General features: G+C 35.8%; 120 protein-coding genes, 4 pseudogenes, 2 riboswitches and 1 other annotated feature (2 of these 127 only partly in view). Of the genes and pseudogenes, 88 read left to right on the plus strand and 36 right to left on the minus strand.

Features of this window, described 5'->3' with window-relative positions:
• The 9 genes from potA to KFD70_RS12310 all read left to right on the plus strand — a co-directional run.
• On the plus strand, positions 1–337 hold the final stretch of the coding sequence (gene potA / locus KFD70_RS12270; protein ID WP_336452785.1) for a spermidine/putrescine ABC transporter ATP-binding protein PotA. 647 nt of this gene lie to the left of the window's left edge; 337 of the gene's 984 nt are visible here — the last part of the coding sequence; the start codon falls outside the window, past its left edge; the stop codon is at positions 335–337.
• The gene (locus tag KFD70_RS12275) at positions 334–1,179 is read left to right on the plus strand and encodes an ABC transporter permease (RefSeq protein WP_336452784.1); all 846 of its coding nucleotides are present in this window, start codon (positions 334–336) and stop codon (positions 1,177–1,179) included. The genes potA and KFD70_RS12275 overlap by 4 nt, the downstream gene beginning before the upstream one ends.
• Positions 1,180–1,185: 6 nt before the next feature.
• Entirely contained in the window at positions 1,186–1,986 is an 801-nt protein-coding gene (gene potC / locus KFD70_RS12280) for a spermidine/putrescine ABC transporter permease PotC (RefSeq protein ID WP_336452783.1), read from the plus strand.
• 21 nt (positions 1,987–2,007) lie between these two features.
• Positions 2,008–3,057, plus strand: a complete 1,050-nt coding sequence (locus KFD70_RS12285; protein WP_336452782.1) for a polyamine ABC transporter substrate-binding protein — start codon at positions 2,008–2,010, stop codon at positions 3,055–3,057.
• Between the two features lie 60 nt (positions 3,058–3,117).
• Positions 3,118–3,765, plus strand: coding sequence for a phosphatase PAP2 family protein (locus KFD70_RS12290; protein WP_336452781.1), 648 nt, complete (start codon positions 3,118–3,120; stop codon positions 3,763–3,765).
• A gap of 223 nt (positions 3,766–3,988) precedes the next feature.
• Entirely contained in the window at positions 3,989–6,184 is a 2,196-nt protein-coding gene (locus tag KFD70_RS12295; RefSeq protein ID WP_336452780.1) for an MMPL family transporter, read from the plus strand.
• 327 nt (positions 6,185–6,511) lie between these two features.
• Positions 6,512–6,928: a histidinol dehydrogenase gene (locus KFD70_RS12300; protein ID WP_336452779.1), complete on the plus strand. Its 417-nt coding sequence runs from the start codon at positions 6,512–6,514 to the stop codon at positions 6,926–6,928.
• 100 nt (positions 6,929–7,028) lie between these two features.
• Positions 7,029–7,952, plus strand: a complete 924-nt coding sequence (locus KFD70_RS12305) for an RluA family pseudouridine synthase (protein WP_336452778.1) — start codon at positions 7,029–7,031, stop codon at positions 7,950–7,952.
• A 90-nt stretch (positions 7,953–8,042) separates the two neighbouring features.
• Positions 8,043–8,648: a DUF1648 domain-containing protein gene (locus tag KFD70_RS12310; RefSeq protein ID WP_336452777.1), complete on the plus strand. Its 606-nt coding sequence runs from the start codon at positions 8,043–8,045 to the stop codon at positions 8,646–8,648.
• 214 nt (positions 8,649–8,862) lie between these two features.
• On the opposite strand, the gene KFD70_RS12315 is transcribed toward KFD70_RS12310, so the two are convergent.
• The 4 genes from KFD70_RS12315 to KFD70_RS12330 all read right to left on the minus strand — a co-directional run bounded on the left by KFD70_RS12315 (position 8,863) and on the right by KFD70_RS12330 (position 14,159).
• Positions 8,863–9,657 (minus strand): CAP domain-containing protein, encoded by a 795-nt coding sequence (locus tag KFD70_RS12315; protein WP_336452776.1) that lies wholly within the window; start codon positions 9,655–9,657, stop codon positions 8,863–8,865.
• Positions 9,658–10,116: 459 nt separating this feature from the next.
• Complete coding sequence (locus KFD70_RS12320; protein ID WP_336452775.1) at positions 10,117–11,445, minus strand: (Fe-S)-binding protein; 1,329 nt, start codon at positions 11,443–11,445, stop codon at positions 10,117–10,119.
• Positions 11,442–12,854, minus strand: a complete 1,413-nt coding sequence (gene glcD / locus KFD70_RS12325) for a glycolate oxidase subunit GlcD (protein WP_336452774.1) — start codon at positions 12,852–12,854, stop codon at positions 11,442–11,444. The genes KFD70_RS12320 and glcD overlap by 4 nt, the downstream gene beginning before the upstream one ends.
• 189 nt (positions 12,855–13,043) lie before the next feature.
• Positions 13,044–14,159: a CdaR family transcriptional regulator gene (locus tag KFD70_RS12330; protein ID WP_336452773.1), complete on the minus strand. Its 1,116-nt coding sequence runs from the start codon at positions 14,157–14,159 to the stop codon at positions 13,044–13,046.
• A 136-nt stretch (positions 14,160–14,295) separates the two neighbouring features.
• On the opposite strand from KFD70_RS12330, the gene KFD70_RS12335 reads away from it, so the two are divergent.
• The 9 genes and pseudogenes from KFD70_RS12335 (at position 14,296) to KFD70_RS12375 (ending at position 22,623) form a co-directional block, all read left to right on the plus strand.
• Positions 14,296–15,267, plus strand: coding sequence for a YncE family protein (locus tag KFD70_RS12335; protein ID WP_336452772.1), 972 nt, complete (start codon positions 14,296–14,298; stop codon positions 15,265–15,267).
• Entirely contained in the window at positions 15,264–15,938 is a 675-nt protein-coding gene (locus KFD70_RS12340; RefSeq protein WP_336452771.1) for a response regulator transcription factor, read from the plus strand. Before KFD70_RS12335 ends, KFD70_RS12340 begins: the two co-directional genes overlap by 4 nt.
• Position 15,939: 1 nt before the next feature.
• Complete coding sequence (locus tag KFD70_RS12345; RefSeq protein ID WP_336452770.1) at positions 15,940–17,322, plus strand: sensor histidine kinase; 1,383 nt, start codon at positions 15,940–15,942, stop codon at positions 17,320–17,322.
• Between the two features lie 467 nt (positions 17,323–17,789).
• A complete protein-coding gene (locus KFD70_RS12350; protein ID WP_336452861.1) occupies positions 17,790–18,479 on the plus strand; it encodes a FadR/GntR family transcriptional regulator in 690 nt (229 codons plus the stop codon).
• Between the two features lie 170 nt (positions 18,480–18,649).
• Positions 18,650–19,369, plus strand: a complete 720-nt coding sequence (locus KFD70_RS12355) for a (Fe-S)-binding protein (protein WP_336452769.1) — start codon at positions 18,650–18,652, stop codon at positions 19,367–19,369.
• 16 nt (positions 19,370–19,385) lie between these two features.
• A complete protein-coding gene (locus KFD70_RS12360; RefSeq protein WP_336452768.1) occupies positions 19,386–20,810 on the plus strand; it encodes a LutB/LldF family L-lactate oxidation iron-sulfur protein in 1,425 nt (474 codons plus the stop codon).
• Complete coding sequence (locus KFD70_RS12365) at positions 20,807–21,517, plus strand: LutC/YkgG family protein (RefSeq protein WP_336452767.1); 711 nt, start codon at positions 20,807–20,809, stop codon at positions 21,515–21,517. Before KFD70_RS12360 ends, KFD70_RS12365 begins: the two co-directional genes overlap by 4 nt.
• Before the next feature lie 53 nt (positions 21,518–21,570).
• A complete protein-coding gene (locus KFD70_RS12370; RefSeq protein WP_336452860.1) occupies positions 21,571–22,353 on the plus strand; it encodes a prepilin peptidase in 783 nt (260 codons plus the stop codon).
• A 15-nt stretch (positions 22,354–22,368) separates the two neighbouring features.
• Positions 22,369–22,623: pseudogene (locus KFD70_RS12375) on the plus strand (cyclic-phosphate processing receiver domain-containing protein).
• Between the two features lie 234 nt (positions 22,624–22,857).
• Here the strand turns inward: KFD70_RS12375 and KFD70_RS12380 are convergent.
• The 7 genes from KFD70_RS12380 to phaQ form a co-directional block, all read right to left on the minus strand.
• Positions 22,858–23,709, minus strand: coding sequence for a formate/nitrite transporter family protein (locus KFD70_RS12380; protein WP_336452766.1), 852 nt, complete (start codon positions 23,707–23,709; stop codon positions 22,858–22,860).
• Between the two features lie 242 nt (positions 23,710–23,951).
• Complete coding sequence (locus KFD70_RS12385) at positions 23,952–24,749, minus strand: TerC family protein (RefSeq protein WP_336452765.1); 798 nt, start codon at positions 24,747–24,749, stop codon at positions 23,952–23,954.
• Between the two features lie 79 nt (positions 24,750–24,828).
• A riboswitch (yybP-ykoY riboswitch) is annotated at positions 24,829–25,003 on the minus strand.
• 38 nt (positions 25,004–25,041) lie between these two features.
• Positions 25,042–26,361, minus strand: a complete 1,320-nt coding sequence (locus tag KFD70_RS12390) for a TrkH family potassium uptake protein (protein ID WP_336452764.1) — start codon at positions 26,359–26,361, stop codon at positions 25,042–25,044.
• Positions 26,362–26,479: 118 nt separating this feature from the next.
• On the minus strand, positions 26,480–26,665 hold the full coding sequence (locus KFD70_RS12395) for an alpha/beta-type small acid-soluble spore protein (RefSeq protein ID WP_000241213.1): 186 nt from the start codon (positions 26,663–26,665) through the stop codon (positions 26,480–26,482).
• A 172-nt stretch (positions 26,666–26,837) separates the two neighbouring features.
• Complete coding sequence (locus tag KFD70_RS12400) at positions 26,838–27,281, minus strand: MaoC family dehydratase (protein WP_174099451.1); 444 nt, start codon at positions 27,279–27,281, stop codon at positions 26,838–26,840.
• A gap of 101 nt (positions 27,282–27,382) precedes the next feature.
• Entirely contained in the window at positions 27,383–27,907 is a 525-nt protein-coding gene (gene phaP / locus KFD70_RS12405) for a polyhydroxyalkanoic acid inclusion protein PhaP (protein ID WP_336452763.1), read from the minus strand.
• Positions 27,908–27,949: 42 nt separating this feature from the next.
• Positions 27,950–28,402 carry a poly-beta-hydroxybutyrate-responsive repressor gene (gene phaQ, locus KFD70_RS12410; protein WP_336452762.1) on the minus strand — a complete coding sequence of 151 codons (453 nt, stop codon included), beginning with the start codon at positions 28,400–28,402 and terminating at the stop codon, positions 27,950–27,952.
• A 198-nt stretch (positions 28,403–28,600) separates the two neighbouring features.
• Between phaQ and phaR the strand changes: the two genes are divergently transcribed.
• The 5 genes and pseudogenes from phaR to KFD70_RS12435 all read left to right on the plus strand — a co-directional run bounded on the left by phaR (position 28,601) and on the right by KFD70_RS12435 (position 33,863).
• A complete protein-coding gene (gene phaR, locus KFD70_RS12415) occupies positions 28,601–29,083 on the plus strand; it encodes a polyhydroxyalkanoic acid synthase subunit PhaR (protein WP_336452761.1) in 483 nt (160 codons plus the stop codon).
• A gap of 157 nt (positions 29,084–29,240) precedes the next feature.
• Positions 29,241–29,984 (plus strand): acetoacetyl-CoA reductase, encoded by a 744-nt coding sequence (locus tag KFD70_RS12420; protein WP_336452760.1) that lies wholly within the window; start codon positions 29,241–29,243, stop codon positions 29,982–29,984.
• An 83-nt stretch (positions 29,985–30,067) separates the two neighbouring features.
• Positions 30,068–31,153, plus strand: coding sequence for a class III poly(R)-hydroxyalkanoic acid synthase subunit PhaC (phaC, locus tag KFD70_RS12425; RefSeq protein ID WP_336452759.1), 1,086 nt, complete (start codon positions 30,068–30,070; stop codon positions 31,151–31,153).
• 143 nt (positions 31,154–31,296) lie between these two features.
• Positions 31,297–32,490: pseudogene (locus KFD70_RS12430) on the plus strand (NAD(P)/FAD-dependent oxidoreductase).
• A 23-nt stretch (positions 32,491–32,513) separates the two neighbouring features.
• Positions 32,514–33,863, plus strand: coding sequence for a TrkH family potassium uptake protein (locus KFD70_RS12435; protein ID WP_336452758.1), 1,350 nt, complete (start codon positions 32,514–32,516; stop codon positions 33,861–33,863).
• An 86-nt stretch (positions 33,864–33,949) separates the two neighbouring features.
• On the opposite strand, the gene KFD70_RS12440 is transcribed toward KFD70_RS12435, so the two are convergent.
• Positions 33,950–34,285, minus strand: coding sequence for a DUF3905 domain-containing protein (locus KFD70_RS12440; protein WP_336452757.1), 336 nt, complete (start codon positions 34,283–34,285; stop codon positions 33,950–33,952).
• 172 nt (positions 34,286–34,457) lie between these two features.
• On the opposite strand from KFD70_RS12440, the gene KFD70_RS12445 reads away from it, so the two are divergent.
• The 10 genes from KFD70_RS12445 to cbpA all read left to right on the plus strand — a co-directional run bounded on the left by KFD70_RS12445 (position 34,458) and on the right by cbpA (position 44,960).
• On the plus strand, positions 34,458–34,610 hold the full coding sequence (locus KFD70_RS12445) for a hypothetical protein (RefSeq protein ID WP_336452756.1): 153 nt from the start codon (positions 34,458–34,460) through the stop codon (positions 34,608–34,610).
• 227 nt (positions 34,611–34,837) lie between these two features.
• Positions 34,838–35,914, plus strand: coding sequence for a putative 2-aminoethylphosphonate ABC transporter substrate-binding protein (locus KFD70_RS12450; RefSeq protein ID WP_336452755.1), 1,077 nt, complete (start codon positions 34,838–34,840; stop codon positions 35,912–35,914).
• 15 nt (positions 35,915–35,929) lie between these two features.
• Complete coding sequence (locus tag KFD70_RS12455) at positions 35,930–36,931, plus strand: putative 2-aminoethylphosphonate ABC transporter ATP-binding protein (protein ID WP_336452754.1); 1,002 nt, start codon at positions 35,930–35,932, stop codon at positions 36,929–36,931.
• Positions 36,932–38,689: a putative 2-aminoethylphosphonate ABC transporter permease subunit gene (locus KFD70_RS12460; RefSeq protein WP_336452753.1), complete on the plus strand. Its 1,758-nt coding sequence runs from the start codon at positions 36,932–36,934 to the stop codon at positions 38,687–38,689.
• Between the two features lie 17 nt (positions 38,690–38,706).
• Positions 38,707–39,501 (plus strand): phosphonoacetaldehyde hydrolase, encoded by a 795-nt coding sequence (phnX, locus tag KFD70_RS12465; protein ID WP_336452752.1) that lies wholly within the window; start codon positions 38,707–38,709, stop codon positions 39,499–39,501.
• Positions 39,502–39,515: 14 nt separating this feature from the next.
• Positions 39,516–40,613, plus strand: coding sequence for a 2-aminoethylphosphonate--pyruvate transaminase (gene phnW, locus KFD70_RS12470; RefSeq protein ID WP_336452751.1), 1,098 nt, complete (start codon positions 39,516–39,518; stop codon positions 40,611–40,613).
• Positions 40,610–41,794, plus strand: coding sequence for a saccharopine dehydrogenase family protein (locus KFD70_RS12475; protein ID WP_336452750.1), 1,185 nt, complete (start codon positions 40,610–40,612; stop codon positions 41,792–41,794). Before phnW ends, KFD70_RS12475 begins: the two co-directional genes overlap by 4 nt.
• An 87-nt stretch (positions 41,795–41,881) precedes the next feature.
• Positions 41,882–42,664 carry a DeoR/GlpR family DNA-binding transcription regulator gene (locus KFD70_RS12480; RefSeq protein ID WP_336452749.1) on the plus strand — a complete coding sequence of 261 codons (783 nt, stop codon included), beginning with the start codon at positions 41,882–41,884 and terminating at the stop codon, positions 42,662–42,664.
• A 915-nt stretch (positions 42,665–43,579) separates the two neighbouring features.
• The gene (locus tag KFD70_RS12485) at positions 43,580–44,212 is read left to right on the plus strand and encodes a class II aldolase/adducin family protein (protein ID WP_336452748.1); all 633 of its coding nucleotides are present in this window, start codon (positions 43,580–43,582) and stop codon (positions 44,210–44,212) included.
• 124 nt (positions 44,213–44,336) lie between these two features.
• Positions 44,337–44,960, plus strand: coding sequence for a cyclic di-AMP binding protein CbpA (cbpA, locus tag KFD70_RS12490; RefSeq protein ID WP_336452747.1), 624 nt, complete (start codon positions 44,337–44,339; stop codon positions 44,958–44,960).
• A gap of 38 nt (positions 44,961–44,998) precedes the next feature.
• Here the strand turns inward: cbpA and KFD70_RS12495 are convergent, their stop codons facing one another.
• Positions 44,999–45,766, minus strand: coding sequence for a divergent polysaccharide deacetylase family protein (locus KFD70_RS12495; RefSeq protein WP_336452746.1), 768 nt, complete (start codon positions 45,764–45,766; stop codon positions 44,999–45,001).
• Positions 45,767–46,334: 568 nt separating this feature from the next.
• Here KFD70_RS12495 and KFD70_RS12500 point away from each other — a divergent pair.
• Positions 46,335–46,619, plus strand: coding sequence for a Spo0E family sporulation regulatory protein-aspartic acid phosphatase (locus tag KFD70_RS12500; protein WP_336452745.1), 285 nt, complete (start codon positions 46,335–46,337; stop codon positions 46,617–46,619).
• 29 nt (positions 46,620–46,648) lie between these two features.
• Here KFD70_RS12500 and KFD70_RS12505 read toward each other — a convergent pair whose 3' ends face one another.
• On the minus strand, positions 46,649–48,175 hold the full coding sequence (locus tag KFD70_RS12505; protein WP_420792359.1) for a DUF3149 domain-containing protein: 1,527 nt from the start codon (positions 48,173–48,175) through the stop codon (positions 46,649–46,651).
• Positions 48,176–48,378: 203 nt separating this feature from the next.
• Here KFD70_RS12505 and KFD70_RS12510 point away from each other — a divergent pair, with 203 nt between their 5' ends.
• The 4 genes from KFD70_RS12510 (at position 48,379) to KFD70_RS12525 (ending at position 51,862) form a co-directional block, all read left to right on the plus strand.
• On the plus strand, positions 48,379–48,825 hold the full coding sequence (locus KFD70_RS12510; RefSeq protein WP_336452743.1) for a MarR family winged helix-turn-helix transcriptional regulator: 447 nt from the start codon (positions 48,379–48,381) through the stop codon (positions 48,823–48,825).
• 325 nt (positions 48,826–49,150) lie between these two features.
• Positions 49,151–50,845 carry a M3 family oligoendopeptidase gene (locus tag KFD70_RS12515; protein WP_336452742.1) on the plus strand — a complete coding sequence of 565 codons (1,695 nt, stop codon included), beginning with the start codon at positions 49,151–49,153 and terminating at the stop codon, positions 50,843–50,845.
• A 139-nt stretch (positions 50,846–50,984) separates the two neighbouring features.
• Positions 50,985–51,518, plus strand: coding sequence for a DinB family protein (locus KFD70_RS12520; protein WP_336452741.1), 534 nt, complete (start codon positions 50,985–50,987; stop codon positions 51,516–51,518).
• Positions 51,519–51,745: 227 nt separating this feature from the next.
• Positions 51,746–51,862, plus strand: a complete 117-nt coding sequence (locus KFD70_RS12525) for a DUF6254 family protein (protein WP_000018497.1) — start codon at positions 51,746–51,748, stop codon at positions 51,860–51,862.
• 11 nt (positions 51,863–51,873) lie between these two features.
• Here the strand turns inward: KFD70_RS12525 and KFD70_RS12530 are convergent, their stop codons facing one another.
• Positions 51,874–53,082: an ATP-binding protein gene (locus KFD70_RS12530; RefSeq protein ID WP_336452740.1), complete on the minus strand. Its 1,209-nt coding sequence runs from the start codon at positions 53,080–53,082 to the stop codon at positions 51,874–51,876.
• 233 nt (positions 53,083–53,315) lie between these two features.
• Positions 53,316–53,359: riboswitch (PreQ1 riboswitch) on the plus strand.
• Positions 53,360–53,452: 93 nt separating this feature from the next.
• Here KFD70_RS12530 and queC point away from each other — a divergent pair.
• The 4 genes from queC to queF are packed head-to-tail and all read left to right on the plus strand — an operon-like array spanning position 53,453 to position 55,857.
• The gene (queC, locus tag KFD70_RS12535; protein ID WP_018764167.1) at positions 53,453–54,115 is read left to right on the plus strand and encodes a 7-cyano-7-deazaguanine synthase QueC; all 663 of its coding nucleotides are present in this window, start codon (positions 53,453–53,455) and stop codon (positions 54,113–54,115) included.
• Positions 54,115–54,609: a 6-carboxytetrahydropterin synthase QueD gene (queD, locus tag KFD70_RS12540; protein WP_336452739.1), complete on the plus strand. Its 495-nt coding sequence runs from the start codon at positions 54,115–54,117 to the stop codon at positions 54,607–54,609. The genes queC and queD overlap by 1 nt, the downstream gene beginning before the upstream one ends.
• Positions 54,602–55,318 (plus strand): 7-carboxy-7-deazaguanine synthase QueE, encoded by a 717-nt coding sequence (gene queE, locus KFD70_RS12545; RefSeq protein WP_336452738.1) that lies wholly within the window; start codon positions 54,602–54,604, stop codon positions 55,316–55,318. The genes queD and queE overlap by 8 nt, the downstream gene beginning before the upstream one ends.
• Positions 55,319–55,359: 41 nt before the next feature.
• A complete protein-coding gene (gene queF / locus KFD70_RS12550) occupies positions 55,360–55,857 on the plus strand; it encodes a preQ(1) synthase (RefSeq protein WP_336452737.1) in 498 nt (165 codons plus the stop codon).
• Between the two features lie 48 nt (positions 55,858–55,905).
• Here the strand turns inward: queF and KFD70_RS12555 are convergent, their stop codons facing one another.
• The gene (locus KFD70_RS12555) at positions 55,906–56,091 is read right to left on the minus strand and encodes a YkvS family protein (RefSeq protein ID WP_000683952.1); all 186 of its coding nucleotides are present in this window, start codon (positions 56,089–56,091) and stop codon (positions 55,906–55,908) included.
• A 217-nt stretch (positions 56,092–56,308) separates the two neighbouring features.
• Here KFD70_RS12555 and KFD70_RS12560 point away from each other — a divergent pair, with 217 nt between their 5' ends.
• Together KFD70_RS12560 and KFD70_RS12565 are read left to right on the plus strand one after the other, a co-directional pair.
• Positions 56,309–56,482 (plus strand): hypothetical protein, encoded by a 174-nt coding sequence (locus KFD70_RS12560; RefSeq protein WP_336452863.1) that lies wholly within the window; start codon positions 56,309–56,311, stop codon positions 56,480–56,482.
• A 94-nt stretch (positions 56,483–56,576) separates the two neighbouring features.
• Positions 56,577–57,179, plus strand: coding sequence for a histidine phosphatase family protein (locus KFD70_RS12565; RefSeq protein ID WP_336452736.1), 603 nt, complete (start codon positions 56,577–56,579; stop codon positions 57,177–57,179).
• Positions 57,180–57,215: 36 nt separating this feature from the next.
• On the opposite strand, the gene KFD70_RS12570 is transcribed toward KFD70_RS12565, so the two are convergent.
• Positions 57,216–57,794 carry a GNAT family N-acetyltransferase gene (locus tag KFD70_RS12570; RefSeq protein WP_336452735.1) on the minus strand — a complete coding sequence of 193 codons (579 nt, stop codon included), beginning with the start codon at positions 57,792–57,794 and terminating at the stop codon, positions 57,216–57,218.
• Between the two features lie 216 nt (positions 57,795–58,010).
• Between KFD70_RS12570 and KFD70_RS12575 the strand changes: the two genes are divergently transcribed.
• The 20 genes and pseudogenes from KFD70_RS12575 (at position 58,011) to KFD70_RS12670 (ending at position 78,368) form a co-directional block, all read left to right on the plus strand.
• Entirely contained in the window at positions 58,011–58,205 is a 195-nt protein-coding gene (locus KFD70_RS12575; RefSeq protein ID WP_336452734.1) for an abortive phage infection protein, read from the plus strand.
• Between the two features lie 24 nt (positions 58,206–58,229).
• Positions 58,230–58,547: a hypothetical protein gene (locus tag KFD70_RS12580; RefSeq protein ID WP_336452733.1), complete on the plus strand. Its 318-nt coding sequence runs from the start codon at positions 58,230–58,232 to the stop codon at positions 58,545–58,547.
• Positions 58,548–59,081: 534 nt separating this feature from the next.
• Entirely contained in the window at positions 59,082–59,441 is a 360-nt protein-coding gene (gene nrdI, locus KFD70_RS12585) for a class Ib ribonucleoside-diphosphate reductase assembly flavoprotein NrdI (RefSeq protein WP_017152669.1), read from the plus strand.
• A pseudogene (locus KFD70_RS12590) lies at positions 59,428–60,126 on the plus strand (ribonucleotide reductase N-terminal alpha domain-containing protein); the annotation flags it as partial. The gene nrdI and the pseudogene KFD70_RS12590, both read left to right, overlap by 14 nt.
• Positions 60,127–60,440: 314 nt before the next feature.
• A pseudogene (locus KFD70_RS12595) lies at positions 60,441–61,832 on the plus strand (ribonucleoside-diphosphate reductase subunit alpha); the annotation flags it as partial.
• A gap of 170 nt (positions 61,833–62,002) precedes the next feature.
• Positions 62,003–62,971: a class 1b ribonucleoside-diphosphate reductase subunit beta gene (gene nrdF, locus KFD70_RS12600; protein WP_336452732.1), complete on the plus strand. Its 969-nt coding sequence runs from the start codon at positions 62,003–62,005 to the stop codon at positions 62,969–62,971.
• A 400-nt stretch (positions 62,972–63,371) separates the two neighbouring features.
• Positions 63,372–64,721: an APC family permease gene (locus KFD70_RS12605; protein ID WP_336452731.1), complete on the plus strand. Its 1,350-nt coding sequence runs from the start codon at positions 63,372–63,374 to the stop codon at positions 64,719–64,721.
• Between the two features lie 210 nt (positions 64,722–64,931).
• Positions 64,932–66,230, plus strand: coding sequence for a Glu/Leu/Phe/Val family dehydrogenase (locus KFD70_RS12610; RefSeq protein WP_420792358.1), 1,299 nt, complete (start codon positions 64,932–64,934; stop codon positions 66,228–66,230).
• Positions 66,231–66,248: 18 nt separating this feature from the next.
• Positions 66,249–66,539, plus strand: a complete 291-nt coding sequence (locus KFD70_RS12615) for an SAV0927 family protein (RefSeq protein WP_336452730.1) — start codon at positions 66,249–66,251, stop codon at positions 66,537–66,539.
• A gap of 27 nt (positions 66,540–66,566) precedes the next feature.
• Positions 66,567–66,815 (plus strand): biotin/lipoyl attachment domain-containing protein, encoded by a 249-nt coding sequence (locus KFD70_RS12620; RefSeq protein ID WP_336452729.1) that lies wholly within the window; start codon positions 66,567–66,569, stop codon positions 66,813–66,815.
• A gap of 139 nt (positions 66,816–66,954) precedes the next feature.
• Complete coding sequence (locus tag KFD70_RS12625) at positions 66,955–69,084, plus strand: sigma 54-interacting transcriptional regulator (RefSeq protein ID WP_336452728.1); 2,130 nt, start codon at positions 66,955–66,957, stop codon at positions 69,082–69,084.
• Between the two features lie 203 nt (positions 69,085–69,287).
• Positions 69,288–70,781: an aldehyde dehydrogenase family protein gene (locus tag KFD70_RS12630; RefSeq protein ID WP_336452727.1), complete on the plus strand. Its 1,494-nt coding sequence runs from the start codon at positions 69,288–69,290 to the stop codon at positions 70,779–70,781.
• A complete protein-coding gene (locus KFD70_RS12635; protein WP_336452726.1) occupies positions 70,782–72,164 on the plus strand; it encodes a putrescine aminotransferase in 1,383 nt (460 codons plus the stop codon).
• 102 nt (positions 72,165–72,266) lie between these two features.
• The gene (locus KFD70_RS12640; protein WP_336452725.1) at positions 72,267–73,448 is read left to right on the plus strand and encodes a CaiB/BaiF CoA transferase family protein; all 1,182 of its coding nucleotides are present in this window, start codon (positions 72,267–72,269) and stop codon (positions 73,446–73,448) included.
• 19 nt (positions 73,449–73,467) lie between these two features.
• Positions 73,468–74,688: an acyl-CoA dehydrogenase family protein gene (locus KFD70_RS12645; protein ID WP_336452724.1), complete on the plus strand. Its 1,221-nt coding sequence runs from the start codon at positions 73,468–73,470 to the stop codon at positions 74,686–74,688.
• A 123-nt stretch (positions 74,689–74,811) separates the two neighbouring features.
• Complete coding sequence (locus tag KFD70_RS12650; RefSeq protein WP_336452723.1) at positions 74,812–75,189, plus strand: GntR family transcriptional regulator; 378 nt, start codon at positions 74,812–74,814, stop codon at positions 75,187–75,189.
• Positions 75,189–75,887, plus strand: a complete 699-nt coding sequence (locus KFD70_RS12655) for an ABC transporter ATP-binding protein (RefSeq protein WP_336452722.1) — start codon at positions 75,189–75,191, stop codon at positions 75,885–75,887. Before KFD70_RS12650 ends, KFD70_RS12655 begins: the two co-directional genes overlap by 1 nt.
• The gene (locus KFD70_RS12660; RefSeq protein WP_336452721.1) at positions 75,884–76,675 is read left to right on the plus strand and encodes an ABC transporter permease; all 792 of its coding nucleotides are present in this window, start codon (positions 75,884–75,886) and stop codon (positions 76,673–76,675) included. Before KFD70_RS12655 ends, KFD70_RS12660 begins: the two co-directional genes overlap by 4 nt.
• A gap of 14 nt (positions 76,676–76,689) precedes the next feature.
• Complete coding sequence (locus tag KFD70_RS12665; RefSeq protein ID WP_336452720.1) at positions 76,690–77,592, plus strand: ABC transporter ATP-binding protein; 903 nt, start codon at positions 76,690–76,692, stop codon at positions 77,590–77,592.
• Positions 77,592–78,368: an ABC transporter permease gene (locus KFD70_RS12670; protein WP_336452719.1), complete on the plus strand. Its 777-nt coding sequence runs from the start codon at positions 77,592–77,594 to the stop codon at positions 78,366–78,368. Before KFD70_RS12665 ends, KFD70_RS12670 begins: the two co-directional genes overlap by 1 nt.
• 33 nt (positions 78,369–78,401) lie before the next feature.
• On the opposite strand, the gene KFD70_RS12675 is transcribed toward KFD70_RS12670, so the two are convergent.
• On the minus strand, positions 78,402–79,859 hold the full coding sequence (locus tag KFD70_RS12675; protein WP_336452718.1) for an alanine/glycine:cation symporter family protein: 1,458 nt from the start codon (positions 79,857–79,859) through the stop codon (positions 78,402–78,404).
• 229 nt (positions 79,860–80,088) lie between these two features.
• Between KFD70_RS12675 and KFD70_RS12680 the strand changes: the two genes are divergently transcribed.
• Entirely contained in the window at positions 80,089–81,105 is a 1,017-nt protein-coding gene (locus KFD70_RS12680) for a CPBP family glutamic-type intramembrane protease (RefSeq protein WP_336452858.1), read from the plus strand.
• A 57-nt stretch (positions 81,106–81,162) separates the two neighbouring features.
• On the opposite strand, the gene KFD70_RS12685 is transcribed toward KFD70_RS12680, so the two are convergent.
• Positions 81,163–81,345, minus strand: a complete 183-nt coding sequence (locus KFD70_RS12685) for a DUF3913 family protein (RefSeq protein WP_174099499.1) — start codon at positions 81,343–81,345, stop codon at positions 81,163–81,165.
• A 102-nt stretch (positions 81,346–81,447) separates the two neighbouring features.
• Positions 81,448–81,900 (minus strand): Lrp/AsnC family transcriptional regulator, encoded by a 453-nt coding sequence (locus KFD70_RS12690; protein WP_336452717.1) that lies wholly within the window; start codon positions 81,898–81,900, stop codon positions 81,448–81,450.
• A gap of 123 nt (positions 81,901–82,023) precedes the next feature.
• Between KFD70_RS12690 and KFD70_RS12695 the strand changes: the two genes are divergently transcribed.
• The 3 genes from KFD70_RS12695 to KFD70_RS12705 all read left to right on the plus strand — a co-directional run bounded on the left by KFD70_RS12695 (position 82,024) and on the right by KFD70_RS12705 (position 83,531).
• On the plus strand, positions 82,024–82,440 hold the full coding sequence (locus KFD70_RS12695) for a carboxymuconolactone decarboxylase family protein (RefSeq protein WP_336452716.1): 417 nt from the start codon (positions 82,024–82,026) through the stop codon (positions 82,438–82,440).
• A gap of 10 nt (positions 82,441–82,450) precedes the next feature.
• Positions 82,451–83,020 (plus strand): cysteine hydrolase family protein, encoded by a 570-nt coding sequence (locus KFD70_RS12700; RefSeq protein ID WP_336452715.1) that lies wholly within the window; start codon positions 82,451–82,453, stop codon positions 83,018–83,020.
• 112 nt (positions 83,021–83,132) lie between these two features.
• On the plus strand, positions 83,133–83,531 hold the full coding sequence (locus tag KFD70_RS12705; protein ID WP_336452714.1) for an SseB family protein: 399 nt from the start codon (positions 83,133–83,135) through the stop codon (positions 83,529–83,531).
• Positions 83,532–83,628: 97 nt separating this feature from the next.
• Here the strand turns inward: KFD70_RS12705 and KFD70_RS12710 are convergent, their stop codons facing one another.
• Positions 83,629–84,546, minus strand: coding sequence for a S66 peptidase family protein (locus tag KFD70_RS12710; RefSeq protein ID WP_336452713.1), 918 nt, complete (start codon positions 84,544–84,546; stop codon positions 83,629–83,631).
• 116 nt (positions 84,547–84,662) lie between these two features.
• Between KFD70_RS12710 and KFD70_RS12715 the strand changes: the two genes are divergently transcribed.
• Entirely contained in the window at positions 84,663–85,760 is a 1,098-nt protein-coding gene (locus KFD70_RS12715) for an NAD(P)H-dependent flavin oxidoreductase (protein ID WP_336452712.1), read from the plus strand.
• A 17-nt stretch (positions 85,761–85,777) separates the two neighbouring features.
• Here the strand turns inward: KFD70_RS12715 and dltD are convergent, their stop codons facing one another.
• The 5 genes from dltD to KFD70_RS12740 all read right to left on the minus strand — a co-directional run bounded on the left by dltD (position 85,778) and on the right by KFD70_RS12740 (position 90,094).
• Positions 85,778–86,953, minus strand: a complete 1,176-nt coding sequence (gene dltD / locus KFD70_RS12720; RefSeq protein ID WP_336452711.1) for a D-alanyl-lipoteichoic acid biosynthesis protein DltD — start codon at positions 86,951–86,953, stop codon at positions 85,778–85,780.
• The gene (gene dltC / locus KFD70_RS12725) at positions 86,950–87,189 is read right to left on the minus strand and encodes a D-alanine--poly(phosphoribitol) ligase subunit DltC (RefSeq protein WP_336452710.1); all 240 of its coding nucleotides are present in this window, start codon (positions 87,187–87,189) and stop codon (positions 86,950–86,952) included. The genes dltD and dltC overlap by 4 nt, the downstream gene beginning before the upstream one ends.
• A 68-nt stretch (positions 87,190–87,257) precedes the next feature.
• Positions 87,258–88,424: a D-alanyl-lipoteichoic acid biosynthesis protein DltB gene (gene dltB / locus KFD70_RS12730; protein ID WP_336452709.1), complete on the minus strand. Its 1,167-nt coding sequence runs from the start codon at positions 88,422–88,424 to the stop codon at positions 87,258–87,260.
• A complete protein-coding gene (gene dltA / locus KFD70_RS12735; RefSeq protein WP_336452708.1) occupies positions 88,421–89,935 on the minus strand; it encodes a D-alanine--poly(phosphoribitol) ligase subunit DltA in 1,515 nt (504 codons plus the stop codon). The genes dltB and dltA overlap by 4 nt, the downstream gene beginning before the upstream one ends.
• Positions 89,936–89,947: 12 nt before the next feature.
• Positions 89,948–90,094 (minus strand): teichoic acid D-Ala incorporation-associated protein DltX, encoded by a 147-nt coding sequence (locus tag KFD70_RS12740; protein ID WP_003206349.1) that lies wholly within the window; start codon positions 90,092–90,094, stop codon positions 89,948–89,950.
• A gap of 312 nt (positions 90,095–90,406) precedes the next feature.
• Here KFD70_RS12740 and KFD70_RS12745 point away from each other — a divergent pair, with 312 nt between their 5' ends.
• The 5 genes from KFD70_RS12745 to KFD70_RS12765 all read left to right on the plus strand — a co-directional run bounded on the left by KFD70_RS12745 (position 90,407) and on the right by KFD70_RS12765 (position 93,483).
• Positions 90,407–91,585, plus strand: a complete 1,179-nt coding sequence (locus KFD70_RS12745) for an amidohydrolase (protein ID WP_336452707.1) — start codon at positions 90,407–90,409, stop codon at positions 91,583–91,585.
• A gap of 243 nt (positions 91,586–91,828) precedes the next feature.
• Entirely contained in the window at positions 91,829–91,987 is a 159-nt protein-coding gene (locus tag KFD70_RS12750) for a hypothetical protein (protein ID WP_336452706.1), read from the plus strand.
• Positions 91,980–92,426, plus strand: a complete 447-nt coding sequence (locus KFD70_RS12755) for a flavodoxin (RefSeq protein WP_336452705.1) — start codon at positions 91,980–91,982, stop codon at positions 92,424–92,426. The genes KFD70_RS12750 and KFD70_RS12755 overlap by 8 nt, the downstream gene beginning before the upstream one ends.
• Positions 92,427–92,449: 23 nt before the next feature.
• A complete protein-coding gene (locus tag KFD70_RS12760; protein ID WP_336452704.1) occupies positions 92,450–93,223 on the plus strand; it encodes a hypothetical protein in 774 nt (257 codons plus the stop codon).
• Positions 93,224–93,321: 98 nt separating this feature from the next.
• On the plus strand, positions 93,322–93,483 hold the full coding sequence (locus tag KFD70_RS12765) for a hypothetical protein (RefSeq protein ID WP_336452703.1): 162 nt from the start codon (positions 93,322–93,324) through the stop codon (positions 93,481–93,483).
• Here KFD70_RS12765 and KFD70_RS12770 read toward each other — a convergent pair.
• From KFD70_RS12770 to KFD70_RS12785, 4 genes are all read right to left on the minus strand, one after another.
• Positions 93,480–94,388, minus strand: a complete 909-nt coding sequence (locus KFD70_RS12770; protein ID WP_336452702.1) for an aminoglycoside phosphotransferase family protein — start codon at positions 94,386–94,388, stop codon at positions 93,480–93,482. The genes KFD70_RS12765 and KFD70_RS12770 overlap by 4 nt on opposite strands.
• A gap of 208 nt (positions 94,389–94,596) precedes the next feature.
• Complete coding sequence (locus tag KFD70_RS12775) at positions 94,597–94,746, minus strand: hypothetical protein (protein WP_336452701.1); 150 nt, start codon at positions 94,744–94,746, stop codon at positions 94,597–94,599.
• 17 nt (positions 94,747–94,763) lie between these two features.
• Positions 94,764–94,943, minus strand: coding sequence for a 2-isopropylmalate synthase (locus KFD70_RS12780; RefSeq protein WP_336452700.1), 180 nt, complete (start codon positions 94,941–94,943; stop codon positions 94,764–94,766).
• A 74-nt stretch (positions 94,944–95,017) separates the two neighbouring features.
• Positions 95,018–96,376 carry an MATE family efflux transporter gene (locus tag KFD70_RS12785; RefSeq protein WP_336452699.1) on the minus strand — a complete coding sequence of 453 codons (1,359 nt, stop codon included), beginning with the start codon at positions 96,374–96,376 and terminating at the stop codon, positions 95,018–95,020.
• Positions 96,377–96,569: 193 nt separating this feature from the next.
• Here KFD70_RS12785 and uppP point away from each other — a divergent pair, with 193 nt between their 5' ends.
• Positions 96,570–97,364 carry a bacitracin resistance undecaprenyl-diphosphatase gene (uppP, locus tag KFD70_RS12790; RefSeq protein WP_336452698.1) on the plus strand — a complete coding sequence of 265 codons (795 nt, stop codon included), beginning with the start codon at positions 96,570–96,572 and terminating at the stop codon, positions 97,362–97,364.
• A 24-nt stretch (positions 97,365–97,388) separates the two neighbouring features.
• On the opposite strand, the gene KFD70_RS12795 is transcribed toward uppP, so the two are convergent.
• Entirely contained in the window at positions 97,389–97,943 is a 555-nt protein-coding gene (locus tag KFD70_RS12795; protein ID WP_336452697.1) for a thioredoxin family protein, read from the minus strand.
• A gap of 66 nt (positions 97,944–98,009) precedes the next feature.
• Entirely contained in the window at positions 98,010–98,453 is a 444-nt protein-coding gene (locus KFD70_RS12800; protein ID WP_336452696.1) for a YrvL family regulatory protein, read from the minus strand.
• A gap of 370 nt (positions 98,454–98,823) precedes the next feature.
• On the opposite strand from KFD70_RS12800, the gene KFD70_RS12805 reads away from it, so the two are divergent.
• Entirely contained in the window at positions 98,824–99,243 is a 420-nt protein-coding gene (locus tag KFD70_RS12805; protein ID WP_336452695.1) for a MarR family winged helix-turn-helix transcriptional regulator, read from the plus strand.
• Between the two features lie 207 nt (positions 99,244–99,450).
• Positions 99,451–99,606 (plus strand): imidazoleglycerol-phosphate dehydratase, encoded by a 156-nt coding sequence (locus KFD70_RS12810; protein ID WP_336452694.1) that lies wholly within the window; start codon positions 99,451–99,453, stop codon positions 99,604–99,606.
• Positions 99,607–99,623: 17 nt separating this feature from the next.
• Here the strand turns inward: KFD70_RS12810 and KFD70_RS12815 are convergent, their stop codons facing one another.
• Positions 99,624–100,859 carry a dicarboxylate/amino acid:cation symporter gene (locus tag KFD70_RS12815; protein WP_336452693.1) on the minus strand — a complete coding sequence of 412 codons (1,236 nt, stop codon included), beginning with the start codon at positions 100,857–100,859 and terminating at the stop codon, positions 99,624–99,626.
• A gap of 1,186 nt (positions 100,860–102,045) precedes the next feature.
• Here KFD70_RS12815 and KFD70_RS12820 point away from each other — a divergent pair.
• A complete protein-coding gene (locus KFD70_RS12820; RefSeq protein WP_336452692.1) occupies positions 102,046–103,389 on the plus strand; it encodes a TrkH family potassium uptake protein in 1,344 nt (447 codons plus the stop codon).
• Positions 103,390–103,422: 33 nt separating this feature from the next.
• On the opposite strand, the gene KFD70_RS12825 is transcribed toward KFD70_RS12820, so the two are convergent.
• A complete protein-coding gene (locus tag KFD70_RS12825) occupies positions 103,423–103,785 on the minus strand; it encodes an imidazole glycerol phosphate synthase (protein WP_336452691.1) in 363 nt (120 codons plus the stop codon).
• A gap of 574 nt (positions 103,786–104,359) precedes the next feature.
• On the opposite strand from KFD70_RS12825, the gene ytfJ reads away from it, so the two are divergent.
• Both ytfJ and KFD70_RS12835 read left to right on the plus strand, forming a co-directional pair.
• Positions 104,360–104,761: a GerW family sporulation protein gene (gene ytfJ / locus KFD70_RS12830; protein WP_174099524.1), complete on the plus strand. Its 402-nt coding sequence runs from the start codon at positions 104,360–104,362 to the stop codon at positions 104,759–104,761.
• A 115-nt stretch (positions 104,762–104,876) separates the two neighbouring features.
• A complete protein-coding gene (locus KFD70_RS12835; protein WP_000608217.1) occupies positions 104,877–104,966 on the plus strand; it encodes a hypothetical protein in 90 nt (29 codons plus the stop codon).
• A gap of 385 nt (positions 104,967–105,351) precedes the next feature.
• Here the strand turns inward: KFD70_RS12835 and KFD70_RS12840 are convergent, their stop codons facing one another.
• Entirely contained in the window at positions 105,352–105,591 is a 240-nt protein-coding gene (locus tag KFD70_RS12840) for a YkuS family protein (protein WP_336452690.1), read from the minus strand.
• Between the two features lie 167 nt (positions 105,592–105,758).
• A complete protein-coding gene (locus KFD70_RS12845) occupies positions 105,759–105,998 on the minus strand; it encodes a DUF3911 family protein (protein ID WP_174099526.1) in 240 nt (79 codons plus the stop codon).
• 414 nt (positions 105,999–106,412) lie between these two features.
• Between KFD70_RS12845 and ilvE the strand changes: the two genes are divergently transcribed.
• From ilvE to leuD, 8 genes are all read left to right on the plus strand, one after another.
• The gene (ilvE, locus tag KFD70_RS12850; protein ID WP_336452689.1) at positions 106,413–107,309 is read left to right on the plus strand and encodes a branched-chain-amino-acid transaminase; all 897 of its coding nucleotides are present in this window, start codon (positions 106,413–106,415) and stop codon (positions 107,307–107,309) included.
• 24 nt (positions 107,310–107,333) lie between these two features.
• Positions 107,334–107,561 (plus strand) — a binding site (T-box leader).
• Between the two features lie 71 nt (positions 107,562–107,632).
• A complete protein-coding gene (ilvB, locus tag KFD70_RS12855) occupies positions 107,633–109,333 on the plus strand; it encodes an acetolactate synthase large subunit (RefSeq protein WP_336452688.1) in 1,701 nt (566 codons plus the stop codon).
• Positions 109,330–109,842, plus strand: a complete 513-nt coding sequence (gene ilvN, locus KFD70_RS12860; RefSeq protein ID WP_000822945.1) for an acetolactate synthase small subunit — start codon at positions 109,330–109,332, stop codon at positions 109,840–109,842. The genes ilvB and ilvN overlap by 4 nt, the downstream gene beginning before the upstream one ends.
• Positions 109,843–109,869: 27 nt before the next feature.
• Positions 109,870–110,880, plus strand: a complete 1,011-nt coding sequence (ilvC, locus tag KFD70_RS12865; RefSeq protein WP_336452687.1) for a ketol-acid reductoisomerase — start codon at positions 109,870–109,872, stop codon at positions 110,878–110,880.
• A gap of 1 nt (position 110,881) precedes the next feature.
• Complete coding sequence (locus tag KFD70_RS12870; RefSeq protein ID WP_336452686.1) at positions 110,882–112,402, plus strand: 2-isopropylmalate synthase; 1,521 nt, start codon at positions 110,882–110,884, stop codon at positions 112,400–112,402.
• A gap of 78 nt (positions 112,403–112,480) precedes the next feature.
• Positions 112,481–113,545 carry a 3-isopropylmalate dehydrogenase gene (leuB, locus tag KFD70_RS12875; protein WP_336452685.1) on the plus strand — a complete coding sequence of 355 codons (1,065 nt, stop codon included), beginning with the start codon at positions 112,481–112,483 and terminating at the stop codon, positions 113,543–113,545.
• Complete coding sequence (gene leuC / locus KFD70_RS12880) at positions 113,545–114,939, plus strand: 3-isopropylmalate dehydratase large subunit (RefSeq protein ID WP_336452684.1); 1,395 nt, start codon at positions 113,545–113,547, stop codon at positions 114,937–114,939. The genes leuB and leuC overlap by 1 nt, the downstream gene beginning before the upstream one ends.
• A protein-coding gene (leuD, locus tag KFD70_RS12885; protein ID WP_336452683.1) for a 3-isopropylmalate dehydratase small subunit crosses the window boundary here: on the plus strand, positions 114,917–115,343 show its 5' portion. The gene runs 152 nt beyond the window's last position; 427 of the gene's 579 nt are visible here — the first part of the coding sequence; its start codon is at positions 114,917–114,919; its stop codon lies beyond the right edge, outside the window. The genes leuC and leuD overlap by 23 nt, the downstream gene beginning before the upstream one ends.

Genomic DNA, 115,343 nt, shown 5'->3' on the forward strand with positions numbered 1-115,343 from the left:
CGGAACGCCAAAAGAAATTTATAAAGAACCGAAAACATTGTTTGTTGCGACATTCATTGGTGAAAATAATATTATTAAAAATGGGGAAAACTACGTAGCAGTTCGCCCTGAAAATGTGAAAATACGTTCGGTTGAGCAACCAGTTTTAAAAGAATACCATCTTGGACATGTTGAAGATATTGAATTTGTTGGAAATATGGAAAAGCTTTATGTACGTGATGAAAAAACATCAGAATTATTAATGGCATACCAAACTGCAGAAGAAGCTGCGAAGTGGAGTATTGGAGATAATGTATACGTAGGCTGGGAGCAAGAGGATGAGGTGACCTTAAATTGAGAAAAGGGAAACTACTCGCACTACCTACAGTTACATGGCTCTTAATCTTCTTCTTATTTCCCCTTCTATTCGTATTAGCATTTGCGTTCTTACAGCGCGGAGCATACGGGACAGTGGAAATGCAATTTACGTTAGATAATATATCGCGTGTGTTTGATTCGTTGTATATGAATACATTATGGGAAACAGTGAAAATCGCAGTTATTACGACAGTCCTTTGTTTACTAATTGGTTACCCATTTGCATATACAATTACAATTGTTGATCGTAAATATCGTTCTATTCTTTTATTATTGGCAACGATTCCGTTTTGGATTAACTTTCTTGTGCGCTCCTATGCGTGGATTGTTATTTTACGCTCACAAGGTCTTGTAAATACACTATTGCTAAAGTTAGGCATTATTAATGAACCGTTAAATTTATTGTATAATACACCATCTGTAATATTAGGAATGGTATATTCTTTACTACCATTTATGATTTTACCAGTGTACGCAGCAATCGAGCAGCTTGATAAACGTAAGCTAGAAGCGGCGTATGACCTAGGAGCGACGCCAATGAAAGCATTTTGGCATGTCACATTGCCGATGACAATGTCAGGGGTTGCGACTGGTTCGATTTTAGTATTTGTGTCATCTATTGGGATGTTTGTTGTATCAGACGTCATGGGTGGATCGAAAGTAGCATTAATCGGAAATGTGATTCAAAACCAATTCTTAGGTGCACGTGATTGGCCATTTGGATCAGCGTTATCCATTATTGTCGTTCTGTTCTCTGTTCTGTTAATTTACTTATATTATCGTGCAACGAAAGTATATAAATACGGAAACGGAGGGGAATAGACGAAGATGAAGAAGTTTTTAGTCTCTTATTCTTGGTTAATTTTATTGTTCTTGTATTTTCCAATGATGGTTCTTATGGTATATTCTTTTAACGATTCTCGTATTAACGCGGAATGGGAAGGATTTACGTTCCATTGGTATACAGATTTATTTCAAAAGCAAGATGTTATTGATGCATTTGTAAATAGTATTACAATTGCGCTTGTGACGACAGTTGTGACGACAGTTCTTGGTGTGATTTTTGCTGTTGCATTACATCGTTATAAATATCGTTTTGAAGGGGCCATTAATGGTCTTGTATATTTACCAATTTTAATTCCAGATATTTTAATGGGATTATCTTTACTTATTTTATTTAGTCAAATTGGAATGGAACTTGGACAAGTTACCATTATTATTGCGCATATTACATTTAGTATTTCATTTGTTGTTGTGATTTTAGCAGCGCGTCTTTCTGGTATGGGACGTGATTTAGAAGAAGCTGCGAATGACTTAGGAGCAACTCCATGGCAAACATTTCGCTATGTAACACTTCCTGGAATCGCACCTGGGGTTATTTCAGCGGCATTATTAACATTTACACTATCAATCGATGATTTTGTCATTAGTTTCTTCGTATCCGGTCCAGGATCAACAACATTGCCATTATACATTTATAGTATGGTGAAACGCGGCGTAACACCTGAAATTAATGCTCTTTCTACAATATTAATTGTTGTTATTGTTGGATTAATGGTTGCATCAGAAATATTCCGTAATAAAGGTGCAGATGGTGAAGAAAACTCTGGAGGACATCTTCCGTTATAAGAATGAGGAGGTAATGAATCGATGAAATTGATGAAGAAAGTAGCTGGTGTAGCACTTAGCTTCAGCCTTGTTGCCGGTGTACTTGCTGGCTGTGGTGAAAAAAAGGAAGAGCTAAATATTTATAGCTGGGCTGATAACTTTGATGAGCAAGTAATAAAGGATTTTGAAAAGAAATATAACGTAAAAGTTAACTATGATAAATATGCAAGTAACGAAGAAATGCTTGCGAAATTACAAGCTGGCGGTGCAAAATATGATTTAATTCAACCGTCAGATTATATGGTTAAAACAATGACAGAAATGAAGTTATTAGAGCCGATCGAAAAGAAAAATATTCCGAACGTAAAGAATTTAGTATCTAATTTTAAAACGCCTCCATTTGATCCGGAAAATAAATATTCTCTTGTGTATACTTGGGGGGTAACAGGGATTGCTTACAATAAAAAGTACGTAAAAGAAGCACCAACAAGTTGGAGTGATTTATGGAACGAGAAATATAAAGGACGTGTTGCTTTATTAAATGATTCTCGTGAAGTATTAGGAATGGCTCTAAAGAAAAATGGATTCTCAAATAGTACGAAGGAAGATGCGCAGTTAAAGACAGCAGCTGCGGATTTACAGAAGTTACTTCCAAATCTACTTGCATTTGATACAGATAATATTAAACAGAAATTTATTACAGAGGACGCTTGGATTGGAACAGTGTGGTCTGGAGATGCAGCATTTATCGCAAAAGAGAATAAAGATGTGGAGTATGTTGTTCCAAAAGAAGGCGGTACAATTTGGGCTGATACATTAGCAATTCCAAAAGGCGCGAAGCATAAAGAACTGGCGGAGAAGTTCATGAACTACTTAATGGATGAAAAAGTAAGTGTAAAAAACTATGAATCCATTGGATATAGTAACCCAAATGAAAAAGCATGGGAGCTTCATAGTAAAGAGTATCGTGATAATCACATGATTTTCTTATCACAAGATGAACTAAACCGTACAGAGTGGCTTGTTGATGTAGATGATAAATTAAAAGAGTATGACCGTTACTGGACGGAGTTAAAAACAAAAGGAAAATAAGTAATAAAAATGCGGTTTCTAAGTAGAAATCGCATTTTTTCATAATAGGGGGAAAAAAGTTTGAAGCGAAAATTACATCGATATGAGCTTGCTTGTATCATTTTGCTGTTTGCTGCATTTGCTCTCATTGCTTGGAAAGTACAAGCTGGTGGTGTGACAGTAATTGATAAATATGTACAAGGACTTGTAAGAGGATTACAAACAGAAAATTCACTTTCATTTTTTTCAAATTTTACAAAGTTGGGATCTGCAATTGGAATTATAAGCACGCTTGCTCTTAGTCTTTTCGTTTTTTGGAAGAAGCGTTATTATGTAGCGATGGTTGTTTATCCTACGGCTGTGTTAATTACACACCTTATAAATAAAGGAATAAAAGAAATTGCGCAAAGAGATCGTCCAAGCTTAAATGAAGCACTTGATGCCCTCGGATATAGCTTTCCAAGTGGGCATGCCATGCTGTCTATTATTACATATGGGTTTCTTGGTTATATCATTGCTGCAAACGTAAAAAATGTGGCAGTGAAAGTTGTTATTACCATTGCTATGGCACTGCTAATTATATGGATTGGATTAAGTAGAGTTATTTTATCTGTACATTATCCGACTGATATTTTAGCTGGCTATTGTTTAAGTGGTATTTTGTTAATTATTACTATTTATTTTCATCGCTTACTTTCAGAGCGTTTTGGAACGAATCAAGAGAGATAAGAAACATCCGAAAATTCCTAGAGTACTGGAATTTTTGGATGTTTTTTTATTCGGCTATTTAAGAGGCACCACCTCAAGAGTCAGAGGAAAACGAGGAAGATAGGAAGGGTTCAAAAGCCCCACTGATTAAAGTTGCATTTTATACTATGTGCTATCATGGATTATGGTAAGATGTGCTAAAATATAGATGGATTCACTAATTATATAAAGTAGGTGAAGGTGTGTGAAGACAAGTGTACATAAAATAGATAAATGGGGGAAACTGGGTACTTTTCTTTATCGATTTCGCTATACAGTTATTGCCTTATTAGTTGTGTTAGCGATCGCACTCGGTATTTTTGCACCAAAACTTCCAGGAGTATTAGGGGGGGATGGCTTTCAAACAAAAGGAGACTATCAAACGACAAAAGCAATTTTAGATAAAGATTTTAAACAGTCTCAAGATACGCTCCTTCTCGTATTTCAAAAGAATAAAGGAACTTCAAAAGAAGAGTTTCAAAAACGAATAGAAGACATTATAACAAACATTCAAACGAAAGAAATGTATGATTCATTCCATCATCCAATAGAAAATAAAGAAATGTTACAAGACGATATTGCGTATGCGACCATTTTATTTTCCGGGAAAACAAGTAAAGAACGGAATGAAAAGACATTACAATTTGCAGAAGAAATAAAAAAGGAAAGTAACGAGACTTTGAAAGTATCACCAACAGGTTTTCCAAAGATTAATGAAGAAATAAATGAGCGGACACAAAATGATTTGAAAGTAGCAGAAATGATCGGGTTGCCAATTGCCTTTCTTGTACTCCTATTTTCATTTGGTAGCTTGCTTGCATCAATCTTGCCGATTGTAAACGGGGCGCTTAGCGTGCTTAGTACAATGGGAATTTTATATTTTATTGGTGTAGATAAAGAATTATCCATTTTTGTATTAAATGTTGCACCTATGATTGGGCTTGCTTTATCAATTGATTTCGCATTATTATTTGTAAATCGGTTTCGTGAGGAAGTGGCATATCGGACTGTAAAAGAAGCGATAGCTGTCACATATCAAACAGCAGGGCGTGCTATTGTATTTTCCGGCTTATGTGTATTTGTTGGTTTATCGGGTTTGTTTTTCTTTGAGATTGATTATATTCAATCTGTTGCAATTAGCGGGATGATTGTTGTTGTGATGAGTATTTTATTTTCACTTACACTTCTTCCAGCGTTGTTATCGTTAATAGGGAAGCGAATACTGAAAAAGAATCAAACTGCACCTCGCACTTCAAATATGTGGCGTCAGTTCGCTCAATTTGTTATGAAGCATCCTATTATGATGGTTATTGTTGTTACACTGTTTATTATTGTTTGCTTATTGCCACTTCGCACTGCGAATCTTCAATTTCCTGGTGTAGAAGCATTGCCAGAGAAAAGTGATACACGAATTGCATATGAACAGTATGAAGAGTCATTCAACAAAACTGTAAAAACACATGCTGATGTTACGCTAGTACTAGAGATGAAAAATAATGTCATAGAGAAAGAAAGTTTACAGAAGTTAGAAGATGTTATTCAAAAACTTAAAAAAGATAAGCATGTGTATAAAGTAAACAGTCTATATGATGAGTTAAACGGTATGAACTCTGAACAGTTAGTTACATTGTTACAATCCCCAGAGCGTACGCAAGTGGAACCTGTACTAGAAGCATATACAAAGGAAAATAAAACAACTCTTCAAATTTTCTTGGATACAAAGCCGAGAACAGAAACTGCAAAACAATGGATTCGTGACTTTAAAGACACGTATAAAGATGACAGTATTACGTATTATTTAGGTGGTATGACAACGTTCCAACAAGAGTTAGAGGATGAAATTAAAGATAAAGTTGTAATCGGGATGTCCGTCATATTCGGTTCCACTTTTTTAATTTTACTATTTGCATTCCGTTCTATACTCATTCCAATTAAGGCTATTGTGATGAATGTACTGAGTTTAAGTGCAACCATTGGGATTGTGATTTGGCTATTTGAAGGCGGGCACTTTGGGTTGGAAGAAAGCTCCGTTCTATTCGTGTTACCAATTTTTATATTTGGCCTTGTGTTTGGCTTAAGCATGGACTATGAAGTATTTCTTATTTCACGTATTCATGAGTTGTATGAAGAGACAGGAGATAATGACAAGGCAACGTTAGAAGGGCTTGTTTCAACAAGCCGTATTATTACATCAGCTGCTCTTATTATGATTGTTGTAACAGGAGCATTCGCTTTTACGGATATTTTACCAGTAAAGCAGATGGGACTTGGCGTGGCACTTGCTATTTTTCTTGATGCAACGATTATACGGCTCATGCTTGTACCAAGCTTAATGAAAATGTTCGGAGATTGGAATTGGTGGTTGCCGTTTCGAAAGAAAAAAGTAAAACCATCGGATTGAAAAAAGGTCACTGAAAAACGAAAGTTTTTCAGTGACCTTTTTTGATTCACAATTCTTTCTATCTATACTCATTTTGATTTACTAGCATATCAATCGCGTCTATGAACGCAAAAGCAAATCTTCTCTCATTTCCTCCCTTTGTTTTCACAAGGTATGGAGCGGAAAAAGGCGTGAACCGTTTCTACACATAATTGGATTCTCTCTCCCAAAAAGAAAAGTTTTTTCGCATTTTCTCTTATATATGAATGCTTTTTTCATGAATAGCATTGCCCTCTTTTTGCAAATAGTATGTGATAAGGACAATACATATAAAAGCAGGTGAAGACAATGTTTCGCTATTTTAAATTTAAGTTAAATGATACTGTACAGTTTGCAGAAAATGATGGGCACATGTATCGCATTGTCGGTTATAGGTTAGAAAAAGGATTTTATCCAAAAGATGAATGGACTCATATTATTTATGAATTACTGAGGGAGTTTGATGGGTATACAATGGATGCTGAAGAAGAGGAACTTGTGAAAGTTATTCAAGTGGAAGAAGAATACTATAAAATACATGAGATGTCTGGCTATCGGTATCCAGTGAAAATGAAATCAAAGCCAAAAGTTTCTAAAGAGGAAACGATAGATCATTTATTAGATGCTTACAACGACTATAAGCGATTAGCAGACTTTTTTAAAGATTTATCGTATGAACAAAAAGCAGAAGAAACATTACAAGAAATCAAGAAATTACGTGCCTAGAGGACAGTCTATTATGTGGACTGTCTTTTGCTTTAAACAATGCATAATGACTCATTTTCCGTTACAATAGTAGAATCAATAGAAATAAGGTGGATAAAGCATGGAAATGAAAAGAAAGGGAGAATGGTGCGAAATGACGGTTCCTGCTAAATGGAGCGGTATCAGCATTGATTCTTTGTTAAAAGAAGAATGGGGCGTCCCCAAAAAACTATTACATAGGCTTCGTATGGAAAAAGGCATTATCGTCAATGGAGAACGAAAAGGGTGGAGTGAACCTTTACAAGAAGGAGATAAACTGCAGGTTCATATGTTTATCCAAGAAGAGTACGGTGTCCAGCCAGAGTTCGGTGATTTAGAAGTGATATTTGAAGACGATCACGTATTAATTGTAAATAAACCTGCGCATATGGATACGCATCCTTCTAGCAAAAGTGGAACAGGAACACTCGCGAACCTCGTTGCTTTTCATTTACAAATGCAAGGTATAGAGACGAAAGTACGTCATATTCATCGATTAGATAAAGATACAACAGGTGGTGTTGTATTTGCGAAACATGGGATAGCTGGTGCGATTATGGATCGATTATTGATGGAGCGTAACATTAAAAGAACATATTTGGCATTGGTGGAAGGGAAAGTAAAAAAGAAGCAAGGAATAATTGACGCAGCAATTGGAAGAGATCGACATCATGCAACAAGACGTCGTGTGTCTCCAAATGGTGATCATGCTATAACGCATTATAAAGTAGAGAAATACTTCAAGAAGCAAGATGTAACGCTTGTAACGTTACAATTAGAGACAGGGAGAACGCATCAAATTCGCGTTCATATGAGTCATAGTGGTCATCCGCTGATTGGTGATACATTATATGGTGGACAAGCAACATATATGTCTCATCAAGCCTTACATGCTATGCGAATTGTTTTTTTACATCCAATTACAAAAGAAGAGATAACAGTAGAGGTGCCACTTCCTAATCATTTAAATAACATCATTGAATCTTTTCAAATGTCGAATAAATAAAGTTCTGCTGTGTGGTTGAGAAAGATATTCTTTGCAGGAATTTTTTTATGGAAATCGAAGCCGTAAATAGAAAAGAGAGGTGAAGAGTACTTGGTAAGACATAAATATATTATGAGTATATTTCTTGCTGGTCTTCTATTTACGTTGTTTCTATATCCATATTTACCGAATTATTTAGCGGTGCATTGGAATCAGGATGGTGAACCAAATGAATATGCAAGGAAGCAAGTTGTTGTATTGTTTATTCCTTGCCTTATTATTTTTTTTCATGGTTTGTTGTATATAATCTCACGTTACGTATATAAGTTGAATGAGAATGACCACTACATTGTAATAAGATTTAAAGAGAATGTATCGCTATTTTTATTATTTATTCATATGCTTATTCTTGCTATTGGCACTGGAATAGATATACCATTTCAAACGGGCCTTATAATCGGGATTAGTGCGTTTCTTTTTATGGTTAGTAAAGGATTTAAAAAAGGAAGAAAAAAAGAAGAGGAGCCGATTGTGTTACAGAAAATACGCTTGTTTAGTCAGCGTATTTTTCAATATATGTCGCTTATCATACTCATTTGTTTGTTTTTGAAGCTACAATGGGGATTTTATTTACTAATTGGTGTGATTAGCCTCGGATCTATTTCTTTTATGTTTTGTATTTTGTATTCATATATACTAGAAAACCATGAAACATAAAAGAGGAGCCCTCCGTAACTGGAGACTCCTTTTTATATAAATCTATGTTGACGTTCCAACATAAAAGTTGTGTGGCAATGAAGCACAAAAGGAAACCTGCACGCATTGTTTCCTTTTGGTTTCATATGCCATGAGGCAGAAAAGGATCTGACCGCTTCTATGCACGGACAGATCCTCTTTCCACCCCTAAAAAGAACGGGTTTTATTTATATACTTACTTCGTGATAAATTGTTGTGTCCAGTAGTTTCCACTTTCAACATAACCAACACCGATGTGAGTATAACCACTATTTAAAATATTCGCACGGTGACCTTCACTATTCATCCAAGCTTGTACAACCTCTTCTGGTGTACGTTGGCCTTGTGCAATGTTTTCACCTGCAGATCTATAAGAAATACCAAACTTCTTCATCATATCGAATGGAGATCCGTATGTTGGGCTGTTATGATCGAAGTAGTTATTTTTTTGCATGTCTTCAGATTTAGCGCGTGCAACTTTACTTAATTCATCATCAACTTTTAATGCTGGTAAGCCTTGTTTCGTACGCTCAGCGTTTGTTAATTCAACAACGCGTTGTTCGAATTCGCTTAAAGAACCTTTTGATTCTTCAGCAGGCTTATTTTCAGCCGGTTTTTGTGTTTCGTTGTTGTTGTTATTGTTATTTTCTGTTGGTTTTTGAGCTTCAGGTTTTGCTGTTTCTTCAGCAGGTTTATTTTCCACTGGTTTTTGTTCTACAGGTTTCGTAGTTTCTGGCGCTGGTACATTTGGTTGTTGACCAGGAATGAAGCAGTTACCTTGCTGGAATTGTGCTAGAGAGTTAATTCCCATAGATTGTAAATATTTTTGTAATTCTTCTTGATTCATATGTTGCATAAAGACTTTAGCTTGCTGAATATTTTGAACCTTTATTGTAGATGGCTCTGCTGTTGATGCCTCTGCATTAAGAGTAGATGCTCCGAATGTGAATGCAGTTGCTGCTGCTACTGATAATAAAACACGTTTTTTCATAATATGTGTCCCCCTATGTAAAAAGTTTTTTTAACTGTTATCAAAGATTTGTTTTTGCCAGCCTGTCTGACTGACAAATTCATCGTAGCATACAAATTGCCGGAAAAAAGATGGAAAAAAATACATAGACTATAAAATTACCTATTTTATCCTAGAATGAAATGAAAGATAAAATAGGAGAAAACTAGATTGTGAAAGGAATTTTCAGCATTTTCTACTTTGCTTATTAGGGGTGATTTTTGGTTAAAATTACCTACATGAGAGTTATAGAAACCTATTGTATCAAGGTTTTTTCAATTTTTTTGAGGAATATAATGGATGTATTTTTACAAAACTGTAATCTTTTTGTTGTTCTTTTTTTATAGACGGTAACATATTTTTAATCTTGTAGCGGATAAAAAAAGCGGCTATCTCTTTACATAGAAGAAGGAGATAGCCGTTTTCATATTGTTACATATATTACGAATTGTATTCAATTGCTTCTAATAATAAATCTACAATGTGAATGCCTCTCATTTTATGAGAGAGTTTTTCTCGTTCAATACCGAGTTTCATTTGTAGTAAGCAACCTGGATTTGCAGTGACAATGGTTGCCGCGTCTGCTTCATGAACACGTTCCATTTTGTAATCTAAAAATTCCATAGATAATTCAGAGTGTACAATATTATAAATACCTGCAGAACCGCAGCAACGATCTGCTTCTTTCATTTCACGATAGGTTACACCTTGAATTGCTTGTAACAGCATACGTGGCTGAGAAGATGTCCGCATGACATTACGCAAGTGACAAGAATCTTGATACGTAATAATTTGCGGAGGAAGGCGTAAATCAGTCCGTTTATGAAAATCTAATTCCACTAAAATAGCTGTAATATCTTTTATTTTCGCAACAAACTGTTTTGCACGTTCTGCCCACTTTGGATCATCTTTTAATAAGTAGTCATAATCTACGAGATATGCGCCGCAACCGCCGGCGTTTGTAATAATATAATCAATTTTTAAATCTTCAAAGGCTTGGATGTTTCGTTTTGCAAGCTCTTTTGCACCGCTTTTTTCTCCGGCATGACCATGAAGTGCTCCGCAACAACTTTGTTCTTTTGGAATTACAATATCACAGCCAGCAAGCTGAAGGAGTTTTGTTGTAGCGTTATTTGTTTCTAAAAACATAGTATCCATTAAACAACCAGTAAAGAAAGCAACACGTTTTTTCTTTGTTGTTTCAGCTGGTAAAAACGCAGGGCGATTTTTCATCTCTTTCATTTTAGGAACTTTTGGCAAGACGAGATCCATTGTTGCAATTGTATCTGGGAACAACTTCATAATGCCTGTTTTATGTGTTAACGTTTGTAAGCCAGAGCGCTGATAAAAGCCGATGAGTCCTGTTAATGTTCGCATGCGATTTTGATGAGGGAATAACCCTTCAAATACCATTTTGCGAACAGCTTTGACCGGCATAGAGAATTTTTTATTTTGATTAATAATATCTCGTGCTTCTTCTAATAAATGTCCGTAGTTTACGCCAGATGGACAAACGGGTTCACAAGCACGGCAACCAAGACAAACATTCAATGTATTTTCAACATCTTCATCCGGTTCAATTAAGCCGTCAACAACGCCCTTCATTAAAGCGATACGACCGCGCGGAGAATGAGACTCTTTATATCCAGATTGAATGTAAGTAGGACAAGTTGGCAGGCAAAATCCGCATCGCATACAGTTTAATAATTCATCTTCATTTAGACGTTCTTTAAATTCTTTTTGAATTTTTTCTTTGTTTAGAGTAGTCATCTTTCTACCACCACTCTTTTACGAGAGTCCTTAGCAAACATTTTCCCAGGGTTCATAATGTTATGTGGATCGAAAGCTTGTTTAATGCCTTTCATAGCAGCGATGCCTTCTTTTCCTAACTTCAACTCTAAATAAGGAGCTTTCATGGCACCAACGCCGTGTTCACCTGTAATGGTACCGCCAAGTTCAATTGCCTTTTCAAAGATTTCTGCAAAGGCTTGTTCAGCGCGATGCATTTCTTCTTTATTACGAGCATCTGTCATGCATGTTGGATGTAAGTTTCCATCACCAGCATGCCCGAATGTACAAATAGCAATATCATATTTTTTAGCGATGGCATTAATTGCTTCAACCATAGAAGCAATTTGAGAACGTGGTACAGTAGCATCTTCTAAAATGGTTGTAGGTTTCAGCCTTGCTAAAGCAGAGAGAGCACTGCGGCGTGCTGTACGAAGTGCATCTGCTTCTGTTTCGTCCTTGGCAACGCGAACGTCAACTGCATGCATAGAACGACAAACTTCAGCCATTTTTTCAATATCACGGTTCACAACTTCAGGAGATCCATCTTGTTCGATTAGGAGAATAGCTTTTACATCTGTGGGTAAACCGATTTGTGCAAACTCTTCTACTACTTCAATTGTTGGTTGATCTAAAAATTCAAGTGTTGCTGGAATGATTTTATTGGCAATGATTGCTGATACAGCACGAGCTGCTTCATTGATGTCTTGATATAATGCAAGCATTGTTTTCTTTGTTTCAGGCATTGGGACAAGCTTTAGAATGGCTTCTGTTACAACACCAAGTGTGCCTTCAGAGCCGATGAATAGGCGTGTTAAATCATAGCCAGCTACGTCCTTTGCTAATTTACCACCGGTGCGAATAATATCACCATTTGGCAAGACAATTTCAAGACCCATCACATAATCTCGTGTTACACCGTATTTTAAACCGCGTAAGCCGCCGGAATTTTCATTGATATTACCGCCAATTGTAGAGATTTTCATGGAGCTTGGATCTGGTGGATAAAATAACCCTTTTTCTTCTACAGCTTTAATAATATCAAGTGTAATGACACCAGCTTGCACAGTAATTGTTAAATTTTCTTCATCTATTTCTAAAATGTTATTCATATGTCGGAAGATCAGAACAACCCCTCCTTCAAGTGGGCATGTTCCCGCACAAAGGTTTGTTCCAGACCCGCGAACATAAACTGGGACTTTATGGTCATTACATACCTTTAATATATCAGCTACTTCTTGCGTATTGCGCGGTGCGACAACTGCATCAGGCATCGCTTGGAAATTTGGCGTTGCATCATAACTATACGTTAAACGTCCCATGTTGGACGTATCTACATTATCTTTACCAACAATAGATACGAATGAATCAATAATATGTTGTTCTAACATTAGAAAATCCCCCTCAAACTGTTAACTTGTTTATCCTATTCATAAAAATTTGACTCATTTCATTATTCAGTACTGTGTTATAAAAAATTTACTGATTGTAAGAAAATAAGATTATACACGTTCTAACAGTGTTTTCATTATAATCATAAAAAAGTAGGGGATTTCTTTCTATGTATAATCAACTGAAGATTAATTGATTTTACTGTCTTTTTTTGTGTGATTATCTAATAAAAGAAGTGCAAAGTATAAAATGATTAAATCTTTAAATTGTTTTGGGTCAAGCCCGGTATAATCTTCTATTTTTTTTAGTCTGTAATGTAAAGTATTAATATGAATGTGTAACATTTCTGCTGTTTGTTTATACGATTGATTATGATCGATAAATAAGCGCAGTGTTTGCATGAGTTCAGTTGCAGGAAGTAAATGATAAATCGTACGTTGAAGAAATTCGTCACGAGTTTCAGCTGTAATATCTTGTAGGCACATTTCTAAACGTAAATCTTCATTAAATATAATGCCTTTCGTTTCAAAGGCTACTGAAAGTGCACGCAATGCTTGCTCGTATGATAGATGCATCTCATTTGGCATGACAGTTTGTCCAATACCGATATAGAGTGTAATAGGAAATAAAGATTCACAATCTTGCTTCAATCTCTTTAAAAATTGAAACGTTCTTTTCTTTGTTTCCTTTGCTGTAAATAGTATAAAACGGTCATTTCCCCAGCGTACAAATAGTTCCTCTTTCGCTAATAAGTTACGAATGTGCTGCCAAATTTTGCGTTGCAGCATCGTATCATCTTGATCAAATGAAAATAAAATAAGTTGTTTTTTTGTGTGTAAATCAATGCCGAGTGTTTTCGCACGATCGAGAAAACTCGAAGACCAATCGTTGCTTTGTAACCAGTCAAAAACAAAAGCTTCATAGGAACGGTGTTCAAGTTCTAATTGTTCTAAAAAATAATTTTCATGAATTAATAACTCAGTCATTTTCCGTAATATTTCTCCGTATTGTGAAATGTTTTCAGGTTCACCTGTAATACCGATGACACCGATTACTTCATCGTGGAAAAGAAGTGGGAGATTCATTCCTGCTTTTACTCCTTGTAAATACTGTTCGTCTTCTTTTGTAACAATAACGGTTTTCTTTTCTTTCGCACAGCGAAGAGCACCTTCGTGGAATTGCCTAATTCGCGCTATATCTGTACTAGCAATAATTGTGCCTTTTATATCAATAATAATAATATTTTCGTCAATTAGCCTTCGAACTTCGCGGACAATTTTATTTGCTAAATCAGGAAAAAGCATAAATGGTACACCTCTATTTCTATTTGTTGTACCATTATATACGGAGTTTTAAAAAACAGGAAGATTTCACACTTTCCTCACAAATATTTGCTATTTTACAATTATAACGAAATCATCTAAAGATGGAGGGAATCTTTTGAAGAAATACTTTTTTCTGCTATGTTTTTTCTTTCTGTTAGCAGGATGTCAAGGTAATTCATATACACCGATTGCTAAAAATAAAAGTATCATCATAACAACAAATATTAAAGAAGGTAGCGTTAGTTTTATTGATAAAAAGTCGAAAAAGATAGTAACAACATGGGAATTCAAAGAGCCTATTACAGGGGTCGCACTGTTACCAAGTGGGGAGGACATGCTTGTATATGGTAAGCAGTTAGAATATGCATATATATATTCGTTAACAGAAGGAAACCAAGTGGAAAAATGGAAGACAGGAAAAGGGATTACGAATGTCATCGTAGCAAACGATGGAAAACAATTATTTATGGCTGATCAAAATGAACAAAAAGTACGCTTTTTTACGATCAATGGAAAAGAGACCGGAAGTGTTTCGGTAGGGAAAGGCCCGCTAACAATGGTGCAGCATGATAAACAATTACATGTATTGAACTTCTATGATACACAGCTATCCACGATTGACTTAGACCAAAAGAAAGTTGTGCATTCATTTATGGTACCACCAGCATCAACTGGGGCCATGGTTAGCGCTGATGGAAAGGAAATATGGATTGGCGGGCATGGTGATGGTACGCAAGTGAATGAGAAAGTATTGGTCTATTCTTTAGAAGATGGACAGATGGTTCGTTCTTTACATGCACCATTTATGCCAGTTAGTATTTCGGGTGATGAAAGATTTATGTATGCTTTAAGTCATGGATCAAATACATTACGAAAATTCGATACACGAACATATCAAGAAGTAGGATCTCTTGAGGTAGGGTCCAATCCATTCGTTTTTTTGAAAGACGAGAAAGAAGGTTATGTAGCTAGCTATGATAGTAATGAAGTATATGTAATTGATATTCAAAAAATGAAAGTGAAACAAACAATCGCGGTTGGTAAAGGGCCATTTCAACTGGCGGAGCGTGAGGGGAGAGAGAAATGAAGAAACATAAAGTGTTACTTGTAGATGATGAAAGTGATATGAGGCAGCTTGTTGGCATGTATTTAGATAATTTCGGATATGAATGGGGAGAAGCGGAGAACGGAAAAGATGCCCTTCATATGCTTGATATAGATCATTACGATTTTGTCATTTTAGATATTATGATGCCAGAGATGGATGGGATTTCAGTTTGTCAAGAAATCCGAAAAACCTCTGATGTACCGATTATTTTTTTAACAGCAAAAGGAGAAGAATGGAACCGTGTGAATGGCTTACGGATGGGAGCAGACGATTATATTGTAAAGCCATTTAGTCCTGGAGAACTCATCGCTCGTATGGAAGCTGTATTAAGAAGATATACAAAGCAAGAAGAGCAACAAGAAGAACTTCAATTTGGTCCAATCCGAATTAATGAAAAAAGCAGGAAAATTGAGACGAACGGTGAGACAGTCTCCCTTACGGTAAAAGAGTTTGATTTACTGTATTTTCTTTGTGTGCATAATGGACAAGTATTCAGCCGGGAGCAATTGCTTGAAAAAGTATGGGGATATGACTATGCAGGAAGTACAAGAACGGTAGATACACATGTCAAAACGATGCGTTTAAAACTTGGAGAAAGTGGAAACTACATTCAAACGGTATGGGGTGTAGGTTATAAATTTGAGGTGTAACATGTTTACGATGGTACAAAAGCTTTGGCTTACGGTAGTATGTGCAGTATGTGTAACAGTTTCTTTTCTCTATTTCGTGTCCTTATATTCATATGAAAAGTTATATGTTCAAAATATCGAAGATTCACTAGTAATGGAAGGAAAACAACTCGTATCCCAATATAACAAACATAAAGATGTGTCGGTATTTGAAGAGAAAGTCCGGGCGTTTGATAGCATCTCGATTGCGGATGTCCTTTTTGTGAGTAATCCGCGTGATTTAAGTGCTTGTTTACCTTTTGATGTACATCATCATTCTCTTATTAGTGAGAATGATAGACAAACATTATTGGATGGAAAGACGGTTACAAAAGTTGGATATGAAGAGCATTTCGATCGTAATATTATGGGAGTTGTCATTCCTGTCTTAGATGGTAAGAAGTTAGTTGGAATTGTGTACTCATATATCCCATTAAAGAGTATTAAAGATCTAATTTATGATATGGGACTTATTTTGGCTCCGTTAGCTCTAGTTATGATTTTACTTACAGTATGGATTGGTAGAAAAATTATTATCGCAATTACAAAGCCGCTCTCACAAATGGAACAAGTTGCCAATCATATGGCAACAGGAGATTTTTCTGAGCGTATTACAATTTCATCTGAAGATGAAATTGGTCGCCTAGGTAAAGCATTTAACAAAATGGCAACTTCATTGGAGACTGAAGATGCAAAACGCAAGGAGTTTTTAGCGAACGTTTCGCATGAACTTCGGACGCCACTTAGTTATATTAAAGGGTATAGTGAAGCAATTTTAGATGGCGTTGCAAAGGGAGAACAGCAATCGAAATTTACACAACTTATCCATAAAGAAGCGGGGCGCATGCAGCGGCTTGTGCACGATTTGTTAGACTTAGCGCAGCTAGAAGGAGAGCACTTTCCATTAAAGAAACAACCAATCGTATTCGCACAGCTCATTGAAGATGTACTTGAAACGTATGAATTGAAAAGTACAGAGAAACAACTGCATATTTCAACGAATCTTGATCCAGATATTATTGTTATGATTGATGAGGATCGGATGCAACAAGTGCTTCATAACTTGTTAGATAATGCGATACGTTTTACAAATCAAAATGGTAGTATTGCCATACATTTGGAGAAACAAGATAAGTATTGTGAACTGAGAATAAAAGATACGGGAATTGGAATTGATTTGGAACATCTAGGGCAACTGGGAGAAAGGTTCTACCGGGTAGATAAAGCGAGAAGTCGTCAGCATGGAGGAACCGGTTTAGGGCTTGCCATTGTAAAACAAATTGTGCATATCCATGATGGAGAGTGGCAGGTTGAAAGCAAAAAAGGAAAGGGCACAACAGTTATTATACAATTAAAGATGAAGTGAAATTTTAATCAGTGGGGTCTTACTGCCCGTTAATGTGAGAGAAATGAGGAAAAAAGCATGTTCTAGCTTGGTTAGAACATGCTTTTTCAATATACAAGTTGCGGTTACAAAGAATAAAGGCTGACCCGCACCCGTTTTCTTCTTTTGTTTACACTTGGCAAGGGATTAAAAAAAGATCTAACTGCTTCTATGCATGGCTATATGCTCTTTTCAAACTAAAAAGAAAAATTTTAGCGTTTTTTAACTGGTATTGACATAGAAAAAATAGAAATCAATTATGGGTATAATAACCATTATTTTACTGCATATAGCAAGAATTTGACGATTTTATGAACAAAACATTTGTACTTCTTACCAATTCGTTCTAAAATAGGTATGGATGCTATGTTCTTATAAATCGTTTTAATTGTTGTTTGGATGATACTGAGGTGATTTAACTGGAATACAAATCTATTAAACCGAAAAAAATTTACGAAGAGGTATCTGAAGCCATTTTAACAATGATTAAAAATGGTACGTTAAAACCTGGTGACAAACTTCTTCCTGTTCATCAATTAGCTGAGCAGTTTCAAGTTGGCAGATCTGCAGTTCGTGAAGCGCTGAGTGCTTTGCGGGCAATGGGCTTAATTGAAATGAAACAAGGGGAAGGGACATATGTGAAAAACTTCGATTCTTCAGCATTAACAAAGTCGTTAAATCATACGTTGTTAATGAAGAAAGAAGATATTTTGGATTTATTAGAAGTTCGTAAAGTGCTTGAAGTGGGGGCAGTTCGAGCAGCTGCAGCGAAGCGTACAGAAGATAATTTACAAAATATGAAACACTGGTTAGATGAAATGGCAAAAAGCATTGGGAATGAAAAAGCTGGTGAAAAAGCGGATTTTCATTTTCATATGGGGATCGCAGAGTCTTCGCATAATAACATCTTACTTGAACTTATGAATCATGTTTCAGAAATGATTGCTGAAACGATAGGAGAATCAAGACGCATTATTTTATATGGTGAACAAACAACAGCAGAACGACTTTTAGAAGAGCATCAAGCTATATATGATGCGGTATTGGAGCAAGATGTAGAATCTGCACAGCAAGCAATGCTAAATCATTTAACAAATGTAGAGCATATTGTCACAGGTAGAAGAGGTATAAATTCGTGATTTAGTCTTTCGAAATTTTATTTTTTTGATAAAATAGAAGAAAGGTTAAGTAAGCGTTTTCTTTTAGGGAGAGGATCAGGTAGGAAAATATTCCTAACTTCTTCTTTCTATCTAGTCATCTGATGACCATATGATTGTTGGCGAAGTTGTAATGAGGGGGAATTATAATTATGAAAGTTACTTTGTTTGTTACTTGCTTAGTCGATATGTTTGAAACGAATGTCGGGAAAGCAACAGTTGAATTGTTGGAGCGTTTAGGTTGTGAAATTGAATTTCCAGAAGCGCAAGTTTGTTGTGGTCAACCAGCTTATAATAGCGGACATGTAGAGGCAGCGAAAGAAGCGATGAAACATATGATTGAAACTTTTGAAGATGCAGAATACATCGTTACGCCATCTGGTTCTTGTGCGACAATGTTTCACGAGTATCCACACGTTTTTAAAGATGATCCAAAGTGGGCAGCACGTGCACAAAAAGTGGCAGATAAAACATTTGAATTAACACAATTTATTGTAGATGTATTAAAAGTTACAGATGTGGGAGCTAACTTAGAAGGTACAGCAACTGTTCATAAATCTTGTCATATGACACGCATGCTTGGAGTAAAAGAAGCACCAGGAATTTTACTATCAAATGTGAAAGGATTAACTGTAAAAGAACTGCCAAACGTACAAAATTGTTGCGGTTTTGGGGGAACGTTTTCAGTTAAGATGACACCAATTTCTGAGCAAATGGTAGATGAGAAAGTTGATAGTGTAATGGAAACAGGTGCTGATTATTTAATTGGTGCTGACTGTGGGTGTTTGTTAAACATTGGCGGACGTATTGAGCGCTTAGGTAAAGAAGTAAAAGTAATGCATATTGCTGAGGTATTGAATAGTCGCTCATGAAGGGGGAACATAAGCTATGTCTATGAAAATCAGTGAGAAAAAATTTAATGATCGCGTTGGCGATGGAATTCAAGATTCATTTATGCGCGGTGCAGTATCTTCTGCACAAACGCGTTTGTATACAAATAGATTAAAAGCAGCCGATGAATTAGGAAATTGGGAAGAGTGGCGTGAACTTGGTGAACAAATTCGTCAGCATACGTTAGAAAATCTAGATTACTATTTAATGCAACTGAGTGAAAATGTATCTAAAAGAGGCGGACATGTTTTCTTTGCGAAAACGAAAGAAGAAGCAGCACAGTACATTCAAGAAGTAGCGAAAAAGAAGCAAGCGAAAAAAGTCGTGAAATCAAAGTCGATGGTAACGGAAGAAATTAGTATGAACCATGCGCTTGAAGAAATTGGTTGTGAAGTGTTAGAGAGTGACCTAGGTGAGTACATCCTGCAAGTGGATAACGATCCACCATCTCATATCATTGCACCAGCACTTCATAAAAACAGAACGCAAATTCGTGATGTATTTAAAGAAAAACTTGGATATGAAAATTCTGATGATCCATATGAAATGACAAAGTTTGTTCGTAAACAACTTCGTGAAAAATTTATGGATGCTGAAATTGGGGTAACGGGATGTAACTTCGCAGTTGCGAATACAGGCTCTCTTTGTTTAGTAACAAACGAAGGGAATGCTGACCTTGTTATGTCGATTCCAAAAACACAAATTGCAGTAATGGGTATGGAACGTATGGTTCCAACGATGGAAGAACTAGATGTTCTTGTTGGTTTACTGTGCCGTAGTGCGGTTGGGCAAAAACTAACAAGTTATGTAACAGTAGCAGGGCCAATTCAAGAAGAGGAAGTAGATGGACCAGAGGAGTTCCATTTAGTTGTCGTAGATAATGGGCGTTCTCAAATTCTTGGCTCTGAATTCCGTCAAGTTTTACAATGTATTCGCTGTGCAGCTTGTGTAAACGTATGTCCTGTGTATCGTCATGTGGGTGGACATTCTTACGGTTCCATTTATTCAGGACCAATTGGTGCTGTATTAACACCGCTTTTAGGGGGATATGATGATTATAAAGAATTACCATATGCATCTAGTTTATGTGGGGCTTGTACAGAAGCTTGTCCGGTAAAAATTCCACTACATGATTTATTATTAAAACATCGTCAAGTTATTGTTGAAAAAGAAGGACGAGCACCACTTGCAGAAAAACTAGCAATGAAGATGTTTAGTATGGGTGCTTCTTCAGCGGCGTTATATAAAATGGGATCGAAAATGGCTCCAGCAGCAATGAGTCCATTTACGTCTGGTAATCGTGTAACGAAAGGCGTAGGGCCGTTGAAAAACTGGACGGATATTCGTGAGTTTCCAGCTCCAAGTAAGGAAAGATTCCGTGATTGGTATAAAGATCATAAGAAAGGCGGGAACGACCGATGACAGGGACAATTCAAAACCGTGATTCTTTTTTAGAGAACATTGCCAAAGAACTTGGACGTGCACGTAAAACAGAAGGTGTGCAGCGTCCAGCGTGGAAAAATAATGTAAACGTAGAAACGCTGAAAGATTATTCACAGGAAGAATTGCTGGAAGTATTCAAAAAACAGTGTACGAACATTCATACGACTGTAATTGAAACGTCAAAAGATGAACTAAGTATAGCGATGCAAAAGGTAATTCTTGAAAACGGTGGCGGACCTATTTTATTATCAGAAGATGAGCGTTTTACTTCGTACGGTTTGAATTCGTTATTTTCTAAAGAGCTTCCAAGTCAAAATGTTGAAGTAAACACTTGGGATCCAGAGAAAAAAGAAGAAAATATTCGCTTGGCTGAAAAAGCAAATATCGGTATTGCCTTTAGTGATTACACATTAGCAGAATCTGGTACAATTGTCGTGCAAAGTCATAAAGGACAAGGTCGTTCTTTACATTTCTTGCCTACAATTTATTGTGCAATCATTCCACGTGAAACAATCGTACCACGTATCACACAAGCGGTTCATGATATGAATACGCGTGTAGAGAATGGAGAAGGAGTAGCATCTTGTATTAATTTCATTACGGGACCAAGTAATTCAGCTGATATTGAAATGAATCTTGTTGTAGGTGTACACGGACCATTAAAAGCATATTATTTCGTAGTGTAAAATGGAGAAAAGCAGGCTAAGAAATGGCCTGCTTTTTTATTAGAATACAGATAATGCGAAATGGAAGTACCGCACTCTTTTTGTTATATTTTTGGGGGAAAGGAGAGGGTGGTGTGACATTTTATTTATATGCTTTTTTAATAGGAACGGTGCTTGGTTCTTTTTATACAGTTGTAGCAGTACGTATTCCAGTGGGACAATCTATTATTACTCCGCGTTCTTATTGTCATGGCTGTCATCATACGCTAAGTCCGAAAGAACTTATTCCAATTGTCTCGTTTTGTTTGCAAAGAGGTCGCTGCATTCATTGTAAAATGAAAATACCTTTTATTTACACATTGTTTGAAGTGATAACAGGGGGCATTTTTCTTTTTTTTACGTGTGTGATTGGAATGGAGGAAGAACTCATTTTTATATGGACGTTACTTTCTTTACTCATTATTATTACGATGACAGATTTGTTCTATATGTTAATTCCAGATGTCGTTTTAGTTTATTTTGCTTGTTTATTTTTAATAGAGCGTATTTTTATTTCGTTCGTTCCTTTGTGGGATAGCTTGATAGGTGGAGGAACGATATTTAGTGCATTATATCTCGTTCAAATCATATTTCCATATGGACTTGGAGGAGGCGATGTGAAATTTCTTTCACTGCTCGGATTTATAATAGGGGCGAAAGCAATTTTTATTGTGCTTTGCTTCGCTTCTAGCGTGAGCCTTTGTTTTTTCGGAATTGCTATTTTATTAAGACGGATGAATCGAAAACAAGCTTTACCATTCGGGCCGTTTATTGCACTGGGAACCGTCTGTTATTTGGTTATGGTATCTTTGGAGTAAAAGGAGAGATAGAGGATGAAAGTGTATATGGATGATCAAAGGCCTTGTCCATCCGGTTATGTTTTAGTAACAACGGTAGAAGAGGCTGTCAAAATTGTTAGAGACCATGATGTGAGTATTCTATCTCTCGACTATAATATGGGATGACGTCAGAAAAATGGTTTGAATTTTTTGGAAGTTTTTTGTACGGAAGGTCTTTACGTACAGGAAATTCATTTACATACAAATGATTCAATTGGTATGCAGTACATGTTAGAGCGGATAAAGTGAAACTTTAATCAGTAGGGAGCTTCATCCCCTACTGATTATTAGCCCTCACCAATCGGGCTTTTACGTGCAGTTGATCCTCCACCTAACTTCTTTGCTCTCATTGAATTTTGAGGTGGAGGTCTTACTGCACGTTAATGCGGGGTAAATAAGGGAAAGGAAGCGGGAGATATTTCCCGAAATATACAAGTGAAATGTACAGGAAGTTAAAAAGCTCCAAGGGATCCTTGGAACTTTTTAGTGTTTCACATGTGCTTGTAAAGGTATAATTTCTTCTTGTTGAATTGCTTCTAAGTTACCTTCTGCCAACTTAGGCTCTGGATTTTTTATAGTTAAATAATGATATACCATACCAACAAATACGGATCCACCAATAATGTTACCAAGTGTAACCGGAATTAAGTTATGGATAGCACCAGCGAAAGAAATTGTATCAGGATGCGGTGATACTAAAGATAATGCAAATAGTGATAAGTTTGCAATGCTATGTTCATAACCAGATAAGAAGAAAGTGAAGACAAGAAACATCATGATCAGTATTTTTGCAGTATCGCCTTTTACTTGAGAAGGAAGGAAACATGCCAGGCACACCAGCCAGTTACATAAAATCGCTTTGAAAAATAATTGCATTGTAGGTGTTCCCATTTTTACTTCAACGACTTTGCTCATTAAATGTTCATGATCAATTGCTTCGAAAATACCAGTTGCATAAAATAGGAATGCGAAAAATACTGCACCTGCTAAATTACCCGCATAACAAGCACCCCAATTACGAAGTGTATCGATAATTGTAGTTTCTTTTCGCAGAGTTGCAACTGTAAAATACATTGTATTTCCTGTAAATAATTCAGCTCCACCATATATAATTAAGATAAGTGCAATTCCAAAAAACATAGAAGCTGCTAAATATGTTCCGGGTGAATTTGCGATATGAAAAAAGTTACCTAGTTTAAAACATAATACAATAATAAAGCCGATATAGATGCCAGCTAGTGCAGCGCGAATGAAGTATTGCGTTGGATTTGCATCCAGCATTTTTTTCTTCTTCTGCGCAAGTTGTACAACGTAAGCTAATCCTTGTTCTAGCATAAGTAATACGCTCCTTTAGTGCATTGTCTGTAAATACTCCTTATATGAATAAAGTACACGTATTTACTCCTAGATTCAATAAGTTTGTTCAATATTTCACAAAAAGGACATACCTTGAAAATGAAAGCGTTAACAAAATGTAGTATAATATCATATGTTTGTAAAAGCAGAGGGGTAGTTTTATGTAGTAAAGTGAAACCTAATGGATTAGTTAATGTGGAGTAAATGAAAAAGCGCTGTTGTTACAGCGCTTTTTCATCCAAATTCTTTTGTGAAGTTTCGACAGTTGTATCTTTTGAGAAGAACCAACCGCCAGCTGCAATTCCGATTAATACAATCCAGAATCCTAATTTCCATGGAGTAGACTCTGGGAAACTGTGTGGAATAACACCTAAAGCAGGGTGAGCTAATGTGTAAACAGCTAATTTAACACCAACCCAACCAACGATTAAGAAAGCAGCAGTTTCTAATCCAGGTTTGCGTTTTAATAGTTGTACGAAAGCAGTTGCAGCAAATCGCATAATAATTAATCCGATCATTCCGCCTGCAAAAATAACTAGGAATTGTCCTGTATCAAGGCTACCAATTGTACCAAGGCCTGTTTTTGGTAAAGTCATTGCTAATGCAACTGCCGCTAAAATAGAATCAACAGCAAACGCAATGTCAGCAACTTCAACTTTAAATACTGTCCACCAAAAATTTTCTTTTTTCTTTTTTGATTCTTTCTCTTCATTTTCCTCATGTGAATTCTTCTTAACGTATGTTTTGAATAAGTGGTTACCAGCGATAAACATTAAGTAAATCGCACCGATTGCTTGCACTTGCCATACGTCGACTAAGAAAGAAATCATAAACAATGACCCAAAGCGGAAGACGAAAGCTCCTGCTAAACCGTAAAACAATGCTTTTTTTCGTTTTTCTTCTGGTAAATGTTTTACCATGATAGCAAGAACTAGCGCATTATCAGCTGCCAAAATTCCTTCTAATGCAACTAAAATTAATAATACCCAACCATACTCCAATAATAATGATACATCCATGTACATTCTCCTCTCATTTGTATAAATATTAAACAAGTGAAGAGGTTCCCCACTGTTTAGTTTCCCCATACTCCAGCCTATCAACGGTGGAATAAGCTAGAAAATACAAAAAAGACCTCTGCCGTTGATAGGCAAAGGTCTTGCTAGACATATGTAATGAAAATGCCAACAAAGCCGGAAGAACTAGGTTCTACGTAATGACGACTTTGTTTCCAAGAATAAATTCTTGGACGCTACTCCCCTTTGGAGATATGCTATTGTATTTTCATTATATAAGTAATGTAAATGTTTGTCAACCCGTTAAAATGTCTTCGTTCGGATATTTTATCTTTCTTTGTTTTTTACGTGCAAAAGCAAATGCTAATGTTAAAGGGCCCATTTTTCCAAAAAACATCATAAATATAATCGTTAGCTTTCCGATTATTGTAAGCTTAGGGGTAAGTCCCATACTCAGACCAACAGTCCCAAATGCTGAGAATACTTCAAAGGCACTCATTAAGAGTGGAACTTGTTCGGTGATACTTAAAATTAATATAGCGAAGAAAATAAATGAGATTGAAATGACTACAATGGCAAGTGATTTTACAATCAAACCATCTTTGATTGATTTTTTAAAGATGACAATATCATTTTGTTCTTGCAAAAATTTAAGTACTCCTAATAACATAATTAAAAAGGTTGTTAATTTAATGCCTCCGCCTGTTGAAGCACTACCAGCTCCAATGAACATAAGTAACATCATGAGTAAAAGTGATGGTTTTGTTAGTTGTGCCATGTCTACAGTATTAAATCCAGCGGTACGTGTGGAAACAGCTTGGAAATAGGCTGCTAGTCCTTCTTCAAACGGTGTAAATCCTTTCATGGAAAGTGGATTATGGAATTCAAATATAAAAATTAAAATTGTAGCAGCTATGTTTATAATAAGAGTAGACGAGAGCATAAGTTTAGAGTGTAACGTAAGGTTCTTAAAGTTTCGTTTTCTTTTTATATCCACTATGACTGTGAAACCAATTCCACCTAAAATGATGAGAGAAGAAATGACTATGTTGACGAGTATACTATGAGATTGTGACATTAAATTATCAGTCCAAATGGAAAATCCGGCGTTGTTAAATGCTGAAATAGCATGAAAAAAACTGTAATATAGTCCATTGGAAAAACCGTATTTTGGAATCCATTCAAAAGCAAGAAGAAGGGTAGCAAAACATTCAATAGTAAAAGAAAATAGAAATAATGATTTTGCAAGACGGATCACTCCGCCGATATTTGTTTGGTTTAACGCTTGTTGTAGTAAAATTCGATTTTGAAGACCGATTTTTCTTCCGAGCATAATCGCAATTAATATGGCAAAGCTCATAATCCCAAGACCGCCAACTTGTATGAGTGTTAAAATGACAAGTTGCCCAAATAAGGTGAATATTTTCCCGGTGTCAACAACGCCGAGTCCTGTAACTGTACATGCAGAAACAGTTGTAAAGAGGGCATCTAGCCAAGAAATAGAAGTTGTAGTGGAGATAGGTAGTTTTAATAGGCATGTTCCGATAATGGATAGTGCAATAAAAGATAATGTAAGTACATGAGGTGGGCTCATTCTGATATTAATCCTTTTCATAGCATACATCTTTCCTTTCGGTTTGCTCTTTGTAGTATGTGAAGAAGGATTACAATGTATGTTGTGCAAAAGAAAGGAGGCAGAATGTGTCTGCCTCTTGAATCCATTGTTTATAGGGTTATCCACGTAATTGCTGTTGTGCTAAGGAAACGAGACGTTTTGTTACTTCGCCACCGACAGATCCGTTAGAACGAGATGCTGTATTAGAACCTAAGCTTACACCGAATTCTTGAGCAATTTCATATTTAAATTGTTCCAATGCTTGCTCAGCGCCAGGAACAAGTAATTTATTTGTTTTTACCATTGATCACACATCCTAATTTATATTCCAGTTTATTTGTTTTTAATGAACAGTGAAGAGATGTATTCACTGTATAAACTGGTATCGTTAGTGTATGTGTTATATGTTTGACCATACACGGAAGTAATCGGTGAGATTAGAAGTTATTGGATATGAAAAAAGAGTAGCACATTTGCTACTCTTTTTTCAGTATTGTTGCCGTCCCTTCGACAACGAGGTCATTCAACTGATTATATACATTTGTTTGCAACGTAATAATTTTTTTATCATCACGTTTTTTGATCACTTCTGCAACTACGCGTAAAGTGTCACCAATTTTTACAGGTGCCCGAAATGATACATTTTGTGATAAATAAATTGTATTTTTCCCTGGTAATTTTGTTCCAAGAACGGTAGAAATAAATCCTGAAACAAGCATACCGTGTGCAATTCTTTCTTTAAACATTGTTGTTTTTGCAAAAGAGTCTAGAATATGAATTGGATTTACATCCCCAGTCAGTTTTGCAAAAGTGATAATGTCCTCATTCGTAATCGTTGTTGTTAAGGATGCTTGATCGCCAACTTGAATCTCATCATAATGAAGCTCTTGAACAGACTGTGCTTCTTGAAATGGATTCATTTTTTCCTCCTTCTTTTCCATATCGAAAAATGTAAGCCATCTTGATGTAATGGGAGGAAGAAAGAGTTTAGTTTGTTCTGCGGTAAGCTGCCACATTTTTCTTACTTGATGGAAGTAAATAGATTTTTTGAGTTTTCCTCGAACTTTTGTACGAGTTCCAACTGCGTAGATTTGAATTCTTCCAAAAAACTTTCTAGTTGTTTTTGAACCTCGTCCCGTTGAAGTTGTTGTTGTTCAATGAATTGTTTTGTTGTTTCTTCAAACTGGCCACTCGTTTGAGTAAGAATTGATAAAGATGTTTTTGTTGGAGACACAGTTAGTTGACGAATATGATTAGAAAGTTCATTCCATTTTTCTTGCCATTCGTTAATTTGTTCGTTTAAGGAATTTCCTGTAAATTGCTTCACGTATTCTGTATATTGACTATTCAATTGAGTAGTGAATTGTTGTAGTTCTTTTTCGAGTTCATCTACCCCTGCTGTTAATTTATGCAAAGCATCTTGTTGTTGTTTTAATGTTTCTAAAGTAAGTTGTTCTAATTGTTTCCCTGCTGAAGAGAAAAGGGAAAGAGAATGTGACCAATTTTTCCAAAATGCATCGACAAGTTCGTATGGTTTAGTTTCCATGGTTTGACCTCCAAATGTTTTTTTGCATATTGTGAACGCAGATTATTCTGCTGTACCACCAGGTGAAGATGAAGAGTTTTTCTCATCCTTTTCTGGAGAAGTAGAAAATGGAAAGAATGCGTTGGTATATAACGTGAAAAACGTCCGCAGCATATTTTGATAATGTTCAAAAGAGGTCGCGCATGTTGCTAAATATTGCTCTCCATATTCTGTTAAAGAATAAATTCGCTTTGCTGGTCCGCCTTCACTTGTATCCCAAGTAGAAGAAATAAGGTTTTCTTTTTCTAACTTGCGTAATGTTCTATACACATTACCCTGGTCAACAGAAGAAAAGCCGATATCCATTAGCATTTGAATCAGTTTGTAACCGTGAAGACTCCAGTCTTTTAGACATAGAAGTAAGAAGGGAACTAAGAAGTTTTTTGGCATGGAGTTTGGTTGTTTGGATTGGTTTTTTTCCAAACTTTCTTGTTGTTCTGGTTCATTATGTAGCATGATTGTGCATCACCTCATGAATCAGTCAGATGGAATTTTTTGCTTATAAGTGCAATTTACACCTATCTGTTTTCAATGTCAATACATTTGTTAGAATATAGAAAAAAATAAAATACAGACTTGAAGTTTTATTCAGAATATTAGAAAATAGTGAATAGGTTGAATTGTTTCAAAAACGAATAAGGGAGTGTAGGAGAAGTGATTGATCAAAAATTCGATCCACTACAAGCATGGAAAGAAGCTTATGAACAGACTGAAACATTTTGGGGAAAAGCGCTCAATGAAACAATCAAAACAGAAGAGTATTCTGCTTGGATGGGAAGCGTTCTAGATTTGAACTTGTTTTATCAGAAGATGTTAAATGATGCAACAAAGGGCTATTTAGAAAAAGTGAATATACCAACTCAAGAAGATATTGCAAGGGTAGCTACGCTTGTTATCAACTTAGAAAATAAAGTTGATAACATTGAAGAATTTTTGGAAGAAAAAGCAGAATCTCTAGGACAATCTCCTACGCTAAAGCGTGATGTAACAAAAGTGAAACAAGATATTCGTACATTAGAAAATAAGGTAGACAAGATTTTAGAATTACTTGAAAAACAAAATGAAGTGTTAGCAAAATTACAGGAACCCGTGAAAGAAGCGGCGAAAGCACCTGTGAAACCAGAAAATAAAAAATAGTTATGAAGCGCCTTGTTTACTCGTTTCAAAAAGGGAAGGGAGAATCCTTTTTGCAGGCAGTATAACGGCGAAAAAATATTATATATGGTGCTTTTTATATAAGTGCTAATTTGATTCATTCATTATCGTTCATAAATTCATTAAAGGGGGAAAAGAAATGACTCAATTAAATGGTAAAGTAGCAATCGTAACAGGTGGAGCAAAAGGAATTGGAAAAGCGATTACAATAGCATTAGCAAAAGAGGGTGCAAAGGTTGTTATTAACTATAATAGCAGTAAAGAAGCAGCTGAAAATCTAGTGAATGAATTAGGGTTAGAAGGTCATGATGTATATGCAGTACAAGCAGATGTTTCTAAGCTAGAAGATGCAAAGCGCCTTGTAGATGAAGCGGTAAATCATTTTGGTAAGGTAGATATTCTTGTGAATAATGCTGGTATTACAAGAGATCGTACATTCAAAAAGTTAAATCGTGAAGACTGGGATCGCGTAATCGATGTGAATTTAAGTAGTGTATTTAATACAACGAGTGCGGCACTTCCTTACATAACAGAATCAGAAGAAGGTAGAATCATTAGCATTTCTTCTATTATTGGACAAGCTGGTGGATTTGGCCAAACAAACTATTCGGCAGCAAAAGCTGGTATGTTAGGGTTTACGAAATCATTAGCGTTAGAACTTGCGAAAACAAATGTAACAGTGAATGCGATTTGCCCAGGATTCATTGATACAGAAATGGTAGCAGAAGTACCAGAAGACGTTCGTCAAAAAATCGTTTCTAAGATTCCAAAGAAACGTTTTGGACAAGCTGATGAAATTGCAAAAGGTGTTGTATACCTATGCCGTGATGGAGCGTATATCACTGGTCAACAGTTAAATATTAACGGCGGATTATATATGTAATGAAGGACGGAGAAAGTGCATATCCATAGCAGGAGTGCACTTCTTTCTTGAAGAAGGAAATCCATCAAAAAGGAGATAGGAAAATGACTACATTCGTAACAGAATGGGAAAAGCAATTAGAACTATACCCAGAAGAATACCGAAAAGCATATCGTCGTTTTAAAAGAGCGAGTGAGGTTTTACTGCGTGAACCAGAGCCGCAAGTTGGTTTAACTCCAAAAGAGGTCATTTGGACGAAAAATAAAACGAAGCTGTATCGCTACGTTCCAAAGCAGGAAAAAACACATTCGGTTCCAATTTTATTAATTTATGCGCTAATTAATAAGCCATATATTATGGATTTGACACCAGGAAATAGTTTGGTGGAATATTTAGTGGACCGTGGTTTTGATGTATATATGCTTGATTGGGGTACATTTGGGTTAGAAGACAGTCATTTGAAATTTGATGATTTCGTGTTCGATTATATTGCAAAAGCAGTTAAAAAGGTCATGCGAACTGCAAAATCGGACGAGATTTCTTTACTTGGTTACTGCATGGGAGGAACGCTAACCTCCATTTATGCAGCACTTCACCCACATATGCCAATTCGTAATTTAATTTTTATGACAAGTCCATTTGATTTCTCTGAAACAGGATTATATGGTCCATTATTAGATGAAAAGTATTTTAACTTAGATAAAGCGGTAGATACATTTGGGAATATTCCGCCAGAAATGATTGATTTCGGGAATAAAATGTTAAAGCCAATTACGAACTTCGTTGGTCCGTATGTTGCTTTACTTGACCGTTCAGAAAATGAGCGTTTTGTTGAAAGCTGGAGGCTCGTTCAAAAATGGGTTGGAGATGGTATTCCATTCCCAGGTGAATCGTATCGACAATGGATTCGCGATTTTTATCAAAATAATAAATTGGTTAAAGGTGAGCTCGTAATTCGAGGTCAAAAAGTAAAACTTGAAAACATTAAGGCAAATGTCTTAAATATTTCTGCAAAACGTGATCATATTGCATTGCCATGCCAAGTAGAGGCGCTCTTAGATCATATTTCTAGTACAGATAAACAGTATGTATGCTTGCCGACAGGACATATGTCAATTGTATATGGCGGAACTGCTGTAAAACAAACGTATCCTACAGTTGGAAACTGGCTTGAGGAACGCTCTAATTGAGGTAAAGTAGTGGTGGCTTGAACAAATATTTTGTTTGTTCATACGAATGAAATGGAAAATCCAGCTAGTATAGGCTAGCTGGATTTTTTTATGTAAAGTAACAAAAAATAAAAGAAAGGAAATTAAAATTTAGGAGCATAGTTATGAAATTAACATTAGGGAAGTTATACTGGAATGAAGAAGCTTGTATGCCTTGTTATCCACTATTAGAAAATGATATGATATGTGATGTGTTGATTGTAGGGAGCGGTGAAACAGGTGCTCATATTGCATATTTTTTAACGTTGTTAGGCATGAAGGTTATATTGATTGATAAGCGAAAAGTTGCAAATGGGAGTACACTTGCAAATACAGGAATACTCCAAGTTGCTCATGATAAATCATTAACTTCTATGATTCATACGTTTGGTGAAGAAAAAGGGGTGCGTACTTATCAGCTTTGTTATGAGGCACTACAGACATTAGAACGGATTGTTCCAAAGTTAGATATGGACCCTTGTTTCATTCCAAAAAGCAGTTTATATTATGCGAGTCAGAATGAAGATGTTTTATTCCTTCAAGAAGAGTATCGCACATTACAACGTTACGGATTCCCTGTTACGTATTTTACAGAATCTGATATTAAGAAACGATATTCATTTACAAAACCGGCGGCATTATATACAGGGGGAGATGCAGAAGTGAACCCGTATATGTTAGCACATGGTCTTATACATAAAGCAAATCAATTAGGAGCTTCTATTTTCGAAAACACAGAGGTTATTCATATTAAGTTAGTTCAAAAAGATGTAGTTTCCTATATAAAAACGGGTAAGAAAATTGTAGCGAAAGCAGTGATTATGGCTACGGGATATGAAATGCTATTTGGCAAAAAAGAAGCGAATGCAACAGTAGAAACTTCTTATGCTATTATTACAAATGAACAAGAGCATTTTAATGGATGGTACGAATAATCATTAATTTGGGAGACTGCTCGTCCGTATTTATATTTCCGTACGTATAAGAATCGAATGATTATAGGCGGATTGGATGAATCCATGCAACTTCAGAAACTTGGTGATACAAAGTTATTGTATAAACGAGAGGTACTTACTAAAATTATACAAGAGATGTTTCCAAATCTTTCAAATGTAAGAGCCGAATATTATTGGGCTGCTGCATTTGGGGGAAGTCATGACGGCCTTCCTATATGTAAAGAAGATAGGAAAATCTCTAATTTGTATTATGCATTACCGTATGGGGGAAATGGAACTGTATATGGAATGGTATTTGCAAAACTATTTCAGCAGTTATTTACAAATAAAGAAAATGGTGATTTTTCTTTGTTTAATCGATAGAAAAAAGGTAGCGAAGTGATGGAATGAGAAATATAAAGAAATTTTTACAAAAGTTACGTCCGGTGCAGCTTATTGTTTTATTTTATTTTATAGCAGTAATTGTTTCGGTAATTTTATTAAGTTTACCATTTTTCATTAAACCAGGTGTAAAGTGGACATTTATAGATGCGTTATTTACATCCGTTAGTGCCGTAAGTGTTACAGGACTTTCAGTGGTTTCTATTCCGGATACGTTTAATACGGCAGGCATTATTATTTTAGCGCTTGTATTACAATTAGGCGGTTTAGGAATTATGGCACTTGGTACATTTGTGTGGATGTTAACAGGGAAAAAAATTGGTCTGCAGCGAAGAAGATTAATTATGGCAGACCATAACCAGGGGAATTTGTCAGGTCTTGTTGAGCTCATGCGGTCTATTTTAATTTTAATTGTTTCAATAGAAGCGGTTGGAGCACTCCTCTTGGGCACAAGGTTTTTACTCTATTTTCCAACTTGGCAAGAAGCGTATTTTCACGGTTTTTTTGCCGCTGTTAGTGCGACGACGAATGGTGGGTTTGATTTAACAGGTCAGTCGCTTATTCCATATAAAAATGACTATATTGTACAAATTATTCATATGCTACTTATTATTTTAGGAGCAATCGGATTTCCTGTATTAATGGAGGTCAAGCAGTACTTAAGTAAGAAAAAACATCAATTGTTTCGTTTCTCACTATTTACAAAACTGACGACAACGACATTCTTTTCTCTTGTTATTGTTGGAACAATCGTTATTTTTTTATTGGAGCGAAATCAATTTTTATTAGGGAAAACGTGGCATGAAACGGTGTTTTATACACTGTTTCAATCCGTTACAACGAGAAGTGGCGGGTTAGCGACAATGGATATACGGGACTTGTCACAGCCGACGCTTTTATTTATGAGTGTTTTAATGTTTATTGGTGCTTCTCCAAGTTCAGTTGGAGGAGGGATACGTACAACGACGTTTGCTGTAAATATTCTTTCCCTATATACGTTTGCAAAAGGCGGTAGAACGGTACGTGTCTTTAAACGGCAATTACATGAAGAAGATATTTTAAAGGCATCTGTTGTTATGACGATGGGGATTGTATTATGTGCTTCGGCGCTATTTATTTTATCAATGACTGAAAACGTACCATTAATGAGTTTAATTGTTGAAGTATGTTCTGCATTTGGAACGACGGGACTATCGACAGGTATCACTTCTGATTTAACTACAATCGGAAAACTTGTATTAATTATTCTTATGTTTATTGGTCGTGTTGGCATCTTAACATTTATTTTGGCTAGTGGTGGAAGAGAACAACCACCGCGCTATAAATATCCGAAAGAGAGAATTATCATTGGATAAAGTGAAACTTTAATCAGTGGAGTTCTTACTGCCCGTTAATGCGGGATAACATGAAACCATTCTACCTATGAAGGTAGAATGGTTTTTTAATCGTTAATACCAAATTGAGGGTGCATAAATGCATCTTCAGCTCTATCTGCTTTATTTTGTAACAATTCTTGATTTTCTTCTGAAATCCATCCGATATCATTTGTTGGGTGAACCCATTGCTTTCCAGCCATGATAGCCGGATCAACTTCGTCACTCCAATTGTTAAGTGGGCTATTTTCTGAATTGTATTTACTATCTCCAATTACAACATCATATTGATTGATAAAAGGTTGTTGCATTTGTTTTCCTGTACCTTTAAAGGAAGGAAAATTCATCTGATGCGGAAGTGTCTCATCTAAAATGGGTGAATCAATTTGTTGTTTTTTCTTCAAAATAATCGTTCCTTCTTTATTATAGTAGGAAATGTAAATTCCTTGTTCATATATAATGTTCCCCTATTATGTTACTTTGCACTTGTTAACACTTCCCATCAATAATTTTCGAATGTTTCCCCAAACTAATATAGAAAGTGATATGTCATTACAGTGAGGGAAGGTATTGTAAATGGTAAAACGAAAAGTAAAGCAACATGCGGCAATGAATCATAATAAAACCCCAAAAGAAAGTCTGCCAGATGCAGAATTTGCGGTAGAGTATGAAAGTGAAAATCCAGCGAAATATGCAAATCGTAATTCAAAAAAGGGTAAGCAAAAATGAGGCGTTTTTACAAACGCCTCATTTTTTTGTGGGATTTTTAATCTTTTTTTAATTATTTGTAAATTTTCTGTTTTTTAGTGCGAGAAAAACATGTAAAAACATTGAAGTAACAACGTATTACACAAAAACAAACAACAAACAAAACATTAATGTTGGTTTAATACTGCTTTTACACTGGGCGTTTATATTGGAGTTGTACATAAGAAAAATAAAAGGAGAGAGAAACAGTGAAAAAAACATTCTTTAAAGCTGTAGCAACCGGAGTAGTATTTTCTTTATTAATGGGGTGTGGTGCTAAGAAAGAAGAAACTGTGGGTGCGGAAGCGAAAGGTGACAAATTATCCGGATCATTAACAGTTTACACAGCGATTGAAGAAGAACTTGTACCTATTTATCTTGATTCCTTTAAAAAGAAATACCCAGATGTGAAATTAAATATCGTTCGTGATTCAACTGGGGTTATTACAGCAAAATTGTTAGCGGAAGGAAAAAATACACAGGCAGATGTTGTATGGGGAACAGCAGCTTCTAGTCTTCTAGCTCTAGAAAAGAAAGAAATGTTAAAAGAATATTCTCCAAAAGGTGTAGATCGTGTACTTCCGCAATTTAAAGATGATAAAAAGCCAGAGAAATGGGTTGGAAATACGGCATTTATGACAGGGATTGCTGTTAATAAAGAAGAGCTCAAAAAGAAAAACTTACCGATGCCAACATCATATGAAGACTTAACAAAACCGGAATATAAAGGAACGGTTGTTATGCCGCATCCAGCTTCATCTGGAACAGGATTTTTAACAGTATCTGCATGGCTACAAATTATGGGTGAAGATAAAGGTTGGGATTACATGAAGAAACTTCATGACAATATTGCAACTTACACGCACTCAGGATCAAAACCAGCAAAATTAGCAGGTGCTGGCGAATATCCTGTCGGAGTATCTATGATTTATAGCGGTTTAAAAGAAAAACAAAAAGGTGCACCAATTGAAGTTGCTCTTCCAAAAGAAGGATTGGGCTGGGAAGTAGAAGCCAATGCATTAATTAAGAAAGATAATGCGAAAAATGATAAGCTTGCAAAAGCATTCTTAGATTGGGCAATTACAGATGATGTGATGAAGTTATATTTTGAGAAAAATGGATTTGCAACGATTAAAAATGATTATAAACTTCCAGAAGGTTTCCCAAAAGATGTAACAGACAAGTTATATAAAAATAATGATTTCAAATGGGCAGCTGAAAACCGCGATAAAATTTTAGAACGTTGGGAAAAAGAATTTGGTCAAAAAGCAGAACCGAAAAAGTAAGTGGGAGAGAGAAAAATGAGCGAATATTTATCAATTCAACATATTCAAAAACAGTTTGATGCGTTTACAGCGTTAAAAGATATTTCTTTTACAGTACAAAAAAATGAGTTTATTTGTTTGCTTGGGCCAAGTGGCTGTGGTAAAACGACGTTACTTCGTATTTTGGCCGGTTTAGAAGAGCCGACAGCAGGGAGTATAGCTGTTAATGGAAAAGATATTACAGCATTACCACCTGGAAAGCGAAATTTAGGGATGGTGTTTCAATCATATGCGTTATTTCCAAATTTAACAGCACTTGAAAATATTGAATATGGATTGAAAACGAAGCGGTATTCCAAAGCGGAAGTAAAAGAGAAAGCGATAGAAGCATTAGAGCTTGTTGATTTGTTGAATGTGAAAGATAAATATCCTGCTCAAATGTCTGGGGGACAACAGCAGCGAGTTGCACTTGCGCGTGCGCTCGCCCTGTCTCCTGATATTTTATTGCTTGATGAGCCACTTTCGGCACTTGATGCAAAAGTGCGTGAGAAATTACGTAGAGAGATGCGTGAGTTACAAGAAAAAGTAGGAGTTACAACAATTATGGTGACGCATGATCAAGAAGAGGCATTAACGATGGCTGATAAAATTGTTGTTATGAATCATGCGGAGATTATGCAGATTGGAACACCAGAGGAGATTTATCAAAAGCCAGCGAATCCGTTTGTTGCAGATTTTATTGGTTCTATTAATTTCTTTTCGGAAAATGACAGGAAACAAGCAATTCGTCCAGAGCATGTTGTAATTGTACAAAATGATGGGATTAAAACAGTTGTAGAAAATATGGAGTTTCGTGGCTCTGTATATCGAACGGAAGTACGTGTAGTAGACGAGAAGGCACATCTTTATAATGAGCGAATTGTTGTGGATGTATTAGCATCAGTGGCAGAGCAAAACTGTATTCGAAAAGGAAAACCACTTCAAATTTCATTTTCGGAAAATCATATGCTGTCATATGGAAAGAAGGTCATTGTATAGATGGAAATGTTAGAAAACTATAAAACAGAAGCTTCTAGAAAAACAATCAAGAGAAGTATTGGGAAAGAAGAGTGGATACAAAGGTTGTTAGTTGTCAGTATGCTTCTTGCATTTCTTGTCATGCTTGTATTGCCACTACTGCAACTGTTTACACAAGCTTTTTACGATAAAGACGGTGCTTTCGTTGGTATTGCAAACTTTAGCAAATATTTCACAACACCAACTCTTGTTCAATCGTTGCAGAATACTGTATGGGTTTCAGGACTTACGACCATTATCTCAGTTACATTAGCATTTGCGTATGCATATGCAATTGCGCGTACGAATGTTTTTGGTAAGCGCCTGTTCCAGTATATTGCCCTATTGCCATTATTTGCGCCAACGATGATGCATGGGATCGCACTTACATATTTATTTGGTAACCAAGGGTTAATAACAAAAGGGCTATTTGGCTTATTTGAAGGACTGCAAATTCCATTATACGGACCTGTTGGAATTACAATTGCTGAGGTTATTTATACCTTTCCGCAAGCATTTCTTATTTTGTTAATTGCTTTTCAAGGTTCAGATTATCGTCTATATGAGGCGTCAAATATGCTAGGGGCAGGAAAGGTAAAACAATTTTTCACCGTTACATTACCGGGTGTGAAATATGGACTAATTAGCGCAATGTTTGTCGTGTTTACACTTAGTTTTACTGATTTTGGGGCGCCAAAAATCGTAGGCGGTCAATATAATGTGCTTGCAACGGATGTTTACAAACAAGTAATCGGCCAACAAAACATGCCAATGGGTGCGACGGTCGGAATGATTTTGTTAATTCCAGCTATATTTGCATTTGTAGTAGACCGAATTACCCAAAGAAAACAAGCGAATTTTTTATCTTCAAAAGCAGTGCCATATCGAATTTCTACTAATAAAAAAAGAGATATAATTTCGTTCATATATTGCACTATCATTACACTTATGATCATTCTTTTATTTGTTGCAGTTGGTGTTGCAGCAAGTGTAAAAGTATGGCCATATAATATGACATTTACACTCGAACACTTCAACTTCTCAAGTTTAACGGGAGACGGAATTGAAGCTTTTAAAAATAGTGTCATTGTTTCAGCGGTTACAGCGGTTATTGGAGCAATTCTAACATTTGCGTTTGCATATGCGATTGAAAAAATTCAGCAGTTAGCATTCTTTAGAAAAGTGGGATATTTTTTCTCGATTGTACCGCTTGCTATTCCTGGATTAGTACTGGGACTAGGATATGTCTTTTTCTTTAGTCAACCGACCATTCAATTTTTGGGATGGGAAGTAACAAATCCGTTTCATCCTTTGTATGGTACGATTGCGGTTCTTGTGCTTGTGAATATCATTCACTTCTATTCTGTAACCTTTGTTACAGCAACAACTGCGCTAAAGAAACTAGATCGAGAGTTTGAGCTTGTTTCACAATCAATGGGAATCCCATTTTATAAAACATTCTTTCGGGTAACGGTACCAATGTGTTTACCAGCAATTTTAGAAATGGTGATGTACTATTTTGTGAATTCAATGGTAACTGTATCGGCGGTCGTTTTCTTATATGCAGCTGATTTTAAGTTGGCAGCTGTTTCAATTGTGAATATGGATGACGCCGGAAACGTTGCATCTGCAGCAGCAATGAGCGTGCTTATTGTTGTAACGAATATTGTAGTTAGAGCCCTATATGAAGGGGGAACGAAAGCGATCCGTAATCGAACATCATTATGGCAAAAAAGATAAGAAGGGTGATGGGTAGGATGAAAATTGAAGCGGTTATTTTTGATTGGGCTGGTACGACAGTTGATTATGGATGTTTTGCACCATTAGAAGTGTTTATGGAAATCTTTAATAAACGAGGTGTTGTCATCACAGCCGAAGAAGCACGTAAACCAATGGGATTACTAAAAATTGATCATGTTCGCGCATTAACAGAAATGCCTCGTATTAGAGAAGAATGGAAGCAAGTTTTTGGACAATTACCAACAGAGGCAGATATACAGGAAATGTATGAAGAGTTTGAAGAAATTCTTTTTTCTATCCTACCGCGATATGCAACGCCGATTCGCGGAGTGAAAGATGTGATTGCACATTTACGTAACCAAGGTATTAAAATTGGTTCCACAACAGGTTATACAAGCGAAATGATGGATATTGTTGCAAAAGAAGCAAAAGAGCAAGGATATGAACCAGATTTTCTTGTTACACCAGATGATGTTCCGGCTGGTCGACCATATCCATGGATGTGTTATAAAAATGCTATGCATCTAGGTGTATATCCGATGAATCATATGTTAAAGATTGGAGACACAGTTTCGGATATGAAAGAAGGAAAAAATGCGGGGATGTGGACTGTCGGTGTCATCCTTGGTAGTAGTGAGCTTGGCCTGACAGAAGAGGAAGTTGCAAAGATGGATCCAGTAGAACTCCAGGGGAAAATGGAAGTGGTCCGTAAGCGTTTTGTAGATAATGGGGCTCATTTTACGATTGAAACAATGCAAGAATTACCGAAAGTAATTGAAAATATCGAAAAAGAAGAACTTATTATTTCATAAAAGGGGTAGGAGTCATGAATAACAATCATTATTTACTATTAACGCCAGGTCCATTAACGACAACAAAAACTGTAAAAGAAGTTATGCTATACGATTGGTGCACATGGGACACTGAATATAACACAATGGTACAAGAAGTGCGAAGCCGCCTTGTAGCATTAGCGACAAAGGACGAAGAACGTTATACAACAGTTTTAATGCAAGGGAGCGGTACTTTTTCTGTTGAATCAGTTATCGGTTCGGTTATTCCGAAAGAGGGGAAACTTCTTGTTTGTACGAATGGTGCGTACGGAAAGCGCATTGTACAAATGGCAGAAATGTTACACATTGATGTTGTTGTGAGCCAAACAGAAGAATGGGAGCCCACAAATCTTGTAGAAGTAGAAGAACGATTGCAAAAAGATCCAGCAATTACACATGTTGCTGTCGTACATTGTGAAACAACGACAGGGATTATAAATCCAATTGCAGATGTATGTAATTTAGGGAAACAGTATGGAAAAGTTACAATTGTTGATGCAATGAGTAGCTTTGGGGGCATTGAAATGGATGTTTCAGATTTGCAAATTGATTTTATGATTAGTAGTGCAAATAAATGTATTCAAGGTGTTCCCGGGTTTGGATTTGTAGTTGCAAAGCGTGATGAATTAGAAAAATGTAAAGGACAAGCTCGTTCATTATCATTAGATCTTTATGATCAATGGGAAATGATGGAAGTGCAAAATGGAAAATGGCGTTTTACATCACCAACACATATTGTACGAGCTTTTTATCAAGCATTACTTGAACTAGAAGAAGAGGGCGGAGTTAAAGCTCGAAATGCTCGCTATCGTAATAACCAACAAGTATTAGTAAAGAGAATGAGAGAAGTTGGTTTGCAATCGTTAGTAGAGGAAGGATATCAATCTCCTATCATTACATCTTTTATTTATCCGGAAGAAAGTTTTGAATTTAATAGATTATATAATGAGCTCAAACAGCAAGGTTTTGTTATTTATCCAGGGAAAATTTCGAAAGTAGATACGTTCCGAATTGGCAATATTGGTGATGTGCATGAAGATGATATTCATCGGTTAGTAGATAGCATTGTAAAAGGAGCTGTTATAGGATGAAAGTATTTTGTTTAGGTGGAGCCGGTAAAATTTGTCGCGAAGCAATTTTAGACTTAGTTCAATTTTCATCTTTTAAAACGATTACGGTTGCTGATTTTAATGAAGAAGAAGGTCGGAAAGTAGTAGCATGGCTGAACGATCCACGTGTTGATTTTGTGAAGGTAGATGTTACAAATCATGCGGACACGGTAGCGAAGATGAGAGGCTATGATATTGTTATGGATGGCACAACGATTAAATTAAATGGGCTATCTACTCGTTGTATTGCTGAGGCTGGGTGCCATGGGGTGAATTTAAATGGATTTGGCGAGGAAAATGAGTCACATGATGTATTTGTTCAAAATGGAAAGACTTGTTTGCCGGGATTTGGTATGACGCCAGGTGTGACACAGATGATGGCGATGTATGCAGCGAATCAATTAGATACAGTGGAATCTGTACGTGTAAGTCATGGATCCTATCGTCCGATTGCTTTTTCAGCTTCGATTACGGAGACGACAACATACGAATATGATCCGAAATTACCGACGCGTACAGTATTTGAGGGTGGTGAATTTAAACAAGTACCTCCATTTGCACGTCCAAGGGAAATTGAATTACCTGCACCATATGGTAAAGCGGTTCAGTATATTATTCCTCACTCTGAAACAATTACGTTAGCTAAAGCGTTAAAAGATAAAGGAGTACAGCTTATTGAAACACGTGGAACTTGGCCGCAGCGAAATATGCAGCTTGTTCGTGCTTTGTACAATTACGGTATATTACGTAACGACACAATTGAAGTGAATGGTAAAGAGATTGGTATTATGGATTGTATTTCAAGCTATTTACTGCAATCAAAAGAAGGACGAGAAACAGCGGTTTATGGATATGCACTTCATGTTGAAGTAATTGGAGAAAAAGATGGTCAAAAAGTGCAGCATGTTTTATATCATACGCATCCTACTTCAGACGGATCTGTAGAAGGATGGGAAAACTTGCGAGCTTATACAAGAAATGTAGGAATTCCATTTGGAATTGCAACGGAGTTAATTGCAAAAGGTGAAGTGAAAGAAATGGGCGTTGTAACACCTGAAGAAGCTTTTCAAAATCCACAAATCATTTTTGATGAGTTAGAAAAACGAGGCATTCATATTCATGAAGAAGTTTGTATCGTTGAAGAAAACTATGATTTTGTATAAGTAAGTGAAATTCCCATATGGATCCCATCTCAATATCTTGAGATGGGATTAGGTTGCCTATATAAGCGAGATAAATGAGGTGAAGTGATGTCTGTTGTTGGAGAAGAAAGAAAGCGTAGTATTCTTGAAAAAGTAGAGTTTAAGGGGAAAGTGAAAGTTTCAGAGTTAGCAAGTGAGTTTTCAGTATCAACAGAAACCATTCGCAGATATTTAGAAGAGCTTGATCGGGAAAAGAAGTTGAAGAAAGTATATGGGGGAGCGGTTCAACTTCCGGGAGCAGGTATAGAGCCCCCTATGTTAGAAAGAGAAATGTTATATATTGAAGAAAAGAAAAGGATCGGCTATAAAGCAGCAACTTTTGTAGAAGATGGAGATGTCATTGTTATCGATGATGGAAGCACACCACTTCAAATGGTCCCTTATCTCGTACATCGGAAAAACTTAACTGTCGTGACGAGTTCATTTCCTGTTGCAACCCAATTGATTTCTTCTATAAATAAAAAAATGTTTGATGGTGAAGTATTGTTTATTGGAGGAAAGGTGTCTCCTAAGCACTGTCGTGTCTCAGGATCTATCTCACAGCAAGTCATTCGTCAGTTTCATTTTCATAAGGCATTTATTTCAATTGATGGATTGTTACCGAGTTTTGGGATTTCTAGTTTTGAATTGGAAAAAGCTAAGTTATCAGAAGCGATGATTCAGTTAGCGGAAAAAACATTTGTTTTATGCGATCATACAAAGATTGGGCTAAAAGGAAATTATCGAATTGCCGGTTTGTCTAATATTGAGCACGTTATTTGTGATAAAAAAATGCCGCATAGTTTTGAAGAATTCATTACAAAAAATAATATTCGCTGGACGATTAGTTAAATATAAACCGCTTCTTTTTAGTTGGCAGAGGGGATCTAACTAAAAAGAAGCGATCAGATCCTTTTCCAGACCCATGTCAAGTAAAAACAGAAAGAGAAAACGAGTGCGAGTTAGCTTTTCTTATTTGTGTGACCAACGTATATGTTGAAAAATTAAAATGAATTTATCCCGCATTAACGGACAGTAACATTCCCACCTTAAAATTCAGCGAAAGCAATGTCCAGCTCTAGCGGCTAGAATCTCCGGTCGTTTCGCCCCCCTCGGACGAGGCAAAAAGCGCCTCTCTGTCGGAAGCTCCAACGTCCTGCGATTCTGGGCGAGCCGCTTCCGCTTTTCTAAAGAAGTTAGGTGGAAGATGAACTGTCCGTAAAGACTCGATTGGTGAGGGCTAATAATCAGTGGGGGGATGGGGAAAACCCCCACTGATTAAAGTTTCACTTTATATAGAAATTATCAATTTGTTGTTTCCTATGTCGTGATGAGAGAAGTACAATCGGGGACTTCTATTGAAAATACGTTAAAAAGTTTTGTGTTGGTGCAAAAAGTGGACACATTTTTCGGTTTACTTCATATAATTTACCAATAGAAAAAAAGTTGCCTGGAGGAAAGAAGGGAAAGCAATGTCGGAACGCTTATATAATAAACTTATATTGTACGCGAATATATTACAAAAGGTCGGCATTATTAATGAAAGAGAAAAGAGTGAAATACTTCAAATGATGAACAAAAAGGCTCTGTAAAAGAGTCTTTTTGTCGTGTAACATTTGCCTAATTTTCAAGTGGATGCAGAAATCGTATTGACAAAAAGGGATTCTCATGTGATAATTCAATTAAATTTTTAGAATAATCAAAAAATACTTCTTTTACATAGAAATGGTGAAATCATTATAGTGATATTCTCATGGGGGTGACGAAATGTTATTTTTTTTAAAGAAATGGCAAGAGTTGAGAGATATAAAGATGGAATTAGCTCTTCGTGATTGGTTTTATGGTACAAAAATTAGTCTATCTATGCGGACATCGCAAGAACCATTAACATTTTTGGTAAATATTGAAGGGAGAGACAAAGGGTTATTTGCAGAAGAAGATTTTATTGTAGTAAATAGTATGTGTGAGCCTGTATTTGAAAATGATGAAAAACCTGCATCTGAGTCGTTTATGCATGCTGATATTTATAAAAAAGGAAACGCAGATTGTATTTTGCAAGTTCAAACTGTAGATAGTCATTTAATGTCAGAGTTATATGGAAAAGAAGGGAAAGTTACATTTGAAAAACGTACTGTAGAACGTGTTTTTGGAAATGAAGGTATTACAGAGATTACAATTCCAATTGTAGAAAATGAAAAGAAGTTTGCTGATTTATTAGAGAACCATGTTCCTAATTTTATAGAAGGTGGCGGAGCTGTACTTGTTCATAATTATGGAATGCTTGTATGGGGAAAAACGCCGGAAGAGACGAAAAAATGGTTAGAAGGGTTAGAGTATTTAATGAATTATCATGTGAAATTATTGATGATCAAAGGGACTAAGAGTTCTTCAGTTATATAAAGAGAATCATGCATTACGTGCAAACCAATAAATGAAAGCGTTTTAAAAAAGTGATTTCACTCATAAAATATGGATCTCCTTATTATATATAGATTACATGTCGTCATGTGAGGAGGAACGTATTTTGCGAGTTAAATATCATTTTCTGCCGAAACAACAGGTGACATTTTGTAAGGATAATGATTCGGGGGAACAGGCGTTAAAAATGATGAATGAGAAGGGATATAGAGCGATTCCTGTACTTGCAGAAGATGAGAAGAAATTTAAAGGAATCATTTATAAAGTAGATATTTTAGAACGGAAATGTAATGAAGGATTAGACGATATATATGTAAAAGATATTGTGGAAAATAAATCTGCATTTATTTTTGAAAAGGATTCATTTTTTCGAGCTTTTTATGTAATTAGACGTCTTCCATTTTTAGCTGTACTGAATGAGTATAATGAATTTGTTGGGATTTTAACACATTCTAACATATTTGATGTCATTGAAGATTCGTTTGGGATGCAAACAGGTGGCTATATAATAACGATTGCAACGCAAGATTGTAAGGGAACAATTAAGGAGTTAGGAACGCTGCTTAAGTCTTATCATATTGGGGGATTATTTACACTAGACAATGGTGATCGATATATGCGTCGTGTTATTGTAAATCTTACAGATGACTTAGATGAAAAAGCATTAGAAACCTTAATTGCAAAAATAGAGAAAAAAGGGTTTCGCGTTAGCCATGTAGATCATATATAAAGATAGTATAGAAATAGAGAACAGCATATAGCTGTTCTCTATTTTTGTTTGGAAACAGGTGGTGGCGAGAGGGCGAGATCGGATAAGAAAATAAAGTCTGCATGTTCACGTACTTTAGGAATGGTGGACTCAATAACACGAGAAGTAATTTCCCCAGGAGGACCGACATGACCAATTGCAACTACGACAGGTTTTTCTTTAATTCTTTGCAAGAGTATCTGTGCTTGTTTTGTAATATGAGATGATGTATAAACATCGTCAAAGAATAATTGATTTTCTACAATAGGAACTCCTAATTCTTTTCCGAGTTTCGGTACTACGCTATTAGGATTTGTTTTACTGTCTAAATAAAATAGTCCATGTTTTTTACATACTGATAGTATGATGCGCATAATTCTTTCATCAGCTGTTACTTTAGAACCCATATGATTGTTCATTCCAATTGCATGTGGGACTTCTTGGATCGCTTGTTCAATTCGATTTTCAATTTCATGATCACTTAAATCAGTCGTAATGGCTTTAGGGCCAAGCCATTCTTTCTTTCCTTTAATAGGCTCCATTGGCATATGAATAATGACTTCATGGCCTTTTTCATGCGCAGCTATAGCGTCTTGTTTTGTCGATGGAAGAAAGGGCATAACGGCTACAGTAAGTGGAATGGGAAGGGATAACATCCTTTCTGTTCCCTTCATATTATTTCCAAAGTCATCGATTACAATGGTGACCTTATTTGTATGAGCATATGTTTGAAGAGGGAAAATGCCAATAGATAATGCAATGAAAAAAATAACGATATGTTTCCGCATATAAGAAGTTCCTTTCTAATTGAGTGATTTGTTGTAAGGATAGCCCATCAAGTTTAGCCGGCTATTCGGAGGTAGTAAGACTCCTACTGATGGAAGTTTCACTTTATAAATCGTGAAATAAATTTGATATGTAACCCGCACAAACTGGTAGTAAAAGTCCAATTTGTGAAGGAAGTTTGTCTGTATGGAAAAGTTATTTTTTCAATGAAATACGATAGACTACTTTATTTGTGAAGATGGAAATGCAAATCTGTAATTATGATTTGCGTTTTTCACATAAATTAAACGAGAAAAATGTCGAAGTAATGTGAATAAAAAATTTTAAAAGTGGAGTTTATTTGTCTTTTACAAAAAATAACATAAAAAAAATGTCTATTATTGCGAATGTATTTACAAAGATAGAATAATTTGTAATAATTCTCAAAGTGAGGATAAAGATTTGTAAATTACAGGGGGAAAATGTTAAAAATTCTGAGTATTCCAATTCAAGTGAAGTATACATGTACAGTTTGAATGTATAGGGTGAAAATGAAGTAAAGAGTATGGAAGAATAATGAGGGGGATATGGATGTTTACAGCAAAACGGAGGTACAACACAATGGAAAAGCTTTCGCGTGATATTCATATGAAACGTGAAGAAATGATTCATTTAGGTTTAACAAATGGATTAAACAGTACAGAAACAATTCAAGTGAGTCAAGAGTTGGACAAGCTTATTTTACAGTATCAACGCTATAAAGAACAGCAAACACCAAGATGGTTAACATTTATGAAAGTACCTTTTTTTCAAATAGAATATGAAGGGAAATCAAGTGCTTTCTGGAAAATGTTTGTGACTGCTTTTATGAAATAAACATAATTACCCTTCGTAGAGAAGGATAATTATGCGGGATCTAATGGAAGTTTTATATGGACAGTGGTTCCTTTATTCTCTTTACTATCAATCACAATTTGTCCATCATACATTTCTATAATTCGTTTGCATATGACAAGGCCAAGACCTGTTCCGGTATCTTTATTGGTAAAGAACGGATGAAAGAGGTGTTTTTGAATATGCTTTGGAATACCTTTTCCTGTGTCAACAATGTGTAATTGCGCATGTTCTTTGTTGCTGGTTACCTGAATTGTTAATATATCACCAGATGACATAGCTTCAATTGCGTTTTTTGTAATATTTAAAACCACTTGTTTCATATGATCTTTTGAACAACGGATATGAACAGGATGGTCTGGTAACTGCAAGGTAAATATAATATTATACAAATGTGCTTCCGATTGAATAATTAATGCTACCTCTTTAATAATATCTCTTACATCATACCTTTTCTCAATAATCGCTGTTGGTTTGCCGAGAATAAGAAATTCGCTAACAATTTCATTAATACGTTCTATTTCTTGTTCAATAACAGAAAAATAAAATTGGTCTTGCTCTTGTGTGTGCTTTTCTTTTAAGAGTGTTACGAGACCTTTAATTCCGGTAAGTGGATTCCGGATTTCATGAGCTGTGCTAGCTGCAAAAGTACCAACTAATTCAATTTTTTGTATTTCATTTTGTTGTCTCTCCAATTTCGTTTGTCGTTTCAGTAAAATATATTGAACAAGTAAAAATAAAATTGTCAATAAAAATAAAGTAACGAGACATTCTACCACAACCGTTTGGTATAAAGTTGTTTTATGAATAGGTAATGGAGAAACAGAAACTTTCCAGTTTAATTTTTGTAATGGAGTAGAAATTTTGTTTGTATGTTGCCTGATCGATTCTTTATTATCATCCATTAAAAAAACTACATCATGCTGATCTGTTACTTCAAAGTGATATTGGGGTTTAATAGCATTCAGAGCAGATGATATATAATCAAATCGTAAACTGGCCAACAATAAGCCAGAAATTTGTTTGTTTTTTGTAAAAATGGGTGTGGCAATCATGATAGCTTGGTGTCCGAGAACTCGATCTATAATGACAGATGATACAGTTGTTTTTTTTGATTTAAAGGCTTCTATTATATAGTTTCGATCTGCAACATGAATTGGCGATGTTAAGCCTTGTGATGTTACAGTGATTAAGCCATTTTTATTTGTATAATATAAACCGGAAAAATGCTCACTTTTTTCATCGGTATCGTGTAATATTTGTTGAATTCCGTTTGTATTTTCTGTTTCTGTATTTACGATCATAGCAAGCATTTCTAAAGCGGAAATAGCTTCGCCGATATGATGATCTAAATAGTCTCTATATAAAAATAAAACAGTATGAGCAGCTTGTTTGTTTTCCTGTTGCATTTGGTAGGTATGATAGGAATAGAAAATTGCACCGATTCCTATCATTGGTAATATAACAAGCAATATATATATAGTTACGCTCCGTAATTTCCCGTTCAAGGTTGCTACTCCTTCTTTTTTTATTATCATTATATATAAACTGTGTTAAAATTGTCATGCTTTTATTTAATATGTAATTGTTAGTATATTTTTAATATGAGGAAAGAGTAAAACTGAGAAGTGATTGAGCAATCACTCGGAGACACAGATGAACCATTGGCAGTTATGAATAACCTTTTTATTCAGTAGGTTGTCTTGAATCTTTGTGAATTTAAGTGAAGGGTTGAAATCTTATGAAATTGAATGATGAGCGAGAAGGTATTTCTCAATCTTTAAAAGTTTTTATTGCACTATCGCGTGTGCACCGCTTTGTTATGGATACTACAAATAAATCAATACAAAGTAACGGGCTGAATCCAACTGAGTTTGCTGTGTTAGAATTGCTATATCATAAAGGTAGTCAGCCGCTTCAACAAATTGGAGAGCGTATTTTAATTGCAAGTGGAAGTATTACGTATGTTGTTGATAAGTTAGAAAAAAAAGGGCTTGTAAAACGAATTCCATGTCCAAATGATCGTCGTGTTATATATGCACAGTTAACAGGAGAAGGAGAGACCTTCATCGCTTCTATTTTTCCAAATCATGAAAAAATTATACATGATTCCTTTGAAATGTTAACAAAAGATGAGAAAAATGAATTGTTATCTTTACTTAAAAAAGTCGGAAAGTATGAAAAATGATATATACATAAATAGAAATTGAAAAAACTTTCTTTTTTGATGGGAGAGAGCGTCCGGCCATGCGTAGTAGGAAATTATGTGCTAAAAAATCAAAATGAATTTATATAACATGTGTAAAAAGCTTTCGATGTAAAATAACCAAAGGCTTTTTTGTTTATCCTGCTATTTGCGGAAGTGGCACCCTTACTCCAAAATTCATTAAAAGAAGGAATATAGGTAAAGGAATGTTACAGCTTCTGACGAATTTTGCTGAAGAATAAAAGGAAATTCAGAAAAGGAAATGGAATTATAGTAATGGTACATATAATTGAGAGGAGGCACATTCATGTCATTTCAGAACTATGAATATAAACGTCCGAATACAGAGGAGTTACAAGGAAAATTTACTGCAGCTTTAGAACAATTTGAGAATGCGAAGACGATAGAAGAGCAAAAGCAAGTCATTGGTGTAATTAATGAAATTCGCAATGATTTTGGCACGATGGGAAATATTTGTTACATTCGCCATTCTGTTGATACAACAGATGTATTTTACAAGGAAGAACAAGATTTCTTTGATGAATATTCTCCTATTGTACAAGGCTATACAACGAAATATTATAAAGCATTGATGAATTCTCCATTTCGTGAGGAGCTAGAAGCTTATTATGGGAAACAGTTATTTGCTTTAGCGGAATGTGATTTAAAAACATATTCAGATGAAATTGTAAAAGATTTGCAATTGGAAAATAAATTATCTTCCCAATATACACAACTTTTAGCGGCTGCCAAAATTGACTTTGAAGGTGAAGAAAGAACATTATCACAGCTTGGACCTTTTATGCAACATAAGGATAGAGATATGCGAAAAAGAGCAAGTGAAGCTTATTACGGATTTTTAGCAGAGCATGAAGAAGAGTTAGACCGTATTTACGATGAACTTGTAAAAGTAAGAACGAAAATTGCTACAACACTTGGTTTTCAAAACTTTGTTGAACTTGGATATGCAAGAATGTACCGCACAGATTATAATGCGGAAATGGTGGCAAATTATCGTAAACAAGTATTAGATTACATTGTTCCAGTTGCAACAGAATTACGAAATAGACAAAAGGCGCGCATCGGTGTAGAAAAATTAGCTTACTATGATGAGAGCTTTGAATATGCAACAGGTAATCCGACTCCAAAAGGAGATGCAGAGTGGATTATTAATCATGGAAAGACGATGTATAAAGAATTATCAAAAGAAACAGATGAGTTCTTTAACTTTATGCTAGATAATGAATTATTAGATCTAGTTGCGAAAAAAGGAAAAGCTGGCGGCGGTTATTGTACATACATTGAAAATTATAAGGCTCCGTTTATTTTCTCGAACTTTAATGGAACATCGGGTGATATTGATGTGTTGACGCACGAAGCAGGTCATGCATTTCAAGTATATGAAAGCCGCAAGTTTGAAATTCCAGAGTATAATTGGCCAACGTATGAAGCCTGTGAAATTCATTCCATGAGTATGGAATTTTTCACATGGCCATGGATGAAATTATTCTTTGAGGAAGATGCGGATAAATATTATTTCTCTCATTTAAGTTCAGCACTTCTATTTTTGCCGTACGGTGTATCTGTTGATGAGTATCAACACTATGTATATGAAAATCCAGAGGCATCTCCAGACGAACGGAAAGCAGCATGGCGTAATATTGAAAGAAAGTACTTGCCGCACCGAGATTATGAAGACAATGATTATTTAGAACGTGGTGCTTTCTGGCAACGTCAAGGCCATATTTACAGCTCTCCTTTCTATTATATTGATTATACATTGGCGCAAATTTGTGCACTGCAATTTTGGAAGCGAGCAAGAGACAATAGACAAGAAGCTTGGGAAGACTATGTGAATCTTTGTCAGCAAGGAGGAAGCAAATCTTTCCTAGATTTAGTAGAGGTAGCAAATTTAACATCACCGTTTGCTAATGGTTGTGTGCAAGGTGTAATCAATGAGATTCAAGCATGGTTACGTGCAGTGGATGACACAAAATTGTAAAAATCAACCTTGTTTTTTTCACATTTTACAATCGACACATTTGCAAAATAATGAGATAATATAAGAAAATTCAGATTTATTTAAAGGGTGTTTCTAAATTAGAAGCGCCTTTTTTTACCAAAAAAGAGGGGGGAGAATTATGCTTCAATCTAATATGAATGTTAGTTTGGAAACTTTGCTGCAATCGTTACAATCTACAAGAAATACATTATTATCAGAAATTGAGATGTTAAATGATACGGAAGTAAATGTAAAACCGCGCCGTGATAAATGGAGTATCATTCAAATTTTGCATCACCTACACCTAGTTGAACAATCTGTTACATCAGCTCTTGTGTATGCTTTGCAGAAAAAAGAAAGAAAAGTAGTCCCGCTCAAAGATCTCCAACTTACTCTTGATCGAACATACAAACGAGAAGCTCCTCAACAAATGCAACCAACAGAAACATTAATGAAAAAACAACAAGGAATTCAATTACTCGAACATTCACGAGCAGAATTATTGCATACGCTGCATAGTATTATAGATGAAAGTGAATTATTTGAAAATTCATTAAAACATCCTGTGTTTCATGAACTTAATTTATATCAATGGGTTCAATTCCTTGATTTACATGAACAGCGCCACCTTACACAGTTAAAAGAAGCAAAATATGCGATTTTGCAAAGATAAAGAAAAATTCTCATTTCTATGGGAACTATATGTAATAAATAGAAGAAGCGAATTAGTAGTTATCTCGCTTCTTTTATTTTATCCAGCTATTCGTGGGAAGTAAGCCCTACTTTAATATTCAGAGAAAACTAAGAGAGCTAGGTAATGGAAGTTTCACTTGGATGGATGCATATTTTTATCTCTTATTTTGGAATAATACATAGAGAGCATATGAAGGAGTTGAAAGCATGTCACATAAGAAAAAAGAGCAAGAGCGTAGTTGGAAAGCACGAAAAGAAAATCAAAAACCGCATGGGAAAGTAAAGACTTTTGCTGAACTTGTTGATGAAACAGAAAAAACGTGATGAAATCTTCATCACGTTTTTTGTATGAGTGGAAAGGTTAATAGGAAGGTTGTACCAATATCTTTTTCACTTGTAATATCGATTTTTCCATCCATTGCTTTGATGACGCTGAATACGACCATCATCCCAAGCCCAGTTCCTTTCTCTTTTGTAGAATAGAATGGAGAGCCAAGGCGCTTTATCTGTTCTGTGTCCATACCGATTCCATTGTCTTTTATATACAATTGAATATGTTTATGGTCGGGAACTAGTGTGAGGATAAGATCGCCACCTTTAGGCATGGCTTCAATACAGTTTTTTAGAATATTTAACAAACATTGATTAAATTTTTGCTTTTCGCCAGTAATAAAAAAAGAGCTACTTTGTTTTATGTAATGTATGCGAACATTTGATAAATTCGCTAATGGCGTAATAAGAGATAGTGCATGAAGTAATTCATCTTCTAGTTGTAACATTTGTTCTTTCTCAATACTTGGTTTTGCAAATGTTAAATAATCTGTGAGAACGTGATTTGCTTGTTCAATCCCATGTATAGCTATTTCTGTGTATAATTTTCGATCTTTTTCAGAGCATTTTTCAGATTGTAAAAGTTGTAAAAAACCTTTTGTTGAAGTCAAAGGATTACGAATTTCATGGGAAATGGAAGCGGCCATTTCTCCAATAAGATGAAATTTCTCAGCGTTAATAAGTTCTTCCTGTAAACGAATTTGCAATCGAAGTATGTTTAATAAATAAAGAATAAGAATTGTACCTATTATTGTGCATAGTTGATACGCAATAATATGAAGAAGATAGTCTTCAGAATTAGGCACTTTGATAAGGAAAACAGGAACCCAAACGAGTCCGTATGTAAGACTATATAAAATGGCAAGTATAAGTTTTATATGATTGGACCCTTTATTGAAAAATTTGTATGTAGAAAGTAAAACGATATATAAGAGAATCGAGCCAATAGCGGATGGAATGATTCCTACTCCTCCTAATAAGAAACGGTATACGTTTAATACAACTAAAATAGATCCACCGGCAATAGGCCCTCCTGTTAATGTGCCAACAATTAATACAATATGACGCATATCAAATTGAAACCCAGTATCTGTTTTTGCTGCAAAAAAAATGCAAAGCATTGTGGTAATACTACAAAGTAATATAAATATAGTTGAATTTAGTTTAGGTGAATGCTTGCCTTTTTGATTCCAAAATAGGTGATACACTAGCATTATAACGAGAATCAATAATATGTTTAAAAAGAGGTGAATGATAAAGAGTTTCAGTTTTATGCCCCCTTGCTATTCTCACATGTATAGTATTAATTAAGTACAATCATACTATTAAAATACAAGAAAATGAATCTGAATTTCGTTAAAAAAAAGAAAAATCAGAAGTTTCCCTGAGGGAGAAACAGTATGTTACAATATGTGTTGTCAATGAAAGAAGAAATTCCATGTATAACATGGGAGAGGTTCGCGAACTCCCTCTATAAAAAACTATGGAAACAACAATATCCTTAGGTATTGTTTTGTTTTTTTATTGTGACAGTTCAAGAACGTTCTTTCTTCTTATTCGTAGTAGAGAAGGAGAATGAGTGAGATGAAAAAAGAAAAAGCAGTTGTCGTTTTTAGTGGTGGACAAGATAGTACAACATGTTTATTTTGGGCGATGCAGCAGTTTGCAGAGGTGGAAGCAGTGACGTTTAATTATAATCAACGTCATAAGTTAGAAATCGATTGTGCAGCTGATATTGCGAAAGAGCTAGGAATTAAACATACAGTACTTGATATGAGCTTATTAAATCAACTTGCTCCAAATGCGTTAACAAGAACGGATATGGAGATTACACATGAAGAAGGTGAACTACCATCGACATTTGTAGATGGACGAAATTTACTGTTCTTATCATTTGCAGCTGTGCTAGCAAAACAAGTTGGAGCACGTCATATTGTAACGGGCGTATGTGAAACAGATTTTAGCGGTTATCCTGATTGCCGTGATGTATTTGTGAAATCGTTAAACGTTACGTTAAATTTATCTATGGATTATCCATTTGTTATTCATACACCACTTATGTGGATCGATAAAGCAGAAACATGGAAGTTATCAGATGAACTTGGTGCATTCGAGTTTGTTAGAGAAAAAACATTAACATGCTATAACGGAATAATCGGTGATGGTTGCGGTGAATGTCCAGCTTGTAAACTTCGTAAAGCAGGTTTAGATACGTATTTACAAGAACGCGAAGGAGCGAACGCATAATGGAACAGAATTTTTTTGGATTTCGCATTGTAGAAAATTTACAAAAAGTGGACAAGGATATTCAACGTGAACAACTGAAATATCATAATAAACGAGTGATGGTAAGTAAGGAATTTACATTTGATGCAGCGCATCATTTGCATTGTTACGAAGGGAAATGTAAAAATTTACATGGTCACACATACAAAGTTGTTTTTGGTATTAGTGGATATGTAAATGAGATTGGACTTGCAATTGACTTTGGCGATATAAAAGAAATTTGGAAAAATGAAATTGAAATTTATTTAGATCATCGTTATTTAAATGAAACGTTGCCAGCAATGAATACGACGGCTGAAAACATGGTCGTTTGGATTTACGAAAAGATGGCTGAAGCACTTACAAAAGAGAATCGCGTTCATGAATATAAAGGAGCACGTGTTGAATTTGTTCGTCTATTTGAAACACCAACAAGTTATGCGGAAGTAAGACGGGAGTGGATGATCGGTGAGTAAAATTCCTGTTTTGGAAATTTTCGGACCGACCATTCAAGGAGAAGGAATGGTTGTTGGGCAAAAGACGATGTTCATTCGTACAGCAGGTTGTGACTATAGTTGCGCATGGTGTGATTCGTCCTTTACATGGGATGGGTCGGCGAAAGAACAAATTCGGCAAATGACTCCAGAAGAAATTTGGAGTGAACTTGTTGAAATTGGTGGAGAAAATTTTTCACATGTAACAATTTCAGGTGGGAACCCAGTACTATTGAAAAATTTAGAAGGTTTTCTGTCTTTATTACAAGAAAAGAAAATTCGCACCGCTATTGAAACGCAAGGGAGCAAGTGGCAGGAATGGTTACTTCGTATTGATGAAATAACTATCTCACCGAAGCCACCAAGCTCACAGATGAAAACAGATTTTATCATGTTAGATTCTGTTATTGAAAGATTGGCAGGAAAAGATTTTAGTTTAAAAGTTGTCGTGTTTGATGATCACGATTTTGAATATGCGATAAAGGTGCATGAGCGTTACCCGCACGTACCATTTTTCTTACAAGTTGGAAATGATGATACAAAAACAGTGGATGATGCAATGCTTATTAGGAATTTATTACAAAAATATGAATGGCTTATTGAAAAAGCTGTTCAGTGCAAAGAGATGAATGATGCAAAAGTATTACCTCAGCTCCATGCGTTAGTGTGGGGAAACAAACGAGGCGTATAAGAATAAACTCTGAAGAATCGAATGGAAGGGATGTATACAGAATGGCAGGAAGATTAGACGAAGATTTAAAAGATGTAACGTTACTTGGAAATCAAAATACAAAATATTTATTTGAATATAGTCCGGGAATTTTAGAGACATTTGATAATAATCATCCAAACCGTGATTATTTTGTAAAATTCAACTGTCCTGAATTTACAAGTTTATGTCCAAAAACAGGACAACCAGATTTTGCAACGATTTATATTAGTTATATTCCAGAGCAAAAAATGGTCGAGAGTAAATCATTAAAGTTATATTTATTTAGTTTCCGTAATCATGGAGATTTTCATGAAGATTGTATGAATGTGATTATGAACGACTTAATTAAATTAATGGACCCACGTTATATTGAAGTGTGGGGGAAATTTACACCACGTGGTGGTATCTCAATTGATCCATATTGTAACTATGGTCGCCCTGGCACGAAATATGAGCAGATGGCTGAATATCGTATGATGAATCACGATCTATATCCTGAAACAATTGATAATCGTTAATGAAAAAAGGATCTGTATGTAGGATACAGATCCTTTTTCTCTATTATATTATGCATGTTGATTAATAACGGTATAGTTTTTGTGATTTACAACTGTAAGAGGTTCCATATCTAGTTCTCTAAAATTCTCCATAATTGTTATATCGACAATAACGGAGTTTTTATTTACTTTTTGAACACGACCTTGCATTCCACCTTTAAATTCGATAATATCTCCAGTTTCTGCGATTTTCATAAGCAACTCTCCTTGTTACAGTTTTGCCAAAAAAGAACAAGTTCGTTCTTTTTTATTTCCCTTTATTTTGAACTATATTCCCCTGTTTGTAAATGTTTCCATGAGAAAAATTCAAAAAATAGTCATTTTTTTGTAAGATATGTATTAGATATTTTTCTATTTTTGAAGAGGGAATAGATAAAAAAGTGTTTATATCAGTATATAGGGGTATAATAAAATGGGGGCGGTAAAAATGTTATTTGAGATTATTGGAAGCTGTATAGTGATTCTTTTATTCTTATTTTCATATAAACAATTAAAAATAATTCGTAGCCATGAAACAGGGACATATTTTGATGGAGTGGATGGTGTGCATGCTTCTGTCACTCATGAGAGTAGTGCGGATATGTAAGGAAGTATGACTTTCCCTTTCTCCATGGTATGATGGCAATAAGAAACAGTGCATAATAATATAGGTGATGAGCGATGAATGGAGAGTGGAGAAGATGCGAATTTCTTTTATTCGTCACGGTCGCTTAAACAATGTTACAGAATCAATGACAGCATCATCGTTTCGCGAATGGATGGAACGATACGATTTAGAAGGTATGGAAAAAAGTAAGGACATACCAATCGAAACAATTGAAGCGATTGAATCGGCGAAGCTTATTGTAACGAGTGATCAAAAACGTGCAGTACAGTCAGCAGCAGAATTAACAGGTTCTCTTTCTTTTGTTCAAAGTGCTCTATTTCGAGAGGCGCAAGTGCCATCTTGCTTTCTTGTCCCAAAATGGGTGAAGTGTAAACCAGAAGTATGGATGTTTATCGGGCGCGTATTATGGACGATTGGATATTCTAAAGATGTTGAGTCCTACCGAGAAGCAGGGGAAAGAGCAAAGCAAGCAGCTGATACGTTAATTGGTTATGCTCTTGTACATGGGCGCATTGCACTCGTAGGTGATAGTTATTTTAATACGATGATTGGAGCAGAGTTACGTGCAAGGGGTTGGTCTGGACCTCCTATCTTTCATAGAAAGCCATGGGGGTGTACAGAATACACGTTTCATGAAGCGATGAATGGAAATATACTGAATACCAATTTAACATAAAAGCACACGATTACAATGAAGAATCGTGTGCTTTTTTTAGGAAACGAAAGCTTTTTTATAGAGTGGTTTCGCTAAATGAGCATAGGGCTCTCCGACAAGCATAACCGTTTTATCCTCTTGGTAGCCAAGTTTTTTATATAAAGAGAAAGCTCGCTTATTTTCTAAATTTACAAGTAATGCAATTTTCTCATAGCCTTTTTCATAGGCGTTATTTTCTGCTACTTGAATCAATTTTGAGCCGATCCCTCGTCCGCCATAAGCGCTTGAAACGGATAATGTGTCAATATAGTATTCATCGAGTTCAGCTTCTTTTTCTAGCGTAATAGATGAATCTTGATGGATTTTTCGTAAGTGTTTTACAATGGGAGTATCTAGTTGTTTTGCGTGACTGCCATGATAGGCGACGATGATTCCAACTGCTTGTCCATCTTGTTCTTCAACGAAACAGTTCTCAAAGCTAAGTCGATTTCCTTTTTTTGAAAACCAAGTTTCAAGCCCTGTCAAGACTTCTGTTTCGGTTTTTCCACCTGTGATTTTTTCAGCAATTTCATGCAGAGCGTTATACAATAAAGGAGCTATTGCCTTCGCATCTGTTTTTTTTGCTTTCCGAATCATATTATCCCTCCTAGTTGCATTCTTATTGTAACATAAAATAAAGCCTCAATCAGTGATTCATTAATTTCTTGAATTTTATAAGAGAAACTTGAATCTCGAATTGATTTAGTATAGATAAACAGCTATGTTAGTATACGATATTTGCTGTGAATGTAAGAAATTAAACATTGTCGACTTGTGAAAGATAGGATAAAATATTGCAGAGAGGTGAAATACATGGATAAACAATTAGCAAATACAATTTTAGATCAACTGAAAAATGGAGAGATAAAAGAGTATGTTGTAACTAAGGATGTATTTTATACGTTTCGTGAGGTTCTAGTAAATCGAGAAGATTTTAAACATTTCAGTGGGAATGCACAACGTGGCGGGGAAATTATTTATACATATACAGAAACACCGCGTTCTTAATAGAAGGAAAAGGAGAGGAGAATGATGGGAGAATTTAAACAAGGTATTTTACCGCATTGGGACTACATGTGGAAAGATGAGGCAGGAAATCGACTTGTAGGAATGGTTATGTTTCCCGAGAAACGGAAACGTACGAAAGAAGTGATACAAAAATTAAAAGTAGCATATGAGCAGGAAACCCTAATTCGAGCAACTGTGAAATTTCAACATATGAATCAATATGTAGAGGGAATGGTTGTATATTTTGATGAAGAAGCGCCAGTGTTTACAATGCAAGATAAAGATGAGAATTTCCATCATTTATTTATAAAAGATATTTTACGTATTGAACATTGCGAATGAGTTTACAGTCTTTTTAAATTTCTCATCACACTAACGAATAAAGTGGTGTGCCATCATAAGCGTCCTTTTCATTATAATGATATTTGTTATTGTGTAACAAAAAAGAAAGTATATGTATTATGATGTAATAAATGTTTCATCCATAAGAGAGAATGTCTTACTTGTATGATCTAAATAATGTGTAACCGGTTTCGAACAGATTACAACTTAAAGTCTGTTCTTTTTTGTGTGATGCTGGAGAAATAAAATTCTCCAGCATTTATCGTTTTTTTACAAAAAATATTGCTAACAATTTCGTGAAAATGGTTAAATTCGTTGACAACTTTTTTGAAAAGCACTTTATTGACATGAGTTTTAGAATGTTGTTTCATAGTCTTTGTATTGAAAAAAACGACATGCTATGTCGAAAAGTAAAAGTTAAAAAAAGAAAGAATTTATACATATATCTTGTGTCTTGTTTTGAAACGTAATACAATATATAGGGAAATCATGAAACGGCATCTAGATATTAAAGAAAGAAGAGGAGGGTCGGAAATGTTGGTTGCATATGATTCTATGACAGGAAACGTGAAGCGTTTCATCCACAAATTAAATATGCCGGCCGTTCAAATTAATGAAGATCTAGTATTAGACGAAGATTTTGTTCTTATTACGTATACAACAGGTTTTGGAAATGTGCCGGAACGTGTTTTAGAATTTTTAGAGCGCAATAATGCAAATTTAAAAGGCGTATCTGCGAGTGGCAATCGCAACTGGGGAGATATGTTCGGAGCAAGTGCAGATAAAATCTCAACCAGATACGAAGTACCTATTGTATCAAAATTCGAGTTATCTGGAACAAATAAAGATGTAGAATATTTTAAAGAAAGGGTGCGGGAGATTGCGACACATTGAACTGAATAATGAAATCACGCAAATGCAAGACGGTTTCTATCAGCTTCATAAAGATAAAGAAGCATTAGAAGTCTTTATGGAAGAAGCAAGAGCGAATACCGTTCATTTTGATAGCGTGGCAGAGCGAATTGAGTATATGAATGAACACGATTACTATTACAACGTTCTGGACGAGTATAAGTTGGAGGAGGTAGAGGAAGTATACAACGTTGCATATAGTGAAAACTTCGAATTCCAATCTTATATGGCGGCATCTAAGTTTTACAAAGATTATGCGTTAAAAACGAATGATCAAAAACAATACTTAGAAAGCTACGAAGATCGTGTATCAATTGTGTCATTATATTTAGGACGCGGTGATGTTAACAAAGCAAAACAATTTGCAAGTATGATCGTAAAACAAAACTACCAACCAGCGACACCAACCTTTTTGAATGCGGGAAGAAGCAGAAGAGGAGAAATGGTGTCTTGTTTCTTGTTAGAGATGGATGATAGCTTAAATTCAATCGGATTTAATATTAATACGGCGATGCAGCTATCGAAAATTGGTGGAGGCGTGGCGCTCAACTTGAGTAAATTACGCGCACGCGGTGAGCAAATTAAAGGCATCGATAACGCAGCAAGCGGTGTTGTACCAGTTATGAAATTGCTTGAAGATTCGTTTTCGTATGCGAATCAGTTGGGTTAACTTATGGCTCAACTATAAAACCGGGTCAATTGCTGGAACGCCTGAGTATATCGAGGTAGGATACTACGAAGAAATTACGTAGCGCCCCCTAAAAATCCAAGATTGCAGGAAATCAGCAGCCGAGCTCCTAAGTCTATTAGATAGGGAGAAGGTTCAACGACCAAGTGGCTATGTAGGTGACTATATAGTTCGAACCTGGCTTCTCAAATCAAGGTTGTAGGTGAGAAGAAGATATGGTCTGAACTCTATAGCGATATAGAGAGGATAGCAGAAATGACTATCCCCCATACGTTTTAAGGGTATGGAGTAACAATATGCAAAGAAAAGGTGCCGGGGCAGTGTATTTAAATATCTTCCATTGGGATATTATTGAATTCCTTGATACCAAAAAAATAAATGCCGACGAGAAGAGCCGTATTCAGTCTCTATCAATCGGTATTATCGTTCCAACTAAGTTCTTTGAGCTTGCTGAGAAAAACGAACCATTCCATGTTTTCGCACCATATACAGTGTATAAAGAGTACGGAAAACATTTAGATGATATAGATATCGATGAAATGTACGATGAATTAATGAGCAATCCAAAGGTGAAGAAGAAGCCACTTGATATTAGTGCACGTGATATGCTCATTAAAATTGCGATGATTCAACTTGAGTCTGGTTATCCATACTTAATGTTTAAATCAAATGCGAATAAGCAGCATCCGTTAAAGGATATTGGAACTGTGAAGATGTCGAATCTCTGCACAGAAATTTTCCAACTGCAAGAAACATCCGAAATTAACGACTACGGTACAGATGATATTATCCGTCGTGATATTAACTGTAACTTAGGATCATTAAACATTGTAAACGTAATGGAGAATAAAGAAATTCGTGAAGCAGTTCATGCAGGAATGGAAGCTTTAACAGCTGTTTCTGATATGACTGTTATTCCGAACGCACCAACTGTGAAAAAAGCAAATGACGAGCTTCATTCAGTTGGACTTGGTGCAATGAACTTACATGGGTATTTAGCAAAAAATAAAATTGCTTATGAAAGTGCAGAAGCGAAAGAATTTGTTCGCACATTCTTTATGATGTTAAACTATTACTCGATTGAAAAGAGTATGGGTATTGCGAAAGAAAAAGGCGAAACATTTAAAGACTTCGATAAGTCGGATTATGCAAATGGAACATACTTTGAAAAGTATGAGACAACAGATTATAGTCCGGTAACTGAGAAAGTACAGCAGTTATTTGAAGGAATCCATATTCCAACAAAAGAAGATTGGACAAGTCTAAAAGAAGAAGTGCAGAAGCACGGTTTATATAACTCGTATAGATTAGCCATCGCTCCGACACAATCAATCAGTTACGTGCAAAATGCGACTTCAAGTGTAATGCCAATCGTAAGTCAAATTGAATCAAGAACGTATGCAAATGCGACAACATATTATCCGATGCCATATTTATCAAAAGATACATTCTGGTATTATAAATCGTCTTATGATATGAATCAGTTTAAATTAATTGATTTAATTGCAGAAATTCAAGAGCATATTGACCAAGGAATTAGTACAATTCTGTATGTAAATAGTGATATTTCTACTCGTGAATTAGCACGTTATTATATCTATGCACATAAAAAAGGCTTGAAGAGCTTGTATTATACAAGAACTCGTAAGTTAAGCGTCGAAGAGTGTGTTGCTTGTACAGTTTGATGCAAATTCTAATTGACTGATAGAGTAAGACAGCATGAGCAGGGTTTTTCTGACCCTGCTCATGCTTAGTTATAAAATTTAAGACGTCTAACATGCGGTTAAGTTTTCATTACTAAGTGAAAGCTTTACCGCATGTTAGAAGAGCTTATTGATAGAGAAGGGGCGATTCAATGCGCGCGGTAAACTGGAACAAAAAAGAAGATGATTTTAGTTTAATGTTTTGGAAGCAAAACATCGCTCAGTTTTGGACAGAAGAAGAGATCGCTGTATCTTCTGACAAAAATACTTGGGTGCAATTATCAAAAGAAGAGCAAATTGCTTATAAGCGAGTACTAGGAGGATTAACACTTCTAGATACAAAACAAGGCGGCGAAGGGATGCCTCTTGTACTTGTTCATCTTGAGAATTTACAAGCGAAAAGTGTACTGGCTTTCATGGGTGCTATGGAAGAAGTACATGCGAAGAGCTATAGTCATATCTTCACGACACTCGCAACAGAAGAAGAAATTGATGAAATCTTTGATTGGGTAGATAACCATCCATTGCTTGAGAAAAAAGCAGGTATTATTACAGGTTACTATCGCCGTTTATTAAAGCCACAAGTAACGAAAAAAGAATTATATATGGCTATGGTAGCGAGTGTGTTCTTAGAAAGTTACTTGTTCTATAGTGGATTCTTCTATCCGCTATACTTAGCAGGACAAGGAAAATTGACTGCAAGTGGTGAAATTATTAACTTAATAATTCGCGACGAAAGCATTCACGGCGTATTCGTCGGTATTTTAGCACAACAAATCTTTGCAGAACTTTCTGCAGAAGAGCAACAAGAAGTACAAAAAGAAACACAAGAACTATTAATGGAATTGTATGAAATTGAAATGGCATACACAGAAGAAATTTATACATCCATTGGTCTTGTTGAAGATGTAAACCGCTTTGTTCGTTACAATGCGAATAAGGGACTTATGAACTTAGGATTAGAACCACGCTTTGAAGAGGAAGAAATTAACCCAATCGTATTAAATGGTTTACGTACAGATACGAAAAATCATGATTTCTTCTCTGTAAAAGGAAACGGGTATGTAAAAGCAACAAATGTTGAAAAGTTATCAGATGATGATTTCGTATTTGATTTTTAATAAATAAGATTGAAAAAAGCTGTCTCTCATGTGAAGGCAGCTTTTTTGTGTGTGAATAGTTTACATAATGTTATTATTTCTTAATAAGTTTTTCTTCCTTGATCTATGAAAGTTAGTAGTATGAGAAGTTGAATAAGTTATGTCGAAATGAATAGAAAATGAAAGGAACGATTAGAAAAATAATCCCACCTATCGTTTCATTGGAGCGTGAATAAATAGGGCTATTTAATAAATTTTTTCATTCAAGAAATTTTGGCTCGAAAATTGCATGAATATTTAAAAAATAAAGGGGGAGAGTTTATAATGTGCAGTAAAACATTTGCAGTTCGTTGAAAGCGTTTTCTGGTTAGTTATCAATCTTTATATGGAAATTAGATAGAGAAAGTAGGAGGAATGATAGGTGGGAAAAGTAGTTGGTTTAAAACGGTCATTAGGGCTTTGGTCAATTGTTATGCTAGGTGTCGGGTATATGACGCCGATGGTGGGGTTTGATACATTTGGAATCGTTTCTGAAAAAACGGGCGGGCATGTTCCTGGGGCTTATCTTATTGCATTAGCGGGAATGTTATTTACAGCAGCAAGCTACGGCAAAATGGTAAAGGTTTTTCCGACTGCAGGATCTGCTTATACGTATACACAAAAGACAATTAGTGCAAGACTTGGATTTCTTGTTGGATGGTCAGCATTATTGGATTATTTGTTCCTACCAATGGTGAACGCACTATTAACGAGGATTTATATGTCAGCACTTTTTCCAAGTGTTCCAGATTGGGCGTGGGTCGTTGGTTTCGTTCTACTGATTACACTTATAAATATTATTAGTGTGAATGTTACTGCTAATTTCAACACGTTCTTAGTAACATTCCAAGTGTTAGTAATGATTGTATTTGTAGTTCTTGTTATAAAGGGATTGATAGCAGGAGAAGGAACTGGAGAAGTCTTTTCCATTCAGCCGTTTTTTGAGTCAGATATACAAATATCACCGTTAGTTGCAGGAGCGACAATTCTTTGTTTTTCATTTTTAGGTTTTGATGCGGTAACGACATTTGCAGAAGAAACACCAAACGCAAAGAAAACAATTCCTCGAGCTATTTTTCTTACCGCTTTAATTGGCGGTATTTTGTTCATCGTTACGACGTATTTTACACAATCCTTTTTTCCGGATGCATCTGTATTTAAAGATCAAGAATCAGCAGCTCCAGAAATTGCACTATACGTTGGCGGGAAATTATTTCAAACCTTCTTTTTAGTCGGAACTTTTATGGGGACAATGGCATCCGGCTTAGCTTCTCATACAAGTGTATCGCGGTTATTATATGTAATGGGAAGAGATAATGTAATTCCACAAAAAATATTTGGATACATTCATCCTCGCTGGCGAACGCCAGTATATAACATTATTTTTGTAGGCATTATTGCGCTCTCCGCTATGTTCATAGATTTAGAAACAGCGGCCTCTCTGATTAACTTCGGAGCGCTTATTGCATTTACATTTGTTAATTTATCAGTCATTTCTTACTATGTGATTAAGCAAAAACGATATAAAACAGTAAAAGACTTTTTTCATTTCTTAGTTATGCCTATTTTGGGAGCTGGTACAGTAGCTGTACTATGGTTTAACCTCAATATTCACTCACTTATTCTTGGACTTAGCTGGGCTGTTCTTGGAATTGGCTATCTTCTATATATTACGAACATGTTTCGTTCAGCTCCCCCGCAAATGCATTTTGAAGAAGTGCAGGAAATGTAAAATGACAAAAACATCGGGATATATCCGGTGTTTTTTATTTTGGAGATTGTAAATTCATGCATGTTTGCATAAATCATTCAACTGTTCATAAGGAGGGAGAAGAAAAAATGTAAGTGAGAAGGCTGAAGCGATATGATTAACTTAATTTTACTACTTGGCACGATTATTGCTTTCTAATACTAGTAAAAAATAAATAAATGAGGTGTTATCGTGGCAATGCAATCAGAAAAAGAAGTTGTAACACAATCTATTCAAGAAAAAGTTGAGGCAGAAAATCCTTTAGAGGAGTTTCAGGCCATACTAAAAGAAGCGCTACAGGCTTTGCGTTATCCAGAGGAAGTATTCGATTTTCTTAAAAAACCGATGCGTTTTTTAGAAGTAAGTATTCCTGTTCGAATGGATGATGGAAGAACAAAGGTATTTCAAGGGTATCGTGCCCAGCATAATGATGCAGCAGGACCGACAAAAGGTGGCATTCGGTTTCATCCAGATGTTACACCAGAGGAAGTAAAGGCGCTTGCTGGTTGGATGAGTTTGAAATGTGGCGTGACGGGACTTCCTTATGGAGGTGCAAAGGGCGGGATTATTTGTAATCCGCAGGAAATGAGTTTTAGAGAACTAGAGTTACTGAGCCGTGGTTATGTAAGAGCAGTCAGTCAAATCGTTGGACCTACTAAAGATATTCCGGCACCCGATATGTATACAAATGCGCAAATTATGGCTTGGATGCTGGATGAATATGATCATATTAGAGAGTTTGATTCCCCAGGTTTTATTACTGGAAAGCCATTAATGCTAGGAGGATCACAAGGACGGGAAACAGCTACGTCTAAAGGAGTATTTTACACCCTTCAATTAGTTAGTGAGTTAAAGAATATTCCGCTTCAAAATATGCGAGTAATCATTCAAGGGTTTGGAAATGTTGGAAGTTATTTGGCAAAATATTTATATGATATTGGTGTAAAAGTAGTAGGCGTATCTGATGCTTTAGGTGGCATTTATAATCCAGACGGTTTAGATGTTCCTTATTTACTTGAAAATCGAGATTCTTTTGGTGTCGTATCGAACCTTTTTAGTAAAACAATCTCAAACCAAGAGCTGTTAGAAAAGGAATGTGATGTACTCATTCCAGCAGCAATTGGAGGAGTGATTACGAAACATAATGCGAAAAAGCTTGGATGTAAGATTGTAATTGAAGCTGCAAATGGTCCGACAACAAAAGAAGCAATAACAATGCTAGAAGAAAAAGACATTTTAGTTGTACCAGATATTTTGGCGAATTCTGGAGGAGTTATTGTTTCTTATTTTGAATGGTGCCAAAATAACCAAGGGTATTATTGGACAGAGCAATATGTTGATCAATGTTTAAAAGAGAAAATTACATCTAGCTTTTTCGATGTGTTCAACACTTCAAAACGTTTTGGGGTAAATATGAAAATTGCGGCATATATAGCAGGAGTTCGTAAGATTGTAGAAGCATCACGTCTTCGAGGTTGGTTGCATTTTTAGTATAAAGGGAGGGAACATATGAAACTAGATATTTTACTAGAACAAATTGAAAAACAACCCATTGGTTATTACTGTATTGTATCGAATCATCATCGATATGATCTAGCAGTTGCTTATTCGCAGCAATTTTTTGGAAAAGCAATGGTTACCTCTATTCAAAATGGAAGAATGATTTTATTAAGTCAAGAAGATATTGAACAGGATCAATATTGGGCACCTAAGTTAGGGATTGAAGTAGAAGATATAGAAGATTTTCAAAGTTTTTTTCATATGATTCTTCAGTCACAAATGTTGGCAGAACAATATTAATAGAATAAAAGAAGGGAATGATTTATTTTGTATTATGAGATTGTTACAAGTCCATGCTATGGAACAGTTGAAAAGGTGTCTATTGATAAAGACTCTCGCATTTATGAATGGGAACCATTGTTTGCTATTAAAAATATGGATGGTAAGTTAGAAGTAATCAAAATGGGATGTAGCGGAGAGGTACAATCTTTAGAGGTAGAAGCAGGAGATAAAGTCATTCCAGGTATGGTATTAGCTTATATTCAAGAAGATATTCTAGTTAGTGGGAGTGATTGATTTTTAGGAAGGGAGATGGAACTATTCATCTTCCTTTTTTTATTAAAGTAAGTAAAAAATGTATATTGTCAGATTAATTAAAAAAATCCGATTTTAATGATACAATACAAGTTAAGCAGTTTAAAGGAGGAATAGCAGAATGTTTTCCATTGCTCATAAAAAAATTAGACCTATTGTCTCTCTAGCTATCGATCAATCTGAAAAGGAATGGAATATAGATGTTAAAAATATGAAAGAATCTTTTCTGTTTTTAAAAAGAGAAGATCGATTATTTGCATACGTTCATGTTAAGGATCTGCTATCAAACAGTAAGGAATTAACTCGCCAAGCATTGCTTTCAAATGCTGTTTCACTAGATACAATCTGTCACCTTAGCAAAAATATTTCCTTAACAGCGCTCTTTCAAATTATTGGGGCACCCATTGCCATAGTGAAAAATGAAATAGGAGAATTAACGGGATACATACGAAGAGAGGATGTTTTTGCAGAACTATTTAAACAAGAAAATAAAAGTGTAGATATACTAAAAATCATTTTAACGTCTATTCCAATGGGGATTTTTGTAGTAGACCGTGAGAAGAAAATTGTAAATTGTAATGAATCTGGTTTGAAGATGATTAAATCTACTCCTGAAAAAGTTATGAATGTAGCAGCAGAACAGATTTTTAATGGAGAACATATTAATACTGTATTTACAACGGGAAAAACGATTTTAAACCAACTACAAATAACAAATGAGATGGGGGTATTAGTTGACTACAGTCCTATTCCAAACTTTGATCAAAGAATCGAGGGAATGGTCATTATTGTACAAGATTTACCGATGGTTGAGGATATGGCTATGGAAATTGAATATATAAAGGATTTAAATAAAGATTTACATGCAATCTTATCTAGTATTTATGATGAAATATTAGTTGTTAATCATAAAGGGGAATTAATCCGTTATAGTGAAACCGTTATCAATGATTTTTGGGGAAGAGATTTGAAAGATCTTTTAGGAAAAAACCTTTTAGACTTAGAAAAGAAAGGATTATTTAGTCCATCTGTTACAAGATTAGTGCTAGAACAACAAAAAAAGGTATCCATTGTACAAGAAACAAAAAGTGGTAGAAAGATATTAGCAGTTGGAAATCCTGTATTTAATGAAAGTGGAGAGATTCATCGTATTATTATTGCCTCAAGAGATATTACAGAGGCAACAAGATTAAAGACGGAACTGCATGAGATAAAAAAAATCTCTGAACAATATAAGAAAGAGTTGGATAGCTTTAAAAATAAAGATCGTTTTCTTAAGAAGCTCATTTATTGTAGTCCAAAAATGGAACAAATTATTAATCAAGCAAAAAAAATAGCTGACTTTTCTTCCAATGTTTTGATTTCTGGAGAATCGGGCGTTGGAAAGGAAGTGATTGCACAAGCAATTCATCAACTTGGAAACAGATCTTCAAATCCATTCTTAAAATTAAATTGTGGTGCGATTCCAGAGACACTGTTAGAAAGTGAGCTGTTCGGCTATACGAAAGGCGCTTTTACTGGTGCTGATAAAAACGGAAAAGAAGGATACTTTAAGCGGGCAGATCAAGGAATTTTATTTTTGGATGAGATTGGAGAAATGCCATTACATTTACAAGTGAAATTACTTAGAGTCCTGCAAGAGCAAGAAGTAATTCCAATTGGAAGCACGATACCTACAAAAATAAATGTTCAAATTATTGCTGCCACGAATAAACGTCTAGAAAAAATGGTGGAAGCTGGCACTTTCAGGGAAGATTTATTTTATCGCTTAAATGTAATCCCCTTGCAAGTTCCTCCGCTGAGAGAACGAATGGAAGATGTTCCGGTACTCGCGTTTCATTTCTTACAGCAGTTAAATGAAAAATATAATAGAAACTACCATTTAACTCCGGATGCACTTAATTTATTAGAGTTTTATTCATGGCCTGGAAATGTAAGAGAATTACAGAATATGATTGAACGTTTAGTTGTATCAGCAGATGATGCTGTTATTGATGCTGAATTTGTTAGTAAATTTTTAACTCCTGGATATGACTTTAAAAAATCAAAGCCGGTAATTACAAGGGTTTTACCATTAAATGAAGCATTGCATTCTGTAGAAGAACAATTAATTTTACTTGCGATGAAGCAGTATAAAACAACAACGAAGGCAGCGAAGGCTCTTGGGATAAGCCAGTCTTCTGTTAGTCGTAAATATCAAAAAATCATGAATGAAAAGGAAATAGCGGTTGATACAATTTCGTATTTTTAAAGGAGAAAGGGAGGAGTCTATATGGACTCCCCCTTTTTTGTTGTAATTATGCGGAATGTCATAACCTATGCGAAAATGCATAACTTTATGTGATTTTATTTAAAGAAATAGTCAGTTTTTGTATGGTTGTTTCGTATTTGAAATGTTGGCACAATTATTGCTTATATAATATATGAACGATCGACAAAGGGGGATTCTATACAGTGCTAGATTTAAAAATGTATCTAAACGGTGAATGGAAAGATTCTAGTAATCAAGAGAAAAGACCGATTATTAACCCTGCGAATGGAAAGGTTATCGCATATGCACCTGAGGGAACGATCGAGGATGCAAAATACGCGATTGAAGTAGCGAGGGCAACTTTTGATAGCGGAATTTGGTCAGAAACATCCGCAGCTGAAAGAGCGTCTTATTTATTTAAAATTGCAGATGAGATTGATAAAAATATGGAAGAACTTACGCGTCTTGAGATGATGGATAATGGGAAAACATATCGAGAAGCTGAAGGGGATATTGGAGATGCAGCAGCTTGTTTCCGCTATTATGCAGGGCTAATTACAAAGCCAGATGGGCAAACGTATCATGTAGCTGATCCGATGCAAGCTATGGTAGTGAGAGAGCCAGTTGGTGTTTGTGGTTTAATCGTTCCTTGGAATTATCCGTTACTAATGAGTGTCTGGAAAATTGCACCTGCTTTAGCAGCTGGAAACACGATTGTGTTTAAACCTTCTGAAGTGACACCAATCACTGCAACGAAATTATTTGAAATAATTGAAAAAGTAGAGTTGCCAAAAGGCGTTGCCAATATGGTAATGGGCGCTGGACCAACAGTAGGAAATGAGATTGCAGCAAGTAATAAAGTTGATATGATTTCCTTTACGGGCGGAACAAAAACAGGAAAACACATTATGAGAACAGCAGCAGATAATATGAAAAAGATTTCGCTTGAACTTGGCGGGAAATCTCCAAATATTATTTTTGCGGATGCAGATTTTGAAACGGCTGTTGATTATGCTCTGTTTGGTATTTATGCAGGCTCTGGACAAGTATGTTCAGCGGGATCAAGAATTCTTGTAGAAGAAAGCGTTTACGATAAATTTGTTAGTTGTTTTGTAGAACGAGCGAAACAAATTAATGTTGGACCTGGTGATAACCCAGAATCAGAGATGGGACCACTTGTAAGTCAAGAGCATATGGAAAAAGTATTACGCTATATTGAGATTGGAAAAGATGAAGGAGCAGAAATTGCTTGCGGAGGAAAGCGGATACTGACGGATGGGAAAGCTGATGGTTTCTTTATTGAACCAACGGTCTTTGTCAATGTAAAACCGGATATGCGTATAGTGCAGGAAGAAATTTTTGGACCGGTTGTAGTGATCCAAAAGTTTAAAAATGAACAGGAAGCAATTGAGCTAGCAAACGGTACAGATTACGGTTTAGCTGGAGGGGTATTTACAGTTGATGGAGCAAAAGCAATGCGCGTGATTCGTAAGCTTCGTGCAGGAATTACGTGGATTAATAGTTATCATCCAACATACAACGAGGCGCCTTGGGGCGGATATAAACAAAGTGGTATTGGCCGTAGTTTAGGAACATTTGGCTTAGAAGAATTCCAAGAAATTAAGCAGATTAATATAAATCTAGAAGTGGAGCCAATTGGTTGGTTTGCAAATAAAAAGAATGTAGGGGTGAAATAGATGGGAACGAATGTGAAAAGTAAACTTAATGAGCAGGATGTAAAAGATGCAAATGTAAATGAGTATATTACGAAAGTACTACAATTAATTGAAAAAGAGAAAGTCTCTGAAGAAGAGGCGAATTGGATTCAAAAAGAAACAGTAGATGGATTTAGAGAACATGTAAATCCTGGTTTTCTCGCGTATAGAAAAACAGTAACAAAAGATGGACAATTTGCAGCTGTAGAATGGTCCGATGAAGGATCTTGTTTCATGGACATCAATGGTAAAAAATATATTGATTGTTTAGGTGGTTTCGGTATTTATAACGTTGGTCACCGCAACCCGAAAGTAGTAAAAGCTGTTACAGATCAATTAAAGCGTCAAGCTTTGCATAGCCAAGACTTATTAGACCCGCTTCGTGCGATTCTTGCAAAAATTTTAGCTGATATTACACCTGGTGACTTGAAATATGCTTTCTTTACAAATAGTGGGACGGAAAGTGTAGAGGCGGCATTAAAACTAGCAAAAATGTATAGTGAACGAACAACTTTTATTTCAACAACACGCGCTTTCCACGGAAAGAGTCTTGGTTCTTTATCTGGAACAGCAAAAGGAATGTTCCGTAAGCCATTTTTACCATTAATTCCAGGTTTCCGCCACGTTCCATTTGGTGATATTGAGATGATGAGAAAAACTTTTGAAACGTGTGCATTAGTAGGAGAGGATGTTGCAGCTGTTATTTTAGAGCCAATTCAAGGCGAAGGCGGTATTATTTTACCTCCAGAAAACTACTTGAAACAAGTAAGAGAACTCTGTGATGAATTCGGCTCACTACTTATTTTTGATGAAGTGCAGACTGGAATGGGACGCACAGGGAAAATGTTTGCTGCAGAATTATATGATGTTGTGCCGGATATTATTTGTCTTGCGAAAGCATTTGGCGGAGGCGTAATGCCAGCAGGTGCAATTGTTGCGAAGGAAAAAGTATTCAAAAGCTGGTTCGACAATCCATTCATGCATACAACAACGTTTGGTGGAAACCCACTTGCATGTGCTGCTGCAATTGCAACAATCCATGTATTACTGGAAGAAAAATTACCAGAACGAGCTGCAGAAGTTGGGGAATATTTCTTAAATGGATTGAAAAGGGCAGCCGAAGGACATGAAGACAAAGTTTTTGAAATTCGTGGCCAAGGTTTAATGATCGGGATTGAGTTCCATAAAGATGAGATTGGATATGAAGTATCGAAAGCAATGTTTGATCAAGGCATTCTTGTTGCTGGAACATTAATTAATTCGAAGACAATTCGTATCGAGCCATCGCTTACAATTAGTTACGAAGAAGTAGATACAGTAATCAATGCATTTAAATCAGTGTTATCACAAGTGAAAGCGCAATAAGTATTTTACACAATAACTTTTAAATACAAGCCAGTAAAACCACTATGTTGTCTTTTTCCTTTCTTATTGGTTTTACTGGTTTTTACTATAGGAGGATAAGGAGTGAAAGGAGCACTACAAGGGATTACAATTATTGATTTATCTCGGGTTCTTGCTGGTCCTTTTTGTACGATGATTCTCGGTGATTTAGGGGCCGAAGTGATAAAAGTTGAAAATGTAGGAAATGGCGATGATACGAGAGGGTGGGGGCCCCCTTTTGTAGGCGGAGAAAGTGCGTATTTTCTTTGTGCAAATCGTAATAAAGAGTCTATGGCATTAAATTTAAAATCAGAAATGGGAAAGGAAGTTTTGAAAAAGCTTATTTCTCATGCGGATATCGTTGTGCAAAATTTTAAGCCTGGAACACTTGAGCGAATGGGACTTGGGTATGAAGTATTAAAAGAGATGAAGGAAGATATTATTCTCGCCTCTATTAGTGGCTTTGGTCAAAATGGTCCTACTTCCCATCTTCCAGGTTACGATTATATGATTCAAGCAATGAGTGGACTTATGAGTATAACGGGAGGAAGGGATGAAGAGCCTGCAAAAGTAGGGGTTGCCATTTCAGATGTACTCACGGGTCTTTTTACATGTATCGGAATTTTAGCCGCTTTGCAGCACCGAAATAGTACAGGAGAAGGACAAGAAATTGATATTTCTTTATTTGATTCACAATTAGCGGCATTAGTAAATGTAGCAAGTAATTATTTGTGTACAGGTGAATTACCAAAGAGACTTGGGAATCAGCATCCGAATATCGTTCCGTATCAAGTGTTTAACGCGAAAGATGGAAATCTCGTTGTTGCGGTTGGAAATGATGAACAGTTTTATAAGTTTTGTCTATTACTTAACAGACAAGATTTATCCAGTTCAGAACGTTATAAAACAAATGCAGATCGCCTCCAGCATAAAGACGAGCTCATAAATATGATTGCTATTGAAATGAAGAAAAAAAAGAAAGAGGAATGGAAACAACTTTTGGATGAAGCAGGGATTCCAAATGGACCAATTCTTAATGTGAAAGAAGCGCTAGAAGCAGAGCAGGCAGTGGCGAGAGATATGACAATTCATATGGAACACCCGACAATCGAAAACCTTAAACTTGTGGGGTCACCATTAAAGCTTTCAAAGACACCGGTTCAGATGCAGAAACATCCGCCACTTCACGGGGAACATACAGAAAAGATTTTGCAAAAGCTAGGGTACTCTCAGGAAATCATTATGGAAATGACAAAAAAACAATAGATATAAGGAGGTAGTACAAATGAATTTTTCATTAACAGAAGAACAACAAAGTGTTAGAAAAGTAGTGAGAGCGTTTGTGGATAATGAAATTATTCCATACATTAAAGAATGGGATGAAAAAGGGCATTTTGAACAAAAAATCTTGAAGCGCTTAGCAGAACTGCAATTTATGGGCGTTTGTATCCCAGAACAATATGGCGGAGTAGGTATGGACTATAATACGCTCGCTATTATTTGTGAAGAGTTAGAGCGTGGTGACACGGCTTTCCGTACAGCAGTATCTGTACATACAGGGTTAAATAGTATGACACTTCTACAATGGGGCACAGAAAAGCAGAAACAAAAATACCTTGTTCCACAAGCAAAAGGTGAAAAGATTGGGGCGTTTGGCTTAACGGAACCAAATGCAGGGTCAGATGTCGTGGCTATGCAAACAACAGCGGTAAAAGAAGGCGATCATTACGTATTAAATGGATCAAAAACGTGGATTTCGTTATGTGATGTTGCAGATCATTTCTTAATATTTGCAAAAACAAATTCGGAATTAAAGCACCGCGGTATTTCTTGTTTTATCGTAGAACGAACATTCTCAGGAGTATCGACAAAAGCGATAAAAGGAAAGCTTGGTATTAGGGCTGGAAATACAGGAGAAGTATTTTTAGATGATGTGAAAGTACCGGTAGAAAACCTTCTGGGTGAAGAAGGAGAAGGTTTTAAAATTGCAATGGCTTCATTAGATAACGGACGTTTTACAGTCGCGGCAGGGGCTTGTGGACTTATTCAAGCAAGCTTAGAAGCGAGTGTAAAATATTGTGAAGAGCGTAAAACATTTGGAAAAGAAATCGGAAAACATCAGCTTGTTCAGCAAATGATTGCGAAAATGTCTGCGAATTTAGAAATATCAAGATTACTAGTTTATAAAGCAGGTTGGTTAAAAAATGAAGGAAAACGTAATACAAAAGAAACATCTTTGGCAAAATGGATCGCTTGTGACGCTGCATTTGAAGCGGCAAATGACGCAGTGCAGGTGCACGGCGCCTATGGATATTCAAATGAATTTCCTGTGGAGAGATATTTACGAAATGCAAAAGCACCTGTTATTTATGAAGGAACACGTGAGATTCATACGATTATGCAAGCGGAATATGCACTTGGTTATCGCTCCGATAAGGAACTCCGTAATATGTTACCGAAGTGGCCTTTTGAAGAGAGTGAGGCAGAGGTAATACGAAATAAATAGGGAGGAATGCAGTGTAACGAGAGTTACATTGCATTTTTATTATATTTTAACTTACAAGTATTTACACTCCTTTTGTCTTAGTGTACTATTTAACTAGTACACTAAGACAAAAGGAGGGAAGAAATGAAATTTGAGTTTTCTCCTAACATACCGATCTATATTCAGATGATGGAATACATAAAAAAAGAAATTGTAACAGGCCACTTATCACTTGGTGACAAAATTCCCTCTGTACGTGAATTAGCGAGTGAGTTACAAGTCAATCCAAATACAATTCAGCGTACATTTCAAGAATTAGAGAGAGATGGGATTGTTGTGACACGTAGAGGAATGGGAAGATATGTAACAAACGAGGGAGAGAAAATTATGGAGCTACGGAAAGATATGGCGAAAGAGTTGCTTCATTCGTTTATAAATGGAATGGATAATTTAGGGTTTTCAGAAGAAGAGATCCTCTCTATTCTTCGTTCTTCATTAGAAGAGAAAAGGGAGGAGAAATGATGAAAGATTTACTTCGTATTGAACAATTATGGAAGAGATATGGTTTGAAGGTAGTTATTCGAGATGTAAACCTAGCGATTACAGAAGGGAAAATTATTGGTCTTGTTGGAGATAATGGCAGTGGGAAGACGACATTATTAAAAATGATCGCAGGTTTACAACATCCTTCAGAAGGAAATATTACAGTTGCAGATCGAAACATTGGGGTAGAAACGAAAAAGATTGTATCGTTTATGCCAGATCGTCCTATATTCGATGAATGGATGACTGTAAAAGATGCAATATTTTTCTATCGCGATTTTTATCAAGATTTCGATATGCAAAAAGCAGCGGATACAATTGCTGCATTTAAAATACCGTTAGAAGAAAAAATTACAGCTTTATCAAAAGGGATAATTGAAAAGTTGCAACTTATTTTAACATTTTCAAGAAAAGCAAAGCTTTATATATTAGATGAACCCCTCGGAGGAATCGATCCTGTTTCCCGAGAGCATATGCTAGATCTTATTCTTCAATTTTATCGTGAAGATTGTACAGTTATAATTTCTACGCATCTAATTAGTGAAATTGAAAATATTTTTGATGAAGTCATCTTTTTAAAGGATGGAGAAATTGTAATGCATGAAAACGTGGAAGAACTGCGTTTTCAAAAAGGGAAAGCCGTGACTGAGATGTTTAAGGAGGTGTTTGGAAAATGAGTCAAACACTTCGGTATTTATACAATTGTAATAAAAAGAAGATATGGTTGATTTACTTTGGGTTTATAACGATTTCATTAATTCTATTATTTAATATAAAGGGATGCACAGGAGAAAGGCTGTCAATTAGACAAGATATAGCATTAATCGTATTTACATTATTATTTTGTATAGTTACATTTTCTATCTTTTTACTAGCAATTTCTTCTTTTCGACGAGTAGTAAGAGGGGCTATGATTCGGTATGCAGCAATTCCATCTAGAAAATATATATATGCACATTTGTTATTATTTGTAATCATGTTTACCCTGTTATCAGTAATAGGAATTATTTTTTTACATCTTCTTTCTATAAATATATATGAGAATAAAGCGAATGGAGAGTTGAAACAAGCCATTAATAGTTTATATAATTATGGGTTCTTACATCATCTGTTTTCTATTTTCTTATGGAATATAGATTTAGTGAGTACATTAGTTTCTCTGTATTTCCTAATCATAGTCGTAAAACTATTTAATTTGAAATCTGCATTAAATAAAATGCTATTTATCATCTTATTTATTGTTTTCGGTGGAGTTCAATTTGTTATCACTAATATGCTAGATAAAATAAATGGTTATATATTTTCTATAAAAAATGTTGGAGTTATAGATAAAAATGGTTTTTTTAAAACATCTTTTTATTTTAGTGATGCTTCGAATATTTCTTATTTAATTTTTAGTGTATTGTCAATTTTTTTATTGGTGGTAATAACAAGTTATATCATCGATAAAAAACTAGAAGTCTAAAGGAGGAACAATCATTGGGAAACGTAGTAGTGAAATTAGAAAATGTCCATAAAAAAATAGGGAAAAACGAAATTATTCGTGGTCTTTCATTTGAAGTTCGTGAAGGGGAAGTATATGGTTTTCTTGGACCGAATGGGAGCGGGAAAACGACGACAATTCGGATGATGACCGGTCTTATTGCAATGACAGAAGGCGATATTACAATTTGTGGTCATAGTATTCGTACAGAACGTGAGAGGGCACTAGAACAAATTGGAGCGATTGTCGAGAATCCTGAACTATATGATTATATGACAGGGATGCAAAATTTAAAGCATTTTGCGAATATGGCAGTTACACCAATTAGTAAAGAGCGTATTGCTGAAATTGTAAAGCTTGTTGAATTAGAACATGCCATTCATAAAAAAGTGAAAACATATTCACTTGGGATGAAGCAACGTCTCGGAATTGCACAAGCACTTTTACATAATCCGAAAATTTTAATTTTAGATGAGCCGACGAACGGATTAGACCCAGCCGGTATTCGTCAAATTCGTGATTATTTACAACGATTAGCGAAAGAGGAAAATATCGCTGTCATTGTATCGAGTCATTTATTGAGTGAAATTGAATTGATGTGTGATCGCGTTGTTATTATTAAGCAAGGTCAGTTTGTACAAGAGTATAACTTACATGAGCAAACGAAGCATGATGAAACGGTTGTAGTAGCATTTGAGGTAGATCAAATTCAGAAAGCAAATGAAATCATTAGAGGTAAGGTACAAGGAAGCGTAGTTGTGGGCTCTGTAGCAAAAGAAAAGATTCCGCAAATTGTAAAACAACTTGTGCATGCTGATGTACTTGTATATGGTGTTACAGTGCAAAATAAAACGTTAGAAGATGAGTTCTTAGCGATTACTAGGGGAGTGAAAGCGTAATGTTTAAATTAATTCAAAATGAATTGCTAAAGTTACATGCAAAAAAAGGTATGTATATATTGATAGGTGTGATCGCGGCGTTAGAAATTCTGGGTGCTTTTGTAATGGTGAAATGGGGAGAAGCGAAAGACCTGAAAGGAACCTATCTAGATTATGCGATGAGAGATACAGGTATAGTTATTTTATTTGCAGCAATCTTTGGTATTACCATTGCTTCACGTACGATTACTGATGAGTTCCAAAAAGGAACAATTAAGCAGCTGTTAATTCGCCCAAGAAAAAGAATTATGATTTTATTTTCTAAATATATTTCAGTTTTACTAGCAATGCTGTTTGTTATCGTTACAGGTACCTTAATCGCGATGGTTATTGGTGCAATCGTTATGGATGGTGGAAAAACAGAATTAACGCTAGGGGTATTGCTTAAAGGAATCCTATATAAACTTGTGTCTCCGTTCTTCTTTGCGACACTTGCCTTCTTCTTGGCAAATGTTTTTCGAAAATCAGTATTACCATTAATCATTGCACTGTTCCTATTCTTTTTGCAAGGAGCGATTAACATGATGCTCATGATGTTTGTTAAAGGAGTAGCTAAGTTTGTTGTATTCTTACATTTGGATTTAAGTATATATGATGGTAATAAACTAATTAGTGGCGGTGCTACACCACCATTTCCAGAATTTAATTTTACAACATCATTATTGCTAGTACTTGCTTATTTTGTAGTATTACTCGTTACTTCAAGTGTATTATTCCAAAAACGTGATGTATTATAATAGAAAAAATCCCCGCTTTAACGGCGATTTTCTTTAACCAACTTTTTCTTTAGTTTTTTCACGTTCCCAGCACTCTGTGTTTTCTAAACCAGGAATGCTGTCGGCGTAGAAGACAGGATCTTTTCCGGCTTCTTTTTGCTTCATATAATCTTTTAATGCTGCAAATGCGTATTTGCTTAAGAATATGATTGTAACTAAGTTGAAGATTGCCATAACGCCCATAAATAGGTCGGCTAAATCCCAAACAACTTGAATTGTTGCAACGGAACCTAGGAATACCATGCCAATTACAGCGATGCGGTAAATCATAAGAGTTGTTTTACTTCCTTTTAGGAACTCGATGTTTGTTTCACCATAGTAGTAATTTCCGATTAGTGAACTGAAAGCAAATAAGAAGATTGCCACAGCGACAAAGATTGGTGCCCAAGGGCCAATATGCATTTTTAACGCTTCTTGTGTTAACTGGATACCATTTAAATCTGTTCCAGTATGAACATCTGATAAAAGGATAATAAAAGCAGTACAACTGCATATTAATAATGTATCTGTAAATACACCAAGTGTTTGAATGAAACCTTGTTTAACAGGATGTGTTACGTTAGCAGTCGCTGCTGCGTTTGGTGCACTACCCATACCTGCTTCATTGGAGAATAATCCACGTTTCACGCCGAGTAACACAGCTGCACCAAAGCTACCGCCAGCAACTTCTTTTATGCCAAATGCGTGTGCTAAAATTTCTTTTACCATTTCTGGAACCAGTGTAATATTTGTCACCACTACAAATAGTGCAACTGCAACATAAATGATTGCCATAACCGGTACAATCATTTCTACAACACGCGCGATTCGCTTTACGCCACCGAAAATAACGACAGATAATAAGGCAGCCAATGAAAGTCCTACCACTTTTGAATCAACATGAAAAGCACCATCGAATGCAGATGTTACAGTATTTGCTTGTACAGCGTTAAAAACAAGACCAAAACTAACTGTAATTAAAACGGAGAAAATCATTCCCATCCAGCGCTTGTTTAATCCTTTTTCCATATAGTACGCTGGACCACCACGGAATGTTTTACCGTCTTTAATTTTATAAATTTGTGCAAGTGTACTTTCAACAAAAGCAGAAGCTCCACCAATCATAGCGATGAGCCACATCCAGAAGACGGCACCTGGTCCACCCATGGAAATAGCAATTGCCACACCTGCTAAGTTACCTGTTCCAACACGTGATGCCGTACTCATACAAAACGCTTGGAATGAAGAAACACCGTGTTTTTCTTTTTGTGCTTTACGTGTAGAAGGACTAGCCCCATCGCCTAGTAAACGGATCATTTCACGAATGTGACGGAACTGAACAAATCCAGCTCTTATTGTAAAATAGCAACCTACAGTAATTAATAATGTAATTAAAATATAACCCCATAAATATTCGTTTGTTGTTGTAATAAACTTATGAATCGGAGTAATGACATTTTCAAAAAAATCCACGTATGTAATCCTCCTTATTCTTATCATGATAATGTGTTTTTAAAAAATAGGTATAAAACACGACATTTACCATTATAACAGAAAATCTGATGAGGCGAAAATTTCAAAAATAGATTTCGTATTTTATATTTTAATAGGTATAGTATTTAAGAGTGAACTGAGAAAAATAGGAAGAATTTTAATGATATTCATATTACAATGTAAATATATCATCTTGGGGGTGTTTTTTATTCAGTACGCATTTTCACGTATACGACTTCGCAGTTTTTTTGCATGGATGATTTTAGGAGTGTTAGTAACGCTGCTACCACTTGCCTTTGCGGGAGCTTCAGACAGTACCATGGATGTTGCGATGCAAATTTTGGTGTTTTTTGTATTTCCACTACTCTGGTTATATGTAAAAACACGCAAAAATAATATTATATTTACTAGTTTCTTTGATAAATCGTCACGATTAAATTGGAAGTTAATTGTAGTTGCAACTATAACGGGAATGATTTTTTCATTCGGTGCATCTTTTATCCAATTTTACATACTAGCACATATTTTTCCTGATTTTCTCGTTGATATGCTGAATGATAATAGTGCAATTGATATGAGCAATATTTACACACAAATATTTAGTTTTATTTCAGCATGTATTTTTGCACCAATTATGGAAGAAGTCATTTTTCGAGGTTTCTTCTTGCAGCGTATGGCGTTTAAGTGGGGAATAAAACGAGCTGTAATTGTATCTTCTCTTATTTTTGGTTTAGGGCATTTTGATATTGTTGGCGCTTTTATATTCGGCGTTGTAATGTGCCTTCTTTATATAAAAACGAAAAACATATGGACGAATATTGCTGTTCATGCATTGAATAATTGTATTGCAACTGTAATCCAATTAACGAGTGGTGAAGGAGCGAATGAGGCCATTTCGATTGCTGAATTACAAGGACAAAGTAATTTGTGGATTGGACTCGTTATGATTTTTATTAGTTTACTATGGTTAGGACCTTTTATTAAAAAAAATTGGAAAACTGTAAAAGAAGTGGGAGTACCGACCCTTCGTTTTATTCAAGAAGATAAGAAAAGTCTGTCGGTGCCGCAAAATGAAACATATAGCCAAGTTGTGTTAACAGAACGATTTATGGCTGTAGAATTGCCAGATGAAGCTGTGAATCAGCTTGGATTAGAAGAGAATGATTATGTGGTGGTTACGGTAGAGAATGATCAAATTGTTATAAAAAAGGCAGAACATCAATAAAAGTATAAGAAATGAAAAAATAGCAGCTCTCCAATATAAATGAGGAGAGCTGCTATTTTAATGGATCACAATTTCAACGTGGAAGTTGTTTCCGTTTTTTACATATTTAATATCTGTCACTGTACGAACAGCTTTTAAAATTTCCACCTTTTCCCCGATTCGAGGGATGGTGGGAACATTATCCCAAATGCCAAGTAAATCATCTTCTTGAGTCGTCTTTTCGTAAAACCAAATTTTCAATGTAATGCCCCTTTCTCGAACTTTATGTATTTTAATACATAATAAAACATTTTTATTCTTTTTGTAAGGGGTTTTTTATGAAAAAATGAATAAAAATTAATTTTATTCTTCTGGAAAAATGTGTTCAATATCAGGAGTAAGAGATACTTCTGATAATACGATATGAGAAACGGTTGTTGCATAGGAAGAAACATCATTAATAAATTCTTCAAGTTCCACTAATGAAGGAACAGAAATTTTAACGATATAACAAAGGCTTCCTGTTACGCGATAACAAAAACTTGCGGATGGATACGATTGAATGAATTGTTGCATGCGCCTTGTATCGCCATTTTTCAAGGTGATTTCTAAAATGCAGTCTAAAACGAGCCCAGCTTTTTTATAATCAATATCAATTGTATATTTTTGAATAACTCCTTCACTTTCTAATTTCCGAACACGTTCTGCGGTAGAAGGAGCTGATAAGTTTACGCGCTTTGATAATTCACGCATTGAAAGGCGGCTATCATTATATAATTCATTTAAAATTTTACGATCAATACGATCTAATTGCATTTGTAAATATACCTCCAATAAACTGATATTTTTTGTAAAGAAAATATATAAATAAAGATTCATATGAAATGTGAAAAGAATCTATTTTATTTTACAATAAAATAGAAAGGAATAGGGGGAGAAATGATGGAGAGGATTTCATTATCAGATGTAGGAGAAACAAAATTTCAAAAATTATTAGGACATCGTCCAGATATATTACAATCTTGGAGTTCGTTAGAAAGTACGTTATATGAAAAGGGAACTCTTTCTGAAGAGTTAAAGGAGCAAGTGCGGAGAACACTTGCATTTGGAAATGAATGTCCGTATTGTATGGCAAAGGGAAAACCGGATGATGTACAAAAGGTAGAAGAGATTAGCACTGCTGTAACCTTTGCACATTTATTTGTACATAATCGTTCAGCGATAGATGATAAGATGTTTGATGTGTTGAAACAGTATTGGAGTGAGGCGGAGATTGTAGAGCTTTGTGCATATATTTGTTTTATTACTGCTTCACAACAACTTGGATTTTTGTTTCAATTACAGCCAGTAGAGTAGGAGGTCAATGATGTCGAATCAAACAGCACTTATTATTATTGATGTGCAAAAAGCATTTGATCTTCCGTATTGGGGAGAACGAAATAATCATTTTGCAGAAGAGAATATAAAAAGTTTATTGGAAAATTGGAGAAAAAGAGGGCTACCAATATTTCATATTCAGCATGTGAACAAAGAAAATGTAGAATCAATGTTTTATCAAAATGCAGAAACCACTCACTTTAAGGAAGAGGTACAGCCATTGCAAGGTGAGATTGTTATTCAAAAGTATGTGAATAGTGCATTTATCGGAACGAATTTAGAAGTGCAATTAAAAGAGATGAACTGTGACTCGGTGGTTATTGTTGGATTAACGACGAATCACTGTGTAGAGACAACGACTCGAATGGCTGGAAATTTAGGATTTAAAACATATTTAGTTAGCGATGCAACAGCTACTTTTAATAGGAAAGGTTTAGATGGTATAGAATATTGTGCAGCGGATATTCATAACATGACGCTTGTAAATTTACATGAGGAATTTGCTACAATCGTTACAACAGAAGAGATGTTAGAAAAAGTATGTTGTATTTGTGAATAAAATGTACCACTGAAACTATTTTGATAAAATAATTGCAGAATTATGTAGAAAAAAATAAGAATATTTCGTATAATCGAAGTATAATTATTTTGAGAAATAGGGGTGGCAACATATGGAGCAGATTCCAGTAAAGAAAATAGAAACAGTACTCGTTTTAGCAGAAGATGATAAACAAAAGCAAAAGGAATTTTATGAATTGCTATTAACTACGCAATTTTATGTTGCTGGTTCAATCGAGGCGGAGGATTCAGCAGAAGAAGGAACTCTACGTTTACGCCACTTTCAAGGAGAGGGTAGATGGATTGTACCGTTCTTTACACAATTGGAATTTGTAAAAGAAGTGTTGCCAGAAGGTACGCCCCTTATTACGATACGTGGAAAAGAATTGTTTGAAAGCATTGATAAAGAAGCAACAGCAGTATTGAATGTTGGAACGGATATTAGTAAAACATTTATTCCGGAAGAAATTGCAGATATAGCATCTGGAAGAATTTTTAATTATTATCAATAAAGAAGTAATAAGTATTAGTTTTTGGAATTTGCCAAGAAGAATGAAAAGGAAAAGCGCCATATGCTTTTCCTTTTTTGTATAAATGAAAAAGTGTTTATTAGTTCGATGTGAAGCTCACACCAGAAGGGATAGCAAGTGTATTTTTTTGGGTATTGATTGTAACAGTCATATTAAGTGGAATTCCAATATTGGGTTGTATATGCCCAATCGGAAGACCGAATAACACGGGAATATTGTATGGTGCAAGATAGTGATGCAAAATGCGCTCTAGTGACAAAGAGAGTTTGGAAGCTATACAATCATGACAGCTTGCGAATATAACTCCTGCACAATCATTCCATTTTCCAACTAAATGTAATTGATTCAGCATGCGATCCACACGATAGGGTTCTTCTCCAACATCTTCAAGTAATATAATTTTATTTATTGTACAGATTTCATAAGGTGTACCAAGTGAACTTACTAAAACGGTTAAATTCCCCCCAACTAATGGTGCGGAAACAATGCAGGTAGATGGAGCAGTGATGCACTCTGCTCCGGATAAAATAGTTGAATACGGGTGGAATAGCTGATTGAAAGAAGACAAGGAGAGAGGATCGACTCCTTTTCCTAATTCTTCAATCATCGGTCCATGAAAAGTAACAAGTCCTGTATGCTGTGAAAAAGCAATATGTAAAGAAGTGATATCGCTATACCCCCAAAAAATTTTGGGGTTGTTTCGAATGAGTTCATATTGAATATGAGGAAGAAGACGTCCGCTTCCATATCCACCTCTTGCGCAAAAAATACCTTTTACTTCAGGGTTTGCAAATGCTTCATGTAAATCATGAAGGCGGATTGCATCATTTCCAGCTAAATAGCCGTATTTCTCGTAAACACTTTGACCAATTATTACGGATAGTCCCATTGTTTCTAATACTTTTTTTCCAGTAAGAACGTACTCTAGTATTGGTGGTCCTGCTGGAGCAATAATCATTACCGTATCGCCTTGTTGTAAGGCATTTGGCTGAATCATGTTATCTCCTCCTTCCCTTTCAATATATTCGTTTATAAGCAGTTCAATCCTTTTAAAAGAAGGAAAAGCTTGTTGAATCAAGAAGATATAAGAGGACATAAGAAGGGAGAAGAACGATGTTTACAAGTAGAGTAACTGATGTATTACAAATAAAATATCCAATTATTCAAGCAGGCATGGCAGGTGCGATTACAACACCAGAACTTGTTGCGGCTGTATGTAATTGTGGTGGACTTGGGACACTTGGGGCTGGTTATATGAGCCCAGAACAAATTCGTCAAGCTATTGGTAAGATACGAGAATTAACAGATAAGCCATTTGCAGTCAATTTGTTACTGACGAAGAAAATACAGATTGAGGAAGACAAAGTAGAAGCAGCTAGAAGTTTATTAGAGCCGATACGAAAAGAATTAGGTATAGATGAGCAGAATGAATCTTTGCAACTTCCGAAAAGTTATAAAGAACAACTGCAAATATTAATAGAAGAAAAAGTACCAGTTGTCAGCTTTGCATTTCACACGTTAGAACAAGCTGAGATTGCACTATTAAAGAAAGAGGGTATAAAGGTAGTTGGAACAGCAACAAATGTGGCAGAAGCAAAGGTACTGGCTGAATTAGAAGTAGATGTAATTGTTGGACAAGGTAGCGAAGCTGGAGGGCACCGCGGAACTTTTATTGGGAAAGAACAAGACTCTATGATTGGCACATTTGCACTAATTCCACAAATGGTAGCGGCTGTACCACATATCCCAATTGTAGCGGCAGGAGGCATTATGAACGGACAAGGTGTTGTTGCAGCTTCTGCATTAGGTGCAGAAGGCGTTCAAATGGGTACGGCATTTTTAACAAGTGAGGAAAGTATTACACATGATGTACATAAAAAAGCGGTGCTGCAGAGTACGGATACAAGTACAATTGTAACGAGATCATTTTCTGGAAAGTATGCAAGGGGAATTCGAAATTCATTTATAGAGCAACATAAAGAAAAAGAAGAACGACTCCCAATGTATCCAGTTCAAAATGTATTAACCTCTAAAATACGTCAAGAAGCGGCAAAACAAAATAAAGGGGACTATATGTCACTTTGGGCTGGACAAGCTTCTTCATTAGCAAGAAAAGAGTCAGCAGAGCAAATTATTGAGCGAGTGATGGTAGAAGTAAAAGAAACCGTAGAAAAATTACAAAGTGTATATACAAAAAGACCGCTTGAATAATTCAAGCGGTCTTTTTGTTAGTTTGCTTTATGAAATTGTTGGATGGCTTCGTCGATGTATACCCAGCCTTTCCAACCTAAGTGCATATGATCTTTTAAGAAGTATTTATCATACTCATGGTTTGAGAAGTCAGCAATTGGATAGCCAGCTTGCTTAATTTGCTCATGAACTTTCTTGTAGTATAATTCGCGTCGTTCTTTTGGGAATCCAGCATAATCATACCAAGGACCTTTTACAGGAACAGAAATGAAGAGCGGTTTTGCACCTGTTTGTTTTAATAAATCAAGTACAATTTGTAAATCTTCGTATTCTGGAGACTGATCATAAGCATCATTTTTTAAGTAGCCTTTACGTTGCTTCAATTTTTGTTTAATTTTGCTATTGAAGTAACCATCCTCGATACCGTATTTATTTGATTTAGATTCTAATTCACCAGTTTGATCTGCGTGTTTACGCGCTTCTGCCCAGTTCATTTGTTTCAATGACGGATCAAGTTTTTCTTTATGCGGTTTAATATTAAACATCGCTGTAAATATGTCTTTGCGATCTAAAATATTACGATAAAGATAAGCAAAAGGCTTCGCAGCAAGTGCTTTTATTTTGTGCTCCGTATCATCATAGACGATACCTTCTAAAGATACTTTTAATAATGTCTCTTTTTTTACAATCTCAAAGTTTAATAAGCGCTTTGCAATTTGCTTTTTCATTTCGGGCTTTAAATCATTATTGAAAAGGAAATGATAGCCTTGTTGTTTAGAAAAGTTAGGTGCAAAGTGTGTCTCATCAATTCCTTGTGGCACAAACCATTGTGGTGAAAGGATAAAGACCATTTTCTTATCTTTTAATTGATCCATTGTAGATGCGAAGTTTAGCACATGGATCAGGTCTTGTGTTCCACCACGTCCAAGAAGGAATGGTGTGAATCCTTCAGGTTTTACTTTAAAGTAATTGGATGGATGAAAAGCATCCATTCTTGCAAATTCCGATGAACCATACATCGGAAGATATTTCGGATCTTCTAACATTTTTTGCTGTAAAACCATACTTTGTATTTTTTCTTGTTTTAAAGAAGTTGCTGCTTGTTCTACTTTCTTATCACTTACAAGTGGAAGTAGGAAGCGCGTTGGAATAAGTAGGAATACAGCAAAAAGGGCCAATGCTAAGAGCATCGGTCCAAAAGTTGCTTTTTTCATCGGATATCTTCCAACTTCTTAACGATCATGTTTGGTGTTGCCCATTCATCACGATCAAAATCAGAAATAGATACTTCAATGCCTAGACGTTCTTGGAATTCTACTAATAAAGATACTGTAGCGAAAGAATCAAGGATACCTTCTTCGAATAATTGTATATCTGGATTTTCTTTTACAATATCATTTTCACAAACTTCCTCTAAGATGTCTAATACTTGATCTTTAAATTCTGCCATTTTTAAAATCTCCTTTATATCCGAAATGTATTATGTGTAACTTCTTAATAGTAAGAAGAAGTTATTCATTAAAAATATCTGTTTAGGTGACCAGAGAAAATAAGGAAACCGAAACATACGAAGTGGAATGTAATTACAATTGCAAGAACATGCGTGAATTTATTGTTAGGCCAAAACTTATGCTTTTTGTTTTTTCGTTCGAAAATATCAAACAAAATAAACAAAGCAGCGTGATATAGACCGTAAATTACATATTGATAAACATGTGATCCTGCAATGTGCCAAATTCCCATAATGAAAAAGTTTAAAAATGCGCCAATGTATGAAATCGTATAGCGATTTTTAATTAGTTTTTTCTTTGTTGCGAAAAAGACAAAGCGCATATAAATAAAGTCACGGAACCAGAATGATAAACTCATGTGCCAACGGTTCCAGAAGTCTTTAATGTTACGACTAATGAACGGTTTATTAAAGTTTTCAGGCGTTTTAATTCCCATCATATAACTTACACCGATTACGAATGCACTATAACCAGCGAAGTCAAAGAATAAATACAAACTATAACCGTACATGTGAATCATATTAGATAAGATGGTATCTTGGTTAGCAAAGACTGCTTTAACGATATGAGCATCTAATAAATAAGCGATTATAAATTTGTACAGAAAACCTTGGAAAATACGGTTTATCCCTGTATAAAGTAGACCTTGATATTCTTCAGCGCTTGGTGGCTTCTGTATATCTTTTTGGAATCTACGATAACGATCGATAGGTCCAGTTGAGATAGCAGGGAAGAACAGAACGAATTCCCAGAAATTAAAGAATGAAACTTCTTTAATAAGACCATCACGAACTTCAAATACCATTTGGACTGCTCTAAACGTTACATAAGAAGCACCAAGAAAACTAAGGAATTTCAAGTCTGGTACGAATGGTATTATTTTGATTAGAACTAATGGTAAAATTGATAAAATAACAGCGATACAAAAAGTAAGTGTATTGTTATCGCGTTTTCTTAATAGTAAATAGCCTTTAATAAGGATGTATTGCCAAATAACGAATGCGCCTAGCACTAAAGCTTGCTTCGGTTTATCAGAGAAGATAATTGCAAGCATGATTAGCGTTACAATAGCATTATATTTGCGCAACATTTTACCTTTTAATCCAGCTATAATAGTAGGTATTAATAAAATGCCCACTATGGCGAAAAAATAAAATGATCCATATGCGGTCATGCTGTAACCTCACTCAATAATTTTTTGCGATCTACCTTTCCATTTGGTGTCATTGGAATAGAAGATTGATACATGAATTTTCTTGGAATCATGTAATTTGGTAATCGCTCATTGAGTTCTTTTTTGATTGCAGATGTTAATTTGAATTCTTTTTCAAATGAATGCTCTCCTGGAACAACAACCGCTAATAAGTAATCGTATTTCTCACCTTTTTTAATCGGAATTACGACCGCTCCTTCTACATAAGAGCAACCGCGAAGGTGATGTTCGATTTCTTCTAATTCCATTCGATAACCATGTAATTTAATTTGGAAATCAAGACGACCATTATAGAAAATAAGACCATTTTCTACATAGCCAGCATCACCTGTTTTATAGGCACGTTCGCCATCAATAACTGTGAATGCTTTTTCTGTTAATTCAGGGCTTCCTAAATAGCCAACACTTACGCTTGGACCAACGATTACGATTTCACCTTTCTCACCATCTGGTGCAATCGTACCATCTTCTTTCATAATAAGAATACGGCAATCAGATTTACAGTAACCAACTGGAAGTGATTGATACGTATCAACGACTTCTTGTGTAACATGAATTCCGGTTACAGCTACAGTTGCTTCTGTTGGACCATACGTATTCATAATTGTTGCTTTCGGGAAGCGTTCAATTAATTTTCTTGCTACGTCATTTGATAATACTTCACCACAGAATAAGAATGTTTTCATGTTTGGCAGCATACTTTCAGAGAAAGATGGCTCCATTAAACACATTTCTGCAAAAGATGGTGTGGATGTCCATACTTGTACATCAGATTGTTCTAAAGAAGCAAATAAGTCTTTTGGACGTGCAATCATATCTTTATCAATTGCCCAAAGTGTACCACCTGTTACTAATGATGGGTAAACATCCATTACAGATAAATCAAAGGAGAAAGGTGCTTGGTTCAAGAATACTTGTCCCGTTTGTAAGTTGAAATCTTGGGCAGCCCATTTTGTAAAACTTACAAGACAATTGTACGTGATTTGTACACCTTTCGGATTACCTGTGCTCCCTGACGTATAAATAATGTAAAAGTTTTCATCATCTTTTACAGCATGTTCAGGGTTTGGCGTTTCCCCTTTATGAGTAAAGAGAATATCTTTTAAGTTGTTTTCAGATATGATGCGAACTGGTAAGTCAGTCACTGCTACTTCAACTGGTGATAGAAGTAGTTTCGCACCAGAACTCTCAGCAATACGTTGTACACGATCAGCTGGAATAGATAAATCTACTGGAATGTAAGCATGTCCAGCTTTGACACACCCTAAAAAGCTAATGATCATCTCTGGCTGCATATGGCCATAAACCATAATTGGTGAGCGATCATCTGCATACTCGGAAGAAATCCAATGGGCTAACGCATCAGAGTCTTCCTTTAATTGTCTGTACGTAATTTTCGCATCTCGCCAAACGAAAGCGGTTTGGTCTGGAGTTTCAACTGCCCACTTTTCGATTTGTTCTAATAACTTCATAACGTTCCCACCCTAAAATTCATTGTAAATAAATGTGCTTGTGTTTGTATCATGGAAACCATACAACCAAAGCAAAGCAAATAAAATTGCAAGGTAATAAAAAGTTTTTGCAAACCATTGTGTGAGTGGTCGAGACCATATCTCTTTTAATCTTTCCATGTCTTTCCCTCTCTTATGAAATAATAACTGTATGTAGGTATCATATCCTACATCTTTGTGAAAAAAACAAAATTCCACATTTTAGGTAAATATAAGACAAAAAGGCTCTTTTTTGATAGTAGCACTAAATACTAAAAAAGAAAATCCCTAACTTAGCAATTATATTACATTCTGTATGAATTTGTAATGGGTTTGTCTTTTTTTAATAAGTAGGGAATGTATAAGTCATTTTTATAAATGAAAATCCCACAAGGAAATGGAATTATCACAGTGAAATAAGAAATGTGAAGAGTGAAAAGGAGGTTGGCAGGAATGGAGTATGTAAGCAAAGGATGGCAGAGACATGTGTCAGAGGAAAATATTATAAAGTGGCGGAGGCATCTTCACCAATTTCCTGAACTATCATTCCAAGAAGAAAAAACTTCACAATTTATATACGATACATTGTGTTCATTTGCAGTTTTTGAGGTGACAAGACCAACGCCTTACAGTGTGATGGCAAAGAAAAAAGGGAATAAGAATGGAAAAGTAGTAGCAATCCGTGCAGATATGGATGCCTTGCCAATTCAAGAAGAGACATCTAAACCATATGCCTCCGTTACACCAGGAGTTATGCATGCATGTGGACATGATGCACATACTGCTATTTTACTAGGTACAGCAGAAGCCATAGCGAATATGAATGAGGATTGGAATGGGGAAATTCGCCTTTTATTTCAACATGCTGAAGAAGTGTATCCTGGCGGTGGACAGGAAATGGTGAAAGCTGGTGCTATGGACGGTGTGGATTATATTATTGGCTTGCATGTTATGTCTGGATTAGAAACAGGCAAGATTGGGATTGTATATGGGCCGATGATGGCTGCACCCGATGTATTTACAATAGAAGTAAAAGGAAGAGGGGGACACGCTGCTAGGCCGGAAGAAACGATAGATCCGATAGCAGTTGGTGCACAAATCATTACAAACTTACAACATATTGTATCTAGAAATACAAGCGCTTTTATGCAAAGAGTTGTTTCTGTAACACAATTTCATGGAGGAACAGCGGATAATATTATTCCAAGTGTAGCATATTTGATGGGAACAGTCCGCTCTTTTGATCAAACCTTGAGAGAAGAAGCGGAGGAGAAAATTGAACAAATTGCTAAGGGAATTATAGAGGCACATGGTGCAGCGTATACGTATACATATCGTTATGGATATGATCCAGTAATCAATGATACGTTTATTACAAAAATAGTAGAAGAAAGTGCAGTAGAGTTGTTTGGAAAAGAGAGAATTGTAAAGCTTGCTCCTTCAATGGGAGGGGAAGATTTCTCTGCTTATTTAAGAAAAGCACCAGGGTGTTTTATTAAGTTAGGAACTGGAAATAAGAAAATGAAGACTTGTTATCCGCACCATCATCCGAAATTTGATGTGGACGAATCAGCTTTAATTGATGGTGCAAAGTTATTTTTACAAACGACAATGAATTTATTAAAAGTTTAACAATAAAAAAAGGCAACTGCGATTAACGCAGTTGCTTTTATTTCTTTCCGTTAGAGAGGGCTGAGAAAGAACTATGCTCATTTATAGTATATGAACTGTCAACGGACAAGCTTGTACCTTTTCATTATTTTTTTAAAAAAAGTTATTGACTTTGATAATCGTTTTCAATTAATCTAATTGTATAGTTGAAATTGATAATTATTATCAATAGAGTGAGTAGATAAAAGAATGGGTGAGGGAGAGATGAGGAAAGCATTTCGCCTTGGACAGAAAAAATTTAAAAATGAAGATAAGCATATAGAATGGCAAAGAAATGTAATTCGTGCTGAATATGTAGACGAGAAGAAAACAAATAAAACAGAAAAAGATATACATAATCAAGGGAGAGAGTCAGTTGAATAAGTTAGTAATGATTTTTGCAAGTATGAGTGGAAATACAGAGGAGATGGCTGATCATATAGCTGAATCTATCCGTGAAACAGGAAATGAGATTGAAGTAATTGATATTATGGATACACCAGAAGCTTCTATGCTAGAAGAATATGATGGAATTATTTTAGGAGCATATACATGGGGAGATGGTGACCTTCCTGATGATTTCTTAGGTTTTTATGATGAAATGGAAGAAATTCATTTAACAGGTAAAAAAGCAGCTGTGTTTGGCTCTTGTGATTCTGCTTATCCAAAATATGGAGCAGCTGTTGATATTTTAGAAGAAAAATTAAGAGAGCGCGGTGCTGAAGTTGTAATGGAAGGGCTAAAAGTAGAATTAACGCCGGAAGATGAAGATGTAGAGAAATGCCTTCAATTTGGTGCTGAATTTGTAAAACATCTTTCTTAATGGCGAGAGGGAGATGAAAATGGGTGCAGGGGAAAATATCAATTAAAACGATGACAGATTATCATTTATATGATTTTATGCGTTGTCCACATAAGTTTTATTTTCGCCATATAAAAAGAAGAGAACCTTCTTCATTTGAATGGCAACAAATGGTGCAAGCGATTGTAAATCAAATTATTTGTGATTATTACACATCACCAGCAGAAAAACAAACGACAGTGCGCCTGTTAAAACTATTAGAAAGACATTGGAGTAAAGTGCGTATTGGAATGTTCGCTTCTAAAACCGAATATTATACTGTTCTTGCAAAGTTAACAGACCATCTATTACAGTTTGTAAAAAATGATGCAAGTAAAACACCGCCTTTATTTTTATATGAAAAATTACAAACATATATGGAAGAGCTAGGTGTGCACATTTCATTAACGTTTGAAGTTGGTGAATGGTCCGCACAATCGTTTGTAATTAAAAAGTATGTTGTTGATGCAAATGAAGAGATGCTTGCTCTTTGTCAGAAACTAACGACTGTTTTTAGTTATAAAGCTTTTGGAGTTCTTCCTGAAAAAATTGAAATTGTTAATTTAATAGAAGGAACTAGGCATAGCTATGTTCCAAAAGAGAAAGATATGATAGATGGAATGGACGATTTATATAGAATGAAAGAAATGTTACAGCAACCAGAACATTACACAGAACGTACAGTTCGCTCTGAATGTAATGGTTGTGCTTTTCGAAATGAATGTAAAGTAGAGGAAGAACAAGAGATACCTAATTATGGGGATTCTATATTACATTAAAAGGATGCTAAATTGCATCCTTTTTATTATTGACATGAAATGCTTTTCATCATTTACGGTATATATGTAGGGAAAACTCATAATGGGAGGGCGAATCAATGACAAATGAAGTGAAAGTATTTCAATGGTTAAAAGAACAACAGGCTCCTTTCTCTATTCAATTGCAAATTTTGCAGGCTTTTCAAATGTATAAATTAATTGTAGAAATGGATAAGAAGTTAATGATGTATGAGGAAAAAGAGAATCGGGAAAGAAGTTAATTAGTTCCCTGAAGTATGGTTTGTAAATTCTTTAGATTCTTTTTTATTTCTTGTTCATTATTTGTTTCAAAGCTATTAACAAGGCTATGAAGCAATGGACTGTATTGGTAAAATTGAATGATCCGCTTAAAGAAAGATGAATCGCGATGGGGAGTGAGGTTGCAGTATTGTTTATATATGTCACTTGTAAACCCACTACCAAAATCGTTATATAATCCAGCAAAGTCAAAGGCAGGATCTCCAATTCGAGCATCACCAAAATCGATAATACCAGCAATGCTTCTCTTCTCCTCATCAAATAAAATGTGATGGTGTGTCAAGTCAGCATGGATCATGGTTCTTTTGAAATCAGATGCATGCATATGTTCAAAAAAAACCTCGAATAAACAATCAAAAACTTTTCTTTCTAGCGATGTAAGTGTGTGTGCGAGATAATCGTGTAATTTCATTTGAATCTGTCGCCAATATGAGGTAGGCTTCTCAGCAGCAAACTCCCATTTTACGGCATCTTCTATCGGGATGGTATGTAAAGAAGCAAGAAAGGTAGCAAGCTGCGTGATAACTGTTTCACGTTCTTTTACAGTCAATCTTTCTATTGTTTGTGCTGTTAAGGGCTCTCCATGAATGAGTTTATAATAACTACAAAGTGGAATGAAATCTGAGTCGCTTCTATATAAAACATGGTATTTGGGGACTTCTATCCCTTGTAATGATTGAGAAAGTAATTCGCATAGTTGTTTTTCGCGAGGTATTCGCTCTGCATACTCGGATTTACGTGGGAAACGGAAGAGCCATTCATTATTAATAATAATCGCTACATTATCCCATCCATTCTTATTTTGTATATAAGAGTGTATGGTGATATTCGGTAGTGCTTGTTGTATATATTGCTTGTAAGAGTACATATGATTTTCCTCATTTCTCCCTTAAGTAAGTTAGGTTAATTTTATAATAACAGAATTATCTTTCTTTTTGATAAAATAAGATAAATGACTTAAAGAAAGGGTAAGAGAGATGAAATGAGAATTGTAAAAGAAAATAATATGTTTAAGGTTAAGGAGCAGCGACAACATGTAGAATGACATGCCCCCAGGAGCTGGGGACATGTCATTTTTAAAGGTTCTCGTTTTGTTGTCCAATTTCTTTTTTTGCAATTTCTAGATTTCCTTGTTCGACTTGTTTATGCACATTTATAGAATCACCAGCATAACCTTTTTGGGTTTTTACAACTCTTTTAGAAAAGAGCGAGGATTGTTTTGCCATATATAAGTCCCCTTTCGTTAAAAGTAGACGAAAATAATGAGTACAAGTAATATTGCGCCAAAAATACCAATTCCAATTAAGAATGAGGTTGAAGTATTTTTATATTGCGGTGGTTTATGAACATCTTGCCTATATCCAGGTGAGATTTCAGGAGCAAACTCCTCATCATAGGGCTGCTTTTTTTTCTTTTCATCCATAGATTTACACCTTTCTTTTTCATTATGTTACACGTTTCAAGAGGAACTATGCATGATGAAAAAAGCCACTATAATTAGTGACTTTCTTGCGGTGTATATTTACGTTGTACTTGAAAGAGGCGAACAAGTAAAAAGGTAGCTCCAAATGCGAGTCCGATAATAAGACCGATCCAATAACCTTTGGCTGCCCAAGAAGTATAGGTTGCTAATATATAACCGAGTGGTAGGCCGATGATCCAGTAGGCAATAAGTGTCATAATTAAGGCTATATTTACATCTTTATAACCGCGGAGTGCACCTTGCACTGGAGTAGCAATTGCATCAGAAATTTGAAATAAAATTGCAAAAATGAGAAATTCTTTTGCCAAATCATGAACCGCAATATCTGTTGTATAAATAGAAGCAATTTGATCGTCAAAGAAAAAGAGTAGGATAGAATAGAACAAGGCAAAAGTAAGCGCCAAACCAATTCCGATCAAACTATATTGTTTTGCATTCGTATAACGACTTGCCCCCACTTCAAAACCAACTGCAATGGTCATAGCCATCGCTAAACTTAGAGGTGTCATATATAAAAGTGAGGCGAAGTTCATAGCTGCCTGATGAGCAGCGATTGTTGTCGTGCTAAAATTACTCATCATGAGTGTTACAGCCGCGAAAATACTCGTTTCAAAAAAGATGGCAAACCCGATAGGTACCCCGAGTTTCAATAATTCTTTCCAGCTTGAAATAGAAATTTTGTATAAGCGCCTGAAGATACCAAAAGATGCAAATGGTTCTTTCGTACGGATAATAATAATTGTAATAAGCAAAATGCACCAATAGGTTGCAGTAGAAGCAATTGCTGCACCAACGCCTCCTAGTTTTGGAAAGCCGAAATGTCCAAAAATAAATACATAGTTTAAAATGACGTTAATCGGTAAGGAAAGCAATGTAATAATCATTGTTGTACGCGTTTTTCCTAATGCGTCAATAAACCCACGCAATACAGTATAGACAAATAAAGGAATGATACCAATTGCAATAATACTTAAAAATTGAGAAGCAATGTGTTCAACCTGTTCTTCTAAATGCATACCCTTTAAAATTGGTGAAACGGCAAAGAAACCGATGAGGATAACAAGTAAGCTAACGCCAATTGCTAAATATACGGCTTGTATGACGATGTGAGGAACATCCTCTTTTTGTTTTGAGCCAACAAGGTGAGCAATAATAGGCGTGGTAGCCATTAAGATTCCTGTTAATCCAGTACTAACAGGAATCCATACACTTGTTCCAATTGCGACGCCTGCTAAATCAGTAGCACTTGCATGCCCTGACATTGTTGTATCAAAAAAACTCATTGCAAATAAAGACATTTGCGTTACAAAAATCGGGAAAAATAGTAATACAAATTGTTTTATTTTTTGTAAGAATGAATTGGTTTCTTTCATAAAAGCTCCTTTCTATGTAGGACCAAACTCTTTCTATCATACAATTTAATAAGAAAATAGAAAAGGAATTCACATACGTGAGTGTATTGTTATATTTTGAAAGAATGAAAAAAAAGATGCACTTTGGAAAAGGATAAGGTATTATGATAAGGTGTGAAAAAAGTACATATAAGGTATTAAGGAGGCACTACTCGTGGCTGATTGGTTAATTGGTTTAATCATGGGAGCTGTTGAAGGATTAACGGAGTTTTTACCGGTTTCATCAACAGGACACATGATTTTAACAGGACATTTAATTGGATTTGAAGATGATAGAGCAAAAGTATTTGAAGTTGTCATCCAATTGGGATCGATTTTAGCAGTTGTTGTTGTATTTTGGAAGCGTTTATGGTCATTAGTTGGAATTGGAAAAGTAACAGAAGGACCATCTTTAAATTTATTACATATCATTATTGGTATGATTCCAGCAGGAGTACTTGGTGTTTTATTCCATAGCACAATTAAAGAGGTTTTATTTGGACCAGGCCCTGTTGTTATTAGTTTAATCGTTGGTGGTATTTTAATGATTGTCGCTGAGAAATTTTCAAGACCAAGTACAGCAAAAACATTGGACGAGATTACGTATAAACAAGCGTTCACAATTGGTATGTTCCAATGTTTAGCACTATGGCCAGGATTTTCGCGTTCTGGATCTACAATCAGTGGTGGATTATTAGCTCGTGTATCTCATACAGCAGCAGCTGAATATACATTTATTTTAGCGGTACCGATGATGGTTGCAGCGTCAGGGTTAGATTTAATTAAAAGTTGGGACGTATTAAGTTCTGCAGATATCACATTATTTGCAACTGGCTTTATTACAGCTTTCCTTGTAGCAATGCTTGCGATTGTTTCATTCTTAAAATTATTAGCTCGTGTAAAGTTAACACCATTTGCTTATTATCGCTTTATTTTAGCAGCGGTGTTCTATTTCTTCATTATGGGATAAAAAAACTGCCATTTGGCAGTTTTTTTATTTTACGATTCTTTTAATCATATCCTCCATGACATGTCCCCAAAGTGAAGTGTCATCAGCTAATGTAGCGCGGAAATTCGCATACATTTCTTTCTGTTTTTCTTCGAATTGTGGGTCATCTTTTTCAGGTAATGTAGCACGTATAGAAGTGACTAATTCTTGTACTTTTGGCGCACGTGGTCCCCAAACAGCTTGTTCATTTCCATCCTTATCAATAAAAACAAAGATTGGAATAGCACGAGCTGTTCCGTTTGTTAAGTATTGATCCATTAATTCTAGGTTGTCATCACGGATCAATAATTTCATATCAATATTTGCAACCTCGCAAATTCGCTTCATAATTGGTACGCATAGAAGGGCATCACCACACCAATCAGCTGTTAATACGATAACGCGCCATCCATCATGTTGACGCTCCTCTAAAACAGGCAATAATTCATTTGGAATTAAAAAGTTATTATAAATATGTAGTAATTCGTATTGGTTTACAGTCATGTTATTTACGTATGTATCAAAAGACATACCTTTATCGGCCCATTGTTGTAATGTCATAAGTAACACCTCTTTTATATATTTTGCTTTTATTGTATCAATTTTTATAGAGAAAAGCTTGTAATCTTATATTTTCTTTTCATCGTCACTTGGCCACAGTTTATCCAAAATAAAACAAAAAAGAACAATAAGTAGTTCTGCTCTATTGGAAATCGTAACACTTTCCATCCAATCATCTGCAGTATGAATAGCAATCCAACTTATTGAGATCTCTATGAGAGAAAGAAGTGAAAATGTCATCCACTTTGGTCTGTGTGTGAGCAATGGCGTTAAAAGTACTTTGAAAAATATCGTTAAGAAATTACTAAGCCCATCTAATATAAGTATTAGTAAAAAAAAGAGAAGTAGTGCAGTTCGCGATGTATATTCTATACCGATAATACGAAAAATACCGATATATACAAAGAAAATGAATGCAAAAACAATAAGTATAAGAAGGGTAATACTACTAATAACAATTGTTTTATCTTTTCCGCTTAAATCCGAAAATTTTTCTTCATCTGGATTCATAATAAACCTCCAAATCATTCGTTTTATAAAATGGGAAATATTTCATAATCTATTATAGCATGAATATTCAATTGGAAATCAAAACAAAAAGGGTGCGGCAAATCGCACCCTTTTTGTGGCTGATGTGAGTTTCAGCATGTTAGAAAAGCAACCTGTATCATTTATTTCCAAATAGATAATAAATGATACGTGCTCTAGTGAGAGAAGAGGATTTTTCAAAATGTATTTCGTTTTGGGAGTGTATCAGTCAAGTAAGTGAATATGGTATAAGAAACTTTGTGGGAAAAAAGATGACAAAATGTAAGATATAAGGTAATATAATTAATAAAGTTTTTATTTAACTATATGAAATAAAAGGGAGATGTAAACGGTGTCTCATAATCGTGAACAATTAATGGAGGATTTATCTGCAAATGTTTTTGCTATGTTTCGTTCCTTGCGTAATGATATTGGAAAAATTTTTGGAGATTACATACCATGGAATGAGTTTCTCGTACTTCGTATATTAAATCGTAATGAAAAAGAGATGGTTTCTCGCGTAGCGAATGAACTGCATGTATCAAATAGTCATATTACAGCTGTTACAGAAAAGCTAATTAACAAAGGTTTTGTGACACGTTCCCGTTCTACATCTGATCGTCGCGTGGTATATTTGGAAATTACGGAACAAGGAAAAGAGTTAGTTGCTAAAATGGAATTTGCGAAAAAACAGTATTTACAAGAAAGATTTTCGGCTTTATCTGAAGATGAGATGCACGTAATGATATCTATTTCAAAAAAACTGATATAGAAAAAATAGGGTGAACTGTGTTTAGTAGAAAAAACGTCCCTGTCTTGGGGAAGTTTTTTAATTTATTTGCTATTTTGGGGATGAAGAAAGCTCATGCTGTTTCACTTTATATAAAATGTGAAAGAATTCCATGATTTTTAAAGAAGAAGGCAATGTGTACAATTGAGATTGGAAAGACATACTACCAATATGAAAGGAGGAAGGAAGATGACAAATCGTAATGGTAGTCAAGGAAGTGGAAATCAAGGATCACCCAAAACAGGACAATTTCAACAAGAGTTTGGTTCTGAATTTGTAACTGGTAATGATAATAAAGGGAAAGAATACCGTTCAAAGAAAGGAAGTAAATCAAGAAAGGAGTGAATATATTCACTCCTTTCTTATGAAGCCGCTGAGCTATCCGTATTATATTTATTTTCTGATTTTGATACAATCATCGCACAGATTGCATCGCCAGAAATATTAACTGCAGTTCTTGACATATCGAGAATACGGTCAACCCCAATAATTAAGGCAATGCCCTCTACTGGAAGATTTACTTGATTTAAGACCATCGTTAACATAACAAGTCCAACACCAGGTACACCGGCAGTTCCAATGCTCGCTAATACAGCGGTTAACACAACCATAGCTAATTGAGCCATTGTAAGCTCTACTCCATATACTTGAGCGATAAAGACGGTGGCAACGCCTTGCATAATGGCGGTGCCGTCCATATTAATTGTAGCTCCAAGTGGTTGTACAAAGGAACTAATTGATTTTGAAACACCTAGTTTTTCTTGTGCGGTTTTCATTGCAAATGGAAGAGATGCATTGGAACTGGATGTACTGAATCCAATTGCCATAACAGGTCCAAAATGTTTAATGAAGCGAACGATGCTTTCTTTAGCGAATACTTTTAATAAGCCCCCATATACAAATACACCATGAATGATAAGTGCTAGCATAACGACAATCATATACTTGAACATTGCAGCGACGCCTGCAAGACCCATCTGACCAACAGAAGAAGCAAGCAATCCGAATGTTCCAACTGGAGCAAGTTTCATAACGAGATTGACAAGATACATCATTAATTCGTTGCCCTGTTCAAGTAATGAGTGAATACCTTGAACTCGTTTTCCAAGAATAGCAAGTCCAAGTCCTATTAATACGGCAAAGGCAATGATTTGGAGCATATTTCCATCAGTCATAGCCTTAGCTGGATTATCTGGAACGATATTGAGGAGTGTATCGACAATAGAAGTTTCAGCTTTTGCTCCTTTATAGGTAAGGTTCTCTGTTTTAAATCCCCCACCTTGTCCTGGTTGGATGAGGAGTGCGAGGGCAACAGCCAGGGAAATAGCAACTGCTGTAGTTGTTAGAAAAAAAGAAATTGATTTTACACCGATTCTCCCAAGTTGTTTTGGATCTCCAAGCCCGGCCGTTCCGAGAGCAATAGAGATAAATACAACAGGGACAACAAGCATTTTAATAAGTCGGATAAATAGTTGACCGATTGGGTTAAATACATATTGGTTTAAGGGTGTGAAAATAGATGGGGCGTATAAATTAAGAGCAAGTCCAACGATGAGACCGAGTAAAAGTGCAATTAAGATTGCTTTTGTTTGCTTCAATAAAATCCCTCCTTATTTTTGTGAATGTGCTTTCTACTTTTATTGTACCGAAAAAGTATGTTATTTGACAATATTTTCTGAAAATTATTTATATTAACATTTAAAATTTTAGAATAGGTGTATTGTGATGGATACCCTATTATTCTTGTTTGATAGTATATAGAAAAATATGAATATGATTTATATTTTAAGATAAAAAATAGACCATCTTGCCAATGCAAGATGGTCATGGAAGGGGACAATTTATGTCAATTTTAATTAGGGATGGAAAGCTGTTCGAGACACTGGGGAATGCCTCATTATTAGGGAGGAACAGCTTTGATAGTTATAATATAAAAGATAGGTGTGAATTCAATGTGAACTTGAAGTGAAAGGTGTAGGAATTTTAAAAGTTTCTCTCTTTGTGGATCATAGATGAAAGGTGAAAAATAGTTAGAGGCTTTATAGTCGAATGAATAGTTAGTGAATCGGTAACTACTATGGTAGATAAAAAATAGACCATCTTGCTAATGCAAGATGGTCATGGAAGGGGACAATTTATGTCAATTTTAATTAGGGATGGAAAGCTGTTCGAGGCACTGGGGAATGCCTCATTATTAGGGAGGAACAGCTTCGATAGTTATAATATAAAAGATAGATGTGACTTCAATGTGAATTTGAAGTGAAAGATATGGGGATTTTAAAGTTTTACTTTATTCAAGTAGAACAGTCACTTTTATGAAGATAAAAATAGTGTGAAAAAGGTTCATTAGATTTTTTAGTAAGGCGTTTCTATCAGTGGAATAAGAAGAAAATGACCTAATAATAGTTAGTTCAATTTGTATGAAAATAAAAGTTGAAATCTATGAAAAAAAGGATTATGCTCAACTATATTATGGGAGTATAAAAAATTTATTCGCCCAAGAGAGTTTGTTTTAAAAGTACAAGAAATAAAAAAATCTCTGTGTAAAATGATTATCTGTAAGATATGGTTTAAGTACAACGAACCATGGGCACACGGATATAGGTGTTACTTTATCCCGCACTAACGGGCAGTAATACTCTCACCTCAAAATTCGGCGGAAGCAAAGAAGTTAGGTGGGAGATAAACTGCCTGTAAAGGCCCGATTGGTTCAACTAATAATCAGTGGGGGATGAAGAAAACCCCCACTGATTAAAGTTTCACTTTATTAAGGGAGTTAGTGATATGGAAGCAACAACAAAAAAAGGGTTTTACAATCGTTTAATCCGACTAAACCCGCCTCAAATTTTAGCAATAGGCTTTTTTTGTTTAATTGTTGTCGGAGGAATGTTATTAAAACTACCATTTGCGACAAAAGAATCAATTAGTTGGGTAGACGCCTTTTTCACAGCAACATCGGCAGCAACGGTAACAGGTTTAGGAGTTGTAGATACTGCTAGCACTTTTACAATGTTTGGTCAAATTATCATTATGTTGTTAATTCAAACAGGTGGTCTTGGATTAATGACAATTGCCATTTTAATTGTATGGGTATTAGGAAAGAAAATTGGACTGCGCCACCGATTATTAATTGGAGAAGCGTTTAATCAAACGAATATAGGTGGGCTTGTAAAATTAGTAAAGCGTGTCTTTATTTTTTCTATTTGTATCGAATTAATGGGTGTTGCTTTTTTATCTATTCGATTTATTCCGGAATTTGGTGTTGGGAAGGGATTATATTATAGTATCTTTCATGTTATTGCCGCTTATAATAATGCCGGATTTGCCCTTTGGCCTGATAATTTAACACGTTATGTAGGGGATCCTATTATTAATATGGGAATATGTTCTTTAATCGTTATAGGTGGTCTAGGGTTTACAGTGTTAATTGATATATGGTATAGCCGTAGTTTTCAGAAACTATCACTCCATTCGAAAATCATGATTGTGGGCACAGTAGTCCTTAATGTTATTGCAATTATTGTGATTTTTATATTGGAGTATAACAATGTGAAAACATTAGGACCTTTATCTTTAAGTGAAAAATTCTGGGCTTCATTTTTCCAAGGGATTACACCGAGGACTGCAGGATTTAATACGGTTGATTATGGTGGAATGGAAGAATCGTCAATATTGTTTACGATGATTTTAATGTTTATAGGTGCAGGAAGTGTTTCAACAGGTGGGGGCATTAAGTTAACAACATTTGTTATTTTAATTACATCAGTTGTAGCCTTTTTTAGAAAGAAAGAAGACTTTGTTTTATTCCATCGTACAATTAAAATGTCGACGGTAACGAGAGCGTTGGCAATTGCTGTTGCTAGCCAAATTCTTATTTTTGTCGCAGTATTTTTACTAATGCTTACAGAAAATTTTAGTTTTATTCAATTATTGTTTGAAACAATTTCTGCGTTTGGTACAGTTGGATTGACAATGGGGATTACTGCTAAATTATCGGCTGTTGGAAAATGTATCATTATGTTTGTTATGTTTTGTGGGTTAGTTGGCCCGTTAACCCTTGTATTCTCTCTAGCACGACCAGCGAAGCAAAAAATTCGATATCCATCAGAAGATGTTTTTACAGGATAAGGTATCTCGCAAGAAGCGAGATACCTTTTTTCTTTAAAAAAGCGCGAACAATAAACCGATGATTGCAGCGCGGAATAAAAGAGCAACAAGTGCAGCGATACCACCAACAATCGCAGCGATACCACCTGTTACAGTAGCCCCGCGATTATAAGCGTAAATCCCAAGTAAAACAGAAACAAGACCGAAGAGTGTAGGAAATGTAAAGAGTGATAATACAGCGAGAGCAAGTGCGATAAAACCAGCAGTTGAACCAGCTGTTTTTGATTTTATGTCATCGTTATCGTTATAGTTGATGCGCTGAGGAGCAACCTCTGCTGCGTACTCTTCTTTATAATCCCCTTCTTTAGTTCTATCTCGTTCATCGAATTTATCAGTCAAAGTAATGTCTCCTTTCATAACAAGGTTCATTAGTAGTATGTATATATTTTTCTTTTTTATCCCGCACTAACGGGCAGTAATACTCCCACCTCAAAATTCGGCGGAAGCAAAGAAGTTAGGTGGGAGATAAACTGCCCGTAAAGGCCCGATTGGTTCAACTAATAATCAGTGGGGGATGAAGAAAACCCCCACTGATTAAAGTTTCACTTTATCCGACAAGAAATAGACCGTCATAACATCAATGTGTATAAATCCAAATTAAAAACTAACATAAACCTTTTCTTTTTAGAGGGAGAAAGCATCTGGCCATGCATAGAAACGGTCAGTTCTCTTTCCTCCCCTATGCCAAGCTAAAAACAGAGAGAGAAAACAAGTGTAAGTTCCTTTTTCTCTTCGTAGCTGACTTATATGTTGAAAAATCAAAGTGGATATATATCAGGTTAGAGTGAACGATATTTATATTGGTTCTAGATTACAGGCTGAAAAAGATGATAATGGATTATTGTTTTTTTATGAATTGTAAAACTTGGTATGAGTTCCTCTATTTTGGAAAGTATAAAAAAGAATTAAGAGGAAAAAGGTGGTTTTAATGATGGAACATCCAATTGAAAACTTAATGAAAACTGCAATGACAAATTTAAAAGAGATGGTTGATGTGAATACAATTGTCGGAAGTCCTGTTTCAACAGCGGACGGAAATGTTGTTTTAACTGTCTCAAAAGTTGCCTTTGGTTTTGGCGCAGGGGGAAGTGATTTTAAAGGGGAAACGTCGTTAGGAAAAAGTTCGGCAGGACAAGGACAACCAAAAGAGGTGAAGCAAGTACATCCATTTGGAGGCGGAAGTGGTGCAGGGGTTTCAATCGATCCGGTTGCGTTTTTAGTTGTAGGATCTGGTGGTGTGCAAGTGTTACATTTACATAGTGGTACACACTTGATTGAAAAGGCATTGAATACAGTTCCAAGCACTGTAGATAAGTTTGTAAACGGTCGTTAAAAAGTAAACTTGCATTTTTTAGGGATTATGATATATTAGAAAAAGTGTGCTTATGGCTAATAAATATAACTGAAGTGTAAATATATATGATTTATGAAATAAGGGAGAGGTAGTTATGATTAACATCAAGAATTTTACTGTCGGCTTATGTATGTTAGTGAGCGGATTTGTTGTATATGTAGTAAAAGAAAAAGCTCCATTCTAAAACAGGCAGATCGCGATGTCTGTTTTTATTTTGTTAAAATAAATATTGACGAATTTGTTTTATGATGTTATAATTTTATTTCGTGTCTCGGTTACAGCTAGTATATATTGGATATTTCTTATAAATACAACATGAAAAGTTTGCGAAAGATCGGGTGATTTTACCAACAACTTTTGTGAATAAACCCAAAAAGTTGTATTTGTAAGCTTATACACATACTAGTGTATCAAGGAGCGGTCAGAGGAACCGTGTTGATGAGAGAGAGGTAGGGCTTTCATCCAGTATATGTTACTTTCCCGTTAGGTGAATATAAAAAAGAGAAGTCTCCTTTTCATAAGGAGGCTTCTCTTTTTGGGTAAGTTACATTTAATAGACAAGATATTTTTTATAGTCTGCTTTCAACTTGTTGACAAATTTCATCTGTTGTTAAACCACTCGCCTCAATCACAGAACCTTTTGTAGATATATTGCTGATTCCCATTACATTAGAATCCTGTCCAGTTACGACACAACAATCGCATCCTTGTGCGTCATTTTCAGAGCGTAGTGAAACTACTTCATGCCCTTTTTGTTGTAGTGCTTGTTGGACATCTGTTAAAGAATTTTCAACACCAATTTTCGCCATAATTTTCACCTCCTACCATCTAGTAATATGCTCAAATTTTTAGTGGATATTTATATATTTGAGAAAAAGATGATAGAAAGATGTGAATATAAGGTAAAATTCACGATTGGTGAGGGCTAATAATCAGTGGGAATGAAAAAACCCCCACTGATTAAAGTTTCACTTTATTAGTCGTTATACACACCAGTTAGCATTTGACTTACAAATTGATCGTTTAATTGATCTTGGGAAGAATTATCATTCGATTGAATATCAATTGAGGCGATAAAGTTGTTATTCTGTTCTTCATTTGGATACACCTCTACGTAATTGTTAAATTTACACAGACCTTTCGTATCCATTAAATCAAATAGTTGTAACATTTCTACTACCTCTTGTCTCGTTCCTTTAATTTGTACACATGCCATATTATTTTCCTCCCTCATTTGACAATTTGTTTTTTAAAAATAGGATTATGAAAGCTGCATGAAAAATATGATTGTTATTTTTATACAATTTTATTTTGAATGTATTCCTCCTTTTCAACCCAAATTCGTTTTTATTGCCGAATATATATAATCGGACGTCCGTTTATTGAATACAATAGATTCGCATCATTTGACAAAAATCCTTCTTCTAAACAAATATTTTTTAGGATGAAAAATGACGAAAAAAATTTTTTGACATGTTGTAAACGTTAACAATGTTGATAAATCAATATAAACAAGGATGTACATAAATTTAAAAATTATAAATTTTCTAAAAATTAACTTGATTTATTTAAAAAGGAGAGTAAACTAGGAAACAATAAAAAATTCACAGAACATAGGGGGCGCTTTTAAGTGAATGAGCAATGGATTTTCTTAAATGGAGAATTTGTTCCAAAAGACGAAGCAAAAGTTTCAGTATATGACCATGGTTATTTATATGGCGATGGGGTGTTTGAAGGGATTCGTGTCTATAGTGGCAATGTCTTCAGACTGAAAGAACATCTTATTCGTTTATATGAGTCAGCAAAATCCATTATGTTGGAAATTCCATATACGTTAGATGAAGTGATAGATATTGTTGTTGAGACGATTCGTCAAAATAAGCTATCTAACGGATACATTCGTTTAGTTGTATCACGAGGTGCTGGGAACCTTGGATTAGATCCTGATTCTTGCTCGAAACCGAATGTAGTTGTAATTGCGGAACAGTTATCACTATTCCCGTCGGAATATTACGAAAAGGGAATACCAGTTGTGACAGTTGCCACACGTCGGAATCGTCCAGATGTATTAACACCACAAGTGAAGTCTTTGAATTATTTGAATAATATTTTAGTTAGAATTGAAGCGAAGCTTGCTGGTGTACAAGAAGCACTTATGTTAAATGAACAAGGTTATGTTGCAGAAGGATCTGGTGATAATGTGTTTATTGTAAAAGGAAATAAATTAATTACACCACCAAGTTCTGCAGGAGCATTAGAAGGTATTACACGAAATGCTATTTTGGAAATTGGAGAGAAGCTTGGATATGACGTAAGAGAAGAGTTATTTACAAGGCACGATGTATATGTAGCTGATGAAGTATTTTTAACAGGAACTGCAGCTGAAGTGATTGCAGTTACGACAGTTGATGGAAGAACGATTGGAGCTGGAAAAACAGGTTCACATACAAACCGTTTATTGGAAGAGTTTCGTAAATTAGTTGTAGAAGATGGAGAGAAAATTTACGAAGAAAATAAAGTTGGATAATAGAAGTGTAATGAAATATAAATTTGTAAAGCGTTGATAGGGAGGAGTAGTTGATTGTGAAGCCTCACAGAGAGTCGGTGGTTGCTGGAAACCGATGGTTCACGTCGACGAACATCGCCCTTGAGTGCTAAGCTGAAGCATTTGTTTAGGCTTAGACGGTAGCTCCGTTACTAGCTAGACTCATCCCGAGTCATTGAGGCAAGATGTATTCTTGCGAAGAAGGGTGGTACCGCGAAATCTTTCGTCCCTTCAGCACATAGCTGGAGTGTGGACGTAGGATTTTTTTATTGCATAAAACAATTTTAAAGGAGGTTAAAAGAGAGATGTCTTCGAAAACGGAAGAGAAAATGGCAACTGGTGCACAGCTGTTGTTAGAAGCGCTAGGAAAGGAAGATGTAGAAGTTATTTTTGGTTATCCTGGAGGGGCTGTTCTGCCGTTATATGATGCAATTTATGATTGTGAAATTCCTCATGTATTAACAAGGCATGAACAAGGAGCGATCCATGCAGCAGAAGGCTATGCACGGGTTACCGGGAAACCAGGTGTTGTGATTGCCACAAGTGGTCCAGGTGCAACAAACGTGATTACGGGTCTTGCAGATGCAATGATTGATTCACTGCCACTTGTTGTTTTCACAGGTCAAGTAGCTACAACGTTGATTGGAAGCGATGCTTTCCAAGAAGCTGACATTATGGGACTTACGATGCCAGTAACAAAACATAATTATCAAGTGCGCAAGGCGTCAGATTTACCAAGAATTATTAAAGAGGCATTTCATATTGCGAAAACGGGTCGGCCAGGACCAGTTGTTATTGATCTTCCTAAAAACATGGTAGTAGAAAAAGGAGAACGATGTAGTGACGTGCAAATGGATTTACCAGGCTATCAACCAAACTATGAGCCAAACCTATTGCAAATTAACAAGTTATTACAAGCGATTGAGGTTGCGAAAAAGCCGCTGATTTTAGCTGGAGCAGGTGTATTGCACGCGAAAGCCTCGCAAGAATTAACAGCTTTTGCACGAATGTACTGTATACCTGTTGTTCATACACTTCTTGGACTAGGGGGATTTCCGCCAGAAGATGAATTATTTCTAGGAATGGGAGGAATGCATGGTTCATATACAGCAAACATGGCTTTGTATGAGTGCGATTTACTCATAAATATCGGTGCAAGATTCGACGATCGTCTAACAGGGAATTTACAGCATTTTGCAAAAGACGCTACGGTTGCACATATTGATATTGATCCAGCAGAGATTGGAAAGAATGTTCCCACAGAAATACCGATTGTGGCTAGTGCGAAACATGCTTTGGTGGCACTGCTCGAGTGCAAGGGGAGAAAAGAAAATCATAGTGCATGGTTATCGCTTTTAAAAAGCAGAAAAGAACAATATCCATTTTTCTATGATCAAGATTCTGAAGAGATTAAACCGCAAGCAGCAATTGATATGTTATATGAAATTACAAAAGGAAAAGCAATTGTCACAACTGACGTTGGTCAGCATCAAATGTGGGCTGCTCAATATTATCCACTAAAGGACCCAGACAAGTGGGTGACGTCAGGGGGACTTGGCACAATGGGATTTGGCTTTCCTGCTGCTATTGGTGCACAAATTGCAAGACCGAAAGAATTAGTTGTAGCGATTGTTGGTGATGCTGGTTTTCAAATGACATTACAAGAACTGAGCGTATTGAAAGAACATTCCTTGCCGGTTAAAGTTTTGATTTTAAATAATGAAGCTTTAGGAATGGTAAGACAGTGGCAAGATGAATTTTATAACCAAAGATATTCTCATTCGTTACTCTCTTGTCAGCCTGATTTTGTAGCACTGGCCCATGCATATGGCATAAAAGGGGTGCGAATTGAAAATCCGTTACTTGCGAAGGAGCAGTTGCAAGCGGCGATTGATTTGCAAGAACCTGTTGTCATTGATTGCAGAGTGTTGCAGTCAGAAAAAGTTATGCCGATGGTTGCTCCAGGAAAAGGGGTTCACCAAATGGAGGGGGTGGAAAAACGATGAAAAGAATTGTTACGGCAACCGTTCGAAATCAAAGCGGGGTTTTAAATCGAATTACGGGTGTTATGACTAGGAGACATTTTAATATTGAAAGTATTTCAGTTGGACATACAGAGTCGTCTGATATTTCACGAATGACATTTGTTGTTCATGTTGAAAGTGAGCAACAAGTGGAGCAGCTAATAAAACAGCTTCATAAACAAATCGATGTGTTAAAAGTGTCCGATATCACAGGAGAAGCAATGATTGCAAGGGAGCTTGCTCTCATTAAAGTAGCGACAACAAGTGTATCAAGGGCAGAATTGTACAGTTTAATTGAACCATTTCGAGCCGCTGTAATAGATGTTGGGAAGGATTCCATCGTCGTGCAAGTAACAGGTACGCAAGAAAAGGTAGAAGCATTAATTGAGCTCTTGCGCCCATATGGCTTAAAAGAAATTGCAAGAACAGGCGTTACTGCATTTACGCGTAGTATGAAAAAACAAGATAAACAAATTATGTTAATTCATTAATTATTTAAATATAGGGGGAGAAAGAAAATGGCAAAAGTTTATTATGAGAAAGATGTAGTGGTAAATGTATTAAAGGGGAAAAAAGTGGCGATTGTTGGATATGGTTCCCAAGGTCATGCTCATGCACAAAACTTACGAGATAATGGTTTTGATGTAGTAGTTGGGCTAAGGCCAGGGAAGTCATGGGAAAAGGCGAAAGAAGATGGTTTCTCCGTATATCCAGTTGCAGAGGCAGCGAATTCTGCTGATGTAGTAATGATTCTACTTCCAGATGAACTACAACCAGAAGTATATGAAGCGGAAATTGAACCGAATTTACAAGCTGGGAATTCACTAGTGTTTGCACATGGATTTAACGTTCATTTTAATCAGGTTACGCCACCAGAAGATGTAGATGTATTTCTAGTAGCGCCGAAAGGGCCGGGGCATTTAGTGCGTCGTACATTTACCGAGGGCGGGGCTGTTCCAGCATTATTTGCTGTATATCAAGACGCAACAGGAAAAGCAACTGAAAAAGCATTATCCTATGCAGATGGAATTGGAGCAACGAGAGCTGGAGTGTTAGAAACGACATTTAAAGAAGAAACAGAAACAGATCTATTTGGAGAACAAGCTGTACTTTGCGGAGGAGTTACTGCGCTTGTAAAGGCAGGGTTTGAAACATTAGTAGATGCTGGTTACCAGCCAGAGCTTGCTTACTTTGAATGCTTACATGAACTGAAGCTTATTGTTGACCTGATGTATGAAGGTGGACTTGAAAATATGAGATATTCTGTTTCCGATACAGCGCAGTGGGGCGATTTTGTATCAGGACCACGCGTTGTAACAGAACATACGAAGAAAGCGATGGGTGAAGTGTTAAAAGAAATCCAAGATGGTACATTTGCAAGAGGATGGATTGCAGAGCATAAAGCAGGAAGACCACATTTCCATGTAACGAATGCTAAGGAGAATGAACATCAAATTGAAGTTGTTGGACGTAAATTACGTGAAATGATGCCATTTGTACAACCGAAAGTAAAGGCGGAGGTTAAATAATATGAAACAGATTTTGTTCATGGATACGACGCTTCGTGATGGCGAACAATCACCCGGAGTCAATTTAAATGAACAAGAAAAATTGCAGATTGCAAGGCAGTTAGAAAAACTCGGGATTAATGTGATGGAAGCGGGATTTGCAGCAGCTTCTGAAGGGGATTTTCGTTCAGTAAAACGTATTGCGGAAACGATTCAAAATGCTTCAGTTATGAGTCTTGCAAGGGCGAAGGAAAGTGATATTCGTAGAGCGTATGAAGCGGTAAAAGGTGCAGTATCTCCGAGGTTACACGTTTTTTTGGCAACGAGTGACATTCATATGAAATATAAGCTTTGTATGTCAAAAGAAGATGTACTAGATAGTATTCATCGCTCTGTAACTTTGGGGAAATCTTTATTCCCAACAGTGCAATTTTCGGCAGAGGATGCAACGAGAACGGCTCGTCCTTTTTTAGCAGAAGCTGTGGAAGTTGCGATTCGCGCTGGAGCGGATGTTATTAATATTCCTGATACAGTTGGTTATACAAATCCAGAAGAATATTATTCTCTTTTTAAATATTTACAAGAATATGTTTCTGCTTATGAAAAAGCTATTTTCTCTTGTCATTGTCACGATGACCTTGGTATGGCAGTAGCGAATTCATTGGCGGCTATTGAAGGCGGGGCACTGCAAGTAGAGGGAACAATCAATGGGATTGGAGAACGTGCAGGTAATGCTGCTTTAGAAGAAGTTGCAGTTGCTTTGCACATTAGAAAAGACTATTATGAAGCCGAATCTTCTATAACACTAAAAGAAATTAAAGCAACAAGTACATTAGTAAGTCGTTTAACAGGTATGATCGTTCCAAAAAATAAGGCGATTGTTGGAGCAAATGCATTTGCACATGAATCAGGTATTCATCAAGATGGTGTATTAAAAGAAGTAACGACATATGAAATTATTGAACCAGAACTAGTTGGTGAAGCGCAAAATTTATTTGTACTTGGAAAGCATTCTGGTCGCCATGCGTTTACTGAAAAAATGAAGGAACTCGGCTATGATTTTACAGAAGAAGAGCGAGATATAGCATTTCTTGCATTTAAGAGATTAGCAGATCGTAAAAAAGAGATTACAGAAGAAGATTTACGTGCATTAGTACTAGGAGAGGCTGCATTTTCAACACAGCAGTATAACATTAAACAATTACAAGTACATTTTGTGTCTAATAGCACGCAATGTGCAACTATTGCACTGGGAGATGAGGAAGGTAATGTATATGAAGATGCAGCAACTGGGGCAGGTAGTATTGAAGCGATTTATAATGCAATTCAAAGAATTTTAGGACTTGAGTGTGAGTTAGCCGATTATCGTATTCAATCCATTACACAAGGTCAGGATGCACTCGCTCATGTTCATGTTGAATTGAAAGAAGGAACTCATCAAGTTGCAGGTTTTGGTGTTGCGCAAGATGTATTAGAAGCATCAGCTAGAGCTTATGTGCATGCAGCTGGAAAATTAAAGGCTTTGTTATTGATTACAAAATAATGTTTATAAGTGGGGGGATCCCCCACTTCACTTAATAAAATTGTGAATAATCAGTTAAATAAAAAGGGGTGCTGATCATTGGAAAAACGTATTGTTTGCTTAGCGGGTGACGGTGTTGGACCAGAAATTATGGAGAGTGCCAAGGAAGTGCTGCACATGATAGAAAGATTGTATGGACACCATTTTTATCTACAAGATGAACAATTTGGAGGGGCTGCGATTGACTCGTTTGGGCAACCATTACCGTCAAGGACATTGGCAGCATGTTTAGCAAGTGATGCGGTATTATTAGGTTCGGTTGGTGGACCACGCTGGGACGAAGTGAAAGATAGACCAGAAAAGGGGTTGCTTGCGCTTCGAAAAGGACTTGGTGTATTTGCTAATGTTCGTCCTGTTACTGTGGATGCAGCGACTGCCCATTTATCACCACTAAAGGCGGCTGATGAGGTGGATTTTGTTGTCGTTCGTGAATTAACGGGTGGGATATATTTTTCCTTTCCAAAAGAAAAAACTGAAGAGGTAGCGACAGATACACTCACTTATCATCGTCATGAAATCGAGCGTATTGTTTCTTACGCTTTCCAATTAGCAAGTAAGCGCCGTAAAAAAGTCACTTCTATTGATAAAGCAAATGTTTTGGAGTCGAGTAAGCTTTGGAGAGAAGTAACAGAAGAAGTAGCACTTCGTTATCCGAATATTGAACTTGAACATATTTTAGTAGACGCAGCTGCGATGGAATTAATTCGTAATCCGGGCCGGTTTGATGTCATTGTAACAGAAAATTTATTTGGTGATATTTTAAGTGATGAAGCTTCTGTATTAGCAGGGTCGCTCGGGATGCTTCCATCAGCAAGTCATGCGGAGAACGGACCTTCGCTGTATGAACCAATCCATGGATCAGCACCAGATATTGCCGGGGAAAATAAAGTGAATCCAATTGCAATGATGCGTTCAGTTGCGATGATGCTCGGACAATCTTTTGATTTAAAAAGAGAAGGAGAAGCAATCGAAGAAGCAATTTCCGCAGTCCTTCGATCTGGTAAATGTACAGCTGATATAGGTGGAAATGAAACAACATCTTCTTTTACAAAGTATGTACTACAAGAAATGGAAGAACAAGCGTTAGTAGGGAGAGGGAGATAATGACGAAAAGGTTACTAGATAAATTGTGGGAAAGACACGTTGTTACAACAAATGAAAATGGATTAGATTTACTATATATCGATCTTCATCTCGTACATGAAGTGACATCGCCGCAAGCCTTTGAAGGCTTGCGGCTTGCCAATCGGAATGTTAGGAGGCCAGATTTAACATTTGCAACGATGGATCATAATATTCCAACAAAGGATGTTTGGAATATTACAGATCGTATTGCGAAGCAACAATTAGATACGCTTCGTGAAAATTGTAAGCAATTTAACATTCGGTTAGCTGATATTGATGATGAAAATCAAGGGATTGTCCATGTTATTGGTCCAGAACTTGGACTAACGCAGCCGGGAAAGAGCATTGTATGTGGTGATAGTCATACGGCAACTCATGGAGCCTTTGGAGCGCTAGCATTTGGAATTGGTACAAGTGAAGTAGAGCATGTATTAGCCACTCAAACATTATGGCAACGAAAGCCAAAAGCAATGGGAATCGAACTAAAAGGGAAAATGCCAAAAGGAGTGTATGCCAAAGATATTATTTTACATCTTCTTGCTACATATGGAGTAGCATTTGGAACTGGATATGTGATGGAGTTTTACGGAGAAGCAATTGTAGATATGGAAATGGAAGAACGCATGACACTTTGTAATATGGCGATTGAAGGTGGGGCGAAAGCAGGGATTATTGCACCAGATGAAAAAACATTTGCTTATGTAAAGGAGCGCGAGTATGCACCGGAAAAGTTCGACTCAGCAGTAGCGAATTGGAGGGGGCTCTATACTGAGCCAAATGCAATATACGATACTTGTATTTTAGTAGATGTTACTAAACTAGCTCCATATGTAACATGGGGAACAAACCCAAGTATGGGCATGCGTATCGATGAACAATTGCCAGAAACACGTGATAAAAATGATGAACGAGCTTTTGCATATATGGGACTCCAGCCAGGGAAAAGTGCATTTGAAATTCCGGTTCAGCATGTATTTATTGGCTCTTGTACAAATTCTCGTTTATCAGATTTAGAAATTGCCGCAGCCGTTGTAAAAGGAAAAAAGGTAAAAGAAGGGGTGCGGGCACTTGTAGTGCCAGGATCTAAAAGAGTACGAAAAGCCGCGATGGAAAAAGGACTGCATCGTATATTTGAAGAAGCAGGATTCGAGTGGAGAGAGCCTGGGTGTTCTATGTGTCTCGGGATGAATCCAGATCAAGTGCCGGAGGGGGAACATTGTGCCTCTACTTCCAATCGGAATTTTGAAGGACGACAAGGGAAGGGTGCAAGAACACATTTAGTTAGTCCTGCGATGGCAGCGGCCGCAGCGCTTTATGGTCATTTCGTTGATGTGAGAAAGGAGAGTTACGATGGAGCCATTTCGTATTCATAAAGGAACTGTTGCTGTACTCATGAACGATAACATTGATACAGATCAAATCATTCCAAAACAATATTTAAAGAGGATTGAACGAACGGGTTTTGGGAAATTTTTATTCGATGAGTGGCGTTATGAGGATGACAGGCAAGAGAATCCGGATTTTCCATTAAATGCACCTGAGCGAAAAGGAGCAAGTATACTTATTACAGGTGAAAATTTTGGCTGTGGTTCATCAAGAGAGCATGCGCCATGGGCACTTGCTGACTATGGATTTCGTGTTATTATTGCGGGGGGATTTGCAGACATTTTTTATATGAATTGTACAAAAAATGGCATGCTGCCAATCGTTATGGAAAAAGAAATGCGTGAAAAACTAGCAGCTGTTGATCCAAGAGATGTCATAGAAGTTGATTTAG

The sequence above is a fragment of the Bacillus pfraonensis genome (assembly GCF_050768835.1).
GTDB lineage: Bacteria > Bacillota > Bacilli > Bacillales > Bacillaceae_G > Bacillus_A > Bacillus_A pfraonensis.

What these genes read in the sequence shown, in the direction of transcription:
- potC (WP_336452783.1), top strand. Translation starts at nt 1,186, where the DNA reads ATGAAGAAGTTTTTAGTCTCTTATTCTTGGTTAATTTTATTGTTCTTG.
- KFD70_RS12285 (WP_336452782.1), top strand. Translation starts at nt 2,008, where the DNA reads ATGAAATTGATGAAGAAAGTAGCTGGTGTAGCACTTAGCTTCAGCCTT.
- KFD70_RS12300 (WP_336452779.1), top strand. Translation starts at nt 6,512, where the DNA reads ATGTTTCGCTATTTTAAATTTAAGTTAAATGATACTGTACAGTTTGCA.
- KFD70_RS12305 (WP_336452778.1), top strand. Translation starts at nt 7,029, where the DNA reads ATGGAAATGAAAAGAAAGGGAGAATGGTGCGAAATGACGGTTCCTGCT.
- KFD70_RS12315 (WP_336452776.1), bottom strand. Translation starts at nt 9,657, where the DNA reads ATGAAAAAACGTGTTTTATTATCAGTAGCAGCAGCAACTGCATTCACA.
- KFD70_RS12320 (WP_336452775.1), bottom strand. Translation starts at nt 11,445, where the DNA reads ATGACTACTCTAAACAAAGAAAAAATTCAAAAAGAATTTAAAGAACGT.
- glcD (WP_336452774.1), bottom strand. Translation starts at nt 12,854, where the DNA reads ATGTTAGAACAACATATTATTGATTCATTCGTATCTATTGTTGGTAAA.
- KFD70_RS12330 (WP_336452773.1), bottom strand. Translation starts at nt 14,159, where the DNA reads ATGCTTTTTCCTGATTTAGCAAATAAAATTGTCCGCGAAGTTCGAAGG.
- KFD70_RS12340 (WP_336452771.1), top strand. Translation starts at nt 15,264, where the DNA reads ATGAAGAAACATAAAGTGTTACTTGTAGATGATGAAAGTGATATGAGG.
- KFD70_RS12345 (WP_336452770.1), top strand. Translation starts at nt 15,940, where the DNA reads ATGTTTACGATGGTACAAAAGCTTTGGCTTACGGTAGTATGTGCAGTA.
- KFD70_RS12355 (WP_336452769.1), top strand. Translation starts at nt 18,650, where the DNA reads ATGAAAGTTACTTTGTTTGTTACTTGCTTAGTCGATATGTTTGAAACG.
- KFD70_RS12360 (WP_336452768.1), top strand. Translation starts at nt 19,386, where the DNA reads ATGTCTATGAAAATCAGTGAGAAAAAATTTAATGATCGCGTTGGCGAT.
- KFD70_RS12365 (WP_336452767.1), top strand. Translation starts at nt 20,807, where the DNA reads ATGACAGGGACAATTCAAAACCGTGATTCTTTTTTAGAGAACATTGCC.
- KFD70_RS12370 (WP_336452860.1), top strand. Translation starts at nt 21,571, where the DNA reads ATGCGAAATGGAAGTACCGCACTCTTTTTGTTATATTTTTGGGGGAAA.
- KFD70_RS12380 (WP_336452766.1), bottom strand. Translation starts at nt 23,709, where the DNA reads ATGCTAGAACAAGGATTAGCTTACGTTGTACAACTTGCGCAGAAGAAG.
- KFD70_RS12385 (WP_336452765.1), bottom strand. Translation starts at nt 24,749, where the DNA reads ATGGATGTATCATTATTATTGGAGTATGGTTGGGTATTATTAATTTTA.
- KFD70_RS12390 (WP_336452764.1), bottom strand. Translation starts at nt 26,361, where the DNA reads ATGAAAAGGATTAATATCAGAATGAGCCCACCTCATGTACTTACATTA.
- KFD70_RS12395 (WP_000241213.1), bottom strand. Translation starts at nt 26,665, where the DNA reads ATGGTAAAAACAAATAAATTACTTGTTCCTGGCGCTGAGCAAGCATTG.
- KFD70_RS12400 (WP_174099451.1), bottom strand. Translation starts at nt 27,281, where the DNA reads ATGAATCCATTTCAAGAAGCACAGTCTGTTCAAGAGCTTCATTATGAT.
- phaP (WP_336452763.1), bottom strand. Translation starts at nt 27,907, where the DNA reads ATGGAAACTAAACCATACGAACTTGTCGATGCATTTTGGAAAAATTGG.
- phaQ (WP_336452762.1), bottom strand. Translation starts at nt 28,402, where the DNA reads ATGCTACATAATGAACCAGAACAACAAGAAAGTTTGGAAAAAAACCAA.
- KFD70_RS12420 (WP_336452760.1), top strand. Translation starts at nt 29,241, where the DNA reads ATGACTCAATTAAATGGTAAAGTAGCAATCGTAACAGGTGGAGCAAAA.
- phaC (WP_336452759.1), top strand. Translation starts at nt 30,068, where the DNA reads ATGACTACATTCGTAACAGAATGGGAAAAGCAATTAGAACTATACCCA.
- KFD70_RS12435 (WP_336452758.1), top strand. Translation starts at nt 32,514, where the DNA reads ATGAGAAATATAAAGAAATTTTTACAAAAGTTACGTCCGGTGCAGCTT.
- KFD70_RS12445 (WP_336452756.1), top strand. Translation starts at nt 34,458, where the DNA reads ATGGTAAAACGAAAAGTAAAGCAACATGCGGCAATGAATCATAATAAA.
- KFD70_RS12455 (WP_336452754.1), top strand. Translation starts at nt 35,930, where the DNA reads ATGAGCGAATATTTATCAATTCAACATATTCAAAAACAGTTTGATGCG.
- KFD70_RS12460 (WP_336452753.1), top strand. Translation starts at nt 36,932, where the DNA reads ATGGAAATGTTAGAAAACTATAAAACAGAAGCTTCTAGAAAAACAATC.
- phnX (WP_336452752.1), top strand. Translation starts at nt 38,707, where the DNA reads ATGAAAATTGAAGCGGTTATTTTTGATTGGGCTGGTACGACAGTTGAT.
- phnW (WP_336452751.1), top strand. Translation starts at nt 39,516, where the DNA reads ATGAATAACAATCATTATTTACTATTAACGCCAGGTCCATTAACGACA.
- KFD70_RS12475 (WP_336452750.1), top strand. Translation starts at nt 40,610, where the DNA reads ATGAAAGTATTTTGTTTAGGTGGAGCCGGTAAAATTTGTCGCGAAGCA.
- KFD70_RS12480 (WP_336452749.1), top strand. Translation starts at nt 41,882, where the DNA reads ATGTCTGTTGTTGGAGAAGAAAGAAAGCGTAGTATTCTTGAAAAAGTA.
- KFD70_RS12485 (WP_336452748.1), top strand. Translation starts at nt 43,580, where the DNA reads ATGTTATTTTTTTTAAAGAAATGGCAAGAGTTGAGAGATATAAAGATG.
- KFD70_RS12495 (WP_336452746.1), bottom strand. Translation starts at nt 45,766, where the DNA reads ATGCGGAAACATATCGTTATTTTTTTCATTGCATTATCTATTGGCATT.
- KFD70_RS12500 (WP_336452745.1), top strand. Translation starts at nt 46,335, where the DNA reads ATGTTTACAGCAAAACGGAGGTACAACACAATGGAAAAGCTTTCGCGT.
- KFD70_RS12505 (WP_420792359.1), bottom strand. Translation starts at nt 48,175, where the DNA reads ATGATAATAAAAAAAGAAGGAGTAGCAACCTTGAACGGGAAATTACGG.
- KFD70_RS12510 (WP_336452743.1), top strand. Translation starts at nt 48,379, where the DNA reads ATGAAATTGAATGATGAGCGAGAAGGTATTTCTCAATCTTTAAAAGTT.
- KFD70_RS12515 (WP_336452742.1), top strand. Translation starts at nt 49,151, where the DNA reads ATGTCATTTCAGAACTATGAATATAAACGTCCGAATACAGAGGAGTTA.
- KFD70_RS12520 (WP_336452741.1), top strand. Translation starts at nt 50,985, where the DNA reads ATGCTTCAATCTAATATGAATGTTAGTTTGGAAACTTTGCTGCAATCG.
- KFD70_RS12525 (WP_000018497.1), top strand. Translation starts at nt 51,746, where the DNA reads ATGTCACATAAGAAAAAAGAGCAAGAGCGTAGTTGGAAAGCACGAAAA.
- KFD70_RS12530 (WP_336452740.1), bottom strand. Translation starts at nt 53,082, where the DNA reads ATGCTAGTGTATCACCTATTTTGGAATCAAAAAGGCAAGCATTCACCT.
- queC (WP_018764167.1), top strand. Translation starts at nt 53,453, where the DNA reads ATGAAAAAAGAAAAAGCAGTTGTCGTTTTTAGTGGTGGACAAGATAGT.
- queD (WP_336452739.1), top strand. Translation starts at nt 54,115, where the DNA reads ATGGAACAGAATTTTTTTGGATTTCGCATTGTAGAAAATTTACAAAAA.
- queF (WP_336452737.1), top strand. Translation starts at nt 55,360, where the DNA reads ATGGCAGGAAGATTAGACGAAGATTTAAAAGATGTAACGTTACTTGGA.
- KFD70_RS12555 (WP_000683952.1), bottom strand. Translation starts at nt 56,091, where the DNA reads ATGAAAATCGCAGAAACTGGAGATATTATCGAATTTAAAGGTGGAATG.
- KFD70_RS12560 (WP_336452863.1), top strand. Translation starts at nt 56,309, where the DNA reads ATGGGGGCGGTAAAAATGTTATTTGAGATTATTGGAAGCTGTATAGTG.
- KFD70_RS12565 (WP_336452736.1), top strand. Translation starts at nt 56,577, where the DNA reads ATGCGAATTTCTTTTATTCGTCACGGTCGCTTAAACAATGTTACAGAA.
- KFD70_RS12570 (WP_336452735.1), bottom strand. Translation starts at nt 57,794, where the DNA reads ATGATTCGGAAAGCAAAAAAAACAGATGCGAAGGCAATAGCTCCTTTA.
- KFD70_RS12575 (WP_336452734.1), top strand. Translation starts at nt 58,011, where the DNA reads ATGGATAAACAATTAGCAAATACAATTTTAGATCAACTGAAAAATGGA.
- KFD70_RS12580 (WP_336452733.1), top strand. Translation starts at nt 58,230, where the DNA reads ATGGGAGAATTTAAACAAGGTATTTTACCGCATTGGGACTACATGTGG.
- nrdI (WP_017152669.1), top strand. Translation starts at nt 59,082, where the DNA reads ATGTTGGTTGCATATGATTCTATGACAGGAAACGTGAAGCGTTTCATC.
- nrdF (WP_336452732.1), top strand. Translation starts at nt 62,003, where the DNA reads ATGCGCGCGGTAAACTGGAACAAAAAAGAAGATGATTTTAGTTTAATG.
- KFD70_RS12615 (WP_336452730.1), top strand. Translation starts at nt 66,249, where the DNA reads ATGAAACTAGATATTTTACTAGAACAAATTGAAAAACAACCCATTGGT.
- KFD70_RS12625 (WP_336452728.1), top strand. Translation starts at nt 66,955, where the DNA reads ATGTTTTCCATTGCTCATAAAAAAATTAGACCTATTGTCTCTCTAGCT.
- KFD70_RS12635 (WP_336452726.1), top strand. Translation starts at nt 70,782, where the DNA reads ATGGGAACGAATGTGAAAAGTAAACTTAATGAGCAGGATGTAAAAGAT.
- KFD70_RS12645 (WP_336452724.1), top strand. Translation starts at nt 73,468, where the DNA reads ATGAATTTTTCATTAACAGAAGAACAACAAAGTGTTAGAAAAGTAGTG.
- KFD70_RS12650 (WP_336452723.1), top strand. Translation starts at nt 74,812, where the DNA reads ATGAAATTTGAGTTTTCTCCTAACATACCGATCTATATTCAGATGATG.
- KFD70_RS12655 (WP_336452722.1), top strand. Translation starts at nt 75,189, where the DNA reads ATGAAAGATTTACTTCGTATTGAACAATTATGGAAGAGATATGGTTTG.
- KFD70_RS12660 (WP_336452721.1), top strand. Translation starts at nt 75,884, where the DNA reads ATGAGTCAAACACTTCGGTATTTATACAATTGTAATAAAAAGAAGATA.
- KFD70_RS12670 (WP_336452719.1), top strand. Translation starts at nt 77,592, where the DNA reads ATGTTTAAATTAATTCAAAATGAATTGCTAAAGTTACATGCAAAAAAA.
- KFD70_RS12690 (WP_336452717.1), bottom strand. Translation starts at nt 81,900, where the DNA reads ATGCAATTAGATCGTATTGATCGTAAAATTTTAAATGAATTATATAAT.
- KFD70_RS12695 (WP_336452716.1), top strand. Translation starts at nt 82,024, where the DNA reads ATGATGGAGAGGATTTCATTATCAGATGTAGGAGAAACAAAATTTCAA.
- KFD70_RS12700 (WP_336452715.1), top strand. Translation starts at nt 82,451, where the DNA reads ATGTCGAATCAAACAGCACTTATTATTATTGATGTGCAAAAAGCATTT.
- KFD70_RS12705 (WP_336452714.1), top strand. Translation starts at nt 83,133, where the DNA reads ATGGAGCAGATTCCAGTAAAGAAAATAGAAACAGTACTCGTTTTAGCA.
- KFD70_RS12710 (WP_336452713.1), bottom strand. Translation starts at nt 84,546, where the DNA reads ATGATTCAGCCAAATGCCTTACAACAAGGCGATACGGTAATGATTATT.
- KFD70_RS12715 (WP_336452712.1), top strand. Translation starts at nt 84,663, where the DNA reads ATGTTTACAAGTAGAGTAACTGATGTATTACAAATAAAATATCCAATT.
- dltD (WP_336452711.1), bottom strand. Translation starts at nt 86,953, where the DNA reads ATGAAAAAAGCAACTTTTGGACCGATGCTCTTAGCATTGGCCCTTTTT.
- dltC (WP_336452710.1), bottom strand. Translation starts at nt 87,189, where the DNA reads ATGGCAGAATTTAAAGATCAAGTATTAGACATCTTAGAGGAAGTTTGT.
- dltB (WP_336452709.1), bottom strand. Translation starts at nt 88,424, where the DNA reads ATGACCGCATATGGATCATTTTATTTTTTCGCCATAGTGGGCATTTTA.
- dltA (WP_336452708.1), bottom strand. Translation starts at nt 89,935, where the DNA reads ATGAAGTTATTAGAACAAATCGAAAAGTGGGCAGTTGAAACTCCAGAC.
- KFD70_RS12740 (WP_003206349.1), bottom strand. Translation starts at nt 90,094, where the DNA reads ATGGAAAGATTAAAAGAGATATGGTCTCGACCACTCACACAATGGTTT.
- KFD70_RS12745 (WP_336452707.1), top strand. Translation starts at nt 90,407, where the DNA reads ATGGAGTATGTAAGCAAAGGATGGCAGAGACATGTGTCAGAGGAAAAT.
- KFD70_RS12750 (WP_336452706.1), top strand. Translation starts at nt 91,829, where the DNA reads ATGAGGAAAGCATTTCGCCTTGGACAGAAAAAATTTAAAAATGAAGAT.
- KFD70_RS12765 (WP_336452703.1), top strand. Translation starts at nt 93,322, where the DNA reads ATGACAAATGAAGTGAAAGTATTTCAATGGTTAAAAGAACAACAGGCT.
- KFD70_RS12770 (WP_336452702.1), bottom strand. Translation starts at nt 94,388, where the DNA reads ATGTACTCTTACAAGCAATATATACAACAAGCACTACCGAATATCACC.
- KFD70_RS12775 (WP_336452701.1), bottom strand. Translation starts at nt 94,746, where the DNA reads ATGGCAAAACAATCCTCGCTCTTTTCTAAAAGAGTTGTAAAAACCCAA.
- KFD70_RS12780 (WP_336452700.1), bottom strand. Translation starts at nt 94,943, where the DNA reads ATGGATGAAAAGAAAAAAAAGCAGCCCTATGATGAGGAGTTTGCTCCT.
- KFD70_RS12785 (WP_336452699.1), bottom strand. Translation starts at nt 96,376, where the DNA reads ATGAAAGAAACCAATTCATTCTTACAAAAAATAAAACAATTTGTATTA.
- KFD70_RS12795 (WP_336452697.1), bottom strand. Translation starts at nt 97,943, where the DNA reads ATGACATTACAACAATGGGCCGATAAAGGTATGTCTTTTGATACATAC.
- KFD70_RS12800 (WP_336452696.1), bottom strand. Translation starts at nt 98,453, where the DNA reads ATGAATCCAGATGAAGAAAAATTTTCGGATTTAAGCGGAAAAGATAAA.
- KFD70_RS12810 (WP_336452694.1), top strand. Translation starts at nt 99,451, where the DNA reads ATGACAAATCGTAATGGTAGTCAAGGAAGTGGAAATCAAGGATCACCC.
- KFD70_RS12820 (WP_336452692.1), top strand. Translation starts at nt 102,046, where the DNA reads ATGGAAGCAACAACAAAAAAAGGGTTTTACAATCGTTTAATCCGACTA.
- KFD70_RS12825 (WP_336452691.1), bottom strand. Translation starts at nt 103,785, where the DNA reads ATGAAAGGAGACATTACTTTGACTGATAAATTCGATGAACGAGATAGA.
- ytfJ (WP_174099524.1), top strand. Translation starts at nt 104,360, where the DNA reads ATGGAACATCCAATTGAAAACTTAATGAAAACTGCAATGACAAATTTA.
- KFD70_RS12835 (WP_000608217.1), top strand. Translation starts at nt 104,877, where the DNA reads ATGATTAACATCAAGAATTTTACTGTCGGCTTATGTATGTTAGTGAGC.
- KFD70_RS12840 (WP_336452690.1), bottom strand. Translation starts at nt 105,591, where the DNA reads ATGGCGAAAATTGGTGTTGAAAATTCTTTAACAGATGTCCAACAAGCA.
- KFD70_RS12845 (WP_174099526.1), bottom strand. Translation starts at nt 105,998, where the DNA reads ATGGCATGTGTACAAATTAAAGGAACGAGACAAGAGGTAGTAGAAATG.
- ilvB (WP_336452688.1), top strand. Translation starts at nt 107,633, where the DNA reads ATGTCTTCGAAAACGGAAGAGAAAATGGCAACTGGTGCACAGCTGTTG.
- ilvN (WP_000822945.1), top strand. Translation starts at nt 109,330, where the DNA reads ATGAAAAGAATTGTTACGGCAACCGTTCGAAATCAAAGCGGGGTTTTA.
- ilvC (WP_336452687.1), top strand. Translation starts at nt 109,870, where the DNA reads ATGGCAAAAGTTTATTATGAGAAAGATGTAGTGGTAAATGTATTAAAG.
- KFD70_RS12870 (WP_336452686.1), top strand. Translation starts at nt 110,882, where the DNA reads ATGAAACAGATTTTGTTCATGGATACGACGCTTCGTGATGGCGAACAA.
- leuC (WP_336452684.1), top strand. Translation starts at nt 113,545, where the DNA reads ATGACGAAAAGGTTACTAGATAAATTGTGGGAAAGACACGTTGTTACA.